This is a genomic window from Kitasatospora cystarginea (genome assembly GCF_039533515.1).
In the GTDB taxonomy this organism is placed as follows: Bacteria; Actinomycetota; Actinomycetes; order Streptomycetales; family Streptomycetaceae; genus Kitasatospora; species Kitasatospora cystarginea.
In genome coordinates, this window is sequence record NZ_BAAATR010000031.1 from 1 (window position 1) to 97,989 (window position 97,989).

The following is a 97,989-nucleotide window of genomic DNA, read 5'->3' on the forward strand; positions in this document are numbered from 1 at the left end:
GCGCAGTTCATGCACGCGCGGGACACCGTAGGCACCCCTGGAAGCGAGGTGGATCACGCTGATCTCGGCCGCGAGGAGTTCCTCCTCGCGCAGGCGGCCCCGGCGGGCGGCCTCGCCGGCCCGCCAGGCGTAGAACGACGGCCGTGAAGTTCCACCCTGCGCTCGGACACTCTCCGTCTACGCCGCGAGGGTGTGACCTTGCTGGTGCCGCTGGCGATCTCGAGTGGTGTGAGGAAGCCCCACTCGGGTGCCTGCGCAGACGCCTACGGTTATAGAAGGTCTCGATATGCGCGAAGACCTCCGCGCGGGCGGTGGCGCGGTCCGGCCAGACCCGGGTGCCGATCTCTTCCTTCAGTACGGCGAAGAAGCTCTCAGCGGCGGCGTTATCGTAACAGGAGCCGACTCGTCCCATCGACTGCCACATGTCCAACTTTCCTATCTCGCTGCGGAATTCATTCGACGTGTATTCATCGAATTCAATCAGTCGTCGCAACACAGGCTCTTGGGGAGGCCGCCGAGGGGGCCCTGGCTGCCGCGGGGGCGGCTGTCGTGGTCAACGACCGTGGTGCCGAACGCGTCGCCAAGTCCGATGACCGACCAAGCGCCCCGAATCCAGATAAGGAACACCATCGTGAACCTCCGTGAGATCCTGCCCGCGCGCATCGGCTTCGGAACCGCGCCGTTGGGCAACATGTTCCGCGCCGTCCCGGACGACGAGGCCATCACGACCCTGAATTCCGCCTGGGACCAGGGCATCCGCTACTACGACTCGGCTCCGCTCTACGGGGCCGGCCTGGCAGAAATCCGCCTCGGCAAACTTCTGTCCAGCAAGCCAAGGGACAGCTTCGTACTGTCGACCAAGGTCGGCCGCGTCATCCTGGATGAGGTCGAGACCGGCGCCAGCGACCTGGGCGACAAGGGCACCCTGTTCGAGTACGGCCGCCCCAATACGATCATGCACGAGTGGACGGCCGAAGCCACCGAACGCTCCATCGAGAACAGCCTGGAGCGGCTCGGCGTGGACCGCCTGGACATCGTCCGGGTGCACGACATCTCCCAGGACTTCCACGGCGACATCACAGGCGCGTTCCGCGTGCTGTCCCGCCTCCGCGACGAGGGCACCATCAAGGCCTGGGGCCTGGGTGTCAACCTCACTGAACCGATCGAGATCACCCTGGCCTTGGACGAGCCCAGGCCCGACGGCTTCCTGCTGGCAGGCCGGTACACCCTGCCGGACCACGAGCACGCCCTCCAGCGGCTGCTGCCGATGGCCGAGGAGCAGGGTGTCGGCACGGTCGTTGGAGGCCCCTACAGCTCCGGTGTCCTGGTCGGCGGAACCCACTTCGAGTACGCGGACGCGCCGCCGGCGATCCTGGAGAAGGTTCGCCGCATCAAGGAAATCTGCGTGCGACACGGGGTGGGCGTCAAAGCGGCGGCCCTGCAGTTCTCCCTCGCCCACCCTGTCTCTGCCGCCGTCATCCCCGGCGCCACCAAACCGAGCCGGGTCGCGGAGGACCTCGCCGCTCTCGGCGAGCAGATCCCGGCCGAATTCTGGCGCGACCTACGGGAAAACGGCATGGTCAGCCCGCAGGCGCCCCTGCCTGGCGGAGTCTGAGCCGCTGGCTCCACCCAGCAGAACTCACCAACGCCGGAGGAACCCTCATGGCATCGACATCTGTGAGCCGGATCGTCGATCGGAACGGTCTTCCAGCAGGCTCACGGGGCGAAGAAAACTCCATGATCTTGGAAGTCCATGCCTGCTTTGCGCCTGGGTCGACCAACCCGCCGCAGACAATGACTAATCAGACGATCCGTCACTTTTCCAGGTCTGCCCAGATTCTGAGTAGAGGTCATCAATCACTGTGCGCGCTGCTATTAGCTCTTGAGCATTGCTCCCTCCCGTGCTGCCAATACCCGATTGGCCTACTTGGATTGCCGTCCCCAGCGGAATACGTTGATCATAATCGTGCAACGCTCCCGGCCAGAATGCCTCGCCTGCCACCCCGAGAGGGAGCGTCCTCGCGCACGACAGCCAGCGTGTCAGCGTGCCTCAGTCGACTCTCAGTGAACGGTCAAAGCGTCGACGACTGCGGGACCAACACCATGAAAGGATGCACTCGGCATGGCGAATGCGGAACTTAGGAAGGTCCTTATCACGGGAGCGGGCACCGGCTTCGGGTTCGAAGCCGCTATGCGCCTGGCGGAGAAGGGCTTCGACGTGATTGCGGGGGTGGAGATCTACGCCCAGGTGCAAACACTGAAGTGGCAGGCAGCCGAGCGCGGAGTCAAGCTTCGGGTCGAGAAGCTCGACGTCACGAACGACGGTGACCGTCGCAAGGCTCTCAACTGGGGTGTGGAAATCCTCGTAAACAACGCCGGAGTCGGCGAAGGCGGCTCCACAGTTGACATTCCCGAGTCGAACATTCGGCACCAGTTCGAGGTCAACGTCACCGGGCCCCTGGTCCTCACCCAGGGGATCGCCAAGCAGATGATCAAGCGCGGGGCAGGCCGCATCGTCTGGGTTTCTTCGAGGGAGGGCCTGAACGTCAACCCGTTCACCGGCATCTACTCCGCCTCCAAGCACGCAGTCGAGGCGATCGCCGAGACTATGGCCTACGAGCTGCAGGAGCACAAAATCGAAGTCGCCACGGTCAACCCTGGGCCCTTCCTGACCGGGTTCAACGACCGCATGTTCCAGACCTGGGAGAGCTGGGAAGATGACCCGTCCCAGCGGCTCTTCGACTACTCCAAACTCTCCTTCCCCCGCGCGCAGTTCGACCCTGAAGCGGTCTATGCGACGTTGACGGCCGTCGCTGCCGGCGAGGTAGACAGTTACCGCAATTTGGAGCCCAAGTCGATGCTTGAAGAGACCAAGCATCTTCAGGAGGTTCCGTGGGAGCGCAAGATCACGGACGGCCTCGGGACCCGACACCCGGCCATCCAGCATTCCTACGAGATGAAGCCGGAGACTCCTGTCGCCGAGTGACCCCCACTCCGCAGGTGACCGCGGGCAGAAGAGGTTCCTGAGTTGCACCGGTGGTCGCGCACCGCCCGTCCTCCCCTTGAAGTTCCCCGGGGAACTTCAGCTTGACCAGCAACGATGACTTTCCGAGCCCCACAGGCTTGAAGCGCAGGTTGATGGCGCTTTCCTCGCCTACTGCCAGCGCGCGCAGGACCGGCGCGGCAAAGACCGACCTGTCACGCGGCTTACGACGATTCCTCGGTCCAACTGATGCACGCGATCATCGACGTCGGGAAGCTGTGGATCTGCGAATCCCAGCGGATGTGCACCCAGGACTCCTCCCTGCGAACCTGCATGTCGGGCATCTCCCTTCCGTAGACGGTGCCGCCGACGACCAATCTGTCGAAGTTGAACACGACTGTTGCGGTGATGAAGTCGCCCATGTAGATCAGGGTGCGCCCGGCAGGGCACGGCCGCATCCGGCCCGGACGGCACCGAGACCTCGCGCCAGCGGGCCAGGTGGTGCCAGCCGGGGGCTTGGGCAGGCGTTCACAACTTGACCCCAGGACGGCCTACGCCGGCCGGTAACGGCCGCCCGTATAAGCCTCCCGATCGATCCGGTACATCTCGGCCTTGAACGTGGTCCGCCTCTGCCGGTCCTCCGCGTTCGGGATCCACGGAGGGACCGCCCGCGCACAGGTGCACCTTCTGATGGTCGAAACCGTGCCGCACCGCAGGGCAATGGAGAGCAGTATGGATTCGGGTCCGCTGCGGATCGTCGGGGGCCGCCATGAACCGGGTGGAGATCGCGGTCTGCCGTTTCGACCGGTTCCAGCAGCGTCATAGTGTCGTGGGCCTGCCGTTCGCGGTAATCCAGAAATTCGGCAACGACCAGGCCGGCGGCAAGGCGACGCTGATCGCCTACTACGGGCTGTTCGCCAAGCGGGTTCTTCGCGATCACCATCGGCCTGCTGTCCTGGCTGTACATGGGAGCCCGCCTGACCCTGCTCGCGGCGGAGATCAACGTGGTCCTGCACTACCGGCTGTGGCCGCGCTCGATGACCCAGCCACCGTTCCCCCGGTCGCAGTCGCCGAGCCGGTCGAGCAGGGCGCCGCCGGAGTCGTCGGTACCGTCGTCGCGCGTGGCGTCCAGCGAGTCGCAGTAGAAGACACGTCCGGCGTCCAGGCCGGCGGCGACCTGCTCGCGGGTGAGGCCGAGGTCGTCGGCGAGCTCCTCGGGCGTGGGCAGCCTACCGAGTCGCTGCTCCAGCCGGTCGGAGCCGCGGGCGGTCATCAGGTAGAGCTCCTGGACGCTGCGGGGAACGCGCAGCGTCCAGGACGTGTCGCGGAAGAACCGTTTGATCTCGCCGGTGATGGTGGGCAGGGCGTAGCTGACGAACTCGACGCCGCGGTCCGGGTCATAGCCGTCCACGGCCTTGATCAGGCCGATGGTGCCGACCTGGAGGATGTCGTCCATCTCGGCGGCACGGTGGCGGAACCGCACGGCGACGAAGCGGACCAGCGGCCTAGGAGCGTGGGTCAGTAAGAGCCCGCGCAGATAGGCGGCGTGGAGATCCGGCAGCAAGGCGGACACAGGTGGCTGTGCAATCGAGGATGGGAGTCGTTCCGACGTGACTGCGGGAGTCGCCTTCTGGCCGAGTCTGCAACGTCGGTTTGATTTGACGTCAGCCAGCGTCTTTGCGGTGGGATCGTGGAGTATGCAATTCCCGTAGGGCCGCCTGGAGCGTGCGTGCGTTCGGGGATTCGCCTGGGGGGGCGTCCTCAACTCCCGCAAGCATTGCAGCTCCTGCGAGCGGCGCGGTTCACCTGGGGTGCAGGAGAAGCTGGGGCCGGGCCGCGCTCAGTCGAGGGTGATGCCGAACAGGTCGTGAAGGGCGTCGGTGCCGGACGCGGTGACCCGCAGGGCGCGGCCGGTGCCGATGGGTTCGAGCCAGCCCGCGTCCATCGCGTGCGCGCACAGCGCTGCGCCGAGGGCGCCGGCGAGGTGGGGGCGGCGTTCGGTCCAGTCGAGGCAGCTGCGGACCAGCGGGCGGGAGCCGCGGCGCTTCTTGTCCACGTCGAGGCCGATGCCAGTCAGCCAGGCGCGGCCTGGTGTGGTCACGATCAGACCCATGTCCTTCGTGACAACGCCGCGTGCCAGCAGGGCGTCCGCGAGGGCGACGCCGAGGCGGCCGGCGAGATGGTCGTAGCAGGTCCGGGCGCGTGCCTCAGCGCTTCGGCGGGCGCTGTCGCGCAGATTGCGCGGTGCGGGTACGGACGCCGACTCTGCCGCGAACGCGGCCATGTCCTCGACCAGCGCGGCGGTGTCGGGCCCGGCCAGCCTCAGGTAGCGGTGACGGCCCTGGCGCTCCTCGGCCAACAGCCCTCCGGCGACCAGACGGGACAACTGCTCGCTCGCGGTCGATGCCACGACGCCCACGTGGTGGGCCAGTTCGCTCGCGGTCCAGGCGCGGCCGTCCAGCAGCGCGAGGCAGATCGCGGCTCGGGTGGGGTCGGCCAGCAGCCCGGCGAGCCGGGCCAGAGGTTGCGCGGACATGAGGCCATCATGCCCCGGCTACGGTTCGGTGTGCGCCGAAGTATTCCGCACGTAGCGTGAGCCGCATGACGATCTCCGACCCGCCCGTCCGCTCGTCCCGTGTCACCGCGTACGCCGACGCCCGCGCGGCGCTCGACCAGCCGCTGCTGGTCCCCGAACCCGTCGCCGACGCGGCGGATGCGCCCGCCGGCTCCCTGGCCTGGCTGCGCGCCGCTGTCGCCCGCTTCACCGGCGACACGCGGGCGCACGCCCGTCAGCGCGCCCACGCGGTGGCGGAGCTTGCGCGCCTGGACCCGCGCGAACTGCGCCGGGCGGCTGCCGGTTCGGCGGTCGGCGCGGACGACCGGCACACCGTCGTCCGCATCCTGGCCGAAGAGCTTGGCCTGCCGGGCCCGGACGCGGTGGCCGACGCGGTCATGACCGTCTCCGCCGGATACTTCGGCAGCGAACTGACGCCCACCCAGGCAAAAGCTGTCGACGAGGCCATCGCGTCGCTGCTCGCCCGGACCGCCCAGGGGGAAGGCGTGGAGGACCTGGAGTTCGCCGCGCAACGGATCGGGCTGTTGGTGCAGGCGTGCGACGCAACCGCCCGATTGGTCGAGCACGCCCGCCGGAGCGCGCCGGACGGGCTCCCACCAGGTGGCGCGGACGCCCTCCTCGCCGAGGTGCTGCGGCACGACCCGCCGGTGACCGCGCTGCGCCGACGAGCGCTGGCCGACGTCCGCGTGGGCGCGCTGGACCTCCGGGCCGGGGAGGTGGTGCTGGTCGACGTCACCGCCGCACAGCAGGACGCCCCCGCTGGCGGCGACCAGGCCGATTCGGACATCGGCACCCACGACGACCCGACCCCTCTCGCCTTCGGCGCGGGGCCGCACCGGTGTCCGGGCCAGGCCCAGGCACTGGCGCTCGCCGCCGGGCTGCTGGAGCGGGACGACCCGGCCACGCAGGTCACAGAGGCGGTCGCACGGGTGCTGGACCTCGCCGCGACCTGGACCGCCTGGGACGGGCGACCGTTGGCGGTGGACGACCGCGTCTACACCCCGCACAAGGCGATCCGCCGAGCCGCCGACCATCTGGTGGATCACCTCGCCGAGTTGGAGGCCCGCCTGGCGGGCCAGGAGCCGCAGCCGGACCACTGGCACGCCTCGGCGACCACCACCCCGGCCGACCTCGCGTCGTTCACCACGGAGGACCTTGACGAGGCGCGCAGCCGCCTGGTCCGGATCGGCCGGATCTGGGCCGACCGCCTCGAGGCGCTGAGCGACGCGCAGTTGGACCGCTCGCCCGGCCAGGGCTGGCCCTTCCGGCTGCTCGCCGCGCATGTCGCCGGCTCGCTGGACTACTACGCCGGAGCCGTTGGCCGTTTCGGTGCCGCTGCCAATCCCGAGGAGTAGGTATGAGCACTGCCGGCGCTTCCGCCGCCATCGCCTTCCGCAACCTGCACCACCGCCCCGGCGCGCCGCTGCTGCTGCCGAATGCCTGGGACCACGCCTCCGCGGCCGCGCTGGCCGCGGCCGGTTTCGCCGCCGTCGGCACCACCAGCCTGGGTGTCGCCGCCGCGGCCGGGCTGCCGGACGGGGCCGGCCGGACCCGTACTGAGACGCTACGGCTCGTGCGCCGGATCGGGGGCGGGCCCTTCCTACTCTCCGTCGACATCGAGGGTGGCTTCAGTGACGACCCGGCCGAGGTCGCCGACCTCGCGGCGGAACTCGCCGAGGCGGGCGCGGTCGGCGTCAACCTGGAGGACGGCCGCGGCACCGGCGACCTCACCCCGCCGCGCCTGCACGCGGCGAAGATCACCGCGGTCAAGGCGGCCGTGCCCTGGCTCTTCGTCAACGCCCGCACCGACACCCATTGGCTGGGCGGGGGACGCGAGGCGGAGACGGCATCTCGTCTGGCGGTCTACCGGGACGCGGGCGCGGATGGCGTCTTCGTGCCGGGTCTGACCGATCCGGCGTCCATTGCGGCGGCAGTGGGCACGACCGCGTTGCCGCTCAACGTCCTCGCTACACCGGACGGGCCTTCGCTCGCCCGCCTCGCCGAACTCGGTGTGCACCGGGTCAGTCTCGGCTCGCTGCTGTTCCGGCTCGCCCTCGGAGCGGCCGTGGACACCGCCGCCAGCCTGCGCGCGAACGGTGTGTTCCCGCAGACGCCCTCGGTCCCGGGCTATGCCTCGGTACAGGCCCTGGCTTCACCCGGGAGCTGAGGACACGACGGGCTCCCAGGCGCATCGGTCTCGTCGCTTGCGCCGCACCGGACACGTGGGGTTACGACGCTCTGTTCTCGGTGTGCGTCGTGAGGGCCGCTCGCTGGAGTCCGACCCAGGAGCACCCTGCCATCGCGCCGGGCCCTCGGCATGCCCAACGTCTGACGGCAGCCCCGCAACCTCCGATACAGGGATCGCCCCAGATCAGCCGACGCGAACCGAAACGCGGAGGCTAGGACTAGTACGGTTGAAGCCCATGGAGAGATCGGGCGCAAGTCTGTATGGGGACCCGTGCGGCGGTTGCGGCTTCGAGTGGTCGGTGACCCCGGGGGAAGCGATTCGGGTCGTGGAGGAGCTGCCGACTCGCTTCCGCGCGCTTCTGGCGGGGCGCACGGGATTCGAACGTCACCCGGGTCTGTCGTGGACGCCCGCAGCGTACGTCAGCCACGTGACTGACAACCTGCGGAACTGGGCTGAACGGCTTGCCGGAGCCCGGCTGTCCGGGGCGGTTGACGTACCCGGCTACGACCCGGACCTTGTCGCGCGGGCCCGCCACTACAACGAGATCGCTCCCACTGCGGCGCTGTGGTCGCTGGAACACGCGGTCGATGCCCGGGCTGCATCGGTGACTTCCGCGCTGGAGGAGGGGACCGTGCTGCAGCATGCCACCCGCGGAGTTCAGCGCGCCGAGGATGTCGCGCGCAACAACGCCCACGACGGGCACCATCATGCGTGGGATATCGAGCGCATCCTGCGGCACACGACCCCCGTGTGAGAACTGGAACGGCCACCGCGTGATCATCAAGGGTTGTGTCGACTCCTGAAGATCGTGCGGTGGCCGCGGGCCACAGCATAGACGTTGCCCACTGGCGGGCGATGTTCGAACAGGCCATGGCCCGGATCGCGAGCCGGTTCAAACGAGTGGAGCCGCGTGCCACGGCCCGCGCCTTCGTGCTCGGACTGCTCTCCGGCATCGAGCGGAAGAACTGCTGGCGGCCGGCCGAACAGGCCGGCCACCGCCCCGGGCCGATGCAGCGGCTGCTGCGAATCGCCCGCTGGGACGCCGACGCGGTCCGCGACGACATCCGCGCCTACGTCCTCGAACATCTCGGTGCCGCCGACGGCGTCCTGATCGTCGACGAGACAGGGTTCCTGAAGAAGGGCACCGCCTCGGCAGGCGTGCAACGGCAGTACACACCGGGACTGCAGGACGGATCGAGAACAGCCAGGTCGGCGTCTTCCTCGCTTATGCCTCCAGCAGAGGCAGGGCGTTGATCGACCGTCGGCTCTACCTGCCCGACACATCGTGGTGCCAGGACGGCGAGCGTCGCACGCGTGCCGGGGTGCCCGGCCATGTCGAGTTCTCGACCAAGCCCACGCTGGCCGGGCAGATGATCACGTCAGCGTTGGACGCCGGGATCGACGCGTCCTGGGTGACTGGCGACGAGGCATATGGCCAAGACCCCGGCCTGCGTGCCCTGTTGGAGTCCCGCCGGGTCGGCTATGTCCTGGCCGTCGCCTGCAGCACGCGAGTACGGATCAACCAGGGGCGAGTCGCTGTTCGCGCGGATACCATCGCCGAGCACCTGCTGCCCTCGGCCTGGCACCGGCAGAGCGTCGGAGCCGGGGCGAAGGGGCCCCGCTACTACGACTGGGCCTGGATCGAGATCAGCGCCGACCGGCACCGACACCTGCTGATCCGCCGCAACCCGAACAGCGACGAACTCGCCTTCTACCTGTGCTGGTCCCCCAGGCGAGTGCCGCTGTCCGAGCTGGTCCGCGTGGCCGGGACCAGGTGGTGCATCGAGGAGTCCTTCCAGGCAGCGAAAGGCCAGGTCGGCCTGGACCACTACCAGGTCCGCCACTGGACCGCCTGGCACCGGCACATCACCCTGGCCATGCTGGCGCGGGCCTTCCTGGCCGTGCTCACCGCCGACGCGACGCCGACCAGGACCGCACAGCCGAACCGGCATCCCCGCAGCACCGACCCGATCGACCTGACCACTCCGGAGATCCGCCACCTGCTCGGCGCCCTGCTGAACCCGCCCAGTACATCCCCGCCCAGGCTGCTGCACTGGTCAACCTGGCGCAGACGCCACCAAGCCACCGCCCGCCGCAGTCACTACCGGCGGCGACTCGCCGACCCCGCGACTGGATAGATCACGAAGTCGCACTGAAGTATTAGTGGGGCGGCCTGGTCGGGGGCACGGTATTCGTTGAGGAGTCCGCCGAACAGTCGGAGATGGTTGATCGCGGCAGCAGGTAGGGGATGACAGCCGGTGCCCGGTCGTTCTCGTCCCGATGTCCCGGACAGGACCGGGCGGCACCAGTCTCGGCACGGGCCGAAAGGAGCGCCCCGCCTCGTACAGAACCACCGCTGCCCTAGCCCGGCACGACGTGAGTCGGGGGAGGCGGTGAGCGGTGTGGCGTCATGGGCCGGTGAACGGTGTCATCCGCCAGCCGTCGGGTGGTCTGCGGTCGGCACGCCAGCGGCTGTCAGGAGGTCGGTGCCGGTGTGGGTGTTGGCGGGGTCGGCGGCTGCTGTCATCAGCTGCTCGGCGGTGGCCGCATCGGTTTCCGGGGGGATCACCAGGAGCTCCAGGCGCAGGGGGATGAAGGAGCACACGATGACCTCGTCCGCGTCCTGTTCCTGTTCGAACCATCCGACGTGGATGACGTGGCCTGCGACCGGGACGCGCCGGGGGATGACCGGCCAGTGCGTCGGGTTCACGGTGACACGGGTGATCTTCCCCCACTTGGGGTCCAGTGCTGTCGCCAGCGGGGGAAGTTCACGAAGGAGGTCGTGCGAGCGGGGCCACCAGGCGCCGTCCAGGCGGCCCGGGGTGGCGCTGCCGGGTGTCAGCGAGAGTCGGACCGGCGGTTCGGGCCCCGGTGGCTGGGAGGCGGCGGGATCGAAGGTCGCGGTCATGTCGAGTACCTGCCTCGGGCTCGTTGTGGACTACCCGGTGCCGCCGCCGGGGCACCGCAGACGAATCCGCACGTCGCCGACGGCGACTTCTTCCAAAGTAGTCGCAGCCAAGGGCCCCTGGCGAGCGTGGGACTGTCCATGAAGCCGATACCTCGTGAACGCCCTGGCGCCGGCATGGGCAGGACACCGGTCTTGCCGAAGCCGCCCAAACCCGATTTGCCGCCGGACGCCTCGGGTCTCCCTGATGTACACGCCAGGTCGTCGATGACGTTGCGTCAATTTCCCTTGTGGGGAGAGGATTTGGCGGTCCGCGATGAAGAATGGCCCGGTATGGGAGGCGGTGCCACCAGTGTCGTACGACGATCTTCGGGGAGATGACGGTTATGGCGAGGTCCGGGCGCTGATGGTGGGCCGCCCTTTTACCGCCTCGGCACACCAGCACGCCATCGGCGTCGCCCCCGGCCTCATCCGGTCCGGCTGGCACCTGCACCTGCATTCCTGATCCTCGCGGCCGCTGAACCGGCCGGCCCGGCCACCGGCAGAACCGTCCAAGGGGCCGCTGAACCGGTCGGCCCGGCCACCGGCAGAACCGTCCAAGGGGCCGCTGGACATGCAGTACCAGGACAAAGCCGACGGCGTCACGTATGAGTACGACCTGCACTCGAGCGGAGCGCTGCGGATCCTGCGCGTCTTCGAAGACACTCCGCATGTGGTCGAGGCGTACTTCAGCTGCCGCGTGGCTCCAGGTCGCGGGGCACCTGCCGACGAAGTGGTTCCGAGTACTGATCCGCAGCCGCACCGGTACACCCGCCGCGCGCCGCATGGCGGGTGTACCGGATGTGTCAGCGGTTGGCGGAGCGGCCTCCGCGCCGGAACCTGACGGCGGAGATGACCACGGCGATCACGAGCACGGCCACGCCGATGAACAGCAGGTAGAGAAGGCCCTTGGCGACGACTCCGACGATGCCGAGCAGGATTGCCACGATGATCAGGAACAGCACCAGTGCCATCCTCGACCTCCTCCGGGATCTGCCGGTCCTACCGGCGTGCCAGGCGCCGTTCGCCGCCCGCGCCCGGCGCGTAGTCCAGCTTGTAGTGGGCGAAGACGGCCGCCTCGTCCTCGGCCGGCAGCTCGCCGTCGGTGTCGATCGCCGGAGCCTTCTTGACCCGGCTCCTGGGGTGGGCGACCTGCAGGTAGCCCGGTCCGACCCTCGCATCGGCGAGGGGGACGAACACCAGGCGGCGGCGCGCGGGCAGCCCGACCGTGACGGTGGCGAACGATGGCTGGTCGGTCGCGGTGTCCACGTAGACGGACTCCAGCGTGCCGATCCTGTGGCGATCGACATCGACCACGTCGTGGCCGCGCCATTCCCGGATGTCACCCGCCTCGAACACCAGCAACCTCCGACTTCGGTGAGCACCTCCCATCGTCCCACCGGGCCACCGCCGCGCCCTGTGGCGAGGGCGGAAGTCCACCGGTCGCCAGCAGCTGGTCAGGCCCATACCGTCGTGTTCTGGAACAGGGTCGTCGTCACAGGAGGCCAGGATTCGGCACTACCGGTGGAATCTCGAGACCCAGGATGACGACGGCCACTGGTCCCAACAGGACGGCGCTCCCATGCCGAACCCGCTGGAATACGACGGACCGCCCCCGCAGGTGGCGAACCACCTGCGGGACGTGTTCGTGCGCACGCTGTCCACTCCCGCTCCCGGCCCCCGGGCGATCACAGTCCGAGCCTGGGAGGGGCGACCCTCGGTCGGCGAGCCCCAGGCCGAAACCGAGTGGTCACGCGAGTAACGCGACCAGTCTCAGCCAGCAGGACGGGCCTGCACACCCTGCCGCGCCACTCCTGTCGGACGTTCCTCCCCCAGGGACGGATCCGGTCATGCGAGGCGCCGGGCTATGTAGGTGCGGGCCGTGCGGCGGCGCGCATCCGGGCGATCTCCGCGCGCCTGTCGGCCTCACCCGGGTCATTGGCCGGCAGGACAGCCGACGGCAGGAGCTCAAGTCGGAGCGGAACTCCCGCTCTGCGGCACTGTCGTCCCCATCCGCGGTGGGCAAGGCGCTCGGGTTGGACGCGTCGGGCTGCTTTCGCGCTGTGCTACACGTGGAACGGGACGGTCGTGACGACGATCTTCGGCAGGGGTCGGAGTGCCCGTCGCAACCGAGCCGCGAGTCGGTTGTGCAGGAGGCGGTGCCGCCAGTGCCGGACGACGATCTCCGGGAGGATGACGGTCAGAGTGAGGTCCGGGCGCTGATGGTGCAGTGACTCGATGTAGTTGACCAGCGGAGCGACGATCGTGCGATAGGGGGAGACCACGATCTTCAGCGGTAGGTGGTCGCCCCACTCACGCCAGTACTCGCGGAAGCGTTGGGCCTCGTCCTCGCTGGGGCTGATGTGGAGCGCGAGGACGGGCTGCTGGAGTGAGGCCGCGTAGGCCAGCGCACGCATGCCGGCCAGGTCCAGCGTGGCGATCGGCACGATCGACAGCGGGTGGATCTCCTCGGGAGTCTCCTCGGTCTCCGCTTCTGACTGGGCCTCGGTTGGCGCCTCGGGCTCGGGGCTCGACGTCTGTGCGTTGGTTCGCTTCGCGCCGTCCTCCGAGCGCGGCGGTGTGATGGTACGGCTGGGGACTTCGACTGCGTGCGGATGCAGTTCAAGCGCTTTGCCGACCACGTCGTAGTGGTGCCGGATTCGTGTCGTCACCAGGATGAACAGTCCCACCACGAGCACGGCGAACCAGGCGCCTTCGGTGAACTTGGTGACTCCGGCGGTGATGAAGACGATCGCCGAGAGCAGGGCGCCGGTGGCGTTGAAGGCCAGGCTCTTGCGCCAGTGGCGGTCGCGCAGGCGCCACCAGTGGACGACCATGCCGGCCTGCGACAGCGTGAAGGCGAGGAAGACGCCGACGGCGTACAGCGGGATCAGCGGTGCGGTCCTGCCGTCGAACGCCGCGTAGATCGCGGCCGCTGCGACCGAGAGCAGGATGATCCCGTTGCTGAAGGCCAGCCGGTCGCCCAACCGCAGGAAGATCCGCGGTGCCTGGTTGTCACGCGCCAGCAGGAACAGGACTCGGGGGAAGTCGTTGTAGGCGGTGTTCGCCGCGAGCAGCAGGATCGCCGCCGTGGCCGCCTGCGTGAAGACGTACAGGAAACCCGGGCCGAAGGCGCGATGGGCGAGCTGCGACAGCACCGTCTCCTTCGCCGAGGGCACGACGCCGTCGAGATGGACCAGAGCGATGGTGCCCGCGAACAGCGCGATGAGCAGACCGACCATCCAGGTCAGTGTCGTGCGGGCATTGCGCCATTCGGTCGGCCGGAAGGCCGGTACCGCGTTGGAGATCGCCTCGATGCCGGTCATCGCCGTCGAACCGGAGGCGAAAGCGCGCAGCACCAGCAGCACGTCGACGCCCTCGGTCGCCGTCAGCCGCGGTGCCGCAACAGGCTGGAAGCCACGGTCGGCCGCGTCGAACAGACCCAGGGCGACCAGGACGAAGACCGCGAGGACGAAGGCGTACGTCGGTGCGGCGAACAGCACACCCGCCTGACGCACACCCCGCAGGTTCCCGGCGAGCAGCACGGCGATCACGACAACGCCGATCGCAACGATGTCGGGTTCGAGTGAGGGGATCGCCGAGGTGACCGCCGCCATCCCGGAGGCGACCGAGACCGCGACCGTGAGGATGTAGTCGGTCATCAGACCGGCCGCGGCCGCCAGCCCGGGAACGCGGCCCAGGTTGGCGGTGGCGACGATGTACGAGCCGCCGCCGTGCGGGTAGGCACGGATCGTCTGACGGTACGACATCCCGACCGCGAGCATCAGGAACACGATCGTTGCGGCAACCGGCACCGAATAGCTCAATGCGGAGGCACCTCCCAGGACGAGGACTGCCAGCATCGCCTCGGGACCGTACGCGACCGAGGAGAGCGCGTCGGCGGAGAGCACCGGCAACGCCACCACCTTGCGCATCCGCTCATACGCGATCGCGGTGCTCCTCAACGGTGCCCCCAGCAGCACGTGCCGCACCCCGGAACCGACCCGGCCGAGCCGGGAAGGTCGCGTGTCCTCGCCGGTCGCCTCCACGCCCGACGGCTGTCCCCCAACCGGGGAGACCCGCACGAAACGACCGAAACGGACCGGCAGGATCTCCGAAGGAGCGGGATAACGACCGAGATCCGGATCCACGGGCAGCGCACGGCGCCACGCCTCCGGATCCCCCGACACCCGGCCCCACTCACGCCCCACCCAACGCAACACCCCTAGCTGCTCCTCGTCGAGGGTCGGCAGCAGGGCATCGGGGCTGGGCGCGCCGCCTTGCTGTGCTCCACCGCCGTCGTCCCGATCGGTATTCGACATGCCACACAGTGTTATGCAGGGCGGGCCCGGGCGGTGTACTGCTCGCGTGTCGGGGCGCCCACGTTGGCCCGATGCGCGGGAGGCCCGATCATGAAGACACGGGCAGCGGCACCCGGAAAGCCCGCGCCGGTCCGGGCGGGAGCGCAAGAAGGAGCCACGTTCGACAACATGCCAGGCCGACCCGGCGACACCGAGCGCGAACTGGGCAACGAGCTTCGGGAGCCGGGTGATTCGGTGCTCGGGTCCATGACGCGACAGGGCACGTCGAGGGCCGACGCGATCGGGCAGCCCGCCACGCCGGCACGGCGCCCTGAGCCGGTGGACACCGCGGCGGCTGGATACGGCTGGCCCCAAGAGGACCAGCGGATGTGTGATCCGCGCCTGGGGAGGCTCGCGGATGCCGGGCGGACAAAACCCTTCGGGCGGAAGGAGAACGTGATGAGAGCGGGTGGGGGATACCGGCTCATCGTGGAGAGCCCCACCAGCGGCGAGCCGCGCCGGGACGGTGAGATCGTCGCGGTGCACCACGCGGACGGCAGCCCGCCGTACGACGTGCGCCGGTCGGACGGCGGACGGACCACCCTGGTGTTCTCCGGCCCGGGCGCACACGTCCATCACTTCGCCCCTGCCGACCACGCGCGCTCACCTCGATAGCACGGTGACGGGCCGGGTCTCCAGCAGTCCGAAGGGACATGACGATGACTTCTGACGGACGGCCCCCGGTCGTGGTCGGCATCGCCCCTGAGCACCCCAGCCACCTGGTGCTCGCCTGGGCCTCCGACGAGGCGCACCGCCGTGGCCTGCCGGTGCGGTTGCTGCTGGCCAGCCGGTCATTGGCCCGCGCGGCCGTCTGGCCGTTGCGACCCGACCGGGAGGAGCTGGCCTGGCCGCAACGGGCGGTCGGCGAGCACGTACTGAGCGAGGCGGCACGCTTCGTCGGCGAGCGCCACCCGGACTTGCCAGGATCGGTCCGGCTGGTGGACGGGGGAGCCGGCCGAAGTCCTGCGCGCACAGGCCCGGGGGGGCGCTGCTCGTCCTGGGCTCGCGTCGGCTGTCCCCGGCCCGGGAACTGTTCACCGCCGGCTCGGTGGCCGTCTCGTTGATCGCGCACGTGAGTTGCCCGGTGGTCGTGGTGCGGGACCCGGAACAGGCCTCGCAGGCGGTCACCGCCCGCGCGCCAGGGGACCGCTCAGGGTTACGGTCGAGAAGGGGATCCGAAGGAGGTGAGCCGCATGCCGGAATACACGTGGCTCCTGTACGTGACCGACCAGCACGGCCGCAGGACCGGCCAGGACGGCCTTCCTGTGCCCTACCCCTTCCACAGCGACGACAGCGCCCAGGACGTCGCCGACAACCTGTGCGGCTACTTCGCGAAGTCGCTTCGTGACAGCTCCCCGAAGAAGATCGAAGTGGAAGTCTGGGAGGGGCGGCAGGCCGTGGAGACTCCCCACGCGAGGGCGGATTGGCCGTAGTCGAGCTCTCACAACTGTTCGACGAACATGTTCTGCCAGGCACTTGCTGCGGGGTCGGCTGAGTACCCCCCCCCGACAGTAACTGGAGCAGGCCGTCTACAAGTCCGGGTTGGCGAGGTGATCGGCGGTGCCGCCGCGCCACTCGACCAGGAAGTCCAAGGTCTGGATGACCCGGTGGTCGCGGATCAGCAGCGGGGCAGGGTGGCCCGCGTTGACCCATTGCAGGTGGCCCGTTGCGATGTCCAGCCGGCGGTACCAGCATGAGTTGGCCGTAGTCCTGAAGGAGGATCGAGATATCCCGGCCACCGATCGCGCGCACCTCCTCCGCCACCAGCGGAGCGATGAGCTGGGGCGGCAGCTCATGAGCCCGGTTCAGCAGCCGCCCCAGCAGCCGCTCACCGAATCCTTCGGGCCGGTCCACCACAGCCTTGCGGTTCTCCCGTGCGAATTCCGCCATGGGTACCTCAGTTCCCCGCGGCAGCCTTTTCCTCGTCCGGCTTCCCTGTCTTGCTTCGACGTAGATCCGCGGGCGTCTCACCGACGTTTTCTCCGTCCCAGCGTCGCACCGGCTCTCACCTCGCGACACCCGAGCCCGGATGGATCTCGTAACTGTGGGATGCGGCCCATGGTGCGGCTCATAGCCGAGGCGGCAAGGTGTTCGGGTGGCCCCTGCAGCCGGCCAACGGAAAAGCGTGACGCGAGCGACGGCCGCATCAGGAGCCGCACGGCCCCGCGTCTGTCCCCGGCGGCCCGATCGGGACAGGCAGCCGCGGGGGTGAGCTCATACGGCGGTATTTGTGAACCCGGAGGTCCCGAATACGCGTTTTGGGGAGTAGCCTGGAATGTGCCGGGAGAAGTTACCGGAAAGTCGATCGCGAGGAGGCGAATATGCAGCTCGGTAAGGCAGGAGCCCTGATTCTGCGACTCGTGATCGCGAAATTCCAGCCCAGCCTTTCGGCTGGGAGATAGCGGGGCCACGTAGGGGCCGGGGGCGCAGGTGCAAATCCTGTCGTTCAGACCAGTGTTTACGCAGGGCGTAGGCCGTTTCCGCAGAGATGCGGGGGCGGCCTTTTTGCTGTTCCGGCAGGTAGCAGCCGCAGCGAGGTTCCATCATGCGACCACCGGCATGCGGGCCGTTTCCTGCCATCGCTCTCCAGCGGGTGCCGAGCCGTCTCCGCGACAGCTCGCACCCACGGCCTACGTCTGCGCCACCGAGGCGTGGCCAAGACCCGTGGTCGATTCCGGCAGGCCGGGCCAAACTGCTGCCGGACACGATCAGCCAGCCGGTTGAGTCGGGCTCGGTCCCGCTGGGGACGGAGACGACGGCACTGTCGACGATCTCGGTTCGTGCTCCTCGGAATCTTGCTGACATTTTGCTGACTCCGCAGGGTCCGTCAGGCCCCTGAGCTGGGAAGAACCGCCAGGGGCGTGATAAGTAGTACTTAACTGTCGCAGTTGGCCGACACACCACACGGCTCGGCGCACCACCCGCTGGTGGTGTGCCGGGCCGTGTGGCTCGATCGGAGGCGGAGTGCGGTTCAGGGCGCCGACGAGGTGACACCCGGGCCCGTCGGGACCTGAGCGCCGAACCCCTCCGACGCCCTCACCCCTCCCCGGCCCCTCCGGCCCGGGCCTGGGCCAGGCGCTCCCGCGCCTCGGCCAGGTCCTCCGGGGTCGGGGCGTCGTCCTGGGACAGCTTCAGCCGCCAATAGCCGGTGAACTCGATCGACTGTTTGCCCAGCCCCCGATCGTGCACCAGGTGCCGGCGCAGGGCCCGGACCTCGGAGGACTCACCGGCCAGCCAGGCGAAGGCGGAGCCGGCGGGGAACTCGGCCCCCCGGACGGCTTCGAGCAGCGCCCCGCCCCGCCCGGGCAAGGTCCCGTCCCGGTGCAGCCAGTGCAGGCTCACCTCGGCGCGGCTGTCGATGCGCTGCTCGTCGGCCGCTTCACCGACCTCGATCCAGGCCAGCGCGCGGGCGCCCTCGGGCAGCGACTCCAGCAGGGTCGCGATCGCGGGCAGTGCCGTCTGGTCCCCGACCAGCAGGTACCAATCGGCCGCGCCGAGCGGCCGGGCGTAGTCGGCCGACGGACCGTACCGGCCGATCACGTCGCCGGGCTGCGCGGCGAGCGCCCAGCGCGTCGCCGGGCCGAGACCGTCACCGCGGCCGTCCGGCGCCCGGCCCGGCTGCTCGTACGACTCCAGGTGCGGATCCCCGTGCAGGACGAAGTCGATGTCGATCGCGCTCCGGTCCGGGTGGTGAGCGCGGACGGTGTAGCTGCGCAGCCACGGCCGCTCGTTTTCGGGAATCGCCAGATAGGCCTGGTACCAGCGCATCGCGTCACTGCCCTTCCCCGGCACCGGAAGCCGTGGAACGGACTGCCCGGGCCGCGGGAAGATCAGTTTCAGCTGCTGGTCCGGCCAGCGCGCAAGGTCGCCAAGTGCCTTGCCGGTGAAGGTGATTCGCACCATGTGCGGCGAGAGGCGGCGGACGGCGGCCACCGTGAGGAACGAGACGAGCTGCTCTTCCATGGCACTCCCCAGAAGTCGTCGGGCTCAGCCCGGCCGAATGCTAGCCTTTACGCCGTAAAGCGCGAGGCGCGAAATGGACTTTACACCGTAAGGAGGCAAGCGTTGGTCGTTTTCGCCGGGCGGGGAGACGCCGGCCGCTCGATGGCACTGCTCTGGCGCACCACCGAACCGCACCGCACCGCCGAACCGCGCCGGGGCGCCGGCCTGAGCGTGGATCTGATCGTGGACGCGGCGATCGAACTGGCCGACGCCGAGGGGATGGCCGCGCTGTCCATGCGCGCGGTGGGCGACCGGCTCGGGTGCACGGCGATGGCGCTGTACACCCATGTCGCGAACAAGAACGAGCTGCTGGATCTGATGCACGACCGGGTGCTCGGCGAGCTCACCGGCGAGCACGGGCCCGACCGGGGCTGGCGTGCGGCGGTGACGGCCTGGGCCGGTGACGCCTGCGCGTTCTACCTGCGCCACCCGTGGGTGCTCCAGGTCTCCCAGGCCCGGCCGGTGCTCGGACCGAACGAGTACGGCGTGCTGGAGGCCGTGGTCCGGATCCTGTACGCGACCGGCCTGCCCGCCGGGGTACTGCGGCGCCTGGTGGGATCACTGTTCCACCTCGTCCGGGCGACCGCGCAGACCATCGCCGAGTCACGCCAGGCCGCGAACGCCACCGGGGTCGGCGACGCGGAGTGGTGGTCGGCCCGCTCGGCCATGCTGCTGGAGGTCGCACCCGACTTCGCCGAGCGGTTCCCGACGGTGGTCCGGCTGGAGACCGAGGGCGCGGTCCAACCCGTCGACGACGGTACCCCCTACCTGGAACGGGAGGCCAGGGAGACGTTCGACATCGGGCTCACCATCCTGCTGGACGGGGTCGAGGCCGCCATCCTCCGCGCCGGATCGGCCGCAGGCTGAGCCGGATCCCCTACACCGGATCCCCACCGCCGGATGCCCCACCGCCGGATGCCCACGCCGGATCGGCCACGGGCTGAGCCCGATCTGCCGAGCCGGTCCGGGAGTTCGTGTCACGCCCCGAGTCGGATCGTCCGAACGCACCCTGCCGTTAGCTCTTACTCAGAGCTAAGATCGTGGACATGGCGCCGAAGGACCTCGCCGGCGAACTCACCGAGCAGTTGGCCGGCTTCCAACGGGTGTTGCGGCGAAGGCTCCGCAGCGGGAGCACGCCGCGGCTTCGGGGCGCTCAGGTCGAACTGATGCGCCTCGTGGAGGCCCAGCCCGGCCTCCGGGTCTCGGCCGCGGCCGAGGAGCTGTTCCTGGCCGGCAACTCGGTCTCCACGCTGGTCAATCAGCTGGTCCGGGCCGGGCTGCTGCGCCGCGAGCCCGACCCGCTGGACCGCCGGGCGGCGTTGTTGTACGTCACGCCGGCGGCCGTGGACCGGATGCATGCCTGGGACACCCTGCGCAGCGACCTGGTCCGGGAGCGTTTCGCCGCGCTGTCCGAGGAGGACCGGGCGGCACTCGCGGCCGCGCTCCCCGCGCTGCGCAGGCTGACCGAGAGCCTGTGCCAGGAGGAGTGCGCGGCACCGGAGTCGTCCGGCCGGGACCCGTGCGGCCGGGGTCAGTGCGGTACCGAGTACGGCGATCGGGAGCACCGCGAACGGGAGCACGGCGAACCGACCCACTGCGGGCAGGAGGGAGACCCGACATGACGGTGGCAGAGCCTGCCGGGCACGACCGGCGGCCGGACCTCTCCGGGCCGGATGCGCTGCGCTGTACCGGACTTCGCTACTACTTCGGCAGCACGCGGGCCGTGGACGGGGTGGATCTGGAGGTCCGGCCCGGGGAGGTCTTCGGACTGCTCGGCCCCAACGGCGCGGGCAAGACCACCGCGATCCGGGCGATCACCACGTTGCTGCCGGTGCCGCCGGGGATGGTCGAGGTGTTCGGCCACGACTGCGCCCGGGAACGGATGGCCGTGCGGCGCCTGCTCGGTTACGTGCCACAGCAGTTGTCGGCGGACAGCGGGCTGACCGGCCGGGAGAACGTCGCGCTCTTCGCCCGGGTCTTCGACGTACCGCGCCGTGAGCGCGCCGCCCGGGTCGCCGCGGCGCTGGCGGCGGTCGGGCTGACCGAGTCGGCCGACCGGCTCGCGGGCACGTACTCGGGTGGCATGGTGCGCCGACTGGAGCTGGCGCAGGCCCTGGTCAGCGCGCCGCGCTTGCTGATCCTGGACGAACCGACGATCGGGCTCGACCCGATCGCCCGTACCAGTGTCTGGGAGCACATCACCCGGGTCAGGGTGGCCACCGGGATGACGGTCCTGGTCACCACGCACTACATGGACGAGGCGGAGCAGAACTGCGACCGGGTCGCCCTGATGCACCGGGGGCGGATCCGGGCCGTCGGCTCCCCGGAGGAGCTCAGGGCCGGGCTCGTCCGCGCGAGGCGGTCCACCGGGGCCGCCACCGACGGGCCACCGACAGCGCCGACCCTGGAGGACGTCTTCCGGCACTACGCCGGGAGCGGCCTCGACGGCCGGGAATCCACCGAGGACGGAGGCGACTTCCGAGATGTCCGCCGTACCCGCCGCACCGCGTCCCGCGTCGGCTGACCAGGATCCGGGCACGTCCGGGTCGGCCGGCACCGCGTCGTTCCAGGAGAGCCTGCTGCTGACTCCGCCACGGCCCCGCCGGGGCTGGCGGATGGTGGCCGGCCGGCTGGCCGCCATGTGCCTGGTGGAGCTGCAGAAACTGCGGCACGACCGGACCGAGCTCTACACCCGCGCCGTGCAGCCGGTGCTCTGGCTGCTGGTCTTCGGGGAGACCTTCACCCGGATCCGGGCAATCCCGACCGGCGACGTGCCGTATGTGGACTACCTGGCGCCCGGGATCATCGCGCAGTCCGCGATGTTCATCGCCATCTTCTACGGGATCATGATCATCTGGGAGCGGGACTCCGGGGTACTGACCAAGTTGCTGGTCACGCCGACCCCGCGGTCCGCGCTGGTCGCCGGCAAGGCCTTCGCCGCCGGGGTCAAGGCCCTGATCCAGGCGGTCGTGGTGGTGCTGGTCGCCGCCGTGCTGGGCGTCTCGTTCAGCTGGAACCCGTTGCACCTGGCCGGAGTCGCCGTAGCGGTCATGCTGGGCTCGGCGTTCTTCGCCTGTCTGTCGGTGTCGATCGCCGGGATCGTGCTCACCAGGGACCGCCTGATGGGCATCGGTCAGGCCATCACCATGCCGCTGTTCTTCGCCTCCAACGCGCTCTACCCGGTCTCGCTGATGCCGGGCTGGCTGCAGGCCATCAGCAAGGGCAATCCGCTCAGCTATGAGGTCGACGCGCTGCGCGGCCTGCTGCTCGGCACCCCCGCGCACCTCGCCCTCGACTTCTCGGTGCTGGCCTGCGCCGCGCTCGTCGGCATCGGCACCGCATCCGCCCTGATGGGGCGGCTGGCACGCTGACCGGGGCCGGCTCGGACCGCGTGGTCGGCACACCGGCGACCACCCGGCACCGGCCGGCCGAGGCCGGTTCCAGGACGGGCGCCCGAGCTCGGCCTGCGGGTTCCGGACCGGCCCGGCCGGGTACCGGGAACCACCGTGCGTTGAATGGGGGTGGGGGCGCACCGGGCGTCCTCGCAGGCACGGGTATGGACACGGGGGACGGCATGGGCCACAGACTGGGACGGAATCGGGCAGCGCGCGCCCAGGAGCGTGCGAAGCGTCCGATGTGGGTGGAGATTCCGGTCATGGCCGCGATCGCGCTGGTACTGGCCTTCGTCATCAAGACGTTCTTCGTCCAGGCCTTCTACATCCCGTCCGGCTCGATGGAGAACACCCTGCGGCTGGGTGACCGGGTCCTGGTCGACAAGCTGACACCCTGGTTCGGCTCCACGCCCTCGCGCGGCGACGTGGTGGTGTTCCGGGATCCTGGCGACTGGCTGGCCAACGAGCCCACGCCGCACGCCGGTGTCGTGCAGAAGGCGCTGAGCGCGGTCGGGCTGATGCCGTCGGCCGACGAGAAGGACCTGATCAAGCGCGTCATCGCGGTCGGCGGGGACACCGTCAGGTGCACCGCGGGCTCCCCCGTCTCGGTCAACGGCGTCGCGTTGAACGAGCCCTACCTCTACCCGGGCGCGACCCCCTGCGACAACGACCCGGTCGGGACGGTCACCGTGCCCAAGGGCAAGCTCTGGGTGATGGGCGACCACCGCGACAACTCCGAGGACTCGCGCTTCCACCAGCTCACCGCCGCGGGCGACGGCTTCGTCCCGCAGGAGAACGTCATCGGACGCGCCTTCGTGGTGGCCTGGCCGGTCTCGCACTGGGCCACCCTGCCGGAGCCGGACACCTTCAACCAGCCCCAGCTCCGGGCGCAATCGGCGTCCAACGCACCCGCCGCCGAGTCCCCCGCGCTGCTTGGCGTGGCCTCGGCAGTCCCGCTGACGTTCTGGCTGCGGCGCCGACGCACGGCGGTCACGGCCTCACCCGCAGCAACCGCAGCCGTCGCGCCGCAGGGGCGCGAGTAGTCGCACGGCGTACCGTCGTGCGGCTACCGCTCCGGGCGATCCGACCGGGTCGCGGCGGGCCGCCGGCGGCCGACCGCACGCCGCCACCCGGTCGACGGCACTTCGGGGTTCAGCCGGCGGTGGCGAGCGGTTTGGTCAGCTGCCGCTCCTGGCCCGCTCCGCTGCCCCGGAAGCCGTTGCGGCGGTAGAGGTTCTCGGCACGGGTGTTGCCCGGTGCCACCGACAGCCAAAGGGCGGTCACGCCCCGCCGCCGCGCCCATCGCTCGACCTCCCGGATCAGGAAGTCCCCGACACCCCGGCCCCGGGCTCCGGGGCTGACCCACATCGTGATCAGCTCGGCGATGTCGTCCTGCTCGGTCGGGACGCCGCTGACCATCCCCGCGGGTGTGCCGTCCAGGACGGCGACGATGTTGTACGAGCCGGGAAGCTCCAGCCGCGAGCGCCAGTGCTCCTCCCGGTCGCCCTCGCCCTGCCAGTCCGCGAGCGTGGCGCCGAAGGCCTCCGGCGCTTCGACGAGCGAAGCGAGCCGGAGCTCCCGCCATAGCTCCCAGTCGTCTGAGGTCAGTACCCGTGGCTCGATCACGCCGGGTAGTCTGACCACTCGCCGCAGTGGGCGGCAACCGATTTGTCCGGCACGGGAGTTCGGCGGGCATCGGACCACCCGGCCGGGTTCCGGGCAGGGTCGGTGCCGCACGGGCGGCCGGCTTCGGTGGGTCCGGGCCGTCCGGCCACCCTCCAGAGCCGCCGGGCCGCGCCCGACCGGATCGGTGAGCGCCCGCCGGCGAAGACCGTACGTCGGGGCGGAACCCGCCCGCGAAGGAGCCGACATGGACAGCAGTACCTGGGACGCCGTCGACCGCCTGGTCGGCTGGCTCGACGGTGAGAGCCGGCTCTCGGCGGGGGACGAACGGCTGCTGCGCATCCTCAAGCTCTCCGAGGAGGTCGGCGAGGTCGGGCAGGCGGTCATCGGCGCGACCGGGCAGAATCCGCGCAAGGGCGTGACCCACTCCTGGGAGGACGTGCAGCACGAGATCTGCGACGTGGTCCTCGCCGCCCTGGTGGCGCTGCGCACCCTCACCCCCGAGGCCCGCGAGGTGTTCGCCGAGCGGATGGCCCACGTCGAGGCGCGCTCGCTGGCCGCGCGTTCACCGGTGCCCGGGCTCGACGTCCCGCCGACCGGGCGGCTGGACCTGTTGCCGCTGCGGGTGGAGCACGCCGAGGAGATGGCCGAGGTGCTGGGCGATCCTCGGCTGCACACCTTCATCGGCGGCGAGCCGTACGGTCCGCAGGCCTTGCGCGCGCGCTACCAGCGGATGACCGCGGGCTCCCCGGAACCCGGGGAGCTGTGGCTGAACTGGGTGCTGCGGCTGCGCGAGGAGGGCCGGCTGGTCGGCACCGTCCAGGCCACCGTCAGCGGTTCCACCGCCGAGCTCGCCTGGGTCATCGGCACACCGTGGCAGGGGCGCGGCTACGCCACCGAGGCCGCCCGTGCCCTGCTCGACCGCCTCGTCGGACAGCCCTTCGCCCCGGCCGTACCGCTCACCGCCGTGGTCGCGCACATCCACCCCGACCACCACGCCTCGGCCGCCGTCGCCACCGCCCTGGGCCTTCGCCCGGCCGGCCGCCGCGACGACGGCGAGCTCCGCTGGCAGCTCGATCTGGCTCAGGTCCGGTAGCTCGGTTCGGAGCGGGTCAAACCGGGCGTGGATGTGCCATAAAGGAGGTGAAGAGGAGCAGCGCGAGGAATGATGGACACGGCCGAGGACCGGTACATCCCGCGTCGCGCGTCGGGCCTGCGGGCGCTGACGCCCCCGCGCAGTGTCAAGCCGGTCATGAGTTTCCGGGGCCGCGATGTCTCCTGGCTGCTGCCCACCCTGCTGCTGGCGGTCATAGCGCTCGGTGACTGGAACTCCTCCGGGGAGTTCCGGATCGTCACCTGGATCGTGCTCGTACCGGGGATCGCGGCGGCCGTGTGCGGTCCGGTGGTCACCGCGGTGTTCGCCGCGGCGGCGGCGTTCGGCTACCCGTGGCTCGACAACGCCTGGCCGCACCCCGACCAGATGGGCCCGACCGACCACGCGCTGGTCATCGTCGGCGGCCTGGTCGCCGTACTGGTGTCCTGGCTGCGCATCCGCGCCCAGAACCATCTGCTCCGGGTGGAGAACGCCGCGGACGCCACCCGCCAGGTGGTGCTGCGGCCGATCCCGCCCGGGACCGGCGGTCTCGACGTGGCCGGCGCCTATCTCGCCGCGGACAGCGAGGCCCGGGTCGGGGGCGACTTCTTCGAGGTGCTGGCCACCCCCTACGGCGCCCGCGCGCTGCTGGGCGATGTGCAGGGCAAGGGCGTCGGCGCGGTCTCGGCGGCCTCGGCGCTGGTCGGTACCTTCCGGGAGGCGGGCTACCACGAGCCTGAGCTTGCGAGCGTGGCCGAGCGCCTGGAGAGCCGGATGATCCGCAACAACGACTACTCGGCCGCCATGGGCCGTCCCGACGAGCGGTTCGCCACGGCGGTTCTGGTGGGCTTCCCCCCGCCGCGGGACGGTCTCGCTCCCGAGTGGATCGAGCTGGTCAACCTGGGTCACGAGGGCCCGCTGGCCATCGGTCCCGACGGCGTACGGGTGCTCCCCGAGGGCTGCCACCCGCCGCTGGGCCTGGGCGGACTGGTCGGCGGGGCCCCGCGGGCGGTGCGGGTGCCGTTCGGCAAGTCCGACAGTCTGCTGCTGTTCACCGACGGGGTGAGCGAGGCCAGGGACCGGCAGGGGGTGTTCCTGCCGGTCCTCGCCCGGCTGTCCGGGACCACTGGCGTACGGGATGCGCTCTCCGTCGGCGAGCTGGTGAAGCTGGTCGAGCGGATGGTGCTGGAGCACACGCGCGGACGGCTCAGCGACGACACCGCGATCCTGGCACTCAGGCGGCTGCCGGAGGGGTAGCTCCGGGGTAGCTCCTCCACCCCCGCGAAGAGGTGAGCCGGAACAGGGTGGCTCCCGGGTCGTGCCGCACGCTCGGACGGACGGCTTCCGCTTCAGCTTCGCCCGGACCGTCTCCGGTGCCGCGATGTCCGTGTCGTCCAGCAGGTCGTCGACGACTCGGCCAGGGCCTAGCGGCGGGTGGCGTTCGCGGCGAAGGGTCGCGCGGCCCTTCGCGGTCAGCGCGATCCGGACCGGCCGGAGGCGGCGATGCCGCGCAGGTGGTGGGCCCTTCACCCCGGTGACGGCCGCGGAGGCACTCGCCCACCGCGACTCCCACAGGTCGCGCTGACCGGCTCCACCGGTCAAGCCCTGGCCGCCGCGCTCCACAGCCGCAGGTCGCTCTCGCGGCCGGAGTCCTCGAAGAACAGCTCGCGTTCGTTGCCGAGCTGCTCGCGCAGCACGGCCAGCGCCCGCATGCTGCGCGACTTCACCAGGGACGGGGTGACCGAGAGGATCTCGGCGGTCGTCTCCACGCTGTGGTCCTCCCAGTAGCGCAGCAGCAGGATCGCCCGGTCGCGCGGGGCCAGCCCCCCGAGCGCGTCCAGCAGCGTCAGCCGTACGGCGGTGGGGTCGCTCTCGGCGGTCCGGTCCGGCAGGTGGTCCACGGCGATCTCGCTGCTGCTGCGCAGCCGGCGGTGGTCCAGGAGGGTGTTCAGCAGGACCTTGCGGGCGTAGTGGAACGGGTCCTCCGGGCCCTTGCGGCCGATCCGGTTCCACGCGACGTACATCTTGGTGAGCGTGCTCTGGGTGAGGTCCTGAGCCAGGTGCCAGTCACGGCACATCAGGTAGGCGATCTGCCGCAGGCGCACCACGTTGGCCTCGGCGAAAGCTATGAACTCGGGCTCACCACGCATGAGCTGTCCCCCGTTCTGGCCGGCTTACCGGCTTGGAAACGATATCGGCGCTGCGGCCCCCGGTGACGTCGGAACCGCAGCGCGGCCGGTCGGTCGCTGCTGATAGGTGCTTGGATCGGGTACTACGGGATGTCGGGTAGGTCCACGAACCGGACCGCGCCCGCCTTGACCACGGCGGGGTCCAGCCGGAGGCCCAGGGCGGGATCCCCGGCGATGGCGACGGCCTGGTCGACCGTCAGTGCCTGCACTCCGAGCCGGCTTCCGTCGTCCTTGAAGTTCAGGCAGGTCCCGAGGGCGAGTTGCACCGAGGTACCGTCACCGTGGTCCGCCTCGACCACCGTGTCCTGTATGCAGTTGCCCGCCATGTGTGTGACCCGCACGGTGTGGCCGGCCGCGCTGGTCAGGCATTGCGCCGCGCCACGGCAGTCCACCGGGCGCGTGTTGTAGTAGACGCTCACCCGGATGATCCCGGTTCCCGCCTGTGTGGTCAGGAACGTCTGCACCATGGGCGCGTCTCCGGGACTCCCCGCGTAGTTGCCGGTTCCGGGATTCCCCGCGTAGTTGCCGATTCCGGGATTCCCCGCGTAGATACCGGTTCCGGGATTCGCCCCGTAGTTACCGGTCCGACCGGGCGGCAGCAGCCGCAGCAACTGCTCCAGCAGCCCGGTGGTCGTGGCGGGGACCTTCTCCTCACCGGAACCGGCCGGGGGTTTGGTCGCACCGGCGGCCGCAACCGTGGGGTCGGAGCTCCCCTGGGCTCCGGAGGACGGCGGAGTGTCCCCCGGGGTGGTGGCGGCCACAGAGGGCCGCGGGGACGCCGGGGCGGTCGTGCCCGCGGCCGGATCGAGCGCCACCGGAGCTCCCCTGCCCGCCGGTCCCCGGTTCACCACCAGTCCGAGCAGCGTGGCGACGACGGCGACCGCGGTGACCGATCCCGCCACCGCCGCCCATCTCCGCAGCCGCCGGGTACGCCGCCCGGCCCTGGCGGCCTCCTCGACCAACCCGCCCAGCGCGGGCGGCGGCGGTTCGAGCGACAACTCATCGCTCAGAACCTCACGGAAATCATCCATCTCATTCCCCAGTCGCATCGGCCGACCCTCCGGTCGGGTGACCCGGCCGACCCGCTCGGCTACCGGCCCCGGCCTTACCCACGGGTCGGGCAGGCGATCAGGTCGCACCCCGGCTGCGGCAAACCTCCCGGCACGGGCCGGGCAGCTGCCATGCCTACGCGCACCGGATGCCACTTCGGCTCCGATCGGACACGCACGGCCCAGTGGAGCAGCGCGAGCAGGCCGGTCCCCACGTCCGGCGCGCAGACCGCCGGCCGGCCGACCGCCGCATGGGCTGTGGTGGAGATCACTTGCACCGAGGCCGCTGCCGATCGACCACCCGGTGGCCGCTCCCGCCCCAGGTGCCGACCGGGGGAGGAACGGCCCCAGCCAGTGCCGCATCAGGCAACGTTCGCGTGGGTCCGCTCCTCTAGGCGGCTGCCTTGCGGCAGGGTGACGCTCAGGATGTCGCCCGGGGCGTCCAGTTCAATGCGGTGCCAGCGCCCGCGCGGCACGATGACCGCCTTTCCGGCCGCGAGTTCGACCTCCTCCTGCTCCCCGCCCGCCCGCAGGGGCCGAAAGCAGAGGCGTATCCGGCCGGTGAGGCAGGAGACGACCTCGTCCGCGTGGGGATGGATTTCCCAGTGGTCGGCGTGGAGGTCGGCGTCGGTGGCGACGTGGAACGCCATCACCTGCCAGCCATCCCGCTCGGGGTCGAAGGTCGGCTGCTCGGCGCGCACCTGGCCGTCGGGGCGAAGGTGTAGAAAGGACTCGAAGAGATCGATCGTGGTGATGGTCATGTCGGCATCTCCTTCTCTCCGTTGACGTTCGTCCCTGGTCTGTGGCCGTCTCGTTCAGGCCAGGGCGCGGCGCAGGACTGCGGTGAGCTCGTCGATCTGTCGCCGGGACACTTCGGCGGATACCGTCGCCGGTGACCCGTGGAAGGTGCCGGCCCACTGGTGCAGGTCGACGGGTACGCCGGCCTGCAGAAGCCGCAGCGCGTAGGCGATGGCCTCGTCGCGGTTCGGGTCGAACTGCGCGGTGGCGATGTGGGCGGCCGGCAGGCCGGACAGGTCGGTGGCCCGTACCGGGGCGGCGTACGGTGAGACGGACGCCGCGTCCGGACTCGGGCCCAGGTAGTGCCGCCACGATGCGGAGACCTTCTCCCGTGTCATGAACGGAGTTGCGGTGAAGTGCCTTGCCGACCACGTCTGCTGACGGTCGTCGAGCGCGGGCTGGTTGAGTAGTTGGAAGCGGATCGAGGGCCCCTGCCGGTCGCGTGCCCGCAGTGCGGCGGCGGCCGCGAGCCGCCGCGCGGCGCAGGTGCGCGCCGAAGCCGGATTCCCGCCGAATCGCGCCTGGGAGCACACCTTCGCGGTGTTCTACTTCATCCTCGGCCACACCATCGAGGAACAGGCCCAGTCCCGCATGCCGACCGGCGACAACTGGACGGCACGTCTGGCGGCCGCCGGGCTGGACACCAACGACCCGCTCGCAACGGGACTGAAGACACTGGCCGCCACCGACCCCAGCGAGCGGTTCTCCTACGGCCTGCGCGTCTTCCTCGCAGGGGTCCAGCAGCACGCACCCGAGGCCGCAGTCGGCCCGAACGAGGCAGAGACCACCCGCGATTCCTGATCTCCTTCTCAACAAGGCGAAGGTTCTCTGATGCGGCACTGCTGGACTTGAATGCGTGATGTCGGTGCAGCGCGGCGGCGACCAGCCCGCGAGTTCCCGGTGCCGGTGGGGTGCGAGGAAGATATTCGCGTGAGCCAGGACCTGCCGCCGTTGCCGCTGCCCCACTACGCCGTCGTCCGTATCGGCTGTTCATCAGGGGTGCCCGCCGAGATCGCCGATGAGCTGCTGCAGATCGGCGTCCCGGCCGGGCTGATCGGCTACGAGTACCGGCCGCTGAGCGAGGCGGCTCTCCTGGGCCAGACCGGCGACAGCGGGTTGGTCGTCTTCGGTACCAGTGGCCTGTTCGGACGAATCGGCATCGACGTGGCCTCGCGTCGCGTGGTGCACATCCCCAGGGCCGACTACGCGACCGCCAGTCATGTGAACACGGACCTCGAAGCCTTCCACCGGTGCGTCGCGGCCGTGATCGCCCGTTTCCCGTTCTACGAGGAAGGCGAGGAGGAGAGATCGCAACAGGTGGCGGACGAGCTTCGCGACCTCATCGCCGCCCTCGATGACACCGCACTCGCGCACAACGGGTTCTGGGAGACCATGTGCGACGGCGTCGAGATGGGCGACTACGCGACCTGGGAGGAATGAAGCACCTCAGTCCTCCAGCGTCGGGCCGGTAGCCGCGAGACAGCCGTCGACCAGCTCCGGACGGTACTGGATCCGCTTGAGCCGGCGCTTCACGGCCCGGGTGATCTGACTGAGGTCGGCGGCGGCGAGGTTGCCGATCTCGCGCTTCACCAGCGACCGGATTCCCTCCTGGGGATTGAGGTCGGAAGCGTCTGCGGGTAGATGGAAGACCGTGAGCCACTCGGCGTTTGCCTCGATGAACTCGCGTATTCCCGTGGTCAGATGAAGGCGGAGGTTGTCCCGGACGCCGCGCCCGGCTTACCGGTACCGTGCTCGCTCGGTTCCTCTCCGGCTTCCTCGCCGAGGAGGCGGAGATCCGCACCTGAGGGCCCACACCCGAGGCCGACCGGGGTCCGATCCGGGACTCGCCGCCGGATGGCCGCCGGCGGCGGTGCCGGCCGCCTGCCGACCGCACCCACCCCCGCCGGTCGGCGGGGAGTGCCGTCAACCCCCGGGGAGAGCGGCGGAGTTGGGTGGTCCAAGCACTGTGACATGAGCCCGCCATTCGGCGGGTACTGACGAAAAATCAGCTTACCGTACAGTAAATGCACAGTTAACACTCAAACCGTTCTCCGAAGGACCACACACACCTTGTTCCGCCATCAGCCCCGCCGTCTGCGCCGAGTCACCGGGACGGTGCTCGCCGGCGCCGCCATCTTCGGTGCGATACCCGCCGCCGCTCCCGCCTTCGCGGACGACGCCGCCTCGGCCGCCGCCGGATCGGCGACCCCGCACCTGGACGCCGTCGAGAAGACGCTGCGTCAGGTCTCTCCCGGCCTCGAAGGCTCCGTCTGGCAGCGCACCAGCGGCAACGCGCTGGACGCGCCGGCCGGGAACCCGGGCGGCTGGCTGCTGCAGACCCCCGGATGCTGGGGCGATGCGAGCTGCGCCGACCGGCCCGGGACTCAGGCGCTCCTGGCGAAGATGACCGAGAACATCGCCGGGGCGACCCGCACCGTCGACATCTCCAGCCTCGCCCCGTTCCCGAACGGCGCCTTCCAGGACGCCATCGTCGCCGGGCTGAAGGCCTCGGCGGCGGCCGGGAACAAGCTCCAGGTGCGTATCCTGGTCGGGGCCGCGCCGCTGTACAACATCAACGCCCTGCCGACCTCCTACCGTGACGAGCTGGTCCGCAAGCTGGGCAGCGCCGCACCCAGCATCACCCTGACGGTGGCCTCGATGACCACCGCCAAGACCGCGTTCTCCTGGAACCACTCCAAGCTGCTGGTGGTCGACGGCCGCAGCGTGGTCACCGGCGGTATCAACGGCTGGAAGGACGACTACATCGACACCACCCACCCGGTGTCCGACGTCGACCTCGCCCTCACCGGTCCGGCCGCCACCTCGGCCGGTCGCTACCTGGACACCCTGTGGAGCTGGACCTGCCGGAACACCGGTGTGTTCTCTGCCGCCTGGTTCGCCTCCACCAACGGCTCCGCCTGCCTGCCGACCATGGAGCAGGACCGGAATCCGGAGGCCGCGCCGGCCACCGGCAGCACCCCGGTGATCGCGGTCGGCGGACTGGGCGTCGGCATCCGCGACAAGGACCCGCTCTCCACCTACCAGCCCGCGGCGAAGCCCTCCGGTGGGACCAGCTGCGGCCCGGTCAACCTGCACGACAACACCAACGGCGACCGCGACTACGAGACGGTCAACCCGGAGGAGAACGCCCTGCGCGCGCTGATCGGCAGCGCCGAGGGCCACATCGAGATCTCCCAGCAGGACGTGAACGGCACCTGCCCGCCGCTCCCCCGCTACGACGGCCGCCTCTACGACACCCTCGCCACCAAGCTGGCTGCCGGGGTCAAGGTGCGCATCGTGGTCAGCGACCCGGCCAACCGCGGTGCGGTCGGCAGCGGCGGCTACTCGCAGATCAAGTCCCTGTCGGAGATCAGCGACACCCTGCTGGCCCGCCTCGGCAAGCTGAACGGCGGCGACGCCGGGGCTGCGCGGACCACCATGTGCCAGAACCTCCAGCTGGCCTCGTTCCGCGCCGCGCCGACCGCCACCTGGGCGGACGGCAAGCCCTTCGCCCTGCACCACAAGCTGGTCTCGGTGGACGGCTCCGCCTTCTACATCGGCTCCAAGAACCTGTACCCGGCCTGGCTGCAGGACTTCGGCTACATCGTCGAGGACAGGACGGCTGCGGCCCAGCTGAACACCGGGCTGCTCGCCCCTGAGTGGAAGTACTCCCAGGACACCGCCACCGTGGACTACACCAAGGGCCTCTGCAAGGGCTGACCTGACCCGTCCGGGGAACCGCGCGACACCTCGCGGTTCCCCGGCAGCCCGGGTGGCGCGGTGGGCGCCGGCGCCGCACCGTGACGGCCGGAACGCGGCGGGCAGCGGTAGCCGGGCGCGTCGACGCGGTGATCGGGCGGCCTACGCGGTGAGCGGGCGGTCCGCCGGGCTGACCGGCGCGAGCAGCTCGGTGGAGCCGGTCAGATAGCGGTCGACGGCGGCGGCCGCCGAACGCCCCTCGGCGATCGCCCAGACGATCAACGACTGTCCGCGACCGGCGTCGCCCGCGACGAACACTCCGTCCACACCGGTCGCGTACCCGCCGTCCCGCGCGAAGTTCCCGGCGCCGTCGAGGCCGAGGCCGAGCTGCTCGACCAGGCCGCTGCCGGGTTCAGGACCGGCGAAACCGAGTGCCAGCAGCACCAGTTCGGCCTCGATGGCCTGCTCGGTGCCCGGCCGGGGACGCCTGGTCCCGAGCTCGGCCTCGGCCAGACGGACCGCGCGCACCCGCCCCTGCCCGTCCCCCTCGAAACGCACCGTGGTGGCGGCGAACCGGCGCGGATCCCGCGCTCCGGCCAGCTCCCGCGCCTCCTCGTGCGAGGTGGTGACCCGGTACACCTTCGGGTGCACCGGCCACGGCTGGCCCTCGGCACGCCGCTCGGGCGGGCAGGGATTGATGTCCAACTGGGAAACCTCGGCGGCCTGTTGGCGCAATGCCGTGCCCAGGCAGTCGGCCGCGGTGTCCCCGCCGCCGACGATCACCACCCGCCGACCCTCGGCCGAGATCGCCGGGCTGCCGTCACCGGCCACCGCCCGGTTGGCCTGCGGCAGGTACTCCATGGCCTGGTGGATTCCCGCCAGTTCCCGTCCCGGCACCGGCAGTTCGCGGCAGACGGTGGCGCCCACCGCGAGAACCAGCGCGTCGTAGCGCGACCGCAGTTCGTCGGCGCGCAGTTCGGAGCCGACCGCGATCCCCGTACGGAATCGGGTGCCCTCGGTCCGCATCTGGTCGATCCGGCGGTCGAGGCGGTGCTTCTCCAGCCTGAAGTCCGGGATGCCGTAGCGGAGCAGTCCGCCGATCCGGTCGGCCCGCTCGTAGACGGTGGTGGTGTGGCCGGCCCTGGTCAGCTGCTGCGCGGCGGCCAGTCCGGCGGGGCCGGACCCGACGACTGCGACGGTCCGGCCGGACAGCCGTTCCGGCGGCTGCGGCTGCTCGAAGCCGGACTCCCATGCCCGGTCGGCGATCGCCAGCTCGATGTTCTTGATCGTGACGGCCTCGGAGTCGATGGCCAGCACGCAGGCGCTCTCGCAGGGCGCCGGGCAGAGCCGTCCGGTGAACTCCGGGAAGTTGTTGGTCGCGTGCAGCCGAGCGCTCGCGCTCCGCCAGTCCTCGGCCGAGACCAAGGTGTTCCACTCGGGGATCAGGTTGCCGAGCGGACAGGCGTCGTGGCAGAAGGGTATGCCGCAGTCCATGCAGCGGGCCGCCTGCCCGCTGATGATCGGCAGCAGTGCCCGTTCCCGGTAGACCTCCGCCCAGTCCCGGATCCGATCGGGTACCGCCCGCCGCTCCCGGAGTCTGCGGGGGTTGTTGAGGAATGCCTTCGGATCGCCCATCGGTCCGCCTCCAGCGTCTGCGCGCACGACACCGGGCCTGCCGGCCGCGCACCCCTCCGCCACGGGAACGGTGTGCGGCGCCGTCTGGCCACCGTACGCCCGTACGGGCCGGACCGGAAACCGCGGCGCCCGCCGGGAGCCATGGACGGTTTTGGAGCGGGAGAGTCCGGATCTGGACCGCGACTGCCCGCCGAGCACGGGTGGGACCGACCGGCCCGGCTCGCGGCCGCCCGCAACTGCCCCGAACACGCCCGACCCCGGGCTCCCGGCTCAGCGCGGGAGGTCCAGCGCCGTCCGCGGCCAGGGGCGGCGCTCCTCCAACTCCTCCGCCAGCCCGAGCAGCAGCCGCTCACCGCCGGGCGGTGCCACCAGTTGGACGGACATCGGCAGGGACTCGGCGAAGCCGGGGTGCTGTCCGGCCGGCAGCGCGAGCGCGGGCCAGCCGGCCAGGTTCCACGGGTGACTGAACGGCGCGTACCTGGCGTTGGACAGGACGTTGCCCGTCCAGCCCCGGGTGTGCCAGCGGTGCGCCAGCGGCGCCGGCTGCGCCAGGGTGGGGGTGACCAGCACGTCGTACCGCGCGAAGAACTCCTCCAACCGCCGCTGCCAGGCCGTGCGCTGGGACCGCCGGACCAGTCCGGCCCGAGTGACGGCCCGGCCGAGCACGGCATGGCGGCGGGTACGCGGAGCGAGCAGTTGCGGGTGCAGCCCCCGCGCGTCGGCGGCCGTCCCGGCCAGCCAGCGGCCGACGGAGGCGGCCCCCAGCCACCACGGATAGGGCGCCTCGGCGCGGGCCACCCGGTGCCCCGCCCCGGCGAGGTGGCGGCCGGTGTCACGGACCGCGGCGGCCAGCTGCGGGGCGGCCGGGATCCCGGGGGTGGGGCAGTTCACGGAGAGCGCGATCCGCAGCGGGCGCCCCTCGGTCCCGACCTCACCGATCGGGTCGTCGAAGCCGGCGAGGACCGCAAGCATCAGCCGGGCGTCGGCGGCGCAGGTGGCGATCGGCCCGTTCTCCGACATCCCGGACCAGCCGTCGTGCCCCAGATCGGCGGGAACCGACCCATGGCCCGGCTTGAGGCCCAGCACACCGCAGTTGGCGGACGGTATCCGGATCGAGCCCATCCCATCGTTGCCGAGCGCGATCGGCACCATCGCGGCGGCCACGGCGGCGGCGCTGCCGCCCGAGGAGCCACCGGCGCTCCGGCTGAGGTCCCAGGGGCTCCGGGTGGTGCCGAAGACGCTGTCGGTGGTGCCGAAGACACACAGCTCGGGCACGTTGGTGAGGCCCACGACCACCGCTCCGGCGGCCCGCAGCCGGCGCACCGTCTCGTGGTCGGCGGTGGCAGGCGCATCCGAGGTCGCGGCCGAGCCGTTCCGGGTCGCCTCACCCGCCACCGGCAGGTTGTCCTTGACCGCGACCGGAACCCCGGCCAGCGGCAGCGCCGCCAGGTCGTCGCGGTCGGCCAGCGCGTCGGCCGCCGCGAGGGCCGGTTCGGCGAGCACCTTGCGGAACGCGCCGACCCGCGGCTCCACCCGCTCGATTCTGCCCAGGTGCTCGGCCACCACCTGACGAGGCGTCACCTCCCGCCGCCGGACCGCCTCGGCGATCTCCACAGCCGTCCGCCCGACCCAGTCCGCCACCAACCGCTCCCCTGCTGTCCGTAAACCCCCGAAGGGCCGCCCCGCAGCACGCTATCGAGCACTCCGGAGGCAGACAAGAGTTCGCAGCCGTACCGTTCCCCGGTGGACTGGACCACCGGAGCTGACGCCCGGTGGCGGCCGTTCCGCTTCGTCCCCGATGTGGCGAGTGCCCGCCTTTGACGGCAACTCCTAGCCGCGTGTGCTTGATTCTGAAAGACTGCTGATGATGAGCCGACCGGGGGGATTCTCTGATGTCCGGCTGCCGCCACATCGTTTCCCCACCCGGCGCTTTGAGTGTGGTCGAGTTCCTCTGTGTACGTGAATCACCCACTTCACCTCGGGGAGACCCATGGACAGCTCCACCCGACCGCAGCTGCGGCCGGTACCTGCCAGCATCCGCGTTCTGATCCTGGACGAGTCGCCGATCATCCGCACGGGTTTACGGGCGGTGCTGCACCAGGACGGTATCCAGGTCGTGGGCGAGGCCGGCGATCAATGCGAGGCGGTCGCCCTGCTGGCGGACACCTCGCCGGATGTCGTGGTCGTGCACACCGGCGGCTGCCCCGCCGACGTCGCCGCGGCGCTCCGCGAGGTACGGGACTGGGACGGCAAGGTACTGGCGCTGGTCGGCGACAGCCTCTCCGACTCCAGCGTGGAGCTGGTCACGAAGGACGCCGACGGAACACTGTTGAGCAGCGCCGGGGTCGAAGACCTGATCGCCGCGGTCCGGGTGCTGGTGGCGGGATACTCGCTCTTCCCGACTCCGGCCACTCCGTCCTCCCGTCCCTCGGCCCCGGGCGACCTCCCCTCCCAGCAGACGCTGACGCCGCGTGAGCGCGACGTGCTGCGCCTGCTGGGGCGCGGACGCACCAACGCGGAGATCTCCTCCCAGCTTTCGCTCAGCGAGAGCACCGTCAAGTCGCACGTGCAGAACCTGCTGGCGAAACTGGGGCTGCGCAACCGGGTGGAGGCGGCACTGCACGCAGTCGAGGCGGGGCTGGTCGGCACTCGCTAGCCGTCGCTGACGGAGCCTGGGCCGGAGCCGCGCCACCGCGGCGGCCCGGCCGGCCCGCCGCGGTGGCGCGGCCGGCTCGCGCAGCCCCCGGCGCCCCTGGAGAGTGCCGGCTCGGGCGGCTGCCGCTCAGCTGGGGATCTTGGCCCCGGGAAGCTCGCTGAGGGCGCGCTCGATCTCCGACTGGTCCGGTAGATAGTCCGTCAGGGTCCCGGCCAGGTAGGAGTCATAGGCCGCCATGTCGAAGTTGCCGTGTCCCGAGACGTGCACCAGGATGGCACGCGACTCGCCGGCCTCCTTCGCGGCCAGCGCCTCGTCGATCGCACCGCGCACCCCGTGGGCGGACTCCGGCGCCATCACGAAGCCCTCGTTGCGGGCGAACTGCACCGCCGCGCTGAAGACGTCGCTCTGGGACACCGCGCGCGCCCGCACGTAGCCGTGCTCCACCAGCGCGCACATGGTCGGTGAACTGCCGTGGTGGCGCAGGCCGCCGGCGTGGATGGGCGCCGGGATGAAGCTGTGGCCCAGGGTGTACATCGGCAGTACCGGGCTGAGCGAGGCGGTGTCCGGGTAGTCGTAGGCGTAGCTTCCCCTGGTCAGGCTGGGGCATGCGTCCGGCTCGACGGCGACGAAGCGGGTGCCCGTGCGCTGCCCGCTCAGCACGTCGTACAGGAAGGGGTAGGACAGCCCGGCGTAGCCGGAGCCGCCGCCGACGCAGCCGACCACCACGTCCGGGTAGTCGTCGCAGATCTCCAGCTGCTTCTTGGCCTCCAGGCCGATCACACTCTGGTGCAGCAGCACGTTGTTGGAGATGGAGCCGAGCGCGAAGCGGGTGTCCTCACGGCTGAGCGCGTCCTGCACTGCCTCGCTGATGGCGATGCCGATGGAGCCCGGGGAGTCCGCGTCCTGCGCCAGGACGGCCCGGCCGGCCTCGGTGAGCGGGCTGGGCGAGGGGTGCACCTGGGCGCCCCAGGTCTCCATGAGGATCCGCCGGTAGGGCTTCTGCTGGAAGGAGGAGCGGACCATGTAGACCGTGACCTCCAGACCGAAGAGCGAGCCCGCGAAGGACAGCGCGGAACCCCACTGCCCGGCGCCGGTCTCGCTGGTCAGCCGGCGTACGCCGTCCTGGGCGGCGTAGTAGGCCTGCGCGATGGCGGTGTTGGGCTTGTGCGAGCCGGCCGGGGAGACCCCCTCGTACTTGAAGTAGATCCGGGCCGGGGTGTCCAGCGCCCGCTCCAGCCGCGTCGCGCGGTGCAGCGGGGAGGGCCGCCAGATCTGGTAGAGCTCACGCACCCGGTCCGGTATCTCGATCCACCGCTCCTCGGAGAACTCCTGCTCGATGACGCCCTGCGGCAGCAGGCCGGCCAGGTCCTCGGGGCGCAGTGGCTCCAGCGTCTGCGGGTGGAGCGCCGGCGGCAGGCTCACCGGGAGGTCGGGAACGATGTTGTACCAGCGGTCCGGTAGGTCGGCGGCATTGAGAACGACATGCGTGGTGGTCATGGAATTCGCATCCTCACAGGACGAGGGCTCGGTCGCGGCACGGCGGAGCCGGGACGCAGAAGCGGATTCGACGAGCAGTCGTCCCGATGCTAGGAATCGGGTCCGCCGACTACCACCAGGAGAAAGAACGAAACTCAGGAACCGTCGTCCGCCGTTGGTACCGGTACTTTCGAAGCCGCCTCGCCTACCGCGGCGCCGGTGGGCGCGGGCGCCGAGAGTCCTGCGCTGAGTCCCACCCCGACCAGCGCGCTGCCGGCCAGCTGCGCCGCGCCGAGGGTGCCGCTGCCCACGACCGGAGCCGCGAACGCCGCCGCGACCGGGATCAGCCCGGCGAAGAGACTGGTCGCCTCGGGGCCCAGCCGGCTCAGGCCGACGTAGTAGAGGATGAACGCGCCGGCTGTCACCGCCGCCGCCAGGTAGCCCAGGGCGGCCAGTTCCCCCGGGTGCGGCCAGCGCATCTGGCCGCCGGGCAGTTCGACGGCCGCGGCCAGGGCGCCCATCTCCAGCGTGGCAAGCCCGCAGACGTAGGTCGCGACCGGGATCGCTCCCAGCCGCGGCAGCAGCGGCACCGCCAGCAGGGTGAAGGACACCTCCCCCAGCAGGGCGAGCAGCGAGAAGGCGAAGCCCGTCAGGTCGCCCCGGCCGTAGCCCAGGACCAGGGCCGCACCGGCGACCACCAGTGCCGACGAGCCGGTCAGCCGCCAGGACACCCGACGTCCGCCCAGCAGGGGGCCGGCGATGGCCACCAGCAGCGGGGTCGCGCCCACCACGACGCCCAGGACGGCCGGCTCGGCGGAGCGCAGCGCCCTCAGGCAGGCCAGGTTGAAGCCGACCAGGCCGGTACCGGCCAGCAGCGCCAGCAGGCCCCACTCGCGCCTGGTCGGCCGCGGCAGGGGGGTCCGGGCGAGGGCGGCGAGCAGCAGCAGGCAGAGCCCGCCCAGGGCGAAGCGCACGGTCTGGCCGCTCAGGAACGGATAGTGCGTGAGCAGGCTGGTGGCCACGAAGGAGGTGCCGACCAGCGCGGTGCCCAACCCGGCACAGAGGGCACCGAGGGCCCGCGGACGAGCCGCGCCCTTGGCCGGGGCGGCCGGGCCCGCGGATTCACGTAATGTCATGGCGTGCAGGGTAATGGCGTAAAGCCGTGTCCCGCCACCACACTTCGGGGGGTCGCGCCGCGCTTCTCCGCCTTAGGTCCTGGTCATTTCTGACGTGGTGCATGCTGCCGTCGCGCTCCTAGGATCCCGGTCGGGACAGCGTTCGAATGCCACCCGCTCGAAAGGATCGCGACATGTCAGCTATGGAATTAGTCGATCTGACGCAGCACGAGATCAGGGCTCTCCGTACCAGGTACAACCTGGCCGACGCACACACCCACCAACGCCAGTCCAACAGCCAGGAGAAGATCGTCTCCCGACTGCCCGCATTGTGGTACGAGTCCGAGGAACGGCAGCAGGCCTATTTCGAGCGGCAGTTCACCGAGGCCTTCTTCCGCCTGCACGGCCAGACCACCGCGCTCGGTCTGGACCGGACCCTGCTGTCGTACTCCGCGAGCGTTTCCACCATGGTTGCCGCGATGTACCTGCGCCGGCACGATCTGACCGTCTCGCTGGTGGAACCCTGCTTCGACAATCTGGTGGACCTGCTCAGGCACCTGGGCACCCCGCCAGCGGCGCTGCCCGAGGAGGCGCTGGCGGACCCGGAGACCGTCTACACGGAACTCGCCCGTCTGGTGCGGACGGACGCGCTGTACCTGGTCGACCCCAACAACCCGACCGGCTTCACGCTGTTCACGGACGGCGGGCGCGGCTTCGCGGAGGTCCTGCGGTTCTGCCGGGAACACCGCAAGCTGCTGGTGCTGGACTTCTGCTTCGCCTCTTTCGCCCTGAACAACGGCCTGGTCCAGCGCCCCGACGTCTACCGGGCGCTGGAGGAGTCGGGGGTGAGCTACCTCGCCATCGAGGACACCGGCAAGACCTGGCCGGTACAGGACGCCAAGCGCGCTCTGCTGACGGCCAGTTCGGACCTTTACGAGGAGGTCTACAACCTGCACACCTCGGTGCTGCTCAATGTCTCGCCCTTCGTGCTGAACTTCCTCACCCACTACGTCGAGGATTCCATCGCGGACTCCTTCGCCTCGGTGCGCGAGGTGATCGACACCAACCGCGCCACGCTGCGGCGGACCCTGGCCGACTCGCCGCTCGAACTGCTGGACGGGCGCGTGGACACCAGCGTCGCCTGGCTGCGCATCCGCCCCGCCCAGCTCACTGCCGACGACGTGCACAGCGAACTTCTGGCGGCGGAGGTCTACGTGCTTCCGGGGACGTACTTCTACTGGGACAACCCCGGACGAGGCGAACGGTACGTACGGATCGCGCTGGCCAGGCCGCCGGAGCAGTTCGCCGCGGCGGTGCGGGTGATCCACGACACGCTCGCCGCCCATGAGCGCTGAGCCCGGGGCGGGTCCGGCTGCGGGGCAGGGCCCGGGGGCGGAGGTGCTGATCGACGCCTCGCTCTTCCTGGGCATGCACAGCCTCGACGAACGCGTCCGCTCCGCCTGCAAGAACTTCTTCGTACGGCACCTGGCGGCGCGGCACGCGCTGGCGATGACACTCGAACAGGTGGGGCTCTGCGACGATCTGGTCTGGCGCCGGACGCGCGAGGAGCAGGACGCCTACTACCCCTTCATGGACAATCTGCACAGCGAGCTGTCCATCACCCGATTCGGCTTCCGGCGAGGCGATCTGGCGGCCGCGCTCGACTCCCCCGGGCTCGAAGGCCTCCCGCTGTCCGACGCTCTACTGCTGGCGCCGGCCGTACACCGGGGTGGCTCCCTGCACACCGCGTCGCCGCGCCTGCTGGGCCGCCGACGGCTCGGGCTTCCCGTCACCGCGCCACCGGACGGTCCCGAACTCGCCTTCCCACCGCGGCTGGAGGCGCTCTACCGGGACTCGCTGGCCCTCAGGTGCGACCTGGCCGATCTCGACCGCATCTCCAGCCCTGACGACTTGGACACGACATGACCGATCCGCTGACTTCCCGGGACCGCCAGGACGGCCCGGACCTCCGAGGCCACCGCCGGTACTCGGGTGTGATCGCACCGCTGGTCACGCCGCTGGACCTGAGCGGCCGAGTGCCGGCCGATGACGTAGCCAGGCTGATCGACTCGATCCGCACCGAGGTCACCGCACTGATGCCGACGCTCAGTTCCGGTGAGGGCTGGCTGCTGACCGAGCGTCAGTGGCGCGACATGGTGGACGCCACGGTCCGCCACGCCGGCGGTCTGCCGGTCATCGCCGGAGTGCAGCTACCCGACACCAAGGCCGTGGTGGCACGGATCCGGCTGGCCTCCGAACTGGGCGTGGACGCCGTGGCGGTCACCACGCCCTTCGGCGCCGGGATCGACCAGGACGGCATCGTCGGCCACTACCGGCACGTGCTCGCGACCGGAGTGCCGGTGCTCCTCTACAACGAGGAGGCGGTGTCCGGCAACCGGATCGAGGCGGACACGCTGGCTCGGATCTGCCGGCTGCCGGGCGTGATCGGGATCAAGGAGTCCAGCGGCGAAGCGGAGTTCACCCGGCAGCTGGTGGCCTCGAACCTGGGCGTGCCGGTCTTCGAGGGCTGGGAGAACCTGCTCTCCCAGGTGCCCGGGGTGCACGGCTTCATCGGTCCGCTGGCCAACCTGGAGCCGGCACTGTGCAAGGCGCTGTGGCAGCGTCCGGGCCCGGAACTGCAGGCGCAGGTGGACGCGGCCTGCGAGAAGTACGGCATCCTCTGTGACGACTGGTACCTGCGGGTCAAACGCGAACTGGTGGCACGCGGGGTCATCGGCACCGATGCGACGGCGGGCGGCTCCGGCGCCGCCGCGGTGCCGGTGCCATGACCACGGCAGCCGGGGCCGCTTCGGCGCTGCCGCCGAACGCCACCGTGCAGCAGCGGCTGTACTGGCACAACCGCACCGTCCCCGATGCCGCCGACTACGCCGAACTGCTCGCGCTGGAGGCGCGCTGGCCGCGCGCCGAGGCGGACGCCCTGGAGGCGGCCGCACCGGGGTTCGGCTCCCTGGGCGAGCTGCTGGCGGCCCTGGAGCGGCGCCTGCGCGCCGAGGAGGCCGATCCCGCAGAAAGCGAGCACTACCTCGCCGAGCACGCCACCCTGCCGGAATTCGCCTTCGTCGCGGGCCAGTTCGCCGTGGACGGGCTGGTGGAGTCGCAGTCCCACCTCGGCATACTGCCACGGCTGCCGCACCGGGCCCGGATGGCGGTGATGCGGGTACTCATCGACGAGTTCGGCTGCGGCAACGAAGCCCAGGAGCACGCCCGGCTCTACGCGCGGCTGATGACGGAGCTGGGGCTGTCGACGGACCCCTTCCAGCACGCGGCCAGCGCGTGCGAGGAGACGCTCGCCTACGTCAACCTCTTCCACTGGCTGGCCTCACGGGCACCGACACCCGACTACTTCCTGGGCGCCTACGCCTACTTCGAGTCGAGCGTGCTCTACGGCTTCCGCTGCTACGCCTCGGCCTGCGCCCGGCTGGGCATCGCCAACTCCCACTACTACACCGAGCACCTGCACATCGACAGCTTCCACAGCCGTGAGATGCTCGCCGCGCTGCGAGCCTGGGACCACGAGCGCGGCGCGGACCTGGGCAAGGTCTGGGCGGGTGTCGAACTGACCAGTGCGACCATCGCACGCGCGACGGAGGCGGCGGTGCGCGGTGCCCGGGCGAAGGGCCGCTCGTGAGCCCCGCCGAACGGCGGGTGCGCCTGCGCCAGGTGGACGAGGACACGGTCGCCGTGGAGGCGGACGTCCCAGCGTCGGGGTCGGGGGGCGGGATGCTGGTCGAGGCCCGCTGCCCGCACCGGGGCGGTCTGCTCCGGTTCGCCCACGTGGACGCCGCGGCCACCCGGCTGGTCTGCCCGCTGCACCACTCAGCGTTCGACCTGACCGACCACGGCACCCAGCTGTCCGGCCCACCGTGCCGCGCGCTGCGTACCCGGCCCGTGCCCCCGGCCGCCCCAAGGCATTCCGAACAGGAGTGAACCGACATGTCCGACCACAGGACCACCGTCGCCGTCGACCCGCACGCCCGGCCCTTCGACCCCCGGCTGCCGCGCTCCCCGGACACCGTCGTCGTCTACTCGGACCTCAACTGCTCCTTCGCCCACCTGGCCGTGCACCGGCTGCACCAGGCGCGGACCCGGCTCGGCCTGGACGGTGCGCTCTTCTTCGACCACCGCTGCTTCCCGCTGGAACTCTTCGACCTGGCGGTGAACGAGCGGCCCGGCGTCGACTCGGAGGTCTCGGTCGTGGGCGCGCTGGCTCCCGAGGCCGGCTGGCGGCTGTGGCAGGGCCCCGACTGGACCTACCCCGTCAGCACCCTGCCCGCGCTGGAGGCCGTCCAGGCCGCCAAGGAGCAGGGCTGGCCGGCCTCCGAGACGCTGGACCGCGCGCTGCGCCGCGCCTTCTGGGCCGAGGACCGGTGCATCACGTTGCGCCACGTCATCCTCGACGTGGCCGCCGGGACCGGGGCGGTGGACGCGGACCGCCTCGCCGCCGCGCTGGACTCGGGCCGGCACCGGCAGGCCGTCATCGACCAGTGGCGCACCGCCCGCGAGGACCGGGTCATCTGCAGCCCGCACGTCTTCCTGTACGACGGGACCAACCTGGCCAACCCGGGGGTCACCGCGCACTGGGTCAACGGCCGCTTCGGCGTCGGATTCCCGGTCATCGACCACGACGACCCGAGTGCCGTGGACACCCTGCTCAAGCAGGCCGCCGCGCTGCTGTAGACCGGCCCCGCCGCTCGGGGCCGTGCCCGGCGATCCGCGAACGCGGTCGGCCGCCGCCCGCCCCGGGCGGCGGCCGCGTCGCTCACAGGTCGAAGACGACCCCCGTGATCCGCTCGGACTCCGCCCAGAGCCGCCGGCCGAGCCCGGTGTCGTACGCCTTGCGCCGGAAGGAGACCACCCCGGGGGCGCCGCGCAGCTCACCGGGCCCGAGCGGCCCGTAGTAGCTGCCGCCGATCGCGTAGGGGTCGGTGGCCGCGCGGAGCACGGGAAGTGCGCCGCGCTCGGCGGGCTGGCCTATCAGGCGGGAGCCCCAGGAGGTGGGGGCCGACAGGAGGCTGCCACCGCCGAGGCTCGGGCCCTTGTCGGCCAGTTCGGTGGCGGCGAAGCCGGGGTGGGCGCCGAAGCTGCCGACCGCCAGACGGGCAGCGGCGAGCCGGCGCTGGAGCTCCAGCACGAAGACCGCGTTGGCCAGCTTGGACGCGCCGTACGCCGCCCAGGCCTGGTAGCGGTGCTCGCACTGGAGGTCGCCGAAGTCGAGCCGGCCCATCCGGTGGGCCAGGCTGCAGACCGTGACCACCCGGCTCCCGGGGCGCGCGGTGAGCAGCGGCAGCAGCTGCCCGGTCAGCGCGAAGTGCCCGAAGTGGTTGGTGCCGATCTGGAGTTCCAGGCCCTGGGCGGTGGTCTGCCGGGTCGGGACGGCCATCACCCCGGCGTTGTTGATCAGCAGGTCGAGGCCGTCGAAGGTGCCGGCGACCTTCTCGGCCGCGCTCCGTACCGAGTCGAAGTCGGCCAGGTCGATCTGGAGCAGTTCGATCCGGCCGTCCGGGACCGCGGCCTGCAGGCCGGCGAGCGCCGCCTCGCCCTTGGCGGGGTTGCGGGCGCCGAGCAGTACCCGGCAGCCCCTGGCGGCCAGTTGACGCACCTCGTGGTACCCGATCCCACTGTTGCCGCCGGTGACCACGGCGGTCTTGCCGGTGAGGTCGGGTATGTCGCGCTCGTCCCACATGCTGTTCACCATGCGGGGAGTCTATGCCAGCACCCCGGTGCGCCAACCGGGGCCTGGCATACGGGCGTTGGCTGCCGATGGTTCCGCTGCTCGACCCTCAGCGCGGCCAGCTGCTGTTCGAACGGGACGAGCGGCTCCCGCCCGGGCCGGCCGGGTGCTCCCGGTTCCCGGCCGGGCTCTCCCGGGCCGGGCTCTCCCGGGCCGGGCTCTCCCGGTGACCGGCCTACGAGAGGGCGCACGAGCATCGCCGCGGCGAGCTCCCGTGCCGCGCGGGCGATCCTGGGCGCCAGCTCGTCCTCGCCGCCCCAGTCCGCCGAGGCCGCGTACAGCGCGGTGGGCAGCACGATGGCGCGCAGGTGGGCGAAGAGCGGGCGCAGCGCGCGCTCCGGGGCGAGGGAGTGCCGGACGGTGCCGCCGGTAGCGGCGATCAGCACGGGCTTGCCGGTGAGCGCTTCGTGGTCGATGGCGTCGAAGAAGGACTTGAGCGGACCGCTGTGGGAGGCACTGAAGATCACACCTGTTGCTCACACCCCGGTAGTACATCCTCCGATCAGCGTGACGCAGACCCCGCCAACGCTATTCCCGGGCGGCGAGACCGTGTCAGGTCCGCTCCTCGGGCTTCACCGCGTACAGCAGGGCGAAGAGCGTGGCCTCCACGGCGTCCTCCTCATCGGAGTCACCCTCCCTGGCCAGTTCGTCGAGGATCCCGCGCAGCTGATCGCGCAGCCACACGAGCCGCTCCGGCCGCAGCCGCAGGGTGGAGTGACTGAACACCCCGGGTGCGGCCCCGACCTCGCCGTCGCGGATACCGAACTCGATCCGGTTGGCGAGGAAGTGCCCCTGGAAGTCGGCGCGGGCCACATCGATCGCAGCCAGCAGCGCTCCGAGTGCCTCAGGCCGCTCGGAGGAGTCGTCGGTGAAGATCGAACGGGACAGCCGCAGCGACCTCTGGGCGGCCCGGTAGCGGCTCTCGACGATGCCCGAGACGAGCCTGGTCTCGGCCACCAGGATCAGCCCGACCTGCTCCAGCTGCCTGACGTGCCGGTAGAGCTTGGTCGGCGCCTCGCCCAGCTCGGCCGCGATCTCCTTGACCGACGACGGCTCCGGCTCGCCCTTCATCAACGCGTTGAGGATCGCCAGCCGGACCGGATCGGCCAGGGCCTTCAGCGTCGCGACGTCGCTGACCTCGCGCTCTTTCATCTGATCAACCACCACGCCATTTATGCAGATCGCGGCGGCGGCCGCTGGCAACCCCTCCCTCCCCGCCGACGCGATGAGCGCGCTCACGTCTCGTCGATCTTCGCGTGGCAGGTCCGCTAGGGTGCGGTGCGATCGCCGAGACCAGGGGGTAGCGTGCTGACGTACGAGGACTTGACCGAGCCCGAGCGGCAGGTGTGGGACGCGTTCCGCACCGGTGCCGTCGTCGACCTGCGCGCCGGAAGCGTTGCGGAGGACGATCCGGCCCGCGGGGCGGCCTGGGGCGCCGAGCGCACCGTACGGGCCGAAGCGGTCGCGGCCGTGCTGCTTCAAGCTGCCGAGCAGGGCGGCGCGGCCACGGCCCTACGGCTCACCGGAGCGCGGATCAGTGGGCAGCTGGACCTGGGTGGTACCCGGTCGGAGAGTGAACTCCGGCTGGAGGCCTGCCACTTCGAGCAGCACGTGGTGCTGCGCGCAGCAAGCCTGCGCTCCACCGGTCTGATCGGCTGCTGGATACCCGGGCTCGACGGCTGGCTGCTGAAGGTTGACGGCAATCTGTTCTTCGAGGATTCGGTCTTCGAGGGGCGGCTGACCCTCACCCGAGCCCAGATCTCGGGCGAACTCCGGCTCAGCGGGGCACAGCTGACCGCCACCGAGCTGCTCGGCCCGGACGCCGTCACACCGCGCGGCCTGCACGCGCCGGGTGCGGGCAGCGCGCCGGGCCCGTGGGCGCTGTGGGCCGGCGGGCTGAGGATGGAGGGTGGCTGCTTCGCCCGCAAGGGCTTCCGCTCGCGCGGCGGCCTGCGACTGGTCGGCGCCCGGTTCGACGGCGGGCTGTTCATGGAGCGGGCCCGGATCGACAACCCCGACGGCGACGCGCTGACCGGCGACGATCTCACGGCCTCGACCATCGTGCTCTCCGAGGGGTTCGCTGCCACCGGCGCGATCCGGTTGCCGGGCGCGACGGTGCGCAGCAGGTTCTCGCTGGACACCGCGGTGCTCGACGGTGGCGCGGTGGCTCTGGACGGCAGCCGCCTGAGTGCCGGCGACCTGCAACTGACGTTCGCCGCCACCCCGGTGGGCACCGTGGACCTGCAGGACGCGCAGGCGGCCGTGCTGCAGGACGGCGAGCACAGCTGGCCCGCCGATACCCGGCTGGACGGCTTCGCCTACTCCTCCATCCAACTCCCGCCCGGCGGCCCGGAACCGGTGGCCCGGCGCCTGCACTGGCTGGCCCGGCTGCCCGGCTACGCGCCCCAGCCGTACGAGCAACTCGCCGCCTGGTACCGGAAGATCGGCCATGACGACGACGCGCGCCGGGTGCTGCTGGAGAAGCAACGCCGACGCCGCCGGACCCTCGGCCCGGCCGGCCGGCTCTGGGGGCGACTGCTGGACGTCACCGTCGGCTACGGCTACCGGCCCTGGCAGGCCGCCCTCTGGCTGGCCGTGCTGGCCCTGCTGGGCACGGTGGTGTTCGCCCACGGTACGCCGCACGAGGTGCAGCCCGGACAGAGCGCGCCGTTCAGCCCGCTGATCTACACGCTCGATCTGCTCGTCCCGATCGGCGGCTTCGGCCAGCGCGCCGCCTGGTACTGGACCGGGCTGCACCAGTGGTTCGGCTACGGGCTGATCGCCGCCGGCTGGGTGCTAACCACCACCGTCCTCGCCGGGGTCAGCCGCTCCCTCAATCGGAGCTGACGGTACGACCCCGAGGAGACACCCGGGGGGTTGTTCCGGTAGGTGCTGCCGAGACATTCGCGTCGCACCGAGGGCCTGGACAACCTGGTCATCTCGCTGACCGCCAAGGGCCTGATCGCACGAGCAATACCGGTTGCGGAGTGACTAATAAGCATCAGCTTGGGATGACGCCAGCAGCGCCGCAGGCGATCCGGACCCTACGGAGGAGTGGCAGCGGCGGGAGGTCGCCCGGCTCGTGAGCCGCTCCTCCACCGTGTCGGAGGGGAGCAGCTGTTGAGCAGGGTGGGCCGTCAGGACTGGTGGACTTCCTCGGCTGTGCGCAACTGGGCCAGCTCCGCCTCCAGAGCCTCGATCGGGCCTCCAGCTACTGCTTGTCCCATACGGCGTCCCCGTAGCCTTCCTTGTGGCGCTTGGCGATGCGGCTGAGCCACCGGGCCGAGCGAAGCTGACCGCACCACCGTCCTCGCAGCCCCACAGCAGACCGCGGCGGGGGGCTTTTTGCCCGCACGCGAAAGGCCCCGCCAACCCGGCAGGACCTTTCGCGTTCCCGGAGGGTCTCGTGACCGAGTACAACTGCCCCTGGTTCAACCACCGGCATGTCCTCGACACCTACTGGAACCACGAGTCCGACCGGATCTCCGCAACCGTTCCTGGCCAGCGGGGGCGCGTGTCGAGTTCTTCCTCACCCAGGGCGACGACAAGCCGCAACCTGTCAGTGCGTCAGCAGTCCATATGCAGCTATGACCTCGTCTCTTATGTCGGCCAGTCCGCCGTGACAGTCCCGGTAACACTATCGGGGACGACCGCGATCAGCAGTATAGTGCGACTCGAATAGGGGAACGACACAATCCTGACCGGTCGGTTCCACATCTCCGGATCGGCTGCGACCACAGCACTGGTCAGTGGTTGAATCCCCAAATCGAGCCCGTGTGATGTCGACGGCAAGTACCTGAGGTCAATTTCGTCGATTGCCAGAACACTGGTCTCGTCGAATCTCTCCGACAGGATGATATTTTCGAACTCGGGCAGTTCCTGGACGATGACCTGCGAGTGCTCTCGGATGGAACGGCGGATCCGATCGATCGTCTCGCCGGTTGCCAGATACCAGCTGTCGCCCCAAGTCCCATAGGCCCAGCGTTCGATCACGAGCAAACCGCCTGGATGTGCGGGAAGCAGATTCGAGACGGACTGCCAGAAGTGGTCGTCGGCCGCTTCGTTCTTGACGTCCGGCTGAGGCGGAGTCGGCTGACGAACGGCGACTCTCAGCTCCTGCGGTAGCAGGCTCAGGACCAGGGGCTCATGTCGGTCGTCGATGTCGACCCGGAGCAGCCCGTCGAAGTCGGTGCCGATGAGGACCGAGCCGTCGCCGAGACACGAGAGGGTGCACCCGATTGGGACACCGCGCAGTGACGAGCGCAGTAGCCGTAGGGCCTGGTCGGGGGAGAGTGCCACGCCGTTGCGGAAATCCGGGAGCCAGCTTGGCTTGGGAATGCCGAGCAAGGGTTCATGTACGAGGATCTCCTGCGACCCGACTGCCAAGCGAAGCGACTCCACAAACCGGAGCATGGCGTCCTCAGCTTCGAAGTACTCGCTGAAGGACGGCTCGTCCTCGTCCCGCGGGCTGACCGCGTCACTGAACGAGATCTGTTCCGCATTACCGATGAGATACTGGATCATTAGTCACCCACTCGCACGGTCAGGGGTTGTGTAGCGGGCGGTTTCGGGGTCGTAATAGCGGTTGAGATTGTAGTGGAGGCGGGTTTCGGGGTCGAAGTACTGGCCGGGGAACCGCAGCGGGGTGTAGGTGGTGCTGTCGTGTGGCCAGGTGGAGTTACCCCAAAGGGTGGGAACGGTGCGCCAGGCGACGCTGTCGGTGGCGGGGTCCAGGAGTTCGGTGGGAGTGCCGACGAGGTCGGTGATGATGGCGAAGAACCGGCGGTCGACATGCTCTTGTGCGCTGTCGGTAGTGGTGACGGTCTCGCTCTGGGCCAGGGGGTGGAGGCCGTTGTAGCCCCAGCTGAGGGTGTGCGGGCCGGGCAGGTAGGGAGCGTGGGTGGTGTGTTCGGCGAGGGTGAGGCCATCCCAGGTGAAATCGGTGCGTTCCTCCACGGTGACGCCGTCGGGCGCGAGGCCGTGTTTGGCGATGCGACGACCGAACGGGTCGTAGAGGTAGTGCCAGCGGGTGCCGTCGGGAGTCGCAACGTGGGTGAGGCGATCCTCGGCGTCCCAGGTGTAGTGCCAGGTGTCGGGTTTGCGGGAGAGCCGGGTGACCTGGCGCAAGGTGGTGCGGCCGGCCGGGTCGTATTCGTAGCGGATGCGGCCTGCGGTGGCCGGCTGGCTGCCGGTGAAGGTGCGGGTACCGAGCGCGGCCTTGCTGGCGCCGGTGGCTGGCCAGTCGGCAGTGGTGAGATTGCCGACGGGATCGCAGGCGTACGTCTCGGTCCAGGTTGTTCCTCGGCCGCCGGTGCGTCGTCGGGGACGACACCCGGCTCACCGAGCTGACGCTGCGCGCCGGCTACCGCACTGTGTTCCAGGGCAACGCCACGGTGTGGTCGCGGTATCCGGGAACCGGCCGGGAATTCCTCGGCCAGCGGCTCAGGAACGCCCGCAACTTCTGGCGGGTGAGACTCACCACCCTGGTCACGGGCTGGGTCTGGCGGCATCCCTACCTGGCCTTCGGCACGCTCGCCGATGTCATCGGCCGCAGCGGGTTCTGGCTGTGCGAGACCTACCTCGTCGTGCTGGCCGTCGACGGGCACGTGCTCATGCCAGCGGTCGCGGCGGGGTGGTATTTCCAGCGCCGTGCCCGCTCGGCACGTGAGTTCGTTCGTCGGCGGGCCCTTCCCCGGTGGCACGTGCCCGCCCAGGTCGCCATCGACCTCGTTCTGAGGAACCTCGACCTCGTCGGCCTGCTCACCATGCGACGCCAGACCTGGCTCACCCGCCGGGCACCTATCAGGACGACGGCCCCGACGTCCGAGCCGTCCGCTTCGCGCGAGGTCGGCTCGCGGCCAGGCGAGGGCCCGAATCCTGTTCCTTGACGGGGACGGGGGACGGGGGACGGGGACGGGGACGGGGCGGAGGTTGCTTGACGCGGCGCCAGCGGGCTCCGAGCGGCGGGGCTTCGCCCCCGCCGTCAGCCCTGTGGGTACCGATAGATCATCCGGCCTGGTCATAGCCTTGTCTGCTTGGCTATGGGTCGCGTCTGTCAGCCTCGTGGGTGTCTTCCCCGCGGGTCAGCACGGACTGCATGATGATCTGTTGTGCTGCTGCGCCTAGCCTACCTCGCCGTGACCAGCACCTTCACGCTGCTGCGGCTGCTGCCGATGGGCAGCCGGGAGAAGGACATCGAGATCCTCGCACTCCGTCACCAGCTGCTGGTCCTGCAGCGCCAGGTCGGCAAGCCCGCCTTCACCGACACCGATCGTGCCGTCCTCGCCGGCCTGCTTCATCACCTCCCCGCCGACAGACTGCGGCGCCTTGTGCTGCTGGCCCGCTTGTGTTGCTGGTCCGCCCGAACACGGTCCTGCGGTGGCACCGCGACCTGCTCAGGCGGCGCCATGTCGCGACCTGCGCACCGAAGCTTCGCGGGCGCCCACCCACCGCCCGCTCAATCCGCGCCCTGGTCCTACGCCTGGCCCGCGAGAACAACGCGTGGGGCTACCGCAGGATCCACGGTGAACTCGCCGCCCTCGGTATCCAGGTCGCCGCCTCCACCGTCCGAGAGATCCGTCGCGAGCACGGCATACCGCCCGCGCCCGAGCGGCAGAGCACGACCTGGGCCGACTTCCAGCGCGGCCACGCCGAGGCCCTGCTCGCCTGCGACCTCTTCGAGGTCCGCACATTGTGCAGCTCGGACGCAACCTCCTCATGGACCTCCAGGACGCCGGCAGCAGGGCCAGGTTTTTGATCCGCGACCACGACGCGAAGTTCACCGCCGCCTTCGACGTCCTGATGGCCGACGCTGGCTTGGCGGTCGTCACCACCGGCATCCGGATACCGCGGATGAACTCCCTCATGGAGCGCTGGATACAAACCTGTCGGCACAGACCGCTCGACCGCACCATCATCTGGAACCAGAGCCACCTCCTCCACGCGCTCGATGAGTTCGAGACCCACTACAACGAGCACCGGCCACACCGAGCCCTCAGACAAGCCGCACCACTCCGCCCACTCCCCCAACCGACCGACGAACCAGCACGGATCAGACGACTGGAGCTTCGCCGACGAGACCGACTCGGCGGCACACTCCACGAGTACCAACATGCCGCATGAGCTGCACGGATGATCGGCACCCGCACTGCTGGGAGGCGGGGCAGTCCACACCAGCTTCCCCTCCTCGTCGGTAAGCGCAAGGAGGGTGAATACCTTCCTCCATGACGGTGCTCGGCGTCACCGCGCATCCCACCGCGCGAGCAGCTGGGACACGTCGTCGGGGAGCCCGTCAGGAATGCCCGACGTGCCCGCCACGTAACCGTGCAGGGTGGCGATGGCGCGTTCGCCGCACCCCCAGTGGCGCAGCCCTGAGACATTCGCTCCCACTGTTGTGGCCGGATTGCCGAGGTGTTTGGCCGCCGCTCCCACGTCGCCGAGGACTACCGCGCCCATGCAGACCAGTGACAGCGGGCCGATCAAGGTGTGGGGTCGGATCATCGCTCCCATCCCGAGATAGGAGCGCGACCAGATCCGGCTCTCCCCTCCTACGACCACGTTGGCAGAAATCTGGATGCCGTCTTCGAGGACCGCACCGTCGCCGATCACGGCACCGCTCATCACGAGGCAGTCACTGCCGATCCGGGTCGGCCCGCTCAGCAGTCCCTGAGCGACTTTGGTGTGTTCGCGGATGCGGTTCCGATCGCCGATGACGACTCCGAGGCCGCCGGTCTCACCTGCCCAGGTGGCCGGATGCGGATGGTCCCGGTGTCCCCCGGGGGTGCCGACCACGGCATGCGGAGCGATCCAGTTGTCGTTGCCGATCTCGCAGGGACCGAGCAGCACCGCGTACGGCCCCACGGTGTTGCCCGTGCCCAGCTTGACGCCTTCGCCGACGAAGGCGCTCGGATCCACGTTATTGGTCATGGATACCTCAACGGCTGTCCGCACTCGGGGTTCCGCCATGAACACGCCGTGGCTGCCGCCTTCATACGCGTGCACCGTGATCGTTCCCAGAACGCCCTCAACGGGACGGTTCCTCCCCCCGTCCCGGGCCGAAGGCCCGGCGCCGAATGTCGACCGCGCGCAGCCGCGACGGCGGATGGAGCCGAAAACCGGCTGTCGCGAACGGACAGGTCCACCCCGGCTCATTCCCATGGCAGTTACGTCCGCTCGCCGCGCGCTCCTTGAACGACCTCGGCTCGGGTCAACGGCTGCGACGCATCCGGCGTGCCCCTTCCGGAACCTCGGGGCTTCACGGTCGTTAGACGCATACCGCGCCGCCCACGGCACCGGCGGCCAAGCGCACGGAAGGCTCCGCAGCCGCAACGAGACGGTCGGTGGGCGAGCGCGCATCGACAAGAAGAGGAAGCAAGTTCGATGACGGCGAGTACCACCACTTCCGCAGGAACGGCCGAGCGGCGCGGGGTCTGCCGGCTGGTCCCGCTCGAACATCACCAGGACGAGCGGGGCATCCTGTCCGTCCTGGAGCCGGAGCAGGCACTCGGCTTCGTTGTTCGGCGCGTCTACTACCTGCACGGGCTGGAGGCCGGCGCCTCACGGGGCGGGCACGCTCACCGCCGTCTGGAGCAGTTCGTCATCGCGGTCCACGGCAGTTTCACAATCTCGCTGGACGACGGGTTCCAGACGACGGAGTATCGCCTCGACCAGCCGGAACTGGGCCTGTACATCGGGCCGATGGTCTGGGGAGAACTCAGCGACTTCTCGGCGGGGACCGTCTGCCTGGTGCTGGCGTCCGAGCCCTTCGACGAGGCGGACTACTTCCGGGACCACGCCGAGTTCTTGCGGATGAGCCGGAGGCGGCCATGACGAAACAGACGCGCCCTACCATCCAGGTCCCGTTCTACGACCTCCGGGACGTGCACGAGGCCATGGGCATCCAGCCGCAGATCGAGGAGGCCCTGCTGCGCGTCGCCGCCAGCGGGCGCTATCTGCTCGGCCCCGAACTCGCCGCGTTCGAAGAGAGGTTCGCCGACTACTGCGGCGCTGCCCACTGCGTGGCCGTGGGCAGTGGGCTCGACGCACTGCAGCTGACGCTCCGGGCGCTCGGCGTGGGCGAGGGCGAGGGCGAGGGCGACGAGGTGATGGTGCCCTCCCACACGTACATCGCCACCTGGCTCGCCGTCTCCGCGTGCGGCGCCACCCCGGCTCCCGTCGAGCCCGGCGAGCCGGGACGGCGGGGGGCCGACACGTTCCTGCTCTCCCCCGACCGGCTGGAGGCCGCGCTGACCCCGCGGACCAAGGCCGTGATGCCCGTGCATCTCTACGGACACCCGGCGGACCTGAACGCGGTCCAAGCGTTCGCCGACCGGCACGGGCTGCCCGTCGTGGAAGACGCCGCACAGGCCCACGGCGCGCGCTACCGAGGCCGACGCGTCGGCAGCGGCTACGCCGCCGCGTTCAGCTTCTACCCGGGCAAGAACCTCGGCGCACTCGGCGACGGCGGAGCCGTCGTCACCTCGGACGCCGAACTGGCCGACCGGCTCCGGCTGCTGCGCAACTACGGCTCCCGCGAGAAGTACCGGCACGAGCTGCGGGGTGTCAACTCACGCCTCGACGAACTGCAGGCAGCGGTGCTCTCAGTCAAACTCCCCTTGTTGGACGCCTGGAACACCCGCCGCCAGGAGATCGCCGCCCGCTACACCGAGGCACTGGCCGACCTGCCCGGCATCGACCTGCCTGCGGTCGCAGAGTGGGCCGAGCCGGTCTGGCACCAGTACGTGCTGCGCAGCCCGCATCGCGACCACCTGCAACACCGGCTGGCCGAGGCGGGGGTCGAAACGCTCCTCCACTACCCGGTGCCCGTGCACAGATCCGGAGCGTACGCCGCCAGAAGGCCGCAGCCCGCCGACGAACTCCCGCACGCAGCACGGTTGGCCCGCGAGGTGCTCAGCCTGCCCATCGGTCCGCATCTCTCCGACGCTGCCGTTGATGCGGTGATCGTCGCCACGCGCTCCGCCGCGCTGACCCTCACGGGAATGGAGTAGGTCGGCGAGGCCAACCTCGTACCGCACGAGCCGTGCCGCCCAGGGCTTGGGCATGACCGGCGACTACCGCACCCCAGCTCAGCCGCCTGCCACCGCCGCCGGCAATCTGCCGCTGGCTGTGACGACGCCCAACGCGGCCCGTCCTGCAGCACGAGCAACTGCTCCGATCCCCGCTGGTGATGCGGTGGATGTACTCGTGGACTCCCACCGTCGGGCAGTCGAGAGCACACTCGCCAGCACGACGGTCAGCGCGGGACGACTTGAGATCCTGGACGAGCGGCTGATGGATCTCCGCCGCGCCTACGTCGTCGCTCCGCCCGTAGAGATGCTTGGCCAGCTCCTGCGCGAGCTTGATGAGGTACGTCTTCTGGCCAGTGAGCGGCAGCCTGCCCACGTGCAGGTCCACTTGTCGGAGATGATCGCGGTCCTGGCCACGTTGATCGCCGACGCGCTGATGAAGCTCGGGCGCCTGGGACAGGCGCAGTTGTGGTACGGCACGGCACGCACTGCGGCCGACGACAGCGGCAGTTGGGAGTTGCGGGCGCGCGTTCGGGTCCAGGCCGCCATGCTGCCGTACTACTACGGGCCACTGGAACGTGCGGTCAGCTTCACCAACGAGGCGCGGCTCCTCAACCGCTACCGCCCCACGGCAACGGGCGCATTCGCGGCAGCGGCCGCAGCACGGGCCCAAGCCAGACAGGGCAACGCTGAGGCCGCAGGCGCGGCGATCAAAGAAGCACAGCAGCTGTTCGATCGATGCCGGAAGGTTGCATCGGAGTCCGATGACGCTTGGGCCTTCCCCCTGCGCCGGCTTCTCCTGTACCTGTCCGGCGCGTACACCTACCTCGGCGACACCACCCACGCGCGCGACGCGCAAGCCGAGGCCCTGATGCTGTACCCGGATCGGACCGGCATCGATCCGGCGCTGCTGCACCTTGAGCAGGCGATGTGCCTGATCCACGAGCGCAGCGTCACCGAGGCGTGTCAGCTGGCTGGCCAGACCTACCTGAAGGTTCCTGCTGCGCACCGGACTGAAATCCTCGGCGCGCGGGCCCAGGACATCATCGACGTACTGCCGGAGAACGTCCGGTCGGTGCGGGCTGTGCGCGAACTCGGCGAGATCCTGGCACTGCCGGCCAGCACGACGTGACAGGAGAGGCTCTCGCCCGTCAGCCTTGTAGGCATGAGTGCTCCGATTGTCCGAATCGGCGGCTTCGCCGAGTCCGAAGCGCCATGCGCGACTTGATCGGTGCGCGGGACTGGCTGACGGTGTTCATCCTGCCCGCCTACGCACCCGAGCTGAACGCGGTCGAGTACCTGTGGGCCAACGTCAAGCACAGTCTCGCGAACCTCGCCAGCGTCGCCCTGGACCGACTCGAAGCCCTCGTCCGCAACCGTCTCAAGCGACTGCAGTACCGCTCTGACGTCCTCGACGGCTTCCTCGCCGGCACCGGACTCTCCCTCGACCTCCCACCGCCATCACCTTGAAGCGCCGAGTCAGTAACCTTCGAGGGGCCGGGGAGCCGGTGGACACGGTACGCGCACGGTCATGGCAACACCCCCGAAGAACTCTCTCCTCACCGACACTGCTGACCTGACCACGTGTCAACAAACCACCGGTAAGCAGCCTGCGAAGGCTACCTCCCTCGTAGCCACCCCCTGCCCCGGGATTGTTCCTGCCAGTACGTGAGTGCCTGTTGAGTGGTCGCGAGGTCGGGATGGTCTGGGCGGAGGACACGCAGTTGCTCGTTCAGCAAGTCGGAGAGGAGGGCCACTGCGCCGCGAGGGTCGCCGGACTGGCCGCGCCAGCGGGCGAGGGCGGCGCGGGTGCGGAAGATTGCGGACCGGTCGGTGTTGGCTGCTACCGCGTACGGGTTGGACCACATGTCCCGAGCGCCCTGGGCGATCTCGCGCTGCTCCAGGCGAAGTTGGTCGTTGAGCAGGTCGGTCAGGACGGTCACCGCCCCTCGTGCGTCGCCCGACTCGCCGAGCCAGTGGCCGAAGCTGAAACGGGTGTCGAAGGTGCCTGAGTTCTCCCGCCCGCACGTGCGGAACTGCTCGTTGACGAGCTGGCGGTACACGACCACTGCCCCGGCCGCGTCTCCCGCCTTTCCCTGCCACTCGGCGGCATCGCGGCGCAGAGTGAAGTCGGGCGGGCCCGTCCGTCCGTAGACGGCCGCGATGTAGCGGTCATCGGCGAGCAGATCGCGATAGACGCGTGCGACGCCCGGCAGGTCACCGGCCTGTTCGAGCCAGTAGGCCAGGCGGTAGCGCAGCTCGGTGACCTCCTCGATCAGGCGGATCCGCTGGGAGGGATACAGCTCGTACTCCGGGGCCAGCAGGGCGAGTTGATCGCCGATCATCCGACGGTACTCGGTGATCGCGGCGGTGAGGTCGCCGGATTCCGCCCGCAGCCGCGCGATCCGGCCGCGCAGCTTCGTCACGGACTCGTGCCGGGCTCCCAGCCGGTCGGCCGTCGTCGGCAGCAGCGCTACGAAGTAGTCAAGTGCGGCCTGTGGTCGGCCGTCGTCCGCCAGCGTGTCGCCCACCCGGAGCACGAGATCGTGCAGCTCCTGACCGGTACTCCACCCGTACCGAAGCTCGGGCTCGCCGGCGCCCAGCATCATGGCCGGGGCATTGCGGGTCAGCGCCTCGACGTTGGAGCGCAGCACGTCCGGAGGGAAATCGAGGGCGCGCGAACGCAGGTGCGGCGCCCGATCCCTGGGGGGAACCAGGAAGAACGTCATCGAGTTCGCCTCGTCCGCCGACGTCCGGGACGCGACGAAGAGCAGGTGGGCGGCCACGTCGGCCAGCTCTGCGGCCCGGCTCGCGGGCACGCCCTCGCGGACGGCTCGCTGCACCATCGGGTGGACCCGCACCGACCGGTCCTGGTCCGCCGGGTCGTAGTCGAGCAGGCTCCACCGGTGCAGCAGCGCGAGCGTCTCGTCGGCGCGCTCGTCCGGCTCCGCGTCCTCTGCCGGACGGTCGGTCCGCTGCCGGTCGAGGTACCTGACCGCGGCGATCAGCACGGCAGCCGGGATGCCGTCGGAAGCCAGCGGCGCCGCCAGTTCCAGCAGCATCCGCGCCGTCCCGACCGGCGCCAGGGCGTCGGCGCGCTCCAGCGCGAGGTCCCAGGCGTATGGCAGTGGCAGGCTCTGCTCGTCCGGCAGTCCGCCCGGGTCCGGCACGAGGTCGGCCAGCCGCCGACCGTCGTCGCAGAGCAGGCGGAGGTAGTCGGCGCAACTCAGACCGGTGCTGCCCAGGTAGGCGGCCGCCTGCGCGAGCGCGAGCGGCAGGTGCCCCAGCTCGCGGGCGAGCGCCTCCAGTTGCTCAGGCGGCTCGACCCGGCCGGACGCGGCGAGCACCGCCGTGAGGTAGCCGAAGGCCTCGGCGGAGCTGAACGACGGCACGGTGACCACCTGTCGGCCAAGCCCCTCGCGGGCCAGGTCCCGGCGCCAGGTGGTGACCAGGGTCCGCCCCACGGGTTGATCCGGCGGCCAGAGTCCGCGCAGGTCGTCGGGGTCGACCAGACCGTCCAGGACGATCAGCCGGCGAACCGTCGCCCCGGCCCCGCCCGGCCGGAGCCAGGCCAGGAACTCCCGCGCGCCCTGCTCCGGATCTGCCGGGTCGCCACCGGTGATCTCGGCGATGGCCTGGGCGTAGGCGGTCAGGATCGCCGCGCGGCTGTCGGCGGTGACCCAGACCAGCAGGTCGAGTTGCCCGGCCTGCCAGGCAGTGCGGGCCTCGTTCGCGGCCAGCTGGGACTTGCCGACCCCGGCGGCGCCGACCAGTATCCGGCAGCGCGCAGGAGCGTCGTGAGTATCGACAACGGCCCGGCGCTGGAAGCAGCGCGCGGCGTTTGGGACCGCCCCGACCTGGTGCGGCCAGGCGGCCGGGGCATGTCGGCCGGCGTAGTAGGCCACCTGGTCGGCGTGGCCGACGGCGAAGCTGTGGTTGCTCGCCTGAACCCCTGTGAGCAGCGGCGGTGGCGAGGGTTGTGACGGGCCTGGCGTGCCCGGTCCGTTCAGCCCTTGGACGGATCCGGCACCTGAGGGTGGCCGATCTGCACACCCCCATGGATCACACCGGCGGCGACCGAGCCTTCCTGAGCGCTGATGTGCACGTTTCCGCCGACCGCGATCCCGCCGTCCCCGGTCGACACCTGGGCCTGGGCCGCGCTCTCAGCCAGCAGCTCGCGCAGCGCCTCGCCGGCGCGCTCGCGCTCGTCCTCCGGCAGGTCCTCCAGGAACGCCTCGAACCGGGCCTGCCAGGAGGCCTCCTGGCGGATCCGTAGCCGCTCCAGCTGCTCGCCCTCAGCTGCCGCGAGCTCGGCGGCAGTGCGACCCAGCCGCTCCAGCTCGGCACTCTCACGCTGGGTGTTCCCCCGCCCGAACCAGGCGGCCACCCGGCCTCGGACCCCCTCCCAGGCCTCGGTCCCCGCCGCGGTCATCACCGCCGTCCCCCCGGACATGGCCAGCGCGGTCAGCGCCTCGGACAGCATGCGCAATCCCCCCTTGTCGACAACCGTGACCCCGACCGTACCGCGAGCCGGGCGCCGTGCCCAGGCGGATATTCACGTGGCTGCGCAGGCGATCAACGATAAGTGACTAGGCAGCAATGCCTGCCAAATCGTCACCCTGGAGCGCCGAAGTCAGTAAGCATCAGCTTGGGACGACGCCAGCAGCGGAGCGGGCGGTCCGGACCCTACGGAGGAGTGGCAGCGGCGGGAGGTGGCCCGGCTCGTGAGCTGCTCCTCCGCCGTGTCGGAGGGGAGCAGCTGTTGAGCAGGGTGGGCCGTCAGGACTGGTGGGCTTCCTCGGCTGTGCGCAACTGGGCCAGCTCCGCCTCCAGAGCCTCGATCGGGCCTCCAGCTGCTGCTTGTCCCGTACGGCGTCCGCGTAGCCTTCCTTGTGGCGCTTGGCGATGCGGCTGAGCCTGTCCGGCGTGAAAATCCGAGCTCGGGGCGTTGACCTGCAGCGTTTCCCTGCGGGCACGAAGCGGGTCGGGGCATGACCGGTGGTCATGCGATGGTCCTGGATCTATCTGTTGACGCGCAGGTCGTTGGAGCTCGTGGGCCTACGGCTGCTCGGCAGCGCGGCGAAGGACGTCGAGCTCCTGGTCCTGCGACACCAACTCGCGGTGCTCCGACGCCAGCTCGGTCAACCGCGGCTGGAGCCAGGCGACCGGGTACTGCTGGCGGCCTTGTCGAGACTCCTGCCCAGGGAACGCTGGAACAGCTTCTTCGTCACCCCGGCCACGCTGCTGCGCCGGCATCGCGAGCTGATCGCTGACAGGTGGACCTACCCCCGCAAGCGTCCCGGCCGACCGCCGATACCCCAGCAGACCCGGGAGTTGATCCTGCGCCTGGCCCGAGAATCCGCTGTGGGGTCACCGGTGCGTGCAGGGCGAACTCGCCCGGCTGGGCATCACCGTGGCAGCGGCCACCGTCCGCGCGGTACTGCGTCAGGGCAACATCCCGCCCGCACCCAAGCGGGCGCAAGACAGCTGGTCCGTCTTCCTCCGCACCCAGGCATCAGGCCCGCTGGCCTGCGACTTCTTCCACGTGGACACCGCCTTCTGCCGACGCCTGTACGTGCTGTTCGTCATGGAAGTCGAAACACGACGGGTGCACATCCTGGGCATCACCGCACACCCGAACCGCGACTGGGTGACCCAGCAGGCCCGGAACCTGCTGATGCCCTTGGAAGACCCTGCATACCGCTTCCGGTTCTTCCTGCGCGACCGGGACGGAAAGTTCTCCGACGCCTTCGACGCCGTGCTCGCCGGCGCAGGTGTACAGGTCCTGCTCTCACCGCCGAGATCGCCCAAGGCGAACGCCTTCGCCGAGCGCTGGGTCGGCACCGTCCACCGCGAGTGCACCGACCGCATCCTCATCATGAACGAACAGCACCTGCGTACTGTCCTGGACGCGTACGTCGACCACTACAACCGACACAGACCCCACCAATCCCTCCGCCAACAACCTCCCCACGCTGTGGAGGCCGCCCAGACGGCCACCGTGATCCCGCTCAGCGGCCGCATCCGCCGCACCCAACTACTCGGCGGCCTCATCATCGAGTACCAGCGAGCAGCCTAACCCCGACCAGGCAAACGACCTGGTCAACGAACCGAACCAGGGTTTTCACGCGGGACAAGCCCTCCGGGGGCGCGGAGGTTCGAGAGCCCTGGCCGTCTGCCGGCCAGTCGCTCGGCGCAGCTGTGCGACCCAACCGCCTCTGCCCTGCTTGTTCGGTCGCCCTAGGACTGGGCCTCAAGCCCCCCGACGGCCAGTTCCTGGCGACTGCTCGGGTTGGGCGCCGAGGGCCGATTGGTTCACGAGGCTCAGCGGTGCCGCCAGGGACTCCAGACTGCGCCGCTCGGCGCGAACGCCGATCGCCGCCTCGACCAGACCGGCCAGGACCATCAATGCCGCGCCGATGCAGAAGGCGAGCGTGGTGTCGCGGGTCTTCCCACTGCTCACCAGTCCGTTGAAGATCAGCGGGCCGGTGATGCCGCCGATCGCGGTGCCCACCGCGTAGAAGAAGGCGATGCACAGCGCCCTGGTCTCCAGCGGAAAGATCTCACTGACCGTCAGGTAGGCCGAGCTCGCACCGGCCGAAGCCAGGAAGAGCACCGCGGTCCAGCAGGCGGTCATCGTGGTCGCCGTCAGGTCACCGCGCTGGAAGAGGAACGCGGTGACGAAGAGCAGCGACCCGGAACCGATGTAGGTCCCGGCGATCATCGACCTCCGGCCGACGGTGTCGAAGAGCCCGCCCAGCAGCAACGGCCCGAGGAAGTTACCCACCGCGATCACCGCGAAGTAGTAACCCGTGTTGCCGGTCGGCACCTTGAAGAAGGTGGTGAGGATGACCGCGTAGCCGAACGTCACCGAATTGTAGAGAAATGCCTGGCCGATGAAGAGGGCGAGCCCCAGCGTGGTTCGGCGCGGGTAGCTTCGGGTGACCGTCCGGGCGATCGTCAGGAAGCCGATCGAGGCACGGGGACGGATCGTGATCGGCTCGCCCTCAGGCTCCGGGAGTTCCTCCCCACTCTGCTCCGCGACCGTGCGCTCCGCCTCGCTGACCACCTCTTCGGCCTCCTCAGCCTGCCCGTGCGTGAAGAGCCAGCGCGGGCTCTCCGGCACGTGCCGCCGCACCAGCAGGATCACCAGCCCGAGCACCACACCGGTCCCGAAGGCCAGCCGCCACCCGAGGTCGGTGGCGAACAGGGCGGTGTTCAGCAAGGCAATCGAGGCGAACGCGCCGACCGCCGCACCGATCCAGAAGCTGCCGTTGATGATCAGGTCGACGCGGCCGCGCACCCGGGCCGGGATCAGCTCGTCGATCGCCGAGTTGATCGCCGCGTACTCGCCGCCGATGCCGAAGCCGGTGAAGAACCGGCAGAGGAAGAAGAACCAGGCCGTCCAGGAGAACGCCGTCACCGCCGTGGCCGCCAGGTAGACGGCCAGGGTCACCATGAAGAGCTTCTTGCGGCCCAGCCGGTCGGTCAGCCAACCGAAGAACAGCGCCCCCGTGCAGGCGCCGGCCACGTAGAGGGCCGCCGCCGCGGTGGTCACCTGCTCGGTGCTGATCGAGATCCCGCTGCCCTGCTGCGCCATCCGGCCGGCCATGTTGCCAACGATCGTGACCTCGAGACCGTCGAGGATCCAGACGGTGCCCAGGCCGATGACGATCCGCCAGTGCCAGCGGGACCACGGCAATCGGTCCAGCCGGGCCGGCACATCAGTACTGATCAACGCGTCACCCGATCCCGGGGTTGCCACCCGCCTCACCCACCCGTCCACTCGCCAGCACGACGTGCCGATCCTGGCCTACGCGCCGGCCGGCACTGACCGGCTGCACTGTTCCGGATGCTGCTCCATGACTCCTTCGACCCCCGCAGAGCCCAAGCTCAGGGCAGGACACCCCCTCACGGACGAAGGGGGTACGGGGTGCGTCTACCCGGAATGGCTCGACCCTTGTCCTCGGCTTGCCGCCCTTCATCACTGCGGCGTCTGCCCTGACAGTCCCGGCGGAAACCTGACCGACTCGCGGCCGGTCGGCGCGCCCCTGACCGTTCAACAGCCCGTGAACGTGCGCACCTGATGGCCTCCTCACGTGAGCTTGCGCAGTTCATGATCGCCCTGGTGACGAAATTCGCCGACCGACTCGGCAGGCCGCGCGACCAGGTTCACCCAAAGGGGAGCTGCCCGTACATCAGTACGAGCATTGATCCAGGACCGCGATCAACTTGACCGCTGACGCCACCTCGACCCCGCGCTTGCGCAGGCCACCGGGTTCAGCCTGCCCGGCTCGCGCGGCAGCAACCTGACACCCACTCAGATTGGTCAGCAATCGGGGAGACGCGCCCCGGGACCCCGGGAGACCGCGTGGGTGACCCGACGGCGGCCCCGGACGCCCGTCGGACGGTGGGAGCCGGCCCGTGCGGCCCGTACCGGTGAGGCCGCCCACCGGTCGCGGGCCACACGGTGTCCCGGGGTGGGGCGGGTCAGACCTCCAGCTCGGCCTCGATGCGCTTGAGCTGGTGCCGCGCCATCGCCAGGTTGGCGCGCTGGCGGTCCAGCGCGAGGTAGAGGAAGAGACCCTTGCCGGACCGGCTGGTGAGCGGCCGGATCACGTGGTACTGGCCGGTGAGCGTGATCAGGATGTCCTCGATCGTGTCGTTCAGCTTGAGCATTTCCATGGTCCTGGCCTTGGCCCGGACCACGTCGGTATTGCCGGCCGCCGCGACGTTGAGATCGATGGTGCCCTCGCCGCCGAGCGTGCCGAGCGCCATGCCACTGCCGTAGTCCACGAGCGCGACGCCAATCGCGCCTTCGATGGAACTCATGACGTCCTTGAGGGCGCTCTCGGTGTTGGCCATCGGTTGGTCTTCCCTTCGGGGGTGATGGAACGGTCTCTGCCCGACCGGGCAGGTGGCGCAGGTCGGCGGGCGGGGGCCCGCCGACCGCGGAAGTGGGGGAGTCAGGAAGGAAGGCGTCCCAGCGCGGAGTCCGCGAGGGCCGCGATCCGGCCGCCGGCCTTGCGCGCCTCCAGGTGCAGCCGGCCGACGTTGGCCTCGGGCCCGGCGAGCAGCGTCAGCACCACGAAGGCGCCGACCGCGTAGGTGGCGATGTAGCCGTATTCGCCCCGGGTCAGCAGCTCACGGAAGCCGCCGCGCCCGGTGGCCTCGGTCAGCCTGGCGCCGACGCCGAGCGCGGCGGCGGTGAGCGCGGCGATGCCCTCCGGCTCAAGACCTGTGGTGTCGTGGGCGACCACCAGGCCGTCCGTGGTCGCGACCAGCGCGCCGGCCAGGTGCGGGATCCTGGCGCGCAGCCCGCGCAGTTCGATCAGCACCTCGTGCTCGGATATCACGGACTGCCTCTTTCCGGTGAGTTGGCGGAGTGCTCGCTTCATTCGGCGGCCACCGTGCACGGGGCGGGTCGAGCCGGCCGGGTGGACAGAGTGGTCACAGACGGGCCTCCAGAGCCGCGCGGAGTCGGATCAGCAGGGCGATATCAGGGTCCGCGGAACCCCCGTGCAACCGGACCGGACCGGCGGGGAGCGCGGTCGGCCGCACGGTCGGCACGGCGGGCGGCGACGGTCTCGGCGGCGCTGCGAGGAGGCCGCCGAAATCCGGCTCGGGCGGGCTCTCCACCAGCCCGGCAGCGGCGAGCCTGCGCACGTCGAGCAGGGTGGCGAAGGCCGGACGGCCCAGCAGCCGGGCGATCTCCAGCGGCGTCCGCCGCCCGTCCGCGGCGTGCATGACGGCCCGCTGGCCCCGGCTCCACCGCGTCCCGACCCCGGCCGTCCCCGCCGCACTCAGTCGCAGCGGAGCGACGTCCAGCCGGGGGCAGGGCCAGATCCGGTCGAGCAGCGCCCGCCGCCGTGCGACCGCCGCCCGCAGTGTTGGTACGTCGACGGTACGGATCACCCCGTCCTGCGGCCGGACGTCCTCCTGGAACCGGACCGGGCCGCTGTCCTGGGGCAGCGCGAGGAAGGCGGCGTCCGAGAGCGCGGTGAGGTGGCAGAGCTCCAGCACGCCCCGGCCCACCCGTCCGGAATCCAACAGGGCCTTCGGCAGCGGCTGTTCGCAGCTCCTGGCAAGGTCCAGCAGTTCCTGCGCGGGGATCCGTCCGGAACGGACCAGCAGGGTCGGCAGATCGAGTGCCCCGGCGCTCTCCACCTGCAGTACGGCGCCGTCGACCAGGTGGACCGCACCCGTGGTGCTCTGCACGATCCCGGTGCGGCGACCGGCCGCGAGCTCCGCGACCACGTCGCCTAACGTGCGGCCGGACGCCAGGAGTTGCGGCCGCCGACGGGACACCAGGGGCGAGCGGGTCTGCAGATCCATCAAACCAGCACCAGCCGTTCGGCGATACCTCGCAACCGCAGCCGGGCCATGGCCAGATTCGCGGTGTCGCGGTCCAACCGGAGATAGAGGAAGGCTCCGGTCTCGAAGCCGGCGTCCACGAAGCGCAGCAGGTGGTAGCGGCCGGGCGAGGTGACGATGACGTCCTCGGCGAGGGTGCCGGCCGAGTCCGGGTCGGCGAAGGACGGGTTCTGGACGACGGCGCGGGCGAGTTCGGTCGCGTCGGCCGCACCCGCGTCATGGTCTCCGGACGGGCCCTCCCCGGCTGCGCCGAGGGTCAGCCCACTGGTCCAGTCCACCAGGCTGACACCCAGCGCGCCGGGTATCGTCATCGCTTCGACGAGGCACTCGTCGATTCCCGTCAACTCGCTTCACCTCTTCATCCGAAGGCACGCGCAATCACCGCGTGAGGCTGCTCGGGGAGCGCCCGCGCTCACCTGCGGTAGCCTCAACGCCACGAAACGCTATCGCGTGCGGCAGCCGAACATGCGATTTCCGGCAAAGCCGTCTGGCATATGACGAATCTTTGACACTCCGCTATCGGAAACGGCTCGGATCTGCCACCCTGTCAGCCGAGTTGCCTCCGAAGTGGCAAGTGGTCTGAACCACACTCAGGGGCTGGACTCCCCCGTCCGATCAACTCGATCACGCTCGACCAGCCGTGACGCGATCCGACCGGCCCCGGGCCAGGCGGTGCGGCCGTCAGGCCCGGCGGTGCGGCCGTCAGGCCCGGCGGTGCGGCCGTCGGACCCGGCTACTGGAAGGCCGGACCACGGGAAGGCCGGGCCGTGGGAAAACCAGGTTGCCGGGCTGCCGGATGGCCAGGCTGCCGGACGGCCGGAAATCCGTTTGGCCGCCGGGGCGGTCCGGCCGCAGACTCTGCGAGTGACAGCCCTCCGCGAGATCCGCGCCGACCACGACGCCCACTCCATCGCGCTCTACCAGGCGTACGCGCCCACCATCGCGGAGCCCGCCGTGGCGGCCGGCCGCTTCGTGCCACCGTTCTCGCGCGGGCGGATGACCTGGATCAAACCCTCCTTCCGCTGGCTGATGCACCGCAGCAACTGGGCCCGGAAGCCCGGCCAGGAACGGGTGTTGGAGGTCCGCATCACCAGGGACGGCTGGGAGCGGGCGCTCGCCGCGGCCACCCTCACCACCGCCGGTCCGGCCGCCGTCGCCAAAGCGGCCGTGCACGTCCAGTGGGACCCGGAGCGCTCGCTGTCCGGAGCCGCGCTCAACCACTACAGCATCCAGGTCGGGATCGGGCGAGGCGTGATCGACGAGCTGGTGGACGAGTGGACGGTCTCCATCACCGACCTCACCCCGCGGGTCAGGAAGATCGCCGATCTGGTCCGCTCCGGCCGCACCGCCCAGGCCACCCGCTTGCTCCCGCCCGAACGCCGCTACCCACTGGATCCCTCGCTGGCGCGCAGGTTGGGCATGTCCTGAGCTGCGCCCGCCCACCACCCCGACCACATACGGGCTGGCCGCGCCGAGGCCGGTCATCGTCTCTCCTCGGGCCGGATCGCCCGGCCGCACCCGGGCCCGCCGCAGGTGCCTGGCCCCGGCATGGTGCCGGTCGGTGCACTCGTTGGGCTCAGCCCGCCGTGCCGTCCGCGCGACGGGAACGCAGCCTGGAGCCGCGAACAGGTTCACCGCCGTGGGATGGGCCGAGCGATCACAGGAGACCGTCATGGACATGCCCGAGCCGCGCGTACACCGCCATCCGGTCCGGCGGACGGCGACCGGGCCCCGCGCAGCGAGCGGGCCCCGCGCAGCGCGGAGGCTCCGCACCACGCTCGGCCCCGGACTGCGCGCCGGCGTGCTGCTCGCCCTGGCCGGCGCCCTGACCGCGGGTGCGGCGGCGTGCAGTTCGGAGCACACCAAGGGCGGCATCAGCCCGGCGGTGGTGTCGGCGGCCGCGGACGCGTCCCGGCGGGCGGCGTCGGCCGCGGCGGAGGCCTCCGAACTGGGCGGCCCGCAGCAGACCTCGGCGGCCTCCAACGCGGCGGCCCTGATCTCGCAGGCGGCCGCCGTCGCCTCGGCCTCCGCCGCGTCCGCGACGGCCTCGCTGCAGTCCCGGGCGGCCGCCTTCGAGTCCTCGGTGTCCGCCCAGGTCTCGAAGTCCAGGCAGCAGGCGACCGCCGCGCTGGCCGCCGCCTCCGGAACCGGCAACGCACTGGGTGACGTGACCCTCACCGGGGTGCCGACCACCGCCACCGACGGCTTCCCGGCGGCGCTGCTGACCATCCACAACTCGACGTCGGCCAGCGCCGGTTACGCCGCCCAGGTGGACTTCCTGGACAGCGCGGGCAAGACCGTCGAGTCGGTCGTGGTGGGCACCGAGAAGGTGGCCCCGGGCGAGAACCGCACCGTCCTCGCACACGGCGACAAGCAGGCCGCGGTCGCGAGCGCCAAGGTGGCCAAGGCCCAGCGCTACTGACGCCGGGCCCGACCGAGGGAAGGCACCCGCCGCTGGTAGGCGTCCAATCGCCGTGTCTCGGCCGCGCTCCACCCGGCCGGCGGTGCGATCTGCGCCCAGGCGTCGGTGGGCAGGGTGCCGAACCGGTGGCCGAACCCGTCGGGAACGCTCTCGCCGGCCGCGAGGTCGCAGGTCACCTGCCAGAAGGTGACCAGCGGATACCAGCGCATGACGTCGGAGACGTCGGGGGCTCGCGGCCGGTCCAGCCAGGCCGGGCGGCGCCAGATCAGACTCGGCTCCCACCAGGTCACCGGGTCACCGCCGTTCTGCAGGTAGACCACGCGCGGCGGCTCCCAGGTTGCCGCCGGGCGCTGGAGGTCCACGGGCCGCTGGGCGAACCTGACGGTCCGGCCGTCCTGGTAGACCGGCCGCCAGACGGCGCTGCCCGGGTCGCGACCGTCGGTGACGGTCCTGCGGATCGGATTGTCCGGGGTGGGCCCGACCAGCAGCGCGCCGTCCACCTCCCGAACCAGCTGGGCCACCCCGCCGGGGAAGGCCCGCTCGGTGGCGTACGAGCCGAGGCTCTCCCCCGCCACCAGCAGCCTGGGCCGCGCGTCGGCCGGCAGCTGCGCCCAGCGGGTGCGGACGGCGTCGATCAGGGCGAGGCCGGCCTCGGTGGCCTCGCCCTCCGCGAGGAACGAGACCCAGCTGGGCAGGTACGAGTACTGCATCGCGACCAGCGCGCTGTCACCGCCGTACATGTACTCCGGCGGCGTGGCGATCCGTTCGTTGACCCAGCCGGTCCCGGTGGTGCTGACCACCACGAGCACCCGGCGGGAGAACGCTCCGGTGCGTTCCAGTTCGCGCACCGCCAGTGCGGCCCGCTCCTGCAGGGTGCCGGCCGAGCGCAGGCCGACGTAGACCCGCACCGGGTCCTTGGCCGACTGCCCGGTGAACCGGGTGATCTCGGCGGCGGTGGGCGCCTTCCCGATGAAGTCGCGGCCCTTGGACCCGAGGCTGTCCCAGCTCTCCAGCGAGGCCGGACTGCCCGAGAGGGTGGCTAGTTCGGGCCGGACGATGCCGGGCGAGGTGCCGAGGTCGGTGGCCGAGGCGCCGCTCTCCACCATGGTCAGCAGCCCGCGCAGCAGGAAGCCCTGGACGAACCCGACGACCAGCACCGCCGCCAGGACCGCCGCCGCCGCCGTGGCCCACCGCGCCGGGACCACCCTGGCGATCAGCCGGGCCAACTGCCGGGTGCCCAGCCGCAGCGCCCGGGCGACGAGCACGAACACGGCGAACAGCACGGCGGTCAGCGGCAGTACCAGCACCCACTCCCACCAGGCGATCAGCGGGTCCATGTGCACCGCCCGGCGCAGGTCGCCCTGCCAGCGGACGCTCCACGCGGTGACGAACACCACCGCCGCGCCGCCCGCCCCGGCCAGCGCCAGCCAGCCGATCCGGCGCAACCGCTCCTCGGGCCGGATCCCGCAGCGGTGGACGATCAGACCGACCAGGGCACCGATCCCGTACGTGATCACCGCGGTGATCGCGCAGGCGGCGGCCTGCAGCCACCACGGGCGCGGCAGCAGGGACGGGGTGAAGGCCAGCACATAGCCGATCACGGCGCCGACCAGCGCGCTCCAAGTCGGCCATCGGCGCACCACGGGCCGGCGCGAGGGTTCGGGGAGGCATCCTTGCTCGGCGGCGGTGGGCATCAGACGGCGGGTGAGCTGGTAGAACCAATGACAGAAATGTCCATATTCACCCCAGATGCCGTAGTCCGTATTCCACCGCAGAGAATAGGGACGCCCGGCACCCGCGCCAGGGAGGCACGGCGCGTCGGCGCCGCTCCCGCTGGTCCGGCCCCGCCCGCCGGGGCACCATCGTCACCGTGGACGGCAGACCACCCGTGAACGCCCGGTTCAGGCGGCCGGCGGACACCCGGGTCGCGCTGGGGGCCGCCGTCGTGCTGCTGGTGCTGGTCAACCTCACCATCCACCGGTGGGCGCCCGGGTGGGGGCTGCTGACACCGGTGGCGGCGGCGGGCGCCCTGCTGGCCGTCGAGCACTGGAGCGGCGGCGACCGGACCGAGCTGGGCCTCGGCCGGGGGACCTTGAGGCGCGGCGCCGTCTGGGCGCTGGCCTGCGTCGGGGCGGTCGCGGCGGTCTACCTGGCCGGGGCCCTGCTGCCGTCGACCCGGCCGCTGTTCCAGGACACCCGCAACAGCGGCTTGAGCGGCGGGGACATCGCCTACCGAGTACTGGTCGCGGTCCCGGTGGGCACCGTCCTGCTGGAGGAACTGGCCTTCCGGGGCGTGCTCTACGGGCTGGCGCGCCGGCTCTGGGGGCCGCCGGGAGCGATGGCGTTCTCCTCGCTGCTCTTCGGCCTGTGGCACATCCTGCCCTCGCTCCACCTGACCGGGGAGAAACCCGCACTCGGCGCGCTGCTCGGCGGCTCCTGGGCCACCGCCCTGCTGGCGGACGTCGGCGCGGTGCTGTTCACGGCGCTGGCCGGGGTGCTCCTCTGCGAGCTGCGCAGGCGCAGCGACAGCCTGCTCGCCCCGGCCGGACTGCACTGGGCGGTCAACTCGCTGGGCTACCTCACGGGGTTCCTGCTCCGCTGATCCGCGGCCCGTACGGACCGTCCGGCCTCAGTGGGCGGTGAAGCGGTCACTCGCACCGCCGTGCAGGTGCCCGGAGGGGAGCCTGCGGCCGTGCGCCACCAGCAGCAGGTCCTGGGCGGCGCCGTGCACCGGTGTGGCGGTGTCGAACGACCAGTCGCGTCGTCGACCTGGAGCCGGACGCCGTCCGGACCGGCGCGGAAGAACCGGAGGGACCTTCCGGACCCGCCGTGCGAGCCCTGCTGCGCGGCACGCTCGCGGCCTGGGTCGAAGCCGCGAAGCCGGCCCCGGTTCACCGATCGGTGCGGCGACCGCCGCCGCACTCGGCAATGCCTCAGCTGCCGTCGGCGGCAAGGGCAATCACGCGAGAGGCTGGTGGTACGGATCCCGCACCGGCTACGGTCATGCGCGAGATCATGTACGGGTCCGCCGTGCCCGCCGCTCGGTGGAGTGGCCGGCCAACCGCACCGGGAGCCGATAGCCGTGACCGCGAGTTCCGCCACCGAGTCCTACCGCGCAGCGCGCGACCAGCTGCTCCGGCTGTCGGGCCGACACCCCTCGACGATGGCGGAGTTCCGTTGGCCGCAGCTCACCGGCCGGTTCAACTGGGCCGTCGACTGGTTCGACGCCATCGCCCGCGGCAATGACCGCACGGCGCTGTGGATCGTCGAGGAGGACGGCCACCAGGCGCGGTACAGCTTCGGTGAACTGGCCCACCGCTCCGACCAGGTGGCGCACTGGCTGGCCGCCCAGGGCGTCCGGGAGGGCGACCGGGTGCTGCTGATGCTCGGCAACCAGGTCGAGCTGTGGGAGTCGATGCTCGCCGTGATGAAGCTGGGTGCGGTGATAATGCCGACCACCACCGCCGTGGGCCCCGCCGACCTGGTGGACCGGATCGAGCGGGGCGGGGCCCGCCATGTGGTCGCGAACGCCGCCGACACCGCCAAGTTCGCCGCGGTTCCCGGCGGTTACTCGCGCCTGGCGGTCGGCGGTCCGGTCCCCGGCTGGGCCTCCTACACCGAGGCGTACGAGATCGCTTCCCCGGAGCCGTTCACGGCGGCGACCTCGGTCGGCGACCCGCTGCTGGTGTACTTCACCTCGGGCACCACCAGTCGGCCGAAGCTGGTCGAGCACACCCAAGTCTCTTATCCGGTCGGGCACTTGACGACCATGTACTGGATCGGGCTGCGCCCGGGCGATGTCCATCTCAACATCAGTTCTCCCGGCTGGGCGAAGCATGCCTGGAGCTGCTTCTTCGCGCCGTGGATCGCCGAGGCAACGATCTTCGTCTACAACTACTCGCGCTTCGACCCGGCCCGCCTGGTCGAGCAGCTGCACACGGCCGGGGTCACCACCTTCTGCGCTCCCCCGACGGTCTGGCGGATGCTGATCCAGACCGACCTGTCGGCCGGCCCCGGTTCGCTGCGGGAGCTGGTCGCGGCCGGGGAGCCGCTCAACCCCGAGGTCATCGCGCAGATCGAGCGCGCCTGGGGGCTGACCGTCCGGGACGGCTTCGGGCAGACCGAGACCACCCTGCTGGTCGGCAACACCCCGGGCTCCCCGGTCAAGCCGGGCGCCATGGGCCGTCCGCTGCCGGGAGTTCCGGTGCTGCTGGTCGACCCGGTCCGCCAAGAGGTCGGCGACGAGGGCGAGATCTGCCTGGACCTGGCACGGCAACCGCTCAATCTGATGGCCGGGTACCTGGACGATCCCGACCTCAACGCGGCCGTGACGCGCGGGGGTTACTACCGCACCGGCGATGTGGCGGTCCGGGACGCCGACGGCTGGATCACCTACGTCGGCCGCAGCGACGACGTGTTCAAGGCCTCGGACTACAAGGTCTCGCCGTTCGAGCTGGAGAGCGTGCTGATCGAGCACCCGGCCGTGGCCGAGGCCGCCGTCGTCCCCGCACCCGACCCGATCCGCCTCGCCGTACCGAAGGCGTACGTCGCCCTCGCGCCGGGCTGGGAGCCCGACCGCGAGACCGCTCTCGCGGTCCTGCGCCACGCCCGGGAGCACCTGCCGCCGTACCTGCGGGTGCGCCGGGTCGAGTTCTTCGAGCTGCCCAAGACCATCTCCGGGAAGATCCGCCGGGTCGAGCTGCGCGGTCGCGAGCAGCAGGCGGCGGACAGCGGTACGGTGCTCGACCGGGAGTGGCGCGACGACCAGTTCCCCGAGCTGCGGGCTGACGCGGGCTGATTCCCGCCCGGTCGAGGCGGCCGCGGCGGCGTTCCCGTCAGCGCAGCCGCAGGGCGAGCGCCGGACACTGGCTCACCGCCCGACGGGCCCCGTGCTCCTGCCAGCCCGCCACCGGCGTGCTGTTCAGCTCGGGGTAGCCGTGCGGTCCGAGCCGGATCAGCTCCGGCGCCAGGACCGCGCACAGGCCGTGCCCCGCACACCGGGACCAGTCCACCTCCAGCCGCAGTCCCTCCTGGTGCGGGAGCGGCAGCACCCCGTGGACCGGGCGGCCGCAGCCGGCGCCCGCGGTGTGCGCGGCGACGTCCTGCTCGAACACCTCCAGTGCGGACAGGACGAAGCGGGCGGTGCCGTCGGGGTGCGCGCAGGCGCCCCGACCCTGGGTGGCGGAGACGGCGTACCGCGCCGTCTCCGCCGCGGCGGCGTCGGCCCCGGCCGCCAGGACGGCGAGCGCGTCGGCCGCGGCGGGCAGCCCGCGCCTGCACGGCCCGCACTGTCCGGCCGACTCCGCCGCCAGCCAGGCCGTCACCCGGGCGACCTCGCCGAGCGGGCAGGTGTCGGCCGGGAGCGCGACGATCGCGCCGGCGCCGAGCGCCCCGCCGAGTTCGGCGAGCCCGGCCCGGGAGAGCGGGGCGTCCATCGCGTCCTCCGGGCGCAGCCAGGCGCCGTGGTAGCCGCCGACCAGGACCCCCTCGCCCGGCGCGCTGCCGCAGCCGGTCAGCACCGTTCCCAGCCGGGACCCGGCGGGCACCTCCACCACCAGCTGCTCGGCGCCGGGCCGATTGACGGTCAGCAGGACCGTCCCCGGCTCGGTGGCGGTACCCGCTGCGGCGTAGGCGTCGGGGCCGAGCCGGGCGGCGACGGCGAGCTGCGCCCAGGTCTCGGCGTTGGAGAGCAGGGTCGGGCGGCCGCGCACACCGCCCGTGCCGCCGTCGGCCGCGCGGGCCTTCAGCGGCGGCGGCACGGCGGGTAGGCCGTTGACGCCCCGGATCAGTGCTCCGGCCTGGCCGGAGACGAACCGCTCGGGCAGGCACACCGTCCGGGCCGGGCAGGGCAGGTCGCTCCGCTCGGCGAGGGCGGCGGGGATCGAAACCTCCCCCGGCCCACCAGCGGCGACGCCGATCACCAGTTCCTCCGCCCCGAACGCGGCCGCCGCCAGACAGGCGCCGTCCAGCACCAGGTGCGGGGCGCGGGCGAGCAGCATCCGGTCCTTGGCACTGGGCGGCTCGCCCTCGGCGCCGTTCACCACCACCACGAGCGGGGTGCCGGTACGGTCCGCGGCGGCCAGCGCGGCGCTCGCCTTGCGCGCGAACGGGAACCCGGCGCCACCGCGTCCGCGCAGGTCGATCCGGTCGGCCAGGGCCAGCAGGCCGTCGCGGGTGGGCTGGGGAAGCGGCCCGTGGACGCTGCCGTGCGCGGAGAGGTCGAGGCGCTGGAGGCGGTCGAGGCCCGCGGTCAGCCGGGCGCTCCCCAGCTGCCGCACGGCCGGGATCTCCAGGACGGGGTTCATCGGCTGCCTCCCGACCGGTGCGGCCCCTGCTGGGCGGATCTGGGCCGGGGTACCGTCCGCGCCGCCTGCGAGAGGTCGAGCCAGGGCACCGGGCGGGAACCGCCGAGCGTCCGGACCTGCCTGGCGTGTGCCACGTGCGGCACGGACAGCTCGGCGAGTACGGCCGGGGACGGGGTCGCCGGACGGTACGCCTTCGCGCCGCGGCGCAGCCGGCCGAGGGTGCTGCGGCGTCCGAGGAAGGCCAGGCCGCGGACCAGGAGGGCCAGCGCCATCCCGGCCGCGCACAGGCCGTAGCCCCACAGCACCCAGGCGTGGGCCGCCCGCCCCGCGGTCAGCCCGTGCACCAGGGCGACGGGCCAGCAGGCGTACGCGGCGACGTGCAGCACCCGCCAGAGCCAGGGGCGGCGGCTGCCGGCGAAGCGGCCGCGCAGGACGCCGGTGGCCGCGACCAGCACCAGCAGGTCCGCGGCGACGGTGCCGAGGCTCACCGCGAAGGTGCTGCCACCGAACGGGAGCACGGCGGCGGCCGGGGCGGCGTGCCGCTCCAGGACCTTGACGGCGATGTGGGTGCCCAGGAAGCCGAGGGCCGCGACCGAGGTCGCCCGGTGCACCGACTGGACGGCGACCCGCAGCCGGGGGGTGAGTACGAGCCGGTCGGTGGCGAGGAGTCCGCACACCACTGCGGCGGTGAGCGAGAGCAGGGTGAAGACCCCGGCGAAGTAGTCCAGGAAGGCCGCGATCCGCGTCCCCGCCCCGCCGAGCGGGCCGGGCACCGGCCAGTGGAGTTCGGCCCCGGCCGCCACCGCCCCGCCGGTCAGCACGGCAGCCACCGCGCCGGGAACCAGGTACCCCGGGCGGCTAGCGGGCGCGCGGCGGCCATGTCGGGCACGGGTTGTCATACGGGACCTCCGGACGTCTGGCCCCCTGCGTCCCGGATCCCCCGTCCGGGCTGGCGCCGTCGATTTCCGGACCGCCGGCGCTGACGATCGGGCCAATTGTTAGCGAGCGGTCAATCCGCCCGCAACAATCCGGGCTGTGCCGTAACCGGGCTCACACCGTCGAAGCGCCCGGACGGGAATCCCGGAAGTCACTCCCTGTCCGCCGATCACCCGTGCGAGTGATGGCCCGTGTCCCTCCAATCGGAGCAGCGCCGCCTGCCATAGCGTTCCGCTGACGAACTTTCACTCAGAGTCAGCATTACCGGAATCGGAGGCACCGAGCCAGATGAGCGACGAGATCGTCCGCGCCGCAATCCACCCGTCCATCGGAATCGCCCGGGTCGGGAACTCACCGGAGGGGTACTTCATCGCACCCGAGGTCCCCGATCCCGTGCCGCAGGAACCCGGCTTCTACAAGGACTCCGCCGGTGCGATCAAGCGCGAGGTCGCGCGTTTCAGAATCTACGGATACAACGCGGCCGGTCAGGTCGTGGCCGAACTCACCTCCGACATCTCCGATATCAGCTGGACCGCGTACCTGGCGAACAAGAAGGCGGCCTGGTACCAGTTCCAGCTCGCCCTGGACATCCCCGATGCAACGCTCGCCAAGCCCTCCGAACTGCGCAACAAGGAGATCACCGGGGACCTCCGCAAGGACCTGGTGATCGACCCGGGCCCGATCACCATCAGCGGCAGGAACGTCTGTGGCCCCGACTTCCACTTCCGCGACGGCAAGTTCATGGGGAAGGAGGTCTACCTCGGCGAGCTGCGGACCGACGAGGACGGGCGTCTGCTGGTGTTCGGCGGTTTCGGGCAGTCGGCCTCCTACAACGGCAAGCCGGTGAACACCTACGCCAACAACGACGGCTGGCACGACGACATCGGTGACGGCCCGGTCACGGCGACCGTCACCGTCGGCGGCCGCGAGCTGCCGGTCGACCCCGCCTGGGTGGTGGTCGCCCCGCCGAACTACGCGCCCGCACAGAAGGGCATCCGCACCCTGTACGACCTGCTGTACGACGTGTTCGTCAGCAACGGATCGCTGCCGTTCCCCGAGCGGGTCTCCTTCACCCGCCACATCGCACCGGTGCTGCTGCGCTTCACCGACCACCAGTGGGTCAACCACGGCTTCGCCGGCTACTACGGCCACAACGGCCTGAACGACTTCACCACCCCGGCGATGCTGAAGCGGCTCAGCAGCACCGACCCCACCCGCCGCGCGCTGCGCCGGCAGGTGTTCAACGCACTGCGCGACTTCGCGCGCGACGGCCTCTCCCCCGTCCCGTGGCCGTGGCTGTACGGCGACGGCATGGCCATCCCGCCGCGCACCCCGCTGCACCACATGGCGTTCTCGCCGACCCAGTACCGGATGTTCCAGTACTGGGCGGACGGCGACTTCGAGGACGACTGGGGCACCCTCGGGGCCACGCCGCCGCCCCGGGACATCGCCGACCTCCCGCTCGCCGAGAGGCCGGCCGCGCTCGACCGCGCCGCGTTGGACTTCTGCCTCGCCGACGCCTTCCACCCCGGCTGCGAGGTCACCTGGCCGATCCGGCACCCCTCGATGTACATGGCACCGTTCCGGATCCGCCACCGCTCACCCGACCAGCCCGAGCCCCATTACGGCACGGTCCTCACCCCCGAGGCCGCGCTGTCGGTGAACGGACCGCTGTACGCCCAGGCGGCGGGTGACCTGTCCCGCTGGATGGCCGTGCCGTGGCAGAGCGACACCGCCAGCTGCCGCTCCGGCTACGAGCTGTCGCTGAGCCCGCGCCACGACCCGTACCTGCCGAGCTTCTGGCCGGCCCGGGTCCCCAATCACGTCCTCACCGAGGAGGACTACAGGGTGGTTGTGGACGAGAGCCGGCCCCTGGCCGAGCGCACAGAGGCCTTCGAGCGCCGGGCGGTGTGGCTGCGCGGGCTCCGCGGGCAGAACACCGATCAGCTGAACCAGATGATCGACGACTGGTACCGGCTCGGGATCGTCGAGGTGCGCGAGGGCGCCACGGGCTTCCCCGGCCGGATCCAGGTGGAGTCCAAGCCGTCCATCGACCTCGAGGGTGTTCCGCTCACCCAGAACCTGGTGACCCTGCACGTGCCCCAGGCAGCGGATCCGGCCGTCGCGTCAGTGGCCATCAACCAGGCGATCGCGGTCAGCGGCTACACCGCGGAGGAGGTCACGGCCGGGTTCATCGACAAGGTCGCGCCCTTCCGTGACAACGTCTGATGCGCCGGGATCCGATGCACCAGCGACCGACGCACCAGCACCTTCATCGGCCGAGCCCGCCGGCCCGTCGACGCGGCGGCGGGGACGGCCACTACGACGTGGTGGTCGCTGGCGGCGGCCCGGCCGGCTCGGCCGCCGCCCTGACCCTGGCCCGCGCGGGCCGCAGGGTCCTGCTCGCGGATGCCGGGAACGGGCCGCCCAAGGTCGGGGAGTCCCTGCCCGCGGCGGCCCGGCTCCTGCTGCACGACCTGGGCGCCGGCGAGGGGCCCGTCGCCACCGGCCATCTGACCTGCTACGCCAACCTCTCCTGCTGGGGCTCGACCGCCCTGGGCCGGACCGACTTCATCAACGACCCGCACGGACCCGGCTGGCACCTGGACCGTGCGCGGTTCGACAGGTCGCTGCGCGAGGCCGCCCGCGCGGCCGGCGCGGAGACCGCCGAACGCACCAGGGCCAGGGTGAAGTACCGTCAACCGGACGGGAGTTGGCTGGTCACGCTGCGCGGTCCGGGCGCCGAGCGGACGGTCGGCTGCGACTGGCTGGTGGACGCCAGCGGCCGCAGACGGGCGATCGTGTCCATCGGCCGGGCCGCCGTCCGCCGTACCGACCACCTGATCGCCACCTGCCTGGAACTGGCACCCGACCCAGCCGGCCGGATCGCCGAGAGCGCCTCGCTGGTCGAGTCCGCCGAGGACGGCTGGTGGTACACCGCACTGCTGCCGGGCCGCCGCCGCCTGGTCGCCTACTTCACCGACGCCGACCTCGCCCCGCCGGCGATCCGCAACCGCTCGGAGTTCGGCCGACTGCTGCGGCAGACCCGGCACATCGCCGCCCGGGCCGGGGTGCACCCGCTGCCCGCCGACGCCCTGCCCAGGCGCGCCCCCGCCCACTCCTCCCACCTCGACGTGCCCACCGGCGACGGCTGGATCGCCGTCGGCGACGCCGCCACCGCCTTCGACCCGATCTCCTCCCAGGGCGTCCTCACCGCCCTCTACACCGGAACGGCCGGCGCCTCCGCCCTGGCCGCCCACCTCGACGGCGACGGCCACGCCCTGGCGGCGTACCGCGCCAACGTGACCGAGATCCTCACCGCCTACCGGCGCAACCACCGCACGGTGTACCGGCAGGAGAGCCGCTGGAGCGACCGGCTCTTCTGGCAGCGCCGGCACGCCTCCCACCCGCAGAGCGACATCCGCAAGGAGCCCGTATGAGCACCCGGCACGACCACGAGCACGAGGACCCCTCGGTCCACTCCTTCATCCTGTCCGGCCGGGACACGGTCTTCGGCTACCACCTGGCCATGTTCGGCATGGCCGAGCACCGCTACCAGGTCGTGGTCGAGTACGACCTGCCCGCCGACATCGTCGACACCTACCTCAAGGACCAGGCGGAGCGCCCCGCCAGCTGGCACGCGGTGCGCAACACCGCGGACATGGTGCTGCCCCCGATCGGCGAGGGCACGGTCACCGAGTACCCGGCCCGGCTCGACCGGGTCACCCAGACCGGCAACGGCGAGGACCGGATCTGGGAGCCCATCTCGGGCGGCTTCACCGCGCGGATCAGGCGGGTGCTGAACTTCCGCCGGTTCGGCGAGGAGCCCTTCCCACCGCACCTGAGCTATCTGCTCTACGGCGCGGGCGACGAGGTCCACATCGCCCACCGCCTGGTCAAGCGCCCGCACTTCGAGCAGATCCTCACCCTCCGGGAGGTCCCCGACGGCGTCACCCCGGACGACCTGGCGAACGCCTTCGAGGTGAGCATCCCCTCGGTGCCCGACGACGGGCACGACGGCCGGCCGTGGACCAGCAGGCCGCTGCCCGAGCGCAACTACCCGGCCCTGCTGCACCGCGGCAAGGCGGCGCCCGTGCCGATCACCCTGGCGCCCGACGACGAGCGCTGGTGGAACATCACCACCCTCAACGCCTGAGACCCGCGGCTCCGCCCGCCGTCCACCGGGGCGGGCGGAGCCGGACCGGGCGTCAGGTGATCGTCCCGGAGCGCTGACCGTCCGAGACCTGTCGGACTATCACGTACTCTCAGGATCGCAGGGCTGCCGCAGGCCGCAACAGCGGAGCCGGGAGGCGTCGGGATCAGCGCGGGTAGCCGTACTCACCGTGCAGGCGGACGAAGCACGCCGGAGCCAGCAGTCGCCCGTGGTCAAGCCCTTTCCCCGTCCGCCGGAAGGACATGACGTCGTCCCGCCCGCCCGGTCCGATCGGCTGGACGAGACGGCCGCCCGGCCTGAGCTGTTCGACGAGCGGTGCGGGGACCTCGGGGAAGGCGGCCGACACCAGGATCGCGTCGAAGGGCGCGCGCTCCGGCACTCCCAGACTGCCGTCGCCGACGAGCAGTTCGACGTTGCGCACGCCCTGCCGGTCGAGGTTCCGGCGCGCCTGCGCCACCAGGTCGGGCCACAGGTCGACGCTCACCACGTCGGCCGCCAGGTAGGCGAGCAGCGCGGTCTGGAAGCCGTACCCGGTACCGACCTCGAGCACGTGCTCGGTACCGGCGAGCGCGAGTCCCTCGATCATCCGGGCCGACAGCGAGGGCTGGGTGGTCACCTGGCCGTGCGGGATCGGCACGGGCCGGTCCCGCGCGGCCGCGTTCAGCTGGGCGGGAGGGACGAACCCGGTGCGCGGGATCGCGGCGAGCGCCGCCAGCAGCCTCTCGTCGCGCACGCCGACGGCACGCGCGGCGCGTACCAGTTCCTCGCCGCCCCCGTCCGCCGCTGCCACCGCGCTCACGCTCCGCGGCCCGGTCAGCCCTTGACGACGCCCAGCGGGACCAGCCGGGCGACGATCCGGGCCAGTCCGGCGCCCTCGGTGGCGGCGGCGACCTCGTCGACGTCCTTGTACGCCCGGGGTGCCTCCTCCGCCAGACCGCGCCAGGACGACGGGCGCACCGCGATGCCCCGGGCCTCCAGTTCGCCCCGGAGCTGCTCGCCGCGGACCATGCGCAGGGCGTGGTGCCGGCTCCAGACCCGGCCGGCCCCGTGACAGGCGGAGTGGAAGGCGTCGTTGCCCGGCAGGCCGACCATCACGTAGGAGGCGGTTCCCATGGTGCCGGGGATGAGCACCGGCTGGCCTGCCCGGGCGAGGTCCGGCGGCAGGCCGGTGTCGCCGGGCGGCAGGGCCCGGGTGGCGCCCTTGCGGTGGACGCACAGGTGCCGGCTCACGCCGTCGATCTCGTGCGTCTCCAGCTTGGCCATGTTGTGGGAGATGTCGTAGACCAGGTCGAGTCCGACCCCCGCCGCCGTGACGAAGGCGCGCCGGGCGGCCTCGGAGAGCAACTGCCGGTTGGCGCGGCCGTAGTTGGCTGCGGCCGCCATCGCGCCCAGGTAGTCGCGGCCGGGCGGGGAGTCGACGGGGGTGCAGGCGAGCTGCCGGTCCGGGACGGAGATCCGGTAGCGGTGCAGCGCCTCGTCCATGGCGTGGACGTGGTCGGTGCACACCTGGTGGCCCAGGCCCCGCGAACCGCAGTGGATCATCACACACACCTGGTCCGCCCGCAGGCCGAACACGGCCGCGGTGTCCGGGTCGTCGATCCGGTCGACCGCCTGGACCTCCAGGAAGTGGTTGCCCGAGCCCAGAGAGCCGACCTGGTCGATCCCGCGCTGGACGGCCCGCCGGCTCACCTGGCCCGGGAGGGCCCCGTCCAGGACTCCGTAGTCCTCGCAGCGCTCCAGGTCGCGCGGCACCCCGTGGCCGTGCTCGACCGCGTACCGGGCGCCGCCGACCAGCAGTTCGTCCATCTCTTCCGAGCCCGAGAGCTTCCACAGGCCACCCCGCCCCATTCCGCGCGGGATGGTGACGTCGAGGATGTCCATCAGCCGCTGCAGCCGGTCGTGGCCGAGCTCCGCCCGTTCGACCCCGGCGGCCAGCAGCCGTACGCCGCAGGAGATGTCGAAGCCGACCCCGCCCGGTGAGATGACCCCGCCCTCCGCGATGTCGGTCGCGGCCACCCCGCCGATCGGGAAGCCGTAACCCCAGTGCACGTCGGGCATGGCGAACGAGGCCCGGACGATGCCGGGCAGCGTCGCGACGTTCGCCACCTGCTCCAGCGCCCGGTCCCCCGCGACCTGCGGCACCAGCGCCTGCGAGGCGAACACCACACCGGGCACGCGCATCTGGTCCCGCTGCTCGATCCGGAAGCGGTACGGGCCCTCCTCCACCAGCACGACCTCCATGTCCCTCACCTCCAGTCAACCGTCAGCCGTCCGCCGCGCTCGCCCACCTCGGTGCCGAAGCCGGCGCACGCGCTGGTGAACCGCTCGCGGATCCACTCCCGTTCGCCGTCGCGGGCCACCCTGGTGTGGCAGTAGTCCAGGAACAGCGGCAGCGCCTCCAGTCCGGTGGGTGCCAGGTGCGCGGGGTCCGGCCCGGCCAGCGTCACCAGGAAGAGCAGCCCGAGGTCGTTGCGCAGCACCGGGTCGACGGCGTAGTCGTCGACGAAGTCACCCATGTCGTAGAGGATCCGGTGGGTCACACCGTGGAAGACGTGCGACGAGTGCCCGGCCACCAGCGTCGCGCCCGCATCGAGCAACTCCTTTGCGGCTGGCGGCACATGGGCCGGCGGCCGGGTGGTCATGTTGGGTCCCCAGTGCGGGGTGACCAGCACGGCGTCGGCCTCGTCCGCAGCCCGGGCGACCAGCTCGGCGAGCCAGCCGGGGACGCTCCGGTAGAGGTCGGCGAAGGCGACCCCGGGCCGGTTCTCGCCGGCCGCGAAGTCCTCCGGGTCGTCCGTGACGCCGACCACGGCGATCCGCGCCCCGCTGGCCTCCAGGACCGCGAACTCCCGGGCCGCCGCCAGGTCCGCGCCGGCGCCCACCGCGCGGACCCCCGCCCGGTCCAGCAGCGTCCGGGTGTCCGCCAGGGCGTCGAAGCCGTAGTCCAGGGCGTGGTTGTTGGCCAGCGTCACGCAGTCCACACCGAGTTCGGCGAGGATGCCCGCGGCAGCGGGCGGGGCGCGGAAGAAGAACGGCTTGCCCGGGTCGGGCCAGCGGTGCCCGCGGCCGGAGACGCAGCACTCCAGGTTGAGCACGACCAGGTCGGCCTGGGCGAGGGCGACCCGGACCGCCTGGGAGAGCAGCGTGCCCGGCGAGGGCGAGCGGCGCAGCTCCTCGGCCACACCGCGGCCGAGCATCGTGTCACCGGCCAGCGCCAGCGTGAGCTCCATCGACTCGGCCCGCCTTCCGCCCCCCGTTCAGACGTCGACGGTCACCCGGCAGCTCCAGCCGCCGGGGCCGCCCCGCAGGTGCAGGCCGTGCAGCGAGACCGCCTTGGGCACGGCGCCGACCGGCACGACCGTACCGGCGTCCGCCATGCTGAAGCGGACCGACAGGCTCCGGCCGTCCTGTGACCGCCGGACCTCCGCGCCGAGCGGGATCTCGCCGTCGGCGTCCATCCGGTAGATGACCTCCTCCAGGACGGACACCAGCAGGTCCTCGTCGCTCTGCGCTGTGACCGTGCACTCCCGCTGGCCCAGGACCTCGGCCTTCGAGGTGTCGGCGAAGCCGTCCACCACGGCCCGCACCGCCTCGCCGATGCAGCCCTCGATGCTCGGTGACCAGGCCTCGACGCACAGATCCGCCGTGTGCGGCACGGTCCGGTGGCCGCTACCGGGCCACTGCCGCCCGGCGGCTTCCCGACTGTCCATCATCGGCGACTCTCCGTCCGTCGCCCCTCGCGGCGCTCCCCTCGCCCCTTCCAGCCTGGTCCCGGCCGCGATGGCGGGCAAGCCCGCCGGATCGTTCGATCACGGCTCGGTACGCCGGCTCCGGCAGGCCGCCCGACCGTGCCCTGGTCACTGCTCTGACCTGGCGAAAGCTCCCGCCATTGTTCAGACAAGTTTTGCCTTATCAGGGTCGAACGCGCGTAGACGGGACCGAGAGCATGTCCTTCATGAAACTCAGGGGAATCCGGCAGAGCCGGACGAGCGCCCGCCGCCTGTACCGGGTGGCGGCGCTCTCGAGTGCGGGGGTACTGGCAGCCGCAGGGCTGATGGCGAGCAGCGGGGCGGACCAGGCCGCCGCGAGCGCTCACAGCTTCCACCCGCCGAAGATCAAGCACGTCTGGCTGTTCGTCCTGGAGAACAAGTCGTACGAAGCCTCGTTCACCGGACTCAACCAGAACAGCTATCTCTGGAAGACGCTGCCCCAGTACGGCGAGCTGCTGCGCCAGTACTACGGCACCGGGCACTACAGCCTGGACAACTACATCAGCCTGGCCAGCGGGCAGGCCCCGGCACCGGACACCCAGGCCGACTGCCCCCAGTACAAGAACGTCTCCCCGGGCACGCCCGCGGCCGACGGCCAGGTCCACGCGACCTCCGGCTGCGTGTACCCCCGCTCGGTCCAGACGCTGTTCAACCAGCTCGACCAGAAGCAGGTCGGCTGGAAGGCGTACATGCAGGACATGGGCAACACACCGGGCCGCGAGAACCCGTACGGCTGCGGGATCCCGGGCGACCCGTCCGGCAACGGCGTTCCGGACCCGGGCGGCGCCACCGCGCAGGACCAGTACGTGGCGAAGCACAACCCGACCGCCTGGTTCCACTCGGTGATGGACAACCCGAAGGACTGCGCCAGGGTCGCTCCGCTGAACGGCCTGCCGGCCAGCGCGGGCCACCCGGCGGTCAGCGGTCTGGCCCAGGACCTCAAGAGCGAGAAGACGACACCCGCGTTCTCCTGGATCACACCGAACAACTGCTCCGACGCGCACGACTCCACCTGCAAGGGCGACAACGGATCCGGCGATCCGAACAACCACCAGGGCGGCCTGTACGCGTCCGACCTGTTCCTGCAGAAGTGGATCCCCCAGATCATGGCCTCCCCCGCCTTCCAGGACGGCGGCCTGATCGACATCACCTTCGACGAGGCGTTCCCCCCGTACAAGCTGTACGGCAACTCCACCGGTGACTACACCGGCAACAGCGATCCCAAGCTCAACACCCCCACCGACACCGCGCAGTCCGTGGTGGCATGCTGCAACGAACTGCCGGGCCCCAACACCAGCCAGCCCGGCGACCAGGCGTTCGGCCAGGACACCACTCCCGGCGGCGGCATCACCGGCTCGGTCCTGATATCCCGCTACATCAAGCCCGGAACCATCAGTGACCAGCCCTACAACCACTACTCCTGGCTGCGCAGCATGGAGGACCTGTTCCACATCACCCGGGGCGGCGCCGACGGCCACGGGCACCTGGGCTACGCCGGCACCCCCGGTCTGCGCCCCTTCGGCCCGGACGTCTACAACAACCCCAGCGGCCGGGCCATGCAGCCCGCCGCCCTGGGCAGCAACGGCGTCTACTCGGCCACCTCGGGCCAGCCGCAGGACCAACCCGCCGAGATCGCACCGGACTTCACCGGGGCGAGCGCAGCGCAGGACAGCCTGAAGCCGGGAGCCGGCAAGTGAGCAACCGCTCCACCGGCCGTGGCCGCGCCCTCATGGGGCGCGGCCACGGCCGCCGCCGTACCGTGAGCGTTCTGCTGGCGCTGGCCGCGCTCACCGGTGCGGCCGGCTGCTCGGAGAACCAGGACGACGCGAGCCGTCTCGGACAGGTGCCGATCCCCAGCGCGCCGGCCTCGCCGATCGTGCCCACCGCGTCCCAGGGGCACGCGCAGCTGGTCGCGATGGGCGACGCCGTGGCACTCGACCTGGGCACCGGCCAGGGCCGGATCACCGCCACCGGCCCCGATCTGGATCTGCCGGCCCCCTCACCGGGGAGCGCTCCGCCCGAGCGATCGAAGGGCACCATCACGGTCCGGCTGCACGCCACCGCCGGCAGTGTCGACCTCGATCCGGCCACCTTCGCCCTGACCGACGAGCTCGGCCACGCCGTGCCGTTCACCGCGGACCGACCGTCGGCAACCGCGAACCCGGCTCAGGACGCGGTCTTCACCCTTTCCGCGGTCTTCGACGCGGGCCACTCGACGTTGAGCTGGTCGTCCGCCGGAAAGCCGCTGGCGACCTGGGACTTCGAGGTCGAGCTCGACTAAGGACGCCGTCGGAATTCGTCCGGTGTCGACACGGTCAGGCAGCGGCCGGGCGCGGTTGGACGCACCCGGCCGACGCCCGTCCTCACTCGTCGGTCTCGCGGCTGATCGCGATCCGCCGGGACGGCTTCTCGATCGGGCCGATCGGCGCCTTCACGGTCAGCACGCCCTTGTCGTAGCTCGCGGTGATGCCCTGCTCCTGGACTCCCTCGGGCAACCGGACACTGCGGGTGAAGGAGCCGTAGCGGAACTCCGTGCGGTGCTTCTCCTTCTGCTCCTCACGGCGTTCGGCGTGGATCGTCAGCACTCCGTTCTCGACCGTGATCTCGATGTTCCTCTCCGGATCGATCCCCGGAAGCTCGGCCTTGACCACGTAGGACCCGCCCTCCTTGGTCTCCTCGACCCGGATGACGTGTTCGTCGGGCATCAGACGCAGCTCGGTGGGGAAGTCCTCGAACAGCTCCGGGAACGGAGGCCACCAGTGCGGACGCCTGTGGAGCAGTTCGCCTGCCATCTCGGCCCTCCTCACTCGTCGGGATTCCTCCTTCCATCCTGCTGCGCGGGTGTGCTCGCTGCGAGGCCCCCGCATTCGGCGGCAGCGGCGGTCACGGAGAGCATCGATCCACCAACATCGCTGGCGGATCGGACGCTTCAGGCAAGGAACACCGTGCGGCCCGCCGCGCCGGGCACCGGAGGGGAGGCCGCGCTGGGCGGCTCACATCTCGGGTTCCCCGTCCTCGACCCGGTACGTCCTGGTCCACGTCTCGCCGCAGCGGCAGTGGAACTGCTCCACCAGCTCGCCGTGCTCGTTCACCCCGACTCCGCCGCCGAGGCGCACATGCACGTGATCACTCATGGTCCACCGCTTCCTGCTTCGTATCGGAACAGATTCCTCCCATGGTCCATGAGCACGGGCCGACACGGAAGGCCGCCGGATACGGATCCCGCTCCGCGAGACCGGTGCCGGACCGTCCGCTACCGGGCCGGGCGCTGCCCGCCTGGCGCACCCCGTCGGCGGGCAGCGCGGACCGCCACCCGAACCCCGGCCGGGACGGCGGCGAGCGCGACCGCCCCGGCCAGCAGCAGGCCGAGGGCACCGAGCAGTATCGACCCCTCCGCCGTACGCGGGTGGAGTCTGGTCCTCGTCATCATCTGGAACTCCCCTCTTGCCTGGCCCTGGTGGGCGGGATCAGCTGTCCGAGTGCGGGCCCGGCGGCGACCGGTCGCCGCCGGGCCCCGGACCGGGCGGGCGGCCCGGCCGGTCGCTGGGCGGCGACGGCCCCCAGGACGGGGTGGTCGAGCGGGCTCGCGGCCAGCCGATCCACGACCTCGGACAGCACGGCGCGCAGGCCACGGCCGGCGGCGGCGTCATGGCGGGCGGCAGCGGAGGCCAGTGCGGCACGGTGGAGCACGGCGAAGACGGACACGTCAACTCACCTTCAGGAAGAGCACGGTGGGCATCCCGGAGATGCCTCGGCCCAGGAATCCGGCAGGCGGCGACCGCAGGCTGCCGAGCCCGCGGTCAACGTGTCGAGCAGACTGACGCGCCGTCAGGACATCTGGGCGGCTAGCGCACACCGAGGAAGGACGAGAACAGGCGGGGGCAACGGCAACTATGGCCGTGACTACCGCATTCCATGTCCCTCGCCTCCTCCCGGCCGGGCGCGGACCCGCGCCGTGTCGACAGGGCAAGGAGCGGACCGGCCTCGGCGGCCGGTTCACCCCGACTCGTCAGAGCTCTGGCACTTCACGGCGCGATCCGGCCCGCGGGCCGGAAGTCACTTGGGATCAACCCATGGGGCGGGAGGATCCGGCCCCGCCCGGGCGTCTCTCAACAGCTGGGATCGGTGGCCGTGTCCGTGAAGACGCCTCACCGAACGAGGTGCCTCTTCAAACGACGCAGAGCATAGTCCCTCCACCGAGCCAGGTCCGAACCCTTTGCCAGAACTTGACCGCCAACACCCTTGGCGGCACTCGCCCCACCTGCGTACGGGCACTCACCTGCGGCCGGCTCCGGGAGTGTCACTCGGGTGACACACCGTCAGCTGCGGTAGAACCGTGGCATGCACCGCTCCCCGACCGCCACCTCCCGGCCCCTCGAGACCTCGCCGGCCACCCGTCGCCCGTCGCTCCCGCCCGGTGCCCGCCGTTCGCGCCGGTCGGCCGCCCTGGTCGCCCTGGCCACCACCTGCGCAACGGCCTGCGCCACCGGCTTCGCCCCACCGGCGGGCGCCGCCGCCCCGGCGGACCAGCTCCTGCAGCGGCAGTTCGCCGCCGCGGCAGCGGAGTTCAAAGTGCCGCAGCGCCTGCTGCTGGCACTGGCCTACCAGCAGACCCGCTGGGAGTCGCACCGGGGGCAGCCGAGCACCACCGGCAACTACGGCCCGCTCGGGCTGACCCAGGTGGACGTGGCTGCCGTGAACGCCGCCGCCGAGCGCGCGCAAGCCGAGACACGGGGGCGCGGTGACGACCGCCCGCTGCCGCAGCGCTCCGCCACCCCTGCCGCTCGGCGACTCGTCGACTCCCCCGCGCTGCACACCCTGGACGCCGCCGCCGAGTTGATCCACCGCCCGGCCGGGCAGCTGCGGAGCGATCCCACGCAGAACCTCCGCGGCGGGGCGGCGCTCCTGGCCCGGTACCAGCGGGACGTCGGCGGACCTCACTCCGCCGACCCGGGTGCCTGGTACGGCGCGGTGGCCAGGTTCGGCGCGGGCAGTGCCACGGGGCCGGAGGGTACGGCGGCCGGCCGGGTGTTCGCGGACCGGGTGTACCGGACCGTACGCTCCGGCGCCTCCCGGGCCACCTCCGAGGGTGCGCGGGTGACGCTGCCGGCCGCCCCGGGGCTGGTGGTCACCCGGCCGCCGGGCCCGCCCGTGGCGAGGGCCGAGCGGCAGACGCCCGAGTGCCCGGAGAGCCTCGGGTGCGACTTCGTCCCCGCCGCGTACGCGCTGACCGACCCGAACGACCCGACCTCGTACGGGAATTACAACCCGGCCAACCGCCCCGATGACGGCCAGCAGATCCGCTGGATCGTCATCCACGACACCGAGAGCAACTACGCCGGGGCGCTCGCCGCCTTCCAGGACCCGCGCGAACAGGCCGCCGCGCACTACCTGGTGCGCGCCTCGGACGGGCAGGTCACCCAGTTGGTGCGCACCCGGGACATCGCCTGGCACTCCGGCAACAAGACCGTCAACATGCACAGCGTCGGGATCGAGCACGAGGGCTTCGCGCTTCCGGAGGACCGGCCGACCTGGTACTCGGAGCAGCTGTACCAGTCATCGGCCGAGCTGGTGCGCTATCTGGCCGCGCGCTTCGGCGTCCCGCTGGACCGACAGCACATCATCGGCCACGACGACGTGCCGGGACCGACCCAGGCCGACGTCGCCGGGATGCACTGGGACCCGGGGACGTTCTGGGACTGGGGCCACTACCTGGAGCTGCTGCGGGCACCGATCGGGCCCGGCACCGACGCCCCGCCGAAGGCCGGTGACACCGTCATCATCGCCCCGGCCTTCGACTCCTCCAACCAGCCCCCGGTCAGCGGGGTGCCGAACCGGCCGGAGAACTTCGTCTACCTGCGCACCCGACCGGCCGCCGACGCCCCGCTGATCAACGGCGGCACCACCAGGGCCGACGACTGGAGCGACAAGGCGGTGACCGGGACCGGTTACGTCGTCGCCGACCAGCAGGGCGACTGGACGGCGATCTGGTACGACGGGCAGAAGTGCTGGTTCTCCAATCCGAACGGACGCTCCGCCCGGACCGAACCGGCGGCCACCGACCAGGCGGAGCCCGACGCTACGGCCGGGCGGACGGTACTGACCCCGCGCCCCGGCCTCGCCTCGATCCCGGTGTACGGCCGGGCCTACCCCGAGGCCGCCGCCTACGCCCCCTACCCGGCCATCAAGCCGCTGCCGGTGGTCGCACTGCAGGCGACGGTCCCGGCCGGGCAGGCCTACCTCGCCGCCGACGACACCCCGGAGCCCGGCGACTACTTCTACGACCAGAACATCAACGGCGACGCACCCGACGACCGGACCCTGGTGGTCGGGAAGGACACCTACTACCCGATCCGCTACGACCACCGGCTCGCCTTCCTGAGGTCCTCCGACGTCCAGGCGGTCCGGCAGTGCTCCGGCGGTACCCCGTGAGTTGACGTCCTCGCCCCCGGCGGGTTCGGCCGGGCCGTCGGGACGACGGCGGTGCCGTGCGCACCGGCCCGGCCACCCCGTCAGGGCGCCTGCCGATGACCCTGCCGTCAGCGGCACGGGGAGTCGTACGCCGGCCTCCGCGCGGCTCCCCGTGCGCCGGTCACCCCGCCGTCGCCACCGTCCCCGCGGCCAGGCATTGGCGCAGCTCGGCGGCGCCCACCAGGCCAACCGCGTGGCCGTCGTACACCACGACCGCCGCCTCCAGGCCGCACTCGGTGAGTTCGGCCAGCGCGGCCTCGGCGGGCTCCCCGGTTCCGAACCGGGGCAGTGGCGCACCGAGGTGCTCGCCCACCGGGTCGTCGAGAGCCGCCCGGCCGCTCTGGACGGCGGCTGTCAACTCCTCCAGGGTCACCGATCCCGCCAGCTCGAGTGCGGTGGGCCGTCGTTCGGGGCCCGCCGGGCACGGCCCGGCGGGCAGTGCCGTCCGCGCACCGGCCGCGCGCAGTGCCGCCAGGGCGTCGGCGACGCTGGTCCGCCCGTTCAGGTAGGGCAGCTGCTGCTCCCGGGCGGCCGCCGGCACCGCGTCACCGACCCGGGCCGCGGCCGGGTCACCGTCCAGGAAGCCCAGCCGCAGCAGCCAGTCGTCGTCGAAGTACTTGGTGAGGTACTGCCGTCCGGAGTCCGGCAGGATCGCCACCACCACGGCCTCGGGCCCGGCCTCGGCGGCCACCGTGAGGGCCGCGGCCACCGCGGTGCCGGCGGAGCCGCCGACCAGGAGCCCCTGCTCGCGGGCGAGTCGGCGGATCGTCAGGATCGACTGCCGGTCGGTGATCGGTAGGACCCGGTCCACCACCTCGCGGTGGTAGGACTGCGGCCAGACGTCCTCGACGGTCTCCGGGTGCTTCCAGTGCCCGGCCGCTTCGACGAAGTAGGGGCGGCCGTCGCCGCCGGAGTAGACCGAGGAGGCCGGGTCGGCGCCGATCACCTGGACGGTGCCGCCACTGACCTCCTTGAGGTAGCGGCCGGTGCCGCTGATGGTGCCGCCGGTGCCGATGCAGGACACCAGGTGGGTGATCCGGCCTCCGGTCTGCCGCCAGATCTCCGGCCCGGTGCTCAGGTAGTGCGCCTCGGGGTTGGCCGGATTGTCGTACTGTCCGGCGAGCCAGCCGCCCGGTGTCTCCTCCGCGATCCGTGCCGCCGCGTTCATCACGTGTTCGGGGTGCTCGCGCGGCACTCCGGCGGCTTTGAGTACCACCTCGGCCCCGAACGCCCTCACCGCCGCGACCTTCTCACTGCTCGCGCGGTCCGAGAGCACGGCCACCATCCGGTAGCCCCTGGCGGCTGCGACCATCGCCAGCCCGAGACCGGTGTTGCCGGAGCTGGCCTCGACCACCGTGCCGCCGGGTCTCAGCAGCCCGTCGTGTTCGGCCTGCTCGATCATGCGGAGACCGATCCGGTCCTTCACGCTGCCGCCGGCGTTCAGGTACTCCAACTTGCCGTAGACGGCGGCGCTCTGGCCTTCGCCGGAAGTGCGCAGCCGCAACAGCGGTGTGTTGCCGATCAGTTCGGTCACAGACTCGTTGGCTTCCATCTCGGCACAGTAGCGAATCCCCGGGACCTGCAGAACGTGGATCTTCGCCCGTCCGAGTTACCGGTCGCCGGCGCCCTCGCGCCCCTCGCGGCGGACCCAACGCCCCCGGCGGCGGTGCCGCCGCGGCAGGGGGCACACTTGACTCATGACGCCCGATGACCTGAAAGCCGCCTGCCTGGACCTGAACGGGACGGCCGAGACCTTCCCGTTCAACGCCGACACCTCGGTCTTCAAGGTCGGAGGCAGGATGTTCGCCCTCAGCGCGCTCGACGCCGTCCCGCTCTCCGTGAGCCTGAAGTGCGACCCCGATCTCGCGCTGCGGCTGCGCGCCCGGTACCCGGCGATCACCGGCGGCTGGCACCTCAACAAGCGCCACTGGAACACCGTCCGGCTCGACGGCTCCGTCCCCGACCGCCTGGTCCGCGAGATGATCGAGGACTCCTACGACCTGGTGGTCGCGAGCCTTCCGCGCGCCGAACGCCTGCGGCTGGACTGGCCCGGCGAGCGGGCCCCCGAAGCGGACGAGCGGGCCCCGAAGGCACACTGACGCCGGTACCGTTCCCCTGGGAACGGTACCGGCGTCGGGAGGAGCAGGCCTCACCTACGGCGGGTGATCTTGCTGCCGAGCCAGACCAGCGGGTCGTACTTGCGGTCGGCGACCCGCTCCTTGAGCGGGATCAGCGCGTTGTCGGTGATCCTGATCCCTTCCGGGCAGACGTCGGTGCAGCACTTGGTGATGTTGCAGTAGCCCAGTCCGTGCACCTCCTGGGCGGCCTTCTGCCGGTCGGCCGTGTCCAGGGGGTGCATGTCCAGCTCGGCGATCCGCATCAGGTAACGCGGGCCGGCGAAGGCGGACTTGTTCTCCTCGTGGTCGCGCACCACATGGCAGGTGTCCTGGCACAGGTAGCACTCGATGCACTTGCGGAACTCCTGGGAGCGGTTCACGTCCTCCTGGCTCATCCGGTACTCGCCGGGCGCCAGCCCCTGCGGTGCGGCGAAGCTCGGGATCTCCCTGGCCTTGGTGTAGTTGAAGGAGACGTCGGTGACCAGGTCCCGGATCACCGGGAAGGCTCGCAGCGGGGTGATGGTGACCGGCTCCCCCGGCGGCAGCGCGGACATCCGGGTCATGCAGAGCAGCCGGGGCCGTCCGTTGATCTCGGCGCTGCACGAACCGCACTTGCCCGCCTTGCAGTTCCAGCGCACCGCGAGGTCCGGGGCCTGGGTGGCCTGCAGGCGGTGCACCAGGTCGAGGACCACCTCGCCCTCGTCCGCCTCGACCTGGTACGTCGCGAAGCCGCCACCCGTCATGTCCCCGCGCCACACCCGGATTTCGGCCTGGTAGGTCACTGCTGCACTCCGTTCAGTTCCTCGGGGGTCAAGTATTTGGCGAGTTCCTCACGGGTGAACAGGGCCAGCAACTCGGCCCGCATCGTCCCGTTCTGCTGCCGGACGACCTCGATGCCGTCGCCGGTGGCGGTGCAGACCAGGTTGACCCTGCGCCACTCACGGTCCATGACCGGGTAGTCCTCCCGGGTGTGGCCGCCCCGGCTCTCCTGGCGCAGCAGTGCGGCCCTGGCGACGCATTCGGAGACCAGCAGCATGTTCCGCAGGTCGAGCGCCAGGTGCCAGCCGGGGTTGAACTGCCGGTGTCCTTCGACCACCAGCCGGCCGGCCCGTTCCTTGAGCTCCTGCAGCCGCTCCAGTGCCTCCCGCATCTCCGCCTGGCGCCGGATGATGCCGACCAGGTCGTTCATGGTCTGCTGGAGCTCCTGGTGCAGGGTGTAGGGGTTCTCCGCCGGCCCGCCGCGCACCCGGGTGTCGTCGAAGGGCGCAACCGCCTCCCGCAGGGCGAGCTCCAGCTCGGCCTCGTCCACGGGCCGGTCCCCGCTCGACTCGGCGGCGTAGCGGGCCGCGTGCCGACCGGCGTGGCAGCCGAACACCAGCAGGTCGGAGAGCGAGTTGCCGCCGAGCCTGTTGGAGCCGTGCATGCCGCCGGCCACCTCGCCCGCCGCGAAGAGCCCCGGCACTCCGGGTGCCGCCGAGGTGTCCGGGTCCACCCGCACCCCGCCCATCACGTAGTGGCAGGTCGGGCCGACCTCCATGGCCTCGCGGGTGATGTCCACGTCCGCCAGTTCCTTGAACTGGTGGTACATCGAGGGCAGTCGGCGGACGATCTCCTCGGCGGACAGCCGGGTGGAGACGTCCAGGTAGACCCCGCCGTGCGGGGTGCCACGACCGGCCTTGACCTCGGCGTTGATCGCGCGTGCCACCTCGTCCCTGGGCAGCAGCTCGGGCGGGCGCCGGTTCTCCTCCGGGTCGGTGTACCAGCGGTCGCCCTCCTCCTCGGTCTCGGCGTACTGGCCCTTGAAGACCTCGGGGATGTAGTCGAACATGAACCGCCGGCCGTCACTGTTGCGCAGCACCCCGCCGTCGCCGCGTACCGACTCGGTGACCAGGATGCCCTTGACCGACGGGGGCCAGACCATCCCGGTGGGGTGGAACTGGACGAACTCCATGTCCTGCAGGCTCGCGCCGGCGAGCAGTGCGAGGGCGTGTCCGTCGCCGGTGTACTCCCAGGAGTTGGAGGTCACCTTGAAGGACTTCCCGATCCCGCCGGTGGCCAGTACCACTGCGGGCGCCTGGATCACGAAGAACCGCCCGCTCTCCCGGTCGTAGCCGAACACCCCGGCGGTGCACCGGCCGTCGGCCGGGCCCTCGGTGGTGCGGGCGGTGAGCACGCGGGTGACGGTGCACTCCTGGAAGATCTTCAGGCCGTCCTCGAAGTCGCCGCTCCGCCGCCGGTCCTCCTGCTGGAGCGAGACCACCTTCTGCTGCAGGGTGCGGATCAGTTCCAGGCCGGTGCGGTCGCCGACGTGGGCCAGCCTCGGGTACTGGTGGCCGCCGAAGTTGCGCTGCGAGATCCGGCCGTCCTTCGTCCGGTCGAACAGCGCGCCCCAGGTCTCCAGTTCCCAGACCCGATCGGGGGCCTCCTTGGCGTGCAGTTCGGCCATCCGCCAATTGTTGAGGAACTTCCCGCCGCGCATGGTGTCGCGGAAGTGCACCTGCCAGGTGTCGTTGCTGTTGACGTTGGCCATCGCCGCCGCGATGCCGCCCTCGGCCATCACGGTGTGCGCCTTGCCGAACAGCGACTTGCACACCACCGCCACCCGCATGCCCTGTTCGCGCGCCTCGATCGCGGCCCGCAGCCCCGCCCCGCCGGCACCCACCACGACCACGTCGTACGAGTGCCGCTCAATCTCGGCCATGCTGAGCCTCCTAGAAGAATCGCGGGTCGGCGAAGGCGCCCGAGGCCACCAGGTACACGTACAGGTCGGCGAGGCCGACCGAGGCCAGCGAGCACCAGGCCAGCAGCATGTGGCGGGCGTTCAGCCTACTGACGGCCTGCCACATCCGGTACCGCAGCGGGTGCTTGGAGAAGTGCTTCAGCCGGCCGCCGACGATGTGCCGGCAGGAGTGGCAGGAGAGTGTGTAGGCCCAGATCAGCGCGATGTTCGCGAGCAGGACGAAGCTGCCCAGCCCCGCGTGGCCCCACTCCCCGGCCGGGCTGCGGAAGCCCAGTGCCGCGTCGTAGGTGAGGATCGCGGCGAACGGGACGGCGACGTAGAAGAAGTACCGGTGCAGGTTCTGCAGGATCAGCGGGAGGCGGGTCTCCCCGGTGTAGCGGGTGTGCGGTTCGGCGACGGCGCAGGCCGGGGGCGCGAGCCAGACGGACCGGTAGTAGGCCTTGCGGTAGTAGTAGCAGGTCACTCGGAAGCCGAGCGGGAAGATGAGCACGATCAGCGCGGGCGACAGCCGCCACCAGTCGCCGAACAGCGCCCAGTCGGCCCCGCCGCGGATGTCCGTGCAGTTGGCCGCCAGGCACGGGGAGTAGAACGGGGACACGTAAGGGGCTGCGTAGTAGTGCGTGCCGTCGAACGCGCGCCAGGTCGAGTAGCAGATGAAGGCCAACAGCCCGGCCACGGTGGCCAGCTGCGGCAGCCACCAGCGGTCGGTGCGCAGTCGGCCCTGCGCGATGGCGGCGCGTCCCGGAGCGCGTACGCCGGTGGGGGTGGGTCGTTCCGTTCCAGTGCTCATGCCCGCACCTCTCCCCCGGCGCCTACGGCCGGGCGGTACCCCCTACGCTCGGCGCGCGCTTGGCACAACGCGCGCCTCCTGACTGTTCGCTCGCTGCGCTCGCTCACGACAGGACCTCCTCGGGGCTGCACACCGTAGAAGAGTCCCGGAACGTGGCACAGATCACAATATGGCGCGCCAGGAGAGGGGGCGGGTTGTGATCACCCAGGGCCTGTCCGGTGGATCTTTCCGGATCAGCGCGCGACGTTGGGCGCCCGGCTGGGCGTGCCGGCGGATCGGCCTCGTACTGGGCCGTACTTGGACGATTCGCCGGTGCGTTCAGGCGGGATGCCCGGCGTCGTGCGCCCGGGAAGATCCACCGGACAGGCCCTACCGGTCCGGGTGGCCGCGCAGGAAGCGCCGCAGCCGGGTGAGCGGCCAGGCGTTGATGACCTCGTCCTTCGTCAGCCAGCCGCGCTGGGCCGTCCCGATGCCGTAGCGGAGGTTGGCCAGGTGCACTGTCGAGTGCGCGTCGGTGCTGACGGCGAACCGGACGCCGTGCCTGCGGGCCGCCAGGATCTGCTCGTCGCCCAGGTCGAGGCGCTCGGGCGAGGCGTTGACCTCCAGTGCGGTGCCGGTGCGGGCGCAGGCTTCGTACACCGCGTCCAGGTCCACGTCGATGGCCGATCGCCGGCCGAGCAGGCGGGTGGTCGGGTGGCCGATGATGTGCACGTACGGGTTCTCGCAGGCCCGGACCAGCCGGCGGGTCTGCTCGTCGCGGCCGGCCCTGAAGTGCGAGTGGATCGAGGCCACACAGAGGTCGAAGCCGGCCAGGAACTCGGGCGGCCAGTCGACGCCGCCGTCCGCGTCGATGTTCAGCTCGGTGCCGTGCAGCAGGTGCAACTTGCCGAACTTCCCGTCCAGTTGGCGCACCTGCTCGCGCTGGGCGAGCATCTTCTCGTCGGTCATCCGCTGCATGTAGAGGTTCGGGGCGTGGTCGGTGACGGCGTAGTAGGAGTAGCCGCGTTCGGCCGCCGCCGCCAGCATCTCCTCCAGCGGGGCCAGACCGTCGGTCAGGTTGGTGTGGGTGTGCAGGTCGCCGCGGATGTCGCGCTCGGTCACCACCGCGGGCAGCTCGCCGGCCGCCCCGGCGTCGAGCTCGCCGCGGTCCTCGCGCAGGGTGGGCGGGATCCAGGGCAGGCCGAGCGCCCGGTACACCTCCTCCTCGGTCCGCGAGACCAGCTTCCGTCCGCTCTCCACCTCGAACAGGCCGTACTCGGAGAGCTTGAGCCCGGCCTTGACGGCCCGGGCGCGCAGCCGGATGTTGTGCGCCTTGGAACCGGTGAAGTAGACCAGCGCCGCGCCCCAGTCCTCGGGTGGGACGACCCGCAGGTCCACCTGCATGCCCTGGGTGGTGCGGATCGAGGTCTTGGTGGTGCCGTGGGCCAGCACCTCGGCGGTGTGCGGTAGTTCGGTGATGGCCGTCATCAGCGCGGTGGAGTCCTCGGCGGCGGCCAGGATGTCGATGTCGCCGATGGTCTCCCGCATCCGGCGCAGCGACCCGGCGTAGCCGCAGCGCACGCAGCCGCGCACCGAGGAGAGTTCGGCCACCAGCGTTTCGGCCAGCTCCAGTGCGGCGTTCAGCAGGGTGCGTCCGCCGCCCTGCCGCAGTTGCTCGATGCCGTGCAGGATGTTCTCCGCCGTGCGGGCACCGAGGCCGTGGAGGTCGTTCAGGCGCTCGCTCTCGGCCGCCTCCACCAGCTCGGCGACGGTCGTGATGCCCAGCTGCTGGTGGATCAGGGCCGCCTTCTTCGGACCGACGGTGGGGATGGCCATGATCTCGCGCACCCCGGCCGGCACCTTGGCGCGCAGCTGCTCCAGGGCCCCGATGTGCCCGCTGGTCAGGTACTCGGTGATCTTGTCGGCGGTGGACTTGCCGACGCCGGGGATCTCCAGCAGGCCCTTGGCGTCCAGACGGGCCAGGTCGTCGTGGTAGCCGCCGACCGCCCGGGCGGCCTTCTCGTAGGCGCGCGCCCGGTAGGCGTCCCCGCCGGTCAGCAGGATGAGGTCGGAGTACTCCTGCAGCAGGGCCTCGACCTCGTCGTTCAGCCGGGCCATGGGGCCAGTCTAGGCAGGGGGTGGGTGCCCCCCGCATCCGGAAGAGGCATTCCGGCATGCGAGAGAGGCCCGAGCCGCGGGGGTACCCCCGGCCGGAGGCTGGGGGCGGGTACCCCCGGCCGGAGGCTGGGGGCGGGTACCCCCGGCCGGAGGCTGGGGGCGGCGCGCCGGTGCCACAGTGCCGATGTGCGGGTCCGCCGCGGGGAGCGCCCGGAGGCGAGCGGGCGAGTCCCGCCCC

89 protein-coding genes, 8 pseudogenes and 1 riboswitch are annotated in these 97,989 nt (G+C 71.2%); of the genes and pseudogenes, 47 read left to right on the forward strand and 50 right to left on the reverse strand.

Features of this window, described 5'->3' with window-relative positions:
• Window positions 1-631 precede the first annotated feature (631 nt).
• The gene (locus ABD369_RS27945) at window positions 632-1,615 is read left to right on the forward strand and encodes an aldo/keto reductase (protein WP_344639324.1); all 984 of its coding nucleotides are present in this window, start codon (window positions 632-634) and stop codon (window positions 1,613-1,615) included.
• A gap of 507 nt (window positions 1,616-2,122) precedes the next feature.
• Complete coding sequence (locus ABD369_RS27950; RefSeq protein ID WP_344639325.1) at window positions 2,123-2,986, forward strand: SDR family oxidoreductase; 864 nt, start codon at window positions 2,123-2,125, stop codon at window positions 2,984-2,986.
• Window positions 2,987-3,207: 221 nt separating this feature from the next.
• Here ABD369_RS27950 and ABD369_RS27955 read toward each other — a convergent pair whose 3' ends face one another.
• The 3 genes from ABD369_RS27955 to ABD369_RS27965 all read right to left on the reverse strand — a co-directional run bounded on the left by ABD369_RS27955 (window position 3,208) and on the right by ABD369_RS27965 (window position 5,519).
• Window positions 3,208-3,405, reverse strand: coding sequence for a hypothetical protein (locus ABD369_RS27955; protein ID WP_344639326.1), 198 nt, complete (start codon window positions 3,403-3,405; stop codon window positions 3,208-3,210).
• A gap of 593 nt (window positions 3,406-3,998) precedes the next feature.
• Window positions 3,999-4,556, reverse strand: coding sequence for a sigma-70 family RNA polymerase sigma factor (locus tag ABD369_RS27960; protein WP_344639327.1), 558 nt, complete (start codon window positions 4,554-4,556; stop codon window positions 3,999-4,001).
• A gap of 267 nt (window positions 4,557-4,823) precedes the next feature.
• Window positions 4,824-5,519, reverse strand: coding sequence for an ArsR/SmtB family transcription factor (locus ABD369_RS27965; RefSeq protein ID WP_344639328.1), 696 nt, complete (start codon window positions 5,517-5,519; stop codon window positions 4,824-4,826).
• A 65-nt stretch (window positions 5,520-5,584) separates the two neighbouring features.
• Between ABD369_RS27965 and ABD369_RS27970 the strand changes: the two genes are divergently transcribed.
• The 4 genes and pseudogenes from ABD369_RS27970 to ABD369_RS27985 all read left to right on the forward strand — a co-directional run.
• Window positions 5,585-6,913, forward strand: a complete 1,329-nt coding sequence (locus tag ABD369_RS27970; RefSeq protein WP_344639329.1) for a hypothetical protein — start codon at window positions 5,585-5,587, stop codon at window positions 6,911-6,913.
• Window positions 6,914-6,915: 2 nt separating this feature from the next.
• Window positions 6,916-7,725: an isocitrate lyase/PEP mutase family protein gene (locus ABD369_RS27975; RefSeq protein WP_344639330.1), complete on the forward strand. Its 810-nt coding sequence runs from the start codon at window positions 6,916-6,918 to the stop codon at window positions 7,723-7,725.
• Between the two features lie 346 nt (window positions 7,726-8,071).
• Entirely contained in the window at window positions 8,072-8,500 is a 429-nt protein-coding gene (locus ABD369_RS27980; protein ID WP_344639331.1) for a hypothetical protein, read from the forward strand.
• Between the two features lie 101 nt (window positions 8,501-8,601).
• Window positions 8,602-9,665, forward strand: a pseudogene (locus ABD369_RS27985) (IS701 family transposase); the annotation flags it as partial.
• Window positions 9,666-10,174: 509 nt separating this feature from the next.
• Here the strand turns inward: ABD369_RS27985 and ABD369_RS27990 are convergent.
• A complete protein-coding gene (locus ABD369_RS27990; protein WP_344639332.1) occupies window positions 10,175-10,654 on the reverse strand; it encodes a DUF5994 family protein in 480 nt (159 codons plus the stop codon).
• A 313-nt stretch (window positions 10,655-10,967) separates the two neighbouring features.
• On the opposite strand from ABD369_RS27990, the gene ABD369_RS27995 reads away from it, so the two are divergent.
• Entirely contained in the window at window positions 10,968-11,156 is a 189-nt protein-coding gene (locus ABD369_RS27995; protein WP_344639333.1) for a hypothetical protein, read from the forward strand.
• 340 nt (window positions 11,157-11,496) lie between these two features.
• On the opposite strand, the gene ABD369_RS28000 is transcribed toward ABD369_RS27995, so the two are convergent.
• Both ABD369_RS28000 and ABD369_RS28005 read right to left on the reverse strand, forming a co-directional pair.
• Entirely contained in the window at window positions 11,497-11,664 is a 168-nt protein-coding gene (locus tag ABD369_RS28000) for a hypothetical protein (protein WP_344639334.1), read from the reverse strand.
• A 28-nt stretch (window positions 11,665-11,692) separates the two neighbouring features.
• The gene (locus ABD369_RS28005) at window positions 11,693-12,049 is read right to left on the reverse strand and encodes a PRC-barrel domain-containing protein (RefSeq protein WP_344639335.1); all 357 of its coding nucleotides are present in this window, start codon (window positions 12,047-12,049) and stop codon (window positions 11,693-11,695) included.
• Window positions 12,050-12,272: 223 nt separating this feature from the next.
• On the opposite strand from ABD369_RS28005, the gene ABD369_RS28010 reads away from it, so the two are divergent.
• A complete protein-coding gene (locus tag ABD369_RS28010) occupies window positions 12,273-12,452 on the forward strand; it encodes a hypothetical protein (protein ID WP_344639336.1) in 180 nt (59 codons plus the stop codon).
• A 304-nt stretch (window positions 12,453-12,756) separates the two neighbouring features.
• Here the strand turns inward: ABD369_RS28010 and ABD369_RS28015 are convergent, their stop codons facing one another.
• Complete coding sequence (locus tag ABD369_RS28015; protein WP_344639337.1) at window positions 12,757-15,012, reverse strand: APC family permease; 2,256 nt, start codon at window positions 15,010-15,012, stop codon at window positions 12,757-12,759.
• Between the two features lie 438 nt (window positions 15,013-15,450).
• Here ABD369_RS28015 and ABD369_RS28020 point away from each other — a divergent pair.
• The 3 genes and pseudogenes from ABD369_RS28020 to ABD369_RS28025 form a co-directional block, all read left to right on the forward strand.
• A pseudogene (locus ABD369_RS28020) lies at window positions 15,451-15,630 on the forward strand (DUF1918 domain-containing protein); the annotation flags it as partial.
• Between the two features lie 418 nt (window positions 15,631-16,048).
• Window positions 16,049-16,138: pseudogene (locus ABD369_RS41270) on the forward strand (universal stress protein); the annotation flags it as partial.
• Window positions 16,139-16,244: 106 nt separating this feature from the next.
• Window positions 16,245-16,484: a hypothetical protein gene (locus ABD369_RS28025; RefSeq protein WP_344639338.1), complete on the forward strand. Its 240-nt coding sequence runs from the start codon at window positions 16,245-16,247 to the stop codon at window positions 16,482-16,484.
• A 96-nt stretch (window positions 16,485-16,580) separates the two neighbouring features.
• Here the strand turns inward: ABD369_RS28025 and ABD369_RS28030 are convergent, their stop codons facing one another.
• The 3 genes and pseudogenes from ABD369_RS28030 to ABD369_RS28040 all read right to left on the reverse strand — a co-directional run bounded on the left by ABD369_RS28030 (window position 16,581) and on the right by ABD369_RS28040 (window position 19,014).
• Window positions 16,581-16,790 (reverse strand): SpoIIE family protein phosphatase, encoded by a 210-nt coding sequence (locus tag ABD369_RS28030; RefSeq protein ID WP_344639339.1) that lies wholly within the window; start codon window positions 16,788-16,790, stop codon window positions 16,581-16,583.
• Window positions 16,720-16,941 (reverse strand): annotated as a pseudogene (locus tag ABD369_RS28035) (serine/threonine-protein phosphatase); the annotation flags it as partial. The pseudogene ABD369_RS28035 and the gene ABD369_RS28030, both read right to left, overlap by 71 nt.
• 1,146 nt (window positions 16,942-18,087) lie before the next feature.
• Window positions 18,088-19,014, reverse strand: a complete 927-nt coding sequence (locus ABD369_RS28040; RefSeq protein ID WP_344639340.1) for a siderophore-interacting protein — start codon at window positions 19,012-19,014, stop codon at window positions 18,088-18,090.
• A 102-nt stretch (window positions 19,015-19,116) separates the two neighbouring features.
• Here ABD369_RS28040 and ABD369_RS28045 point away from each other — a divergent pair, with 102 nt between their 5' ends.
• The 5 genes from ABD369_RS28045 (at window position 19,117) to lepB (ending at window position 23,488) form a co-directional block, all read left to right on the forward strand.
• Complete coding sequence (locus ABD369_RS28045) at window positions 19,117-19,920, forward strand: TetR/AcrR family transcriptional regulator (protein WP_344639341.1); 804 nt, start codon at window positions 19,117-19,119, stop codon at window positions 19,918-19,920.
• A gap of 179 nt (window positions 19,921-20,099) precedes the next feature.
• Window positions 20,100-20,675 (forward strand): MarR family winged helix-turn-helix transcriptional regulator, encoded by a 576-nt coding sequence (locus ABD369_RS28050; RefSeq protein WP_344639342.1) that lies wholly within the window; start codon window positions 20,100-20,102, stop codon window positions 20,673-20,675.
• The gene (locus tag ABD369_RS28055; protein WP_344639343.1) at window positions 20,672-21,577 is read left to right on the forward strand and encodes an ABC transporter ATP-binding protein; all 906 of its coding nucleotides are present in this window, start codon (window positions 20,672-20,674) and stop codon (window positions 21,575-21,577) included. The genes ABD369_RS28050 and ABD369_RS28055 overlap by 4 nt, the downstream gene beginning before the upstream one ends.
• Window positions 21,537-22,424 (forward strand): ABC transporter permease, encoded by an 888-nt coding sequence (locus ABD369_RS28060; protein WP_344639344.1) that lies wholly within the window; start codon window positions 21,537-21,539, stop codon window positions 22,422-22,424. The genes ABD369_RS28055 and ABD369_RS28060 overlap by 41 nt, the downstream gene beginning before the upstream one ends.
• A gap of 185 nt (window positions 22,425-22,609) precedes the next feature.
• A complete protein-coding gene (gene lepB, locus ABD369_RS28065; RefSeq protein WP_425557798.1) occupies window positions 22,610-23,488 on the forward strand; it encodes a signal peptidase I in 879 nt (292 codons plus the stop codon).
• Window positions 23,489-23,597: 109 nt separating this feature from the next.
• On the opposite strand, the gene ABD369_RS28070 is transcribed toward lepB, so the two are convergent.
• Window positions 23,598-24,071: a GNAT family N-acetyltransferase gene (locus ABD369_RS28070; RefSeq protein WP_344639346.1), complete on the reverse strand. Its 474-nt coding sequence runs from the start codon at window positions 24,069-24,071 to the stop codon at window positions 23,598-23,600.
• Between the two features lie 244 nt (window positions 24,072-24,315).
• On the opposite strand from ABD369_RS28070, the gene ABD369_RS28075 reads away from it, so the two are divergent.
• On the forward strand, window positions 24,316-25,164 hold the full coding sequence (locus tag ABD369_RS28075) for a GNAT family N-acetyltransferase (RefSeq protein WP_425557799.1): 849 nt from the start codon (window positions 24,316-24,318) through the stop codon (window positions 25,162-25,164).
• Window positions 25,165-25,236: 72 nt separating this feature from the next.
• Window positions 25,237-26,418, forward strand: coding sequence for a PP2C family protein-serine/threonine phosphatase (locus ABD369_RS28080; RefSeq protein ID WP_344639347.1), 1,182 nt, complete (start codon window positions 25,237-25,239; stop codon window positions 26,416-26,418).
• Window positions 26,419-26,759: 341 nt separating this feature from the next.
• On the opposite strand, the gene ABD369_RS28085 is transcribed toward ABD369_RS28080, so the two are convergent.
• From ABD369_RS28085 to ABD369_RS28100, 4 genes are all read right to left on the reverse strand, one after another.
• Window positions 26,760-27,311 (reverse strand): SigE family RNA polymerase sigma factor, encoded by a 552-nt coding sequence (locus tag ABD369_RS28085; protein ID WP_344639348.1) that lies wholly within the window; start codon window positions 27,309-27,311, stop codon window positions 26,760-26,762.
• Between the two features lie 122 nt (window positions 27,312-27,433).
• The gene (locus ABD369_RS28090; protein WP_344639349.1) at window positions 27,434-28,381 is read right to left on the reverse strand and encodes a hypothetical protein; all 948 of its coding nucleotides are present in this window, start codon (window positions 28,379-28,381) and stop codon (window positions 27,434-27,436) included.
• A 380-nt stretch (window positions 28,382-28,761) separates the two neighbouring features.
• Window positions 28,762-29,160, reverse strand: coding sequence for a cupin domain-containing protein (locus tag ABD369_RS28095; protein WP_344639350.1), 399 nt, complete (start codon window positions 29,158-29,160; stop codon window positions 28,762-28,764).
• Window positions 29,161-29,214: 54 nt separating this feature from the next.
• Window positions 29,215-29,649, reverse strand: a complete 435-nt coding sequence (locus ABD369_RS28100; RefSeq protein ID WP_344639420.1) for an alpha/beta hydrolase fold domain-containing protein — start codon at window positions 29,647-29,649, stop codon at window positions 29,215-29,217.
• On the opposite strand from ABD369_RS28100, the gene ABD369_RS28105 reads away from it, so the two are divergent.
• The gene (locus ABD369_RS28105) at window positions 29,600-29,998 is read left to right on the forward strand and encodes a TetR/AcrR family transcriptional regulator C-terminal domain-containing protein (RefSeq protein WP_344639351.1); all 399 of its coding nucleotides are present in this window, start codon (window positions 29,600-29,602) and stop codon (window positions 29,996-29,998) included. The genes ABD369_RS28100 and ABD369_RS28105 overlap by 50 nt on opposite strands.
• A 129-nt stretch (window positions 29,999-30,127) precedes the next feature.
• Window positions 30,128-30,637: an SUKH-4 family immunity protein gene (locus ABD369_RS28110; RefSeq protein WP_344639352.1), complete on the forward strand. Its 510-nt coding sequence runs from the start codon at window positions 30,128-30,130 to the stop codon at window positions 30,635-30,637.
• Window positions 30,638-30,643: 6 nt separating this feature from the next.
• Here the strand turns inward: ABD369_RS28110 and ABD369_RS28115 are convergent.
• Window positions 30,644-30,922: pseudogene (locus ABD369_RS28115) on the reverse strand (transposase); the annotation flags it as partial.
• A gap of 345 nt (window positions 30,923-31,267) precedes the next feature.
• On the opposite strand from ABD369_RS28115, the gene ABD369_RS28120 reads away from it, so the two are divergent.
• Window positions 31,268-32,917 carry a phospholipase D-like domain-containing protein gene (locus ABD369_RS28120; RefSeq protein ID WP_344639353.1) on the forward strand — a complete coding sequence of 550 codons (1,650 nt, stop codon included), beginning with the start codon at window positions 31,268-31,270 and terminating at the stop codon, window positions 32,915-32,917.
• Window positions 32,918-33,058: 141 nt separating this feature from the next.
• On the opposite strand, the gene ABD369_RS28125 is transcribed toward ABD369_RS28120, so the two are convergent.
• Both ABD369_RS28125 and ABD369_RS28130 read right to left on the reverse strand, forming a co-directional pair.
• Window positions 33,059-34,531: a glutamate synthase subunit beta gene (locus ABD369_RS28125; protein ID WP_344639354.1), complete on the reverse strand. Its 1,473-nt coding sequence runs from the start codon at window positions 34,529-34,531 to the stop codon at window positions 33,059-33,061.
• 270 nt (window positions 34,532-34,801) lie between these two features.
• Window positions 34,802-36,172, reverse strand: a complete 1,371-nt coding sequence (locus tag ABD369_RS28130; protein ID WP_344639355.1) for an amidase — start codon at window positions 36,170-36,172, stop codon at window positions 34,802-34,804.
• A gap of 349 nt (window positions 36,173-36,521) precedes the next feature.
• On the opposite strand from ABD369_RS28130, the gene ABD369_RS28135 reads away from it, so the two are divergent.
• Window positions 36,522-37,187, forward strand: a complete 666-nt coding sequence (locus tag ABD369_RS28135; RefSeq protein WP_344639356.1) for a response regulator transcription factor — start codon at window positions 36,522-36,524, stop codon at window positions 37,185-37,187.
• A gap of 126 nt (window positions 37,188-37,313) precedes the next feature.
• On the opposite strand, the gene ABD369_RS28140 is transcribed toward ABD369_RS28135, so the two are convergent.
• Window positions 37,314-38,684, reverse strand: a complete 1,371-nt coding sequence (locus ABD369_RS28140) for a TrpB-like pyridoxal phosphate-dependent enzyme (protein WP_344639357.1) — start codon at window positions 38,682-38,684, stop codon at window positions 37,314-37,316.
• A gap of 134 nt (window positions 38,685-38,818) precedes the next feature.
• Window positions 38,819-39,799 carry a DMT family transporter gene (locus tag ABD369_RS28145; RefSeq protein WP_344639358.1) on the reverse strand — a complete coding sequence of 327 codons (981 nt, stop codon included), beginning with the start codon at window positions 39,797-39,799 and terminating at the stop codon, window positions 38,819-38,821.
• A 182-nt stretch (window positions 39,800-39,981) separates the two neighbouring features.
• Here ABD369_RS28145 and ABD369_RS28150 point away from each other — a divergent pair, with 182 nt between their 5' ends.
• From ABD369_RS28150 to ABD369_RS28175, 6 genes are read left to right on the forward strand one after another with little or no spacing between them, the layout of a single operon-like run.
• Window positions 39,982-41,133, forward strand: coding sequence for an aminotransferase class I/II-fold pyridoxal phosphate-dependent enzyme (locus tag ABD369_RS28150; protein WP_344639359.1), 1,152 nt, complete (start codon window positions 39,982-39,984; stop codon window positions 41,131-41,133).
• Window positions 41,123-41,704 carry a DUF6190 family protein gene (locus ABD369_RS28155; RefSeq protein ID WP_344639360.1) on the forward strand — a complete coding sequence of 194 codons (582 nt, stop codon included), beginning with the start codon at window positions 41,123-41,125 and terminating at the stop codon, window positions 41,702-41,704. The genes ABD369_RS28150 and ABD369_RS28155 overlap by 11 nt, the downstream gene beginning before the upstream one ends.
• On the forward strand, window positions 41,701-42,567 hold the full coding sequence (locus tag ABD369_RS28160; protein WP_344639361.1) for a dihydrodipicolinate synthase family protein: 867 nt from the start codon (window positions 41,701-41,703) through the stop codon (window positions 42,565-42,567). The genes ABD369_RS28155 and ABD369_RS28160 overlap by 4 nt, the downstream gene beginning before the upstream one ends.
• The gene (locus ABD369_RS28165) at window positions 42,564-43,427 is read left to right on the forward strand and encodes an iron-containing redox enzyme family protein (RefSeq protein WP_344639362.1); all 864 of its coding nucleotides are present in this window, start codon (window positions 42,564-42,566) and stop codon (window positions 43,425-43,427) included. The genes ABD369_RS28160 and ABD369_RS28165 overlap by 4 nt, the downstream gene beginning before the upstream one ends.
• Window positions 43,424-43,726, forward strand: a complete 303-nt coding sequence (locus tag ABD369_RS28170) for a Rieske (2Fe-2S) protein (RefSeq protein ID WP_344639363.1) — start codon at window positions 43,424-43,426, stop codon at window positions 43,724-43,726. The genes ABD369_RS28165 and ABD369_RS28170 overlap by 4 nt, the downstream gene beginning before the upstream one ends.
• A gap of 6 nt (window positions 43,727-43,732) precedes the next feature.
• Window positions 43,733-44,476: a DsbA family oxidoreductase gene (locus tag ABD369_RS28175; protein ID WP_344639364.1), complete on the forward strand. Its 744-nt coding sequence runs from the start codon at window positions 43,733-43,735 to the stop codon at window positions 44,474-44,476.
• Window positions 44,477-44,558: 82 nt separating this feature from the next.
• On the opposite strand, the gene ABD369_RS28180 is transcribed toward ABD369_RS28175, so the two are convergent.
• The 3 genes and pseudogenes from ABD369_RS28180 to ABD369_RS28190 form a co-directional block, all read right to left on the reverse strand.
• Window positions 44,559-45,494 carry an oxidoreductase gene (locus ABD369_RS28180; RefSeq protein WP_344639365.1) on the reverse strand — a complete coding sequence of 312 codons (936 nt, stop codon included), beginning with the start codon at window positions 45,492-45,494 and terminating at the stop codon, window positions 44,559-44,561.
• Window positions 45,488-45,994: pseudogene (locus tag ABD369_RS28185) on the reverse strand (NAD(P)H-dependent oxidoreductase); the annotation flags it as partial. The pseudogene ABD369_RS28185 and the gene ABD369_RS28180, both read right to left, overlap by 7 nt.
• 88 nt (window positions 45,995-46,082) lie before the next feature.
• Entirely contained in the window at window positions 46,083-46,769 is a 687-nt protein-coding gene (locus ABD369_RS28190) for an ArsR/SmtB family transcription factor (RefSeq protein ID WP_344639366.1), read from the reverse strand.
• 66 nt (window positions 46,770-46,835) lie between these two features.
• On the opposite strand from ABD369_RS28190, the gene ABD369_RS28195 reads away from it, so the two are divergent.
• Window positions 46,836-48,377: an oxidoreductase gene (locus ABD369_RS28195; RefSeq protein WP_344639367.1), complete on the forward strand. Its 1,542-nt coding sequence runs from the start codon at window positions 46,836-46,838 to the stop codon at window positions 48,375-48,377.
• 753 nt (window positions 48,378-49,130) lie between these two features.
• Here the strand turns inward: ABD369_RS28195 and ABD369_RS28200 are convergent.
• Complete coding sequence (locus ABD369_RS28200) at window positions 49,131-50,054, reverse strand: hypothetical protein (protein ID WP_344639368.1); 924 nt, start codon at window positions 50,052-50,054, stop codon at window positions 49,131-49,133.
• A 3-nt stretch (window positions 50,055-50,057) separates the two neighbouring features.
• Window positions 50,058-50,657 (reverse strand): RHS repeat-associated core domain-containing protein, encoded by a 600-nt coding sequence (locus ABD369_RS28205; protein ID WP_344639369.1) that lies wholly within the window; start codon window positions 50,655-50,657, stop codon window positions 50,058-50,060.
• A gap of 167 nt (window positions 50,658-50,824) precedes the next feature.
• Here ABD369_RS28205 and ABD369_RS28210 point away from each other — a divergent pair, with 167 nt between their 5' ends.
• Complete coding sequence (locus ABD369_RS28210) at window positions 50,825-51,418, forward strand: hypothetical protein (RefSeq protein WP_344639370.1); 594 nt, start codon at window positions 50,825-50,827, stop codon at window positions 51,416-51,418.
• A 234-nt stretch (window positions 51,419-51,652) separates the two neighbouring features.
• Here the strand turns inward: ABD369_RS28210 and ABD369_RS28215 are convergent, their stop codons facing one another.
• Window positions 51,653-51,829 carry a hypothetical protein gene (locus ABD369_RS28215; RefSeq protein ID WP_344639423.1) on the reverse strand — a complete coding sequence of 59 codons (177 nt, stop codon included), beginning with the start codon at window positions 51,827-51,829 and terminating at the stop codon, window positions 51,653-51,655.
• Here ABD369_RS28215 and ABD369_RS28220 point away from each other — a divergent pair.
• Window positions 51,761-52,652, forward strand: a pseudogene (locus tag ABD369_RS28220) (integrase core domain-containing protein). The gene ABD369_RS28215 and the pseudogene ABD369_RS28220 overlap by 69 nt on opposite strands.
• Before the next feature lie 117 nt (window positions 52,653-52,769).
• Here ABD369_RS28220 and ABD369_RS28225 read toward each other — a convergent pair.
• A complete protein-coding gene (locus ABD369_RS28225; protein WP_344639371.1) occupies window positions 52,770-53,531 on the reverse strand; it encodes an LbetaH domain-containing protein in 762 nt (253 codons plus the stop codon).
• 378 nt (window positions 53,532-53,909) lie between these two features.
• On the opposite strand from ABD369_RS28225, the gene ABD369_RS28230 reads away from it, so the two are divergent.
• The 4 genes and pseudogenes from ABD369_RS28230 to ABD369_RS28245 form a co-directional block, all read left to right on the forward strand.
• Window positions 53,910-54,359, forward strand: a complete 450-nt coding sequence (locus tag ABD369_RS28230; RefSeq protein WP_344639372.1) for a sugar 3,4-ketoisomerase — start codon at window positions 53,910-53,912, stop codon at window positions 54,357-54,359.
• Complete coding sequence (locus ABD369_RS28235) at window positions 54,356-55,537, forward strand: DegT/DnrJ/EryC1/StrS family aminotransferase (RefSeq protein WP_344639373.1); 1,182 nt, start codon at window positions 54,356-54,358, stop codon at window positions 55,535-55,537. Before ABD369_RS28230 ends, ABD369_RS28235 begins: the two co-directional genes overlap by 4 nt.
• A 52-nt stretch (window positions 55,538-55,589) precedes the next feature.
• Complete coding sequence (locus ABD369_RS28240; protein ID WP_344639374.1) at window positions 55,590-56,687, forward strand: XRE family transcriptional regulator; 1,098 nt, start codon at window positions 55,590-55,592, stop codon at window positions 56,685-56,687.
• 83 nt (window positions 56,688-56,770) lie between these two features.
• A pseudogene (locus ABD369_RS28245) lies at window positions 56,771-57,025 on the forward strand (transposase); the annotation flags it as partial.
• A 149-nt stretch (window positions 57,026-57,174) separates the two neighbouring features.
• Here ABD369_RS28245 and ABD369_RS28250 read toward each other — a convergent pair.
• Complete coding sequence (locus ABD369_RS28250; protein WP_344639375.1) at window positions 57,175-59,460, reverse strand: tetratricopeptide repeat protein; 2,286 nt, start codon at window positions 59,458-59,460, stop codon at window positions 57,175-57,177.
• A 101-nt stretch (window positions 59,461-59,561) separates the two neighbouring features.
• Window positions 59,562-60,038: a hypothetical protein gene (locus tag ABD369_RS28255; protein WP_344639376.1), complete on the reverse strand. Its 477-nt coding sequence runs from the start codon at window positions 60,036-60,038 to the stop codon at window positions 59,562-59,564.
• 897 nt (window positions 60,039-60,935) lie between these two features.
• On the opposite strand from ABD369_RS28255, the gene ABD369_RS28260 reads away from it, so the two are divergent.
• On the forward strand, window positions 60,936-61,634 hold the full coding sequence (locus tag ABD369_RS28260) for an integrase core domain-containing protein (protein ID WP_344639377.1): 699 nt from the start codon (window positions 60,936-60,938) through the stop codon (window positions 61,632-61,634).
• 174 nt (window positions 61,635-61,808) lie between these two features.
• Here the strand turns inward: ABD369_RS28260 and ABD369_RS28265 are convergent, their stop codons facing one another.
• The 5 genes from ABD369_RS28265 to ABD369_RS28285 all read right to left on the reverse strand — a co-directional run bounded on the left by ABD369_RS28265 (window position 61,809) and on the right by ABD369_RS28285 (window position 66,273).
• A complete protein-coding gene (locus tag ABD369_RS28265) occupies window positions 61,809-63,290 on the reverse strand; it encodes an MFS transporter (protein WP_344639421.1) in 1,482 nt (493 codons plus the stop codon).
• Between the two features lie 755 nt (window positions 63,291-64,045).
• Window positions 64,046-64,420, reverse strand: a complete 375-nt coding sequence (locus ABD369_RS28270) for a roadblock/LC7 domain-containing protein (protein ID WP_344639378.1) — start codon at window positions 64,418-64,420, stop codon at window positions 64,046-64,048.
• Between the two features lie 101 nt (window positions 64,421-64,521).
• Window positions 64,522-64,953: a roadblock/LC7 domain-containing protein gene (locus tag ABD369_RS28275; RefSeq protein WP_344639379.1), complete on the reverse strand. Its 432-nt coding sequence runs from the start codon at window positions 64,951-64,953 to the stop codon at window positions 64,522-64,524.
• Between the two features lie 52 nt (window positions 64,954-65,005).
• The gene (locus tag ABD369_RS28280; RefSeq protein ID WP_344639380.1) at window positions 65,006-65,890 is read right to left on the reverse strand and encodes a transcriptional regulator; all 885 of its coding nucleotides are present in this window, start codon (window positions 65,888-65,890) and stop codon (window positions 65,006-65,008) included.
• Complete coding sequence (locus ABD369_RS28285) at window positions 65,890-66,273, reverse strand: hypothetical protein (RefSeq protein ID WP_344639381.1); 384 nt, start codon at window positions 66,271-66,273, stop codon at window positions 65,890-65,892. Before ABD369_RS28285 ends, ABD369_RS28280 begins: the two co-directional genes overlap by 1 nt.
• A gap of 520 nt (window positions 66,274-66,793) precedes the next feature.
• On the opposite strand from ABD369_RS28285, the gene ABD369_RS28290 reads away from it, so the two are divergent.
• Together ABD369_RS28290 and ABD369_RS28295 are read left to right on the forward strand one after the other, a co-directional pair.
• Window positions 66,794-67,357, forward strand: coding sequence for a DUF4291 domain-containing protein (locus ABD369_RS28290; protein ID WP_344639382.1), 564 nt, complete (start codon window positions 66,794-66,796; stop codon window positions 67,355-67,357).
• A 244-nt stretch (window positions 67,358-67,601) separates the two neighbouring features.
• Window positions 67,602-68,351, forward strand: a complete 750-nt coding sequence (locus tag ABD369_RS28295; RefSeq protein WP_344639383.1) for a hypothetical protein — start codon at window positions 67,602-67,604, stop codon at window positions 68,349-68,351.
• Here ABD369_RS28295 and ABD369_RS28300 read toward each other — a convergent pair.
• Window positions 68,345-70,045, reverse strand: a complete 1,701-nt coding sequence (locus ABD369_RS28300) for an alpha/beta hydrolase (RefSeq protein ID WP_344639384.1) — start codon at window positions 70,043-70,045, stop codon at window positions 68,345-68,347. The genes ABD369_RS28295 and ABD369_RS28300 overlap by 7 nt on opposite strands.
• A 176-nt stretch (window positions 70,046-70,221) precedes the next feature.
• Here ABD369_RS28300 and ABD369_RS28305 point away from each other — a divergent pair, with 176 nt between their 5' ends.
• The gene (locus ABD369_RS28305) at window positions 70,222-70,953 is read left to right on the forward strand and encodes a CPBP family intramembrane glutamic endopeptidase (protein ID WP_344639385.1); all 732 of its coding nucleotides are present in this window, start codon (window positions 70,222-70,224) and stop codon (window positions 70,951-70,953) included.
• A gap of 480 nt (window positions 70,954-71,433) precedes the next feature.
• Entirely contained in the window at window positions 71,434-73,149 is a 1,716-nt protein-coding gene (locus tag ABD369_RS28310) for an AMP-binding protein (protein WP_344639386.1), read from the forward strand.
• A 37-nt stretch (window positions 73,150-73,186) separates the two neighbouring features.
• On the opposite strand, the gene ABD369_RS28315 is transcribed toward ABD369_RS28310, so the two are convergent.
• The gene (locus ABD369_RS28315) at window positions 73,187-74,656 is read right to left on the reverse strand and encodes an NADH-ubiquinone oxidoreductase-F iron-sulfur binding region domain-containing protein (RefSeq protein ID WP_344639387.1); all 1,470 of its coding nucleotides are present in this window, start codon (window positions 74,654-74,656) and stop codon (window positions 73,187-73,189) included.
• Complete coding sequence (locus ABD369_RS28320; protein ID WP_344639388.1) at window positions 74,653-75,555, reverse strand: hypothetical protein; 903 nt, start codon at window positions 75,553-75,555, stop codon at window positions 74,653-74,655. Before ABD369_RS28320 ends, ABD369_RS28315 begins: the two co-directional genes overlap by 4 nt.
• 325 nt (window positions 75,556-75,880) lie before the next feature.
• On the opposite strand from ABD369_RS28320, the gene ABD369_RS28325 reads away from it, so the two are divergent.
• Genes ABD369_RS28325 through ABD369_RS28335 form a run of 3 tightly spaced genes read left to right on the forward strand, consistent with a single transcriptional unit; the run spans window position 75,881 to window position 79,748 of the window.
• Window positions 75,881-77,821 (forward strand): LodA/GoxA family CTQ-dependent oxidase, encoded by a 1,941-nt coding sequence (locus ABD369_RS28325; RefSeq protein WP_344639389.1) that lies wholly within the window; start codon window positions 75,881-75,883, stop codon window positions 77,819-77,821.
• Window positions 77,822-77,835: 14 nt separating this feature from the next.
• Window positions 77,836-79,032: an NAD(P)/FAD-dependent oxidoreductase gene (locus ABD369_RS28330; RefSeq protein WP_344639390.1), complete on the forward strand. Its 1,197-nt coding sequence runs from the start codon at window positions 77,836-77,838 to the stop codon at window positions 79,030-79,032.
• Window positions 79,029-79,748 (forward strand): hypothetical protein, encoded by a 720-nt coding sequence (locus tag ABD369_RS28335; protein ID WP_344639391.1) that lies wholly within the window; start codon window positions 79,029-79,031, stop codon window positions 79,746-79,748. Before ABD369_RS28330 ends, ABD369_RS28335 begins: the two co-directional genes overlap by 4 nt.
• A 163-nt stretch (window positions 79,749-79,911) precedes the next feature.
• Here ABD369_RS28335 and ABD369_RS28340 read toward each other — a convergent pair whose 3' ends face one another.
• Genes ABD369_RS28340 through ABD369_RS28355 form a run of 4 tightly spaced genes read right to left on the reverse strand, consistent with a single transcriptional unit; the run spans window position 79,912 to window position 83,476 of the window.
• The gene (locus ABD369_RS28340; RefSeq protein WP_344639392.1) at window positions 79,912-80,556 is read right to left on the reverse strand and encodes a protein-L-isoaspartate(D-aspartate) O-methyltransferase; all 645 of its coding nucleotides are present in this window, start codon (window positions 80,554-80,556) and stop codon (window positions 79,912-79,914) included.
• Window positions 80,557-80,579: 23 nt separating this feature from the next.
• Window positions 80,580-82,007 carry an RtcB family protein gene (locus tag ABD369_RS28345; protein WP_344639393.1) on the reverse strand — a complete coding sequence of 476 codons (1,428 nt, stop codon included), beginning with the start codon at window positions 82,005-82,007 and terminating at the stop codon, window positions 80,580-80,582.
• Window positions 82,008-82,012: 5 nt separating this feature from the next.
• Complete coding sequence (locus ABD369_RS28350) at window positions 82,013-82,996, reverse strand: CapA family protein (protein WP_344639394.1); 984 nt, start codon at window positions 82,994-82,996, stop codon at window positions 82,013-82,015.
• Between the two features lie 27 nt (window positions 82,997-83,023).
• On the reverse strand, window positions 83,024-83,476 hold the full coding sequence (locus ABD369_RS28355; protein ID WP_344639395.1) for an archease: 453 nt from the start codon (window positions 83,474-83,476) through the stop codon (window positions 83,024-83,026).
• Window positions 83,477-83,721: 245 nt separating this feature from the next.
• On the opposite strand from ABD369_RS28355, the gene ABD369_RS28360 reads away from it, so the two are divergent.
• Together ABD369_RS28360 and ABD369_RS28365 are read left to right on the forward strand one after the other, a co-directional pair.
• Complete coding sequence (locus ABD369_RS28360) at window positions 83,722-85,233, forward strand: alkaline phosphatase family protein (protein ID WP_344639396.1); 1,512 nt, start codon at window positions 83,722-83,724, stop codon at window positions 85,231-85,233.
• Window positions 85,230-85,817 (forward strand): hypothetical protein, encoded by a 588-nt coding sequence (locus ABD369_RS28365; protein ID WP_344639397.1) that lies wholly within the window; start codon window positions 85,230-85,232, stop codon window positions 85,815-85,817. The genes ABD369_RS28360 and ABD369_RS28365 overlap by 4 nt, the downstream gene beginning before the upstream one ends.
• A gap of 82 nt (window positions 85,818-85,899) precedes the next feature.
• On the opposite strand, the gene ABD369_RS28370 is transcribed toward ABD369_RS28365, so the two are convergent.
• The 4 genes from ABD369_RS28370 to ABD369_RS28385 all read right to left on the reverse strand — a co-directional run bounded on the left by ABD369_RS28370 (window position 85,900) and on the right by ABD369_RS28385 (window position 87,241).
• Complete coding sequence (locus ABD369_RS28370; protein WP_344639398.1) at window positions 85,900-86,328, reverse strand: Hsp20/alpha crystallin family protein; 429 nt, start codon at window positions 86,326-86,328, stop codon at window positions 85,900-85,902.
• Between the two features lie 201 nt (window positions 86,329-86,529).
• Window positions 86,530-86,670, reverse strand: a complete 141-nt coding sequence (locus ABD369_RS28375) for a hypothetical protein (RefSeq protein ID WP_344639399.1) — start codon at window positions 86,668-86,670, stop codon at window positions 86,530-86,532.
• A 119-nt stretch (window positions 86,671-86,789) separates the two neighbouring features.
• Window positions 86,790-86,963 (reverse strand): hypothetical protein, encoded by a 174-nt coding sequence (locus ABD369_RS28380; protein WP_344639400.1) that lies wholly within the window; start codon window positions 86,961-86,963, stop codon window positions 86,790-86,792.
• A complete protein-coding gene (locus ABD369_RS28385) occupies window positions 86,963-87,241 on the reverse strand; it encodes a hypothetical protein (RefSeq protein WP_344639401.1) in 279 nt (92 codons plus the stop codon). Before ABD369_RS28385 ends, ABD369_RS28380 begins: the two co-directional genes overlap by 1 nt.
• Window positions 87,242-87,529: 288 nt before the next feature.
• Window positions 87,530-87,703, reverse strand: a riboswitch (M-box (ykoK) riboswitch).
• Window positions 87,704-87,877: 174 nt separating this feature from the next.
• Between ABD369_RS28385 and ABD369_RS28390 the strand changes: the two genes are divergently transcribed.
• On the forward strand, window positions 87,878-89,968 hold the full coding sequence (locus ABD369_RS28390) for an N-acetylmuramoyl-L-alanine amidase (RefSeq protein ID WP_344639402.1): 2,091 nt from the start codon (window positions 87,878-87,880) through the stop codon (window positions 89,966-89,968).
• A 160-nt stretch (window positions 89,969-90,128) separates the two neighbouring features.
• On the opposite strand, the gene ABD369_RS28395 is transcribed toward ABD369_RS28390, so the two are convergent.
• Window positions 90,129-91,559, reverse strand: coding sequence for a pyridoxal-phosphate dependent enzyme (locus ABD369_RS28395; RefSeq protein WP_344639403.1), 1,431 nt, complete (start codon window positions 91,557-91,559; stop codon window positions 90,129-90,131).
• Between the two features lie 145 nt (window positions 91,560-91,704).
• On the opposite strand from ABD369_RS28395, the gene ABD369_RS28400 reads away from it, so the two are divergent.
• Entirely contained in the window at window positions 91,705-92,106 is a 402-nt protein-coding gene (locus ABD369_RS28400; RefSeq protein WP_344639404.1) for an MmcQ/YjbR family DNA-binding protein, read from the forward strand.
• Between the two features lie 50 nt (window positions 92,107-92,156).
• Here the strand turns inward: ABD369_RS28400 and ABD369_RS28405 are convergent, their stop codons facing one another.
• From ABD369_RS28405 to polX, 4 genes are all read right to left on the reverse strand, one after another.
• Window positions 92,157-92,906 (reverse strand): succinate dehydrogenase/fumarate reductase iron-sulfur subunit, encoded by a 750-nt coding sequence (locus tag ABD369_RS28405; protein ID WP_344639405.1) that lies wholly within the window; start codon window positions 92,904-92,906, stop codon window positions 92,157-92,159.
• Window positions 92,903-94,825, reverse strand: coding sequence for a fumarate reductase/succinate dehydrogenase flavoprotein subunit (locus ABD369_RS28410; RefSeq protein WP_344639406.1), 1,923 nt, complete (start codon window positions 94,823-94,825; stop codon window positions 92,903-92,905). The genes ABD369_RS28405 and ABD369_RS28410 overlap by 4 nt, the downstream gene beginning before the upstream one ends.
• Before the next feature lie 10 nt (window positions 94,826-94,835).
• Complete coding sequence (locus ABD369_RS28415) at window positions 94,836-95,654, reverse strand: hypothetical protein (protein ID WP_344639407.1); 819 nt, start codon at window positions 95,652-95,654, stop codon at window positions 94,836-94,838.
• Between the two features lie 369 nt (window positions 95,655-96,023).
• Window positions 96,024-97,751: a DNA polymerase/3'-5' exonuclease PolX gene (gene polX / locus ABD369_RS28420; RefSeq protein ID WP_344639408.1), complete on the reverse strand. Its 1,728-nt coding sequence runs from the start codon at window positions 97,749-97,751 to the stop codon at window positions 96,024-96,026.
• Between the last annotated feature and the right edge of the window lie 238 nt (window positions 97,752-97,989).

What these genes read in the sequence shown, in the direction of transcription:
- ABD369_RS27990 (WP_344639332.1), bottom strand. Translation starts at nt 10,654, where the DNA reads ATGACCGCGACCTTCGATCCCGCCGCCTCCCAGCCACCGGGGCCCGAA.
- ABD369_RS28010 (WP_344639336.1), top strand. Translation starts at nt 12,273, where the DNA reads ATGCCGAACCCGCTGGAATACGACGGACCGCCCCCGCAGGTGGCGAAC.
- ABD369_RS28330 (WP_344639390.1), top strand. Translation starts at nt 77,836, where the DNA reads ATGCACCAGCGACCGACGCACCAGCACCTTCATCGGCCGAGCCCGCCG.
- ABD369_RS28095 (WP_344639350.1), bottom strand. Translation starts at nt 29,160, where the DNA reads ATGACCATCACCACGATCGATCTCTTCGAGTCCTTTCTACACCTTCGC.
- ABD369_RS28255 (WP_344639376.1), bottom strand. Translation starts at nt 60,038, where the DNA reads ATGCTGTCCGAGGCGCTGACCGCGCTGGCCATGTCCGGGGGGACGGCG.
- ABD369_RS28395 (WP_344639403.1), bottom strand. Translation starts at nt 91,559, where the DNA reads ATGGAAGCCAACGAGTCTGTGACCGAACTGATCGGCAACACACCGCTG.
- ABD369_RS28155 (WP_344639360.1), top strand. Translation starts at nt 41,123, where the DNA reads ATGAGCGCTGAGCCCGGGGCGGGTCCGGCTGCGGGGCAGGGCCCGGGG.
- ABD369_RS28400 (WP_344639404.1), top strand. Translation starts at nt 91,705, where the DNA reads ATGACGCCCGATGACCTGAAAGCCGCCTGCCTGGACCTGAACGGGACG.
- ABD369_RS28085 (WP_344639348.1), bottom strand. Translation starts at nt 27,311, where the DNA reads ATGCGTGGTGAGCCCGAGTTCATAGCTTTCGCCGAGGCCAACGTGGTG.
- ABD369_RS27965 (WP_344639328.1), bottom strand. Translation starts at nt 5,519, where the DNA reads ATGTCCGCGCAACCTCTGGCCCGGCTCGCCGGGCTGCTGGCCGACCCC.
- ABD369_RS28025 (WP_344639338.1), top strand. Translation starts at nt 16,245, where the DNA reads ATGCCGGAATACACGTGGCTCCTGTACGTGACCGACCAGCACGGCCGC.
- ABD369_RS28360 (WP_344639396.1), top strand. Translation starts at nt 83,722, where the DNA reads ATGAAACTCAGGGGAATCCGGCAGAGCCGGACGAGCGCCCGCCGCCTG.
- ABD369_RS28145 (WP_344639358.1), bottom strand. Translation starts at nt 39,799, where the DNA reads ATGACATTACGTGAATCCGCGGGCCCGGCCGCCCCGGCCAAGGGCGCG.
- ABD369_RS28230 (WP_344639372.1), top strand. Translation starts at nt 53,910, where the DNA reads ATGACGGCGAGTACCACCACTTCCGCAGGAACGGCCGAGCGGCGCGGG.
- ABD369_RS27955 (WP_344639326.1), bottom strand. Translation starts at nt 3,405, where the DNA reads ATGGGCGACTTCATCACCGCAACAGTCGTGTTCAACTTCGACAGATTG.
- ABD369_RS28135 (WP_344639356.1), top strand. Translation starts at nt 36,522, where the DNA reads ATGGACAGCTCCACCCGACCGCAGCTGCGGCCGGTACCTGCCAGCATC.
- ABD369_RS28325 (WP_344639389.1), top strand. Translation starts at nt 75,881, where the DNA reads ATGAGCGACGAGATCGTCCGCGCCGCAATCCACCCGTCCATCGGAATC.
- ABD369_RS28090 (WP_344639349.1), bottom strand. Translation starts at nt 28,381, where the DNA reads ATGGATGATTTCCGTGAGGTTCTGAGCGATGAGTTGTCGCTCGAACCG.
- ABD369_RS28015 (WP_344639337.1), bottom strand. Translation starts at nt 15,012, where the DNA reads ATGTCGAATACCGATCGGGACGACGGCGGTGGAGCACAGCAAGGCGGC.
- ABD369_RS28300 (WP_344639384.1), bottom strand. Translation starts at nt 70,045, where the DNA reads ATGCCCACCGCCGCCGAGCAAGGATGCCTCCCCGAACCCTCGCGCCGG.
- ABD369_RS28000 (WP_344639334.1), bottom strand. Translation starts at nt 11,664, where the DNA reads ATGGCACTGGTGCTGTTCCTGATCATCGTGGCAATCCTGCTCGGCATC.
- ABD369_RS28215 (WP_344639423.1), bottom strand. Translation starts at nt 51,829, where the DNA reads ATGAAGCAGGCCGGCGAGGACGGCACGATCGGTGTCGGTGAAGGCGGG.
- ABD369_RS28350 (WP_344639394.1), bottom strand. Translation starts at nt 82,996, where the DNA reads ATGGAGCTCACGCTGGCGCTGGCCGGTGACACGATGCTCGGCCGCGGT.
- ABD369_RS28055 (WP_344639343.1), top strand. Translation starts at nt 20,672, where the DNA reads ATGACGGTGGCAGAGCCTGCCGGGCACGACCGGCGGCCGGACCTCTCC.
- ABD369_RS28320 (WP_344639388.1), bottom strand. Translation starts at nt 75,555, where the DNA reads ATGACAACCCGTGCCCGACATGGCCGCCGCGCGCCCGCTAGCCGCCCG.
- lepB (WP_425557798.1), top strand. Translation starts at nt 22,610, where the DNA reads ATGGACACGGGGGACGGCATGGGCCACAGACTGGGACGGAATCGGGCA.
- ABD369_RS28060 (WP_344639344.1), top strand. Translation starts at nt 21,537, where the DNA reads ATGTCCGCCGTACCCGCCGCACCGCGTCCCGCGTCGGCTGACCAGGAT.
- ABD369_RS28280 (WP_344639380.1), bottom strand. Translation starts at nt 65,890, where the DNA reads ATGGATCTGCAGACCCGCTCGCCCCTGGTGTCCCGTCGGCGGCCGCAA.
- ABD369_RS28125 (WP_344639354.1), bottom strand. Translation starts at nt 34,531, where the DNA reads ATGGGCGATCCGAAGGCATTCCTCAACAACCCCCGCAGACTCCGGGAG.
- ABD369_RS28295 (WP_344639383.1), top strand. Translation starts at nt 67,602, where the DNA reads ATGGACATGCCCGAGCCGCGCGTACACCGCCATCCGGTCCGGCGGACG.
- ABD369_RS28180 (WP_344639365.1), bottom strand. Translation starts at nt 45,494, where the DNA reads ATGGTGAACAGCATGTGGGACGAGCGCGACATACCCGACCTCACCGGC.
- ABD369_RS28370 (WP_344639398.1), bottom strand. Translation starts at nt 86,328, where the DNA reads ATGGCAGGCGAACTGCTCCACAGGCGTCCGCACTGGTGGCCTCCGTTC.
- ABD369_RS28080 (WP_344639347.1), top strand. Translation starts at nt 25,237, where the DNA reads ATGGACACGGCCGAGGACCGGTACATCCCGCGTCGCGCGTCGGGCCTG.
- ABD369_RS28355 (WP_344639395.1), bottom strand. Translation starts at nt 83,476, where the DNA reads ATGGACAGTCGGGAAGCCGCCGGGCGGCAGTGGCCCGGTAGCGGCCAC.
- ABD369_RS28050 (WP_344639342.1), top strand. Translation starts at nt 20,100, where the DNA reads ATGGCGCCGAAGGACCTCGCCGGCGAACTCACCGAGCAGTTGGCCGGC.
- ABD369_RS28075 (WP_425557799.1), top strand. Translation starts at nt 24,316, where the DNA reads ATGGACAGCAGTACCTGGGACGCCGTCGACCGCCTGGTCGGCTGGCTC.
- ABD369_RS28270 (WP_344639378.1), bottom strand. Translation starts at nt 64,420, where the DNA reads ATGGCCAACACCGAGAGCGCCCTCAAGGACGTCATGAGTTCCATCGAA.
- ABD369_RS27950 (WP_344639325.1), top strand. Translation starts at nt 2,123, where the DNA reads ATGGCGAATGCGGAACTTAGGAAGGTCCTTATCACGGGAGCGGGCACC.
- ABD369_RS28200 (WP_344639368.1), bottom strand. Translation starts at nt 50,054, where the DNA reads ATGATCCAGTATCTCATCGGTAATGCGGAACAGATCTCGTTCAGTGAC.
- ABD369_RS27970 (WP_344639329.1), top strand. Translation starts at nt 5,585, where the DNA reads ATGACGATCTCCGACCCGCCCGTCCGCTCGTCCCGTGTCACCGCGTAC.
- ABD369_RS28040 (WP_344639340.1), bottom strand. Translation starts at nt 19,014, where the DNA reads ATGGAAGAGCAGCTCGTCTCGTTCCTCACGGTGGCCGCCGTCCGCCGC.
- ABD369_RS28150 (WP_344639359.1), top strand. Translation starts at nt 39,982, where the DNA reads ATGGAATTAGTCGATCTGACGCAGCACGAGATCAGGGCTCTCCGTACC.
- ABD369_RS28345 (WP_344639393.1), bottom strand. Translation starts at nt 82,007, where the DNA reads ATGGAGGTCGTGCTGGTGGAGGAGGGCCCGTACCGCTTCCGGATCGAG.
- ABD369_RS28315 (WP_344639387.1), bottom strand. Translation starts at nt 74,656, where the DNA reads ATGAACCCCGTCCTGGAGATCCCGGCCGTGCGGCAGCTGGGGAGCGCC.
- ABD369_RS28235 (WP_344639373.1), top strand. Translation starts at nt 54,356, where the DNA reads ATGACGAAACAGACGCGCCCTACCATCCAGGTCCCGTTCTACGACCTC.
- ABD369_RS27975 (WP_344639330.1), top strand. Translation starts at nt 6,916, where the DNA reads ATGAGCACTGCCGGCGCTTCCGCCGCCATCGCCTTCCGCAACCTGCAC.
- ABD369_RS28165 (WP_344639362.1), top strand. Translation starts at nt 42,564, where the DNA reads ATGACCACGGCAGCCGGGGCCGCTTCGGCGCTGCCGCCGAACGCCACC.
- ABD369_RS28140 (WP_344639357.1), bottom strand. Translation starts at nt 38,684, where the DNA reads ATGACCACCACGCATGTCGTTCTCAATGCCGCCGACCTACCGGACCGC.
- polX (WP_344639408.1), bottom strand. Translation starts at nt 97,751, where the DNA reads ATGGCCCGGCTGAACGACGAGGTCGAGGCCCTGCTGCAGGAGTACTCC.
- ABD369_RS28375 (WP_344639399.1), bottom strand. Translation starts at nt 86,670, where the DNA reads ATGAGTGATCACGTGCATGTGCGCCTCGGCGGCGGAGTCGGGGTGAAC.
- ABD369_RS28275 (WP_344639379.1), bottom strand. Translation starts at nt 64,953, where the DNA reads ATGAAGCGAGCACTCCGCCAACTCACCGGAAAGAGGCAGTCCGTGATA.
- ABD369_RS27995 (WP_344639333.1), top strand. Translation starts at nt 10,968, where the DNA reads ATGAAGAATGGCCCGGTATGGGAGGCGGTGCCACCAGTGTCGTACGAC.
- ABD369_RS28160 (WP_344639361.1), top strand. Translation starts at nt 41,701, where the DNA reads ATGACCGATCCGCTGACTTCCCGGGACCGCCAGGACGGCCCGGACCTC.
- ABD369_RS28410 (WP_344639406.1), bottom strand. Translation starts at nt 94,825, where the DNA reads ATGGCCGAGATTGAGCGGCACTCGTACGACGTGGTCGTGGTGGGTGCC.
- ABD369_RS28240 (WP_344639374.1), top strand. Translation starts at nt 55,590, where the DNA reads ATGACCGGCGACTACCGCACCCCAGCTCAGCCGCCTGCCACCGCCGCC.
- ABD369_RS28380 (WP_344639400.1), bottom strand. Translation starts at nt 86,963, where the DNA reads ATGACGAGGACCAGACTCCACCCGCGTACGGCGGAGGGGTCGATACTG.
- ABD369_RS28415 (WP_344639407.1), bottom strand. Translation starts at nt 95,654, where the DNA reads ATGAGCACTGGAACGGAACGACCCACCCCCACCGGCGTACGCGCTCCG.
- ABD369_RS28390 (WP_344639402.1), top strand. Translation starts at nt 87,878, where the DNA reads ATGCACCGCTCCCCGACCGCCACCTCCCGGCCCCTCGAGACCTCGCCG.
- ABD369_RS28335 (WP_344639391.1), top strand. Translation starts at nt 79,029, where the DNA reads ATGAGCACCCGGCACGACCACGAGCACGAGGACCCCTCGGTCCACTCC.
- ABD369_RS28175 (WP_344639364.1), top strand. Translation starts at nt 43,733, where the DNA reads ATGTCCGACCACAGGACCACCGTCGCCGTCGACCCGCACGCCCGGCCC.